The following is a 115,343-nucleotide window of genomic DNA, read 5'->3' on the forward strand; positions in this document are numbered from 1 at the left end:
ACACCCCCCCTACCACCCGCGCTCCCAGTTCTACCAACCTTATCCCCTGGTGGGGCCCCCCCCCCGGCTTGGGGGTCGGCCCGCCTCACGAACGCCGTACCGGCGTCAGCCTGCCGCTTACGGCTGCGGCCGCGCGGACCGCGTGAAGACACCGAGGGTCATCATGGCGATCCACGACAGATACACCACGAAGAGCTGTTCCGGGCGACGGGGTCAGCCCTCATGTCACGCCATCTCCTCGCCGAGCGGGTGCGGGTTGGGAGCGATGCGCTTGGCCTCGGGCCTGCCCGGTGCCTTCAGGAAGAGCGCCAGTACCGCGGAGGCCAGACCGATGCAGCCCGCTATGACGAACGCGCCCTCGTAGTCCCACACGTTGACCACGACCGCGCCCATCCCGGATCCCACGAGCCCCGAGATCAGCTTCGAGCTGTAGACCATGCCGTAGTTGGAGGCGTTGTTGTTCTCCCCGAAGTAGTCCGCGGTCATCGCCGCGAACAGGGGGAAGATCGCGCCGCCGCCGAAGCCGGAGACCATGGAGCAGAACAGGAAGAACGGCATGCTGCCCATCTGGCCGGAGATCAGCACACCGAACTGCGCGGTCCCCAGCACCAGACACACGATGATCAGTGTGTGGCGGCGCCCGAACTTGTCGGAGATCCAGCCGATGACCCCGCGCCCCGTTCCGTTGACGATGGCCTTCAGCGACATCGCCGTGGCCACGATCCCGCCCGCGAAGCCCATGTCCTTGCCGAACGGCACCTGGAAGGCGATACCGAAGATGTTGATGCCGGCCGTGCACAGGAGACAGAACCACATCATCCACAGCACGGGCGTACGGGCGGCCTCCTTGGGGGTGTACTGCTTGACCGCCGGCGGGTTCTTCTCCAGTGCCCGCCGGATCTTCGGGTCGTCGGTCTGCCGCAGCGGGTCGACGTGCGCGGGCCACCAGTTCTTCGGCGGATCCTTGAAGAACCACCCGGCGAACGCGACGACCGTGCAGCAGACGATGCCCACCATCACCAGGACGACCTCGTAGTTGCTCAGGTCCATGTACGAGGTGAACAGGAAGACGAAGGGCACCGAGCCGTAGGCGAAACCGCCGTTGACCATGCCGGTCTTGCCGCCCTTGCGCTCCGGATACCACTTGCCGACCATGTTCACGCAGGTCGCGTAGACGAGACCGGCGCCGATGCCGCTGAACATGCCGAATCCGATGTATGCGACGATCACGTGCGGCGCGAACGCCAGCGAGAGATAGCCGCAGACCGTGCCGAACGCGCCGAGCATCATCGCGTACCGCGCGGGGAGCCTGCCGCTCTCCCGCAGCTGCCCGGCGGGGAAGGCGACAGCGGCCTGGAAGAACACCCAGACGCCCATCAGCCAGAAGATGTGCCCGTTGTCCCACAGGTGCGCCTCGTGCAGGGTGTCCTCGGCGGAGGTGAACGCGTACTCCGAGGAGCTGATCCCCATCATGCCGATCCACGGGAAGAGCACCATGGTCCATCGTGGCCGGCCCATGATGTCCCGGTCGGTCTCGCCGATCCGGTACAGGCGGCCGTTGCGGTCCGTCACCTCCCTGTAGGGGACGGAGGTCGAGAAGTCGGTGGTTGTCATGTGTGTCGCACCCCTTGCGTCGAAAGCTCTGGCCAGCGCCCCCTGTCCAATGCCTTTCGTGTGCGCACGGGCCCCGGGGCCGGGCCGCCCGGCCCCCGGGCCCGCCCCCCCCCCCCCGCCGGCCGGCCCCCGCACCGGGTCACCTCATGAACCGCCCCCCAACAGTCCCGCCGCCCGCGCCCAGCGGTACTTGGCGCCGAGTACGGCCACCGGCTTCTCGGTCGTGTACGGGTACGCCACGACTCCGCGCTCGTAGAGGTACTGGCAGGCCTCCTCGACCTCCACGTCGCCGGCGAGCGACGCCACCACCGGCTTCTCGATGCCGCGCTTCCGGAACTCGGCCACCACGCGCGCGGTGAGCTCCGCGAAGACCATCGGGGGAGTGACGATGGTGTGCCAGTAGCCGAGGACCAGTGAGTGGATGCGCGGGTCCTCCAGACCCAGCCGGATCGTCGCCTCGTACGTCGACGGCGGCTCGCCCCCGGTGATGTCCACCGGGTTGCCCGCGGCCCCGAAGGGCGGGATGAACTTCCGGAAGGACGCGTCCAGGTCCGGCGGGATCTCCATCAGGGTCAGGCCGTTGTCGGTGACCGCGTCGGACAGCAGCACACCGCTGCCGCCCGCCCCGGTGATGATCACGACGTTGTCGCCCTGCGGGGTGGGAAGGACCGGCAACGCGCGCGCGTACTCCAGCATTTCGTTCAGCCCGGGCGCCCGGATGACACCGGCCTGCCGCAGGATGTCGTCGTACACGGCGTCGTCGCCCGCCAGGGCTCCGGTGTGCGATCCGGCGGCCTTGGCGCCGGCCGCGGTACGTCCCGCCTTCAGGACGACGACCGGCTTCTTCGGTACGGTCGCCCGCGCGGCCTCGACGAAGGCGCGCCCGTCCTTGAGGTCCTCCAGGTGCATCGCGATGCACTCGGTGTGCGGGTCCTCGCCGAACCAGGTCAGCAGGTCGTCCTCGTCCAGGTCCGACTTGTTGCCGAGGCCGACGATCGCCGACACGCCCGTCCTGGTGCTCCGGGCGAAGCCCAGGACGGCCATCCCGATGCCACCGGACTGCGAGGTCAGCGCCACCCCGCCCTTGACGTCGTACGGTGTGCAGAACGTGGCGCACAGGTCCTGCCACGTCGAGTAGTAGCCGTAGATGTTCGGCCCGAGCAGCCGGACACCGTGCCGTTGGCCGATCGCCACGATCTCGTCCTGCAGGTCGTGCTCGCCGGTCTCCGCGAACCCGGAGGGGATCAGCACGGCGTTCGGGATCTTCTTGCGTCCCACCTCCTCCAGCGCCGAGGCCACGAACTTGGCGGGGATCGCGAAGACCGCCACATCCACCTCACCGGGAACGTCGGTGACACTCTTGTACGCCTTGCGGCCGAGAATGTCATCGCCCCTGGGGTTCACCGGATGGATCTCCCCGGCGAAGCCGCCGTCGATGAGGTTGCGCATCACCGAGTTGCCGATCTTGCCCTGCTCGTTGGAGGCACCGATCACCGCGACGGACGAAGGCTGCATCAGCCGGCGCATCGAGGTGAGGATCTCCTCACGGGTGTACGTCGGTCGGGGTTTCGGCAGGGACTCGGCGAGGATGACCCTGATGTCGGCCGCGATCGCGCTCTCCGGTGTGGCGATCACCGGGTTGAGGTCCACCTCGGCGATCTCCGGGAAGTCCGACACCAGTTGGGACAGCCGGCGGATCTGCTCGGCGATCGCCCACCGGTCCACGGCGGGCAGGCCGCGCACCCCGCGCAGGATCTCCGCCGCACGGATCGAGTCCAGCATGGACAGCGCCTCGTCCGCGTCCAGTGGGGCGAGCCGGAACGTGACGTCCTTGAGGACCTCTACGAGCACCCCGCCGAGCCCGAAGGCGACGACCTTCCCGAAGGTCGGGTCGGTCACCGCGCCCACGATGACCTCCTGCCCCTCGGGCAGCAGCTCCTGAACCTGTACGCCTTCGATGCGGGCGTCCGCGTCGTACGCGCGCGCGTTGTCGACGATCGTGTGGAACGCGGCCCGTACGTCGGCCGACCCCTCCACGCCCACGATCACACCGCCGGCGTCGGTCTTGTGCAGGATGTCGGGCGAGACGATCTTCATCACCACGGGCCCGCCGAAACGCGCGGCGTACGCCACCGCCTCCTCGACGTCCCTCGCCAGCTCCTCACCCGGTACGGCGATCCCGTACGCGTCGGCGATCACCTTGCCCTCGGGTGCGGTCAGCGCCGTCCGGCCCTCGGCCCGCACGGAGTCGAGAAGCGTACGCACCCTCAGGTGGCGGTCTTCGGCCATCACGTCAGATCACTCCGTTCGACTTGAGCAGGCGCAGCTCCTCGTCGCCGAGACCGAGCTCGCCGACGTAGACCTCTTCGTTGTGCTCGCCCAGCAGCGGTGAACTGCTCACCTCGACGGGCGAGTCGGAGAGCTTCAGGGGGCTGCCCACGGTCACGAACTCGCCCCGCTCGGGGTGCGGCACGGTGACGACCATCTCGTTGGCGACCAGCGACCGGTCCTCGATGATCTCCTTGGTGGACAGGATCGGCCCGCACGGGATGTTGTGCGCGTTGAGCTTCTCCAGCACCTCCCACTTGGGAAGCGTCGAGGACCACTCCTCGATCAGCTGGAACATCTTGCCCAGCTTGGGCAGGCGGGCCTCCGGCGTCGCCCACTCGGGGTCGCCGGCCAGCTCGGGCCGCCCGATGAGCTCGCTGATCGGCTGCCAGCCGACGGGCTGCACGATGACGTACACGTAGTCGTTCGGGCCGCCCGGCGCGCACTTGACCGCCCAGCCGGGCTGGCCGCCGCCGGAGGCGTTCCCGGACCGGGGAACCTCGTCGCCGAAGTCGTCGTTGGGATATTCAGCGAGCGGGCCGTGTGCCAGGCGCTGCTGGTCGCGCAGCTTCACCCGGCAGAGGTTGAGCACAGCGTGCTGCATGGCCACATTGACCCGCTGACCGCGCCCGGTGTTCTCCCGCTGGTACAGCGCCGCGAGAATCCCCGCCACGGCGTGGACGCCCGTGCCCGAGTCCCCGATCTGGGCCCCCGTCGCCAGCGGCGGCCCGTCCTCGAAACCGGTGGTCGACATCGACCCGCCCATGGCCTGAGCGACGACCTCGTAGGCCTTGAAGTTGGTGTACGGGCCGTCCCCGAACCCCTTGATGGAGGCATAGACGATCCGCGGATTGATCTCCTGGATGCGGTCCCAGGTGAAGCCCATGCGGTCGATCGCGCCCGGCCCGAAGTTCTCGACCATGACGTCGGAGCGCCGGATCAGCTCGGTGAGGATCTCCTTGCCGCGTTCGGTCTTGGTGTTGAGGGTGATGCTCCGCTTGTTGCAGTTGAGCATCGTGAAATAGAGGGAGTCGACGTCCGGGAGATCGCGCAACTGCTTGCGCGTGATGTCACCGGTCGGCGCCTCCAGCTTGACGACGTCCGCGCCGAGCCAGGCGAGCAGCTGGGTCGCGGAGGGCCCGGACTGGACGTGGGTCATGTCCAGGACGCGGATGCCTTCGAGAGCCTTGGACGGTGTTCCCGTCGTACCGGTCATGGAGGCCACCTCACTTGTACATGGTCTGGTTCATGGTTCCGGGGGCGTACGCGTCCGGGTCGACCCAGACGTTGATCAGCGACGGCTTGCCCGACTCGCGTGCGCGCCGGAGGGCCGGGCCGATGTCGGCGGGGTCGCGGACCTCCTCGCCGTAACCGCCCAGCATCTGGGCGAACTTGTCGTAGTGGACGTCGCCGAGGGTGTTGCCGACCCGCTCGCGCTCCAGGCCGTACTTGGCGGCCTGGCCGTAACGGATCTGGTTCATCGACGAGTTGTTGCCGACGATGCCGACGAAGGGGAGGTCGTAGCGGACGAGGGTCTCGAAGTCCCAGCCGGTGAGGGAGAACGCCCCGTCGCCGAAGAGGGCGACGACCTCCTTGTCGGGCCGCGCCTGCTTGGCCGCGAGCACGAAGGGGACGCCGACGCCGAGGGTGCCGAGCGGCCCCGGGTCCATCCAGTGGCCGGGTGACTTGGGCTGCACGACCTGCCCGGAGAAGGTGACGATGTCGCCGCCGTCGCCGATGTAGATCGAGTCCTCGGTGAGGAAGTCGTTGATCTCGCTGACCAGCCGGTACGGATGGATCGGTGAGGCCTCCGACTTCAGGCTCGGCAGCCGCTTCTCGATGGCGGTCTGCTCGGCCGCCCGCAGCTCGTCGAGCCACTCCTTGCGCTTCGACCCACCCCCGTTGATGCGCCCGGAGGCGGCTTCGGCCACCGACTTCAGCACCAGACCCGCGTCGCCCACGATCCCGAGGTCGATGTCGCGGTTCTTGCCGACGGTCCGGTAGTCGAGGTCGATCTGCACGACGGTCGCGTCCGGCGAGAGCCGCTTGCCGTAGCCCATGCGGAAGTCGAAGGGCGTGCCGACGATGACGATGACGTCGGCGTTGGAGAAGGCGTACCGGCGCGACAGCTGGAAGTGGTGCGGGTCGCCCGGCGGGAGGGTGCCGCGGCCGGCGCCGTTCATGTACGCCGGGATGTTCAGCGTCCGTACGAGGTCGATGGCGGCCTCGGTGCCCCGTGTCGTCCACACCTGGCTGCCGAGCAGGATGGCCGGCTTCTCCGCGTGCACGAGCAGGTCGGCGAGCTTCTCGACCGCCTCGGGGTCCCCGGCCGAGCGGGTGGAGGCGCGGTAGGCGCCTGGCTCGGGAACGCGCGCCTTGGCCACCGGCACCTTGGCGTCGAGGACGTCGCGCGGGATCTCCAGGAAGGAGGGGCCGGGCGCGCCGTGGTAGCACTCGCGGAACGCCATCGACACCATGTCCGCCGCGCGTGCCGTGTCCGGCACGGCCGCCGCGAACTTGGTGATCGGCGTCATCATGTCGACGTGCGGCAGGTCCTGAAGGGACCCCATCTTGTGCTGGGTGAGGGCCCCCTGGCCGCCGATCAGCAGCATCGGGGACTCCGCGCGGAAGGCGTTGGCGACGCCCGTGACGGCGTCGGTCGTACCGGGACCCGCGGTGACGACCGCGCAGCCGGGCTTGCCGGTGATGCGTGCGTAACCGTCGGCGGCGTGGGCGGCTACCTGTTCGTGCCGGACGTCGACGACTTCTATGCCCTCGTCGACGCAGCCGTCGTAGATGTCGATGATGTGGCCGCCGCACAGGGTGTAGATGCGGTCGACCCCCTCGGCCTTCAGCGCCTTGGCAACGAGATGACCACCGGAAATGACGTCCTGGGTGTCGTCGGGCATGGCGAAGTCCTGTCCCTTCGTAGGGGGTTGGAACGCTCTCGCGGTACATTGCATACAGTCGACGAATACTGTATGAAGCTTGTTATCCCGCATCCGGTGGGTGGTGTCCAGGGGGCGTGCGGCACTTTTCAGGCAGGAGCCGAGATGGACCTGTACGAGCACCAGGCAAGGGAACTCTTCGAGGAACACGGCATCTTGGTGCCGAGGGCGGAGGTCACCGACTCGCCCAAGGAGGCACGCGAGATCGCCCGCAGGCTGGGCGGTCGCGTCGTGGTGAAAGCCCAGGTGAAGACGGGTGGCCGGGGCAAGGCGGGCGGGGTCGGAATCGCCGCCGATCCGGCCGCCGCAGAGCTGACGGCACGTCAGATTCTCGGCATGGACATCAAGGGCCACACGGTCGGCAAGGTGATGCTGGCCCAACCCGTGGACATCGAGACCGAGTTCTACGTCTCCTACGTCCTCGACCGTGCCGCCGGCCGCTTCCTCGCGATCGCCTCGGCGGAGGGCGGCATGGAGATCGAGGAGATCGCCGCCAGTCGACCGGAGGCCGTCGCCCGTATACACATCGACCCGGCCGAGGGAGTCACCTCGGCGAAGGCGGCCGTGATCGCCGAGGCGGCGGGACTGCCGCCGCAGACCGTCGACGTCCTCGTACGGCTGTGGGAGGTACTGGTCCGGGAGGACGCCGTCCTCGTCGAGGTCAACCCGCTCGTCCGCACCGGGCAGGGGCAGATCCTCGCCCTCGACGGCAAGGTCACCCTCGACGACAACGCCCGCTTCCGACAAGCCCGTTGGGGAGCCGACGGCGCGGCGCACGAGGACCCGCTGGAGGCGGCGGCCGCCGCCAAGGGCCTCAACTACGTCAAGCTCGACGGCGAGGTCGGCATCATCGGCAACGGCGCCGGCCTGGTCATGTCGACCCTCGACGTGGTCGCCGGCTGCGGCGCCCGCCCGGCCAACTTCCTCGACATCGGCGGCGGGGCATCGGCGCAGATCATGGCCGACGGGCTGTCGGTCGTCCTCTCCGACCCGGCCGTGAAGTCCGTCTTCGTCAACGTCTTCGGCGGCATCACCGCCTGCGACGCGGTCGCCGACGGCATCGTGCGGGCCCTGGAGACCGTCCGGTTGAGCAAACCGCTCGTCGTCCGCCTCGACGGCAACAACGCGGCGCGCGGCCGCGCCGTCCTCGACGAGCACGCGCACCCGCTGGTCCAGCAGGCCACCACCATGGACGGCGCCGCCCGCCGCGCCGCCCAACTCGCCACCACAGCCTGAGGAGACGGGACATGGCGATCTATCTCACCAAGGAAAGCAAGGTCCTCGTCCAGGGCATGACCGGAGGCGAGGGCATGAAGCACACCCGGCGCATGCTCGCGGCCGGCACGAACGTCGTCGGCGGCGTCAACCCACGCAAAGCGGGCCGCACCGTGGACTTCGACGACCGTACGGTGCCCGTCTTCGGGTCGGTCGTCGACGGTATACAGGCGACCGGAGCCGACGTCACCGTCGTCTTCGTGCCCCCCGCGTTCGCCAAGGCGGCCGTCACCGAGGCCGCCGACGCCGGCGTCGCTCTCGCCGTCGTCATCACCGAGGGAATCCCGGTCCACGACTCCGTCGCCTTCACCGCGTACGCGAAGACCAAGGGAACCCGTGTCATCGGCCCGAACTGCCCGGGCCTGATCACGCCCGGCCAGTCCAACGCGGGCATCATCCCCGCCGACATCACCAAGCCGGGCCGGATCGGCCTGGTGTCCAAGTCGGGCACGCTCACCTACCAACTCATGTACGAACTCCGCGACATCGGCTTCTCGACCTGCGTCGGCATCGGCGGCGACCCCGTGGTCGGCACCACCCACATCGACTGCCTCGCCGCCTTCCAGGACGACCCCGACACCGAGACCATCGTCCTCATCGGGGAGATCGGCGGCGACGCGGAGGAACGCGCGGCCGCCTACATCCGCGAGCACGTCACCAAGCCCGTCGTCGGCTACATCGCGGGCTTCACCGCACCCGAGGGCAAAACGATGGGGCACGCGGGCGCGATCGTGTCCGGTTCGACCGGCACCGCCCAGGCCAAGAAGGCGGCGCTCGAGGCGGTCGGTGTGAAGGTCGGCAGCACGCCCACCGAGACGGCCCGCCTGGTGCTGGCCCAACTGGAGGCGTGACATCACTCATAGGTGACGTGACGTCACTTTCCGGCACCGCGAAGCCTCGATAGCGTCCTTCGCAGCCATGCACCAACCCGCCCCCGACTGTGCACCGAGAGCGGAGAACCCCGATGGCAACCACCTTCACCCTCAAATCAGGCACGTCCTGGACCGACGCCTGGCAACACTGCCTCGCCGTCGCCCCCGAGGCGTTCCGCGACGACCGTGTCCTCAACCTCTGGGACCGCGCCTGGCGGGCGGACGGCCGGGCACTGCCCGCCACCAGCCCCGTCGACGGCAGTCCGATCGCCGGCCCGCCCCGCCTGGACCGGGCCACCGCCCACCAGGCCGTACGCGCCTCGCTCGACCAGCACCGCGCCTGGCGGCACATTCCTCTCGACGAGCGGCGCGCCCGCGTCGCCGCCACCCTCGACGCCCTCACCGAGCACCGCGAACTGCTCGCCCTGCTCCTCGTCTGGGAGATCGGCAAGCCCTGGCGGCTCGCGCAGGCGGACGTCGACCGGGCCATCGACGGCGTGCGCTGGTACGTCGACGGCATCGAGCCGATGCTCGCCGGCCGGGCCCCGTTGGACGGCCCCGTGTCGAACGTCGCGAGCTGGAACTACCCGATGAGCGTGCTCGTTCACGCCTTGCTGGTGCAGGCCCTGGCAGGCAACGCGGTCATCGCCAAGACCCCGACCGACGGCGGTGTCGCCTGTCTGACGCTGGCCTGCGCGCTGGCCGCCCGCGAGGGAATTCCCGTCACCCTCGTCAGCGGCAGCGGAGGCGAGCTGTCCGAGGCGCTGGTGCGGGCGCCCGAGATCGGCTGCGTCTCCTTCGTCGGCGGCCGCGACACCGGCGCCGCGGTGGCCACGGCCGTCGCCGACCTCGGCAAACGACACATCCTCGAACAGGAAGGACTCAACACCTGGGGCATCTGGAACTGCACGGACTGGGACGCGCTCACGGCAGTCGTGCCGAAACTCTTCGACTACGGCAAGCAGCGCTGCACGGCGTACCCGCGCTTCGTCGTCCAGCGCGAGCTGTTCGACGCGTTCCTGGCGGCGTACCTCCCGGCGGTCCGCACGCTGCGGGTCGGCCACCCGCTCGCGGTCGAGCACCCCGACGACCCCTACCCGCAACTGGACTTCGGACCCGTCATCAACGCGGCCAAGGCCAAGGAACTGCGGGACCAGGTCGCCGAGGCGATGGACCGCGGGGCCGTCCCGCTGCACCGCGGCAAGCCGGCCGACGCACGGTTCCTGCCCGGCCAGGACACGTCGGCATACGTCCAACCGGTGACGCTCCTGAACCCGCCACCGTCCTCCCCGCTGCACCACGCGGAACCGTTCGGCCCGGTCGACACGATCGTCCTGGTCGACACGGAGGCGGAGCTGCTGGCCGCGATGAACGCGTCCAACGGCGCGCTGGTGGCCACCCTGTCCACGGACGACCGGGCGACCTTCGACCGACTCGCCCCGCAGATCCGGGCGTTCAAGGTCGGGCACGGCACGCCGCGTTCCCGTGGTGACCGCGACGAACTGTTCGGCGGGTTCGGTGCGTCCTGGCGGGGCGCGTTCGTCGGCGGCGAGTTGCTGGTGCGGGCCGTGACCCAGGGTCCGGTGGGGGAGCGGCTGCCCGGGAACTTCCCGGAGTATCAGCTCACGCCGTGAGAGCAGGTCGGCCGACACCGAAGCCGACCCCGAAGCCGACGTGACGAGGCATGCCCGCAGCGTCCCGTCGGCGGCCGGCTCAAACGACGACCGGTGGCCGGTGGCCGGGTGGTGTCCGCTTCCCGCGGGCGCCATCCGGTCGGCACCTCGTCGGCCGACCACCCTGCCGCGCCCTCGGGACAGGGACAAGGCGGGCTGAGCACGATGTGGTGCAGTCCGGCGTCGACAAGCGGGCCGGCCGTCTCACGCGCGGCGGCGGGTCGTCGTAGGACACAAGGACCTGCACCGAGCGCAAGACGGCACAGGAGACGGGGGTGTCAGCCGATGCCCTGACGGTCCGGCTGGAGGGCGAAGGCCCGGTCCGCGGCTTCCGGGACACCGCGCTCGACGGCCTGTGCGAGCAGTGTTCGGTGGCGCAGCAGCGGCGCCCGCCGCTCCTCGGGAGCCAGCAGCGCCAGGTCGTCGAGTCCGGCCAGCAGACGTCGCGTGACCTGCGGGTTCCCGACCGCGCAGCCCCTGATCTCGGTGAACCCCAGGTCGACCAGCTCGGTCCAGCCCGGCACGGGCCGCACGAGCCGGACCGTGCCCCGCCGGTCCCGGTGCAGCGAGGCGTCCAGCGGCCGCCGGGACAGAGCGGCCAGGAACTGCACGATCCGGTCCAGGGCCTGTACGGCCGTCGTCGGATCGTTGACCGCCGGGGACAGGGCTCTCAGCGCGATGTCGGACAGCTGGCGCAGCCCGAACCCGAGGTCCTGGTGGAAGGTTCGTTCGACTCCGACGGAGACGGCGTAGCGCAGTGCGCGGCGCGGCGGTGCCTTGCCGCCGTGCACGGCCAGCACGGGTGTGCCCGGCACGACGAAGTCCCCGGTCCGCGGAATCAGCCGGAACACGACGTCGTGCTGCCGCGCCACCCGCACCAGCCGGGCGATGTTCACGTCCCGCAGCACCCCGGCCCGCCCCTCGTGAGCGATCCGCGCGGTCTCGGGCCCGAGTGCACCGGCCTCGGCGGGAGCCGCGACCGGCATCAGCGCGGCCACCCGGAACGATTCCCCGACGATCCGGGCGATCACCTGACCGATCCGCATCAGCCGCAGTGTCGTGTTCACGTACATCACGAACAACAGCAGACTCAGTCCCACCATCACGATCGTGACGAGCGACTGGACGACGGGGACGGAGGAGACCAGGCGGGGATCGGGTTCGCTGTCGTACGAGGTCAGGACGAGCAGGGTCAGCAGGAAGGTCGAGAGGAAGACGGCGAAGGTCGCCTTGGTGATCCGGCTCCGTACGAAGATCCGCACCACCCGCGGGCTGAACTGCCCGCTCGCCATCTGCACGGCGACCAGGGAGATGCTGAAGACCACGCCGATGAAGGTCATCATCGCCGAGCTCACCGTGGTGACGACGATCTTCGCGTCCTCCGCGACCTTCAATAGCTCCCGGACCGTGTCGTACTCACGCTCGTCCTGAAGCGCCTCGACGAGCTTCGTGTCGATCTCCGCCGCCACCGCCCACACGAGAACGACACACACCATCGCCGCGGTGGGCGCGAACCAGAACGTGTCCCGCAGATGCTCCCTGAGCGGCGACAGCGCCCGCGGTCTGCGCCCGGCGGACGGGCTGTGGGTAACCATCCAGTCGCTCATGGTGAGACCTTAGATTCCCGGGCCCGGCCGGCCCGGGAGCGGCGCTCGGACGACGGATATGCAGGTGAAAGCCACTCCGAAAGCTTGGTATTGTTGTCCATGTCGCCGCGGGGAACACCCCCGCCCGGCGGCAGACACCTCGTCCGGGTGGCGGAATGGCAGACGCGCTAGCTTGAGGTGCTAGTGCCCTTTATCGGGCGTGGGGGTTCAAGTCCCCCCTCGGACACCAACGGGACGTTCACTGAATGGTCCCTACCTTCACGAGTTGCCGGTCGGGCCTTGGAGTTCACCGGTAACCCTCGCGTCGATCTTGGCACGTCAGTGGCTGGTTCTCTGGTACTACCGACGCATGGGGATTGAGCGGTTCATCGGCATCGACCTCGCCTGGGCGCAGGGCGGAGCCCGTACCAAGCCCAACGAGACCGGCGTAGCCGCCATCGACGGTCGCGGCGTGGTGATCGAATGCGGCTGGACCTTCGGCCTCGAAGAGACGATGGCGTGGCTTGCCAAGACAGCCGTCGGCGGATCCACACTGGCCTTTGTCGACGCGCCGCTGGTCGTCGACAATCCGGCCGGCCAGCGGCCCTGCGAGCGGGAAGTCGGTCAGCGGTACGGCCGGTGGAAGGTGAGCGCGAACAGCACCAACCAAAGCTCTCCCCGTCGGGCCGGAGTGCTGTTGAGGGCGTTGCTGCAGGAGTTCGGCTGGGCCTACGACGACGGCAGGGGCGGACCGCCGACGGGCGGGCTGGTCGTCTCCGAGTGCTATCCGTACACGACCTTGGTAGGAGCCTGCGAGTTGGGCTACGACCAGGAACGCCCCACCTACAAGCGCCGGCCCGCGCGAGTGCCGACGGCGCAGTGGCGAGCGGTCCGGGCGGAGGAGTGCGACAAGCTGATCGCGCGCATGGCAGGCCTGGCCACAGCCGATCCGCCCCTCCTGCTCGCCTCCCACGTGGTGTCCCGTCGGCTGCTCGACGAGCCCTCACCTCAGCTTGCAGCCGACTACAAGCATCGGGAAGACCTCATCGACGCGCTGCTCTGTGCGTGGACGGCGGCACTGTGGTCCCGGCACGGACTGGCGCGCTGCCAAGTCCTGGGAGCGGACAGCCCCCTACCCCGCGGATGTGCTCCTACCATCATCGCGCCCGCCCGCCCCGAGCAGCGGCGTGGCGGGGCGAGCTGAACCGAGGGGAGCACAGCCGTCACGTGCTCTCTGCGAACAACCGCCGAATCAACTCCGGGTAGAGCACGCCGACTTCGGTGAGAATCTTCCTCAATGCCTCGGGCGGGCCCGTTGGCAGCGGGGCCGGGGCGCCCGCCCGGCCGGGCACCGCAGAAAGGTCGCCACCGCTGAACCGTGACTCCGGTGTGGCCGGGGGACGTACCTCGTAGGTGCGCCAGACGCGCGCGGGGGGATACAGGAGGACCAGGTGGGGGGCCGCCCATGCGACGAAGGCCCAGCGGTTCCTGCTCCGGGCCCGGACGAGAACGCCGTTCGGGTGGTGCCGCCCGAGTCGGTCGGCAGCTCGGGACACCACGGGGACCGGGTTGCCGAAGGAGCCCGTGATCTCCCAGAGCCCGTCCTCGTACGAGGCCTCCCAGCCCGCCGCGGAGAGCTCCTCGACCACCTCCGCGTTGGGGTCGTCCTTCTGCGCCAGGACGATGAGCCGTTCCACCTCGCTCCAGGGAGCGACGCGGGCGAGAGCCTGCTCCGGCGGGATCATCAGATCCTCCACCTGAGCGGTCTCGGCACGCGCGATCATGTCCTTGCTGCTTTGCCACGCGCGGGCGGCCAGCACATCGTGCTCACCGCCTCCGGTGAAGGTGGCGTCCTGGCTGAGGAGCGTCATCACCACGGCAGCCACCGCGTCCAGCCGACGCCGGGTCTCGGGTGGAGCCTGCTGGTCCGCCTCGCTCGGTCCGTCTTCGGAACGGAGTGCCTCAAGAAGACCGTTGAGGCCGTCGCGCCAGCTCTGGTCGTGCTCGTCCCAGACTCCAGCTGCCAGGAGCTGGACGTACAGGTTCGCCACAGCCAGCCGTACCGGTACCGGTGCTGCGGGCGATCCGCCAGAGGCGGCGAGCGTCCCCACCCAGCGTCGGATCCAGGTGCGGCAGCGGACCCGCTGGTCAGGCGGAATGTGCGGAGCAACGGGCACGCTCGCGGTGAGAGGCTCCTCGTCCCCTGTCTCGTCCTCATATGCCTCGTCGCCCTCCGCGGCCCCGCTACCGGTGACCACCGACACGACCCATCGTGACGAAGGTGCCTGTGGCAGGCCGATCTGCAACGTACCGAACGCCAGATCGGTCAGCGGTGCTCCGATCATCCGACGGCAGTCCGCGACGTAGGCATCCCAGCGGTCGACCCCGCTCAAGGCGACCGAGCTTGCCGCAGCACCGGTCGCCGGGCTCACCCGGGGCGCGGACGTTCCGGCGGTGAGCTCGCGCAGGCGCAGCAGATCGGTCTCGAAGCGGCGCGCGGCACGCTCGTCGGCGAACAACACCTGCGCCGTGTAGTCGTACCGCAGGCGGGGCCCGCTGTCGGCTCCGTGGCGGCGTGCGCAGTGCACCGGGCTGTAGACGAAGACAACGGGCGATTCGACGGTGCTGCCGTCCGGCTGGACACAGGAGGCGCGAACCGCAGAGCCCGGAACCTCGGGCTGCGGGAAGGGAAAGGCCGATGCCCCTGGGGGGATGGAGCCGATCTTCGTCCACGAGCCCGGCGAACCGTCGGGAGACGTGCTGACCGCGACGGGTGCCGGCCGGCTGCGGGCCAGGGAGACGTGCAGGCCCTCACTGTCCGTTTTCGCCCCGAGCAGGACGAGTGCTTGGCCGTGGGAGGTGAAAGGCCGGATGGTGCGGCCCACCAGGCTCGCGAGCGGAGCGATGCGCCCTTCTTCGGGGAGCAGCGGCGAAGTGTCCGCGGCGAACACGGCGAGCTCGCAGTTGCCGCCGTCCCTCGTGCTCGTACCCAGCGCGGCGCGGGTGAGGTTGGCGCTTCCGGTGAGCGCGTAGCGCCGGCCGCCCATCTGCCATTCGATGAACTTGCCGTGGCGCATCCGCGTCTCGTCGAGAAGCCGGATCCGCGCGGAGGAGCCGCTGAGGGCCGCCTTGATCGTTCCGGCGTCGTAACTCGACCAGCGAGGCTGGATGCCGAGGGTGACACGGCGTGGGACCAAGCGGTCGACGAGCGCGCGCAAGGCGTGGCCGGCCTCGTCGACGAACGGGGCGTACGCGTGCAGTTCGTCGACGGGGCCGAGAGGCAGTTGGTCCAGCAGACTCTGGCGGAGATTGTGCAGCAGTCGGGGACCGGCTTCCGGTCCGGCAGGAGCGTTGACATGGCGTTCGGTCAGGAGAGCGGCCAGTTCCGCGAGGTGACTTGCCGACCAGGGTGCCAGGCTCACGGCAGAGGGCAGTTCGTCCAGCCAGTCGGCGAGGTCCGCCAGTAGCGCGTGGGAGTCGCCGTCCTCGGTTTCCACCACGGTCCACAGTTCGTCGTTGGACCCCCAACCGGACAGTGTCGGGTTTCCCGAGCCCACTGCCAGTCGGCAAGCGTCCTCGCCGACCAGAAGCACGACCTTGGGGTGGAAAGCGCCACGACAGGTGGCGAGACCGTGCAGATAGCTGCGGCCGGCCATGCGTACGTCGACCGGATCGTGAAGCCCTTGGGCTGCGTCACCGATCACCGCGGTGCGGGCGCCCAGGCCACGTGCGACGGGTATGGCGACCTTCTCCATGAAGGGGAGATCGACCGTGAATCCCACGAAGAGCGCTTCGTGCAGTGCTTGCCGATCGTTGCGTTCCGCCCATTCGCGCAACAGCGTGACGGGGGAGGCGAACCGGGTGTGCTGTACCGCGCTCACCGGTCCGTCTCCAGGATCCGTCGGCCGCTCGCTGTGACGGTGTGACAGCCGTCCTGGACCGCGAAGAGCCCCAACTGCTGGGCAAGGAACCCCAGTTGGGGGAGGCGTGTGCCGATTTCGGAGTCTCCTTCGTCACCCGTCTTGAAGTACCGCTCGTTGCGAAGATGCAGTCGGGAGAAGATCTTCAGCCCGCCCGTCGCCGGGTCGGTGCGCAGCTTCGCGAGGGCGACTCTGCGGGACTGGGCGAGCATGTCGTCGACCAGCCGGGCAGCCAGATCGCGCACCGGCCGCTCCATGTGGTCGTTGATGAGCCCGTCGACCCAAGTCGGGTCGAGGAACTCGGCCGAGCGCCGTTGCCGGCCCAGGAAGACGGCACGTACGTCGTCGGGCAGATGCCCTTTCCGGGACCGCAGCGCACCCACGATCAGGAGCCGCACATGTGTCATCGGGGCGTCGTCGCCCGGTGCCAGGAGCTCCCGCTCGACCGGCATCAACTGGCCTGTCGCGTTCCTGAGTGGGGGCAGATCGCTCAGCATCCTCCGCACATCCCCGTCCGGGGACTGTTGTGCCAGCCAGTCGCGCAGTTCCTCGGCCGACCGGTCGGCCTCGCCGTCCTTGGACCCGATACCGGAGACCAGCGCTGCCCACAGCCGACGCCAGGCGCCGACGGAATAGTGACGCAGCAGGGTTCCCCGCCAACCCGCCGTCTCAGGAATCGCCGCCAGGACCGGATCAGTGGTCATCTCCTCGCCGAAGGCCACGGCGGAGCGCAGAGTCTCCTGATACCCGTGGCCGTCATGGCCGTGGAGATCGATCGCCCGGGCGAGGACACGGAGGGTCGCGCGCCGGGTGCGGTCGGACGCCTCCCAATCTTCCGGTACGTGGGCTCCTCCGGCACCGGTGGCGGTCAACACCTCCGTCAGCCACGCCCGCTCGGCCGGACAGGGGACGCCGAGGGCCGCCTGTCCCGCCGTTTCCAGGTCCGCGAAGGACACGACGTCCCGCGACGCAAGGGACAGCAGCGGGGCGAAGAGCTCCTTGACGGCGGCAGAACACGCGTGCCGTCCGGGCCTGAGTGCTCCTTCCCGGACATTCACGGTGCCGAGCACCATGGCGGGCCCGCCGTACTGATCCCAAAAGCCCCAGCGACGGGGCGAGTACGACTGGTTCAGCTGCTCCTCGTCGGCAGCTCGCGCGAGTTCCAGCTCCTCCGCGCAGAAACGCCGTACCCGATCGACCCCATGAGCGGACCATGTCGCGTCGGTCTCCGCCTGGTGCTGGAGCGCCGCCAGCAGCACCTCGCCTCGGCGAACCAACCGGCGGCACGCGGTGACATCCAGGGCGTTCTGTCCGGCATGCGCCGCGATCGCCGCGTACATCGAGTGGTAACGGACGTACCGGGTCACCGTGGACACTCCGGGAACCAACCGGTCCACGGCCCGCATCACCGGGCCCTCCACCGCCAGGGGATACCGCCCCGACCGCACGCCCAATCCCTCGAGTGCCCATGCCGGCCCACGGACATCCGCTGTCACTTGCCACCCCTAGTCGGCTGCCGGAGCGTTGCATCGGCAGCGGTTGCCTGACCCTGCCTCAGGGTATGTGCTGACGCTGGACGGGAGGCCAGGACCATCGACTGGATTCGGTAAGTTGCTGAACCCCTCCACCTGACACTCCGCGCACTTCTCGGCATGCCTGGGGAGCGACTGGCTAAGGGCACGCGGTCGAGGTACTCCAGCTCACGCTGCCCGTGCGAGCGGCGGACGCAGGCGCATGCTATCGGCCGGTGATCTCGCAGCTCGTGGGAACTTCGGTGTCAATCAACCACGTTGTGGCTGGTCGAGGGATCCGGTGAGCGTCCCACCGACGACCACCGGGGCCCCTGTTCACCTGGGGAGGGGTCTTTTGCATTTCCGGGTGCCCCCGTCCGCAGCCCGTCCATGACGAGGTCCAGGAGCCGGGCGGTGCGCCGCTGCCAGTCCCCGCGGGGGTCGATCTGCCAGAGGCCGGCTATGGCGAGAAGGAAGTCGTCCGAGGTGACGCCCGGACGGATGGCGCCGTCGTCCTCGCACGCGCGGAGCAGGAGTTCGGCCGCGGCCGTCACGGGGGCGTGGCCGGGTTTCGCCGGGCCGTGCGATGCGCTCATGGCGTGGCGGATCGCCTCCGCCATGCCCGCCTTGGCCATCGCGAACTGTGCGAGCCGGTCCATCCACTCCCGCAGCGCCCGGTCGGGGGAGCGGGTCCCGAGCAGCTGGGCCGCGGCGTCGGCGACCTGCTGCGTCTCGTAGCGGTAGACCTCCAGTACGAGCGCCTCGCGGTTGGGGAAGTTCCGGTAGAAGGTGCCCTGTCCGACGCCCGCCTTCTTCGCGATCGCGCTCAGCGGGGCGTCCGCGGAGCGGGTCAGCTCGGCCAGGGCCACTTCCAGGATGCGCTCGCGGTTGCGTTGCGCGTCCGACCGCAGAGGTGCGTCCCTCTTCTGCTCCATTCGCCCTCCTCGTGCTCCTCGGGCGTCACGGCCGAAACCCGTCCTTGATAACCGGACAGCTGTCCACTACGTTCGGACGAAAGCGGACAGCTGTCCATTTGAGCCCACTCTAGCGCCGGCCGCCCGGCCGTCCCACCCCGCGTCCATCCGATCGCGTCTCCTGACTCGGTTGCCTGACCGGAGCGTCCCGCGATGTGCTCCGATACGCGAAAGAAGGCTGATCATGGCCCCAGTCCCATCGTCGACGTACAGCGCCATCACCCTGAAGATCAACGGAGAGAAGCACGCGCTGTCCGTCGACCACCGCACCACCCTGCTCGACGCCCTGCGCGAGCGCCTCGACCTGACGGGCACCAAGAAGGGCTGCGACCAGGGACAGTGCGGTGCCTGCACCGTCCTGATCGACGGCCGCCGGGCCGTGTCCTGCCTGCAACTCGCGGTGGCGGCAGAGGGGCGCGAGGTCACCACCGTCGAAGGCCTCGCCGAGAGCGAGCAACTCCACCCGGTACAGCAGGCGTTCCTCGACCTCGACGGCTACCAGTGCGGCTACTGCACGCCGGGCCAGATCTGTTCGGCCGTCGCGGTGATCGAGGAACACGCGGCGGGCTGGCCGAGCGCCGTCACCGACGACGTCCGTCCCGAGGCGGGAGTGCCACCGCTGAGTGCCGACGAGATCCGGGAGCGGATGAGCGGCAACCTGTGCCGCTGCGGCGCGTACGTGTCCATCGTCCAGGCGGTCGCCCGCGCCGCCGAGGCGCGGGTGGCCGAGGAGGCAGCCGTATGAGGGAGTTCGGATATCAGCGGGCGTTCGACGTCTCGGGTGCGGTCGCCCTGCTCGGCGACGATCCCGACGCGCGCTTCCTCGGAGGCGGCACCAACCTCGTCGACCTGATGAAGACCGGAGTCGAGCGACCCGCCCGGCTCGTGGACGTCCGCGAACTCCCGCTGGACGACATCGAGTCGACGGCGGACGGCGGTCTGCGCATCGGCGCGACCGTCACCAACAGCGACCTCGCCGCCCACCCCGAAGTCCGTCGCCGCTACCCGGCGTTGACGCAGGCGGTGCTGGCCGGTGCCTCGGGGCAGTTGCGCAACATGGCCACCGTCGGCGGGAACCTGCTGCAGCGCACCCGCTGCGGCTACTTCGCCGACGTGACCAAACCCTGCAACAAACGCGTCCCCGGCAGCGGTTGCCCCGCCGTCGAGGGCGAGCACCGCAACCACGCGATCCTCGGCGCCTCCGAGCACTGCGTGGCCGTCCACCCTTCCGACATGGGCGTGGCGCTGACGGCCTTGGACGCGGTCGTCCGCTACGAAACGACCGACGGACCGGGCGAGTTGCCGCTCGCGGAGTTCTATCTGCCGGTGGGGGACACCCCGCACCTGGAGACCGCTCTGCCGCCGGGTGCGTTGATCACCGGTATCGCCCTTCCGCCGACACCCGCTGCCGCCAACTCCCGCTACCGGAAGGTGCGTGAGCGCGCCTCGTACGCCTTCGCCATCGGCGCGATCGCCGCCGCGCTCGACGTGCGGGACGGCGTCGTCCGCGAGGTGCGTCTCGCCTTCGGGGCGGTCGCGTCCCGGCCGTGGCGGGCCCGGGCGGCCGAACGCGTGCTCACCGGCGCGGCGGCCGACGCCGAGACCTTCGCCGCCGCCGCGGACGCCGAACTGGCAGCCGCCGAGCCGCTTCGCGACAACGAATACAAGGTGACGCTGATGCGCAACCTCGTGGTGGCCGTGCTGACCGAACTCGCCGAGGAGGCGACCCGATGACGACGTCCACCACCAGGGCCGGCACCTTCAAGGGCGCCGTCGGCAGCGCCCACACTCGCGTGGAGGGCCGGGACAAGGTCACCGGGGCGGCCCGCTACGCGGGCGAGATCCCCTTCGCCGAACTCGCCCACGGCTGGCTGGTGTTGTCCACCGTCGCCCGGGGCCGCATCCGCTCGGTGGAGGACGCCCCCGTCCTCGCGATGCCGGGCGTGGTCGCCGTCCTGCACCACGGCAACGCCCCGCGCGTCGACACCGACTACGTCGGCCTGCTGGGTCTCCCGGACCGGACCGCTGCCGTCTTCCAGCACGACCGGGTGCCGCACATGGGCTGGCCGGTCGCCCTGGTGGTCGCCGACACCTCCGAACAGGCCAGGGAAGCCGCCGAAGCGCTCGTCGTGCACTACGAACAGGAACCCCACGACGTCGACTTCGCGGCCGAACACCCGGACGCCTACCCGCTCGACTCCCACGGGCCTGCCGTGGCGGAGAAGGGGGACCTGGGGGCCGAACTCGCCGCGTCCGCCGTCGTCGTGGACGCGGAGTACACCACCCCGGAGGAGCACCACAACCCGATGGAGCCGCACGCGGCGGCGGCCCGGTGGGACGGTGGCCGCCTCGAAGTCGTCGACTCCAACCAGGGAACCATGTGGGTGGCGAGCGAACTGGCGAAGCTGTTCTCGCTCGATCCGGCCTCGGTGCGGGTACGGTCCGAACACGTCGGCGGCGGCTTCGGCAGCAAGGGCGTCCGCGCCCACCAGGTGGCCGCCGTGATGGCCGCGACCGTCCTGCGGCGCCCCGTCCGAGTCGTCATGACGCGGCGTCAGATGTTCTCGCTCGCCGGGTACCGCAGCCCCACCCGGCAGCGCCTCAGGCTCGGCGCCGACGCCGAGGGCCGGCTGCGCGCGCTGGAACACCGCTGCCTGAGCCTCACCTCGACCGTGCACGAGTTCATCGAGGCGGGCGCCGGACCCGCCCGGACGATGTACGACGCCGACGCCCACCACACCGCCAACCGGGTCGTACGACTCGACGTGCCCACCCCGACGTGGATGCGGGCGCCGGGCGAGGCGCCGGGGTCGTTCGCGCTGGAGTCCGCCCTCGACGAACTCGCCGAGAAGTGCGGTCTCGACCCGATCGAACTGCGCGCCCGCAACGAACCCGACCGCGGCCCGATCTCCCAACTGCCCTTCAGCGGCCGCAACCTGCTCGCCTGCTTCCGGGAGGGCGCCCGCCGGTTCGGCTGGGCGGACCGGGACCCGCGCCCCGGCCTGCGCCGGGACGGACGCTGGCTGCTCGGCACCGGCACGGCGGCGGCCTCCTTCCCCGTCGGCGCCGCCCCCTCCACGGCAGCCGTGACGGCCGAGGCGGACGGCACCTACACCGTGCGGGTCAACGCGGCGGACATCGGAACCGGAGCCCGGACCGCGCTCACCCTGGTCGCCGCGGACGCGCTCCAGGCGGCGCCGGAGCGGGTCCGGGTGCGCATCGGGGACAGCGACCTCGGGGCCGCGTTCATCGCCGGCGGTTCGATGGGCACCCGCTCCTGGTCGTGGGCGGTCACGGCCGCGGCCGGAGAACTGCGGGAACGGCTCGCCCTCGGCGCCGCCGTCCCGCCCGAGGGCATCACCGTACGGTCCGACACCACCGAGGCCGTCGGCGCCCTCGCCCGCAAGGAACGGCACTCCTTCGGCGCCCAGTTCGCCGAGGTCGCCGTCGACCCCGCCACCGGCGAGGTACGGGTGCGCCGCATGCTCGGCATCTTCGCGGCCGGCCGGATCATCAACCCGCTCACCGCGCGGGGCCAGTTCATCGGCGGAATGACCTGGGGCATCTCCATGGCCCTGCACGAGGAGGCCGTACGTGACCACGCCACGGGCGGCCACTACGGCGCCGACCTCGCGGGCTACCACGTCGCCGCGCACGCCGACGTCCCGGCCGTCGAGGCCGACTGGGTCGACGACCCCGATCCGGACGACCCGGTCGGCATCAAGGGCATCGGCGAGATCGGCATCGTGGGCGCGGCGGCGGCCGTCGCCAACGCGGTGTGGCACGCCACCGGCGTACGCCACCGCGACCTGCCGATCCGGCCCGACCGCGTCCTGGCCGCAGGCCGCCATGCTTGACCTCGCCTCCGAGCTGCACCGCTGGGCCGAGGAGGGGCGCGAGTTCGCCGTCGCCACCGTCGTGGCCGTCGGCGGCAGCGCGCCTCGCGGCCCCGGCGCCGCCCTCGCCGTGGACCGCGAGGGCACGGTGATCGGCTCGGTCTCCGGCGGCTGCGTGGAGGGTGCGGTGTACGACTTGTGCGTGCAGGCACTCGAGGGCGGAGGGGACGGTGAGACGGTCGTCGAACGCTTCGGCTACAGCGACGAGGACGCCTTCGCCGTCGGTCTGACCTGCGGCGGGGTCATCGACATCATGATCACGCCAGTCGCCGTGGACGCCCCCGCCCGAGCCGTGCTGCGGTCGGCGCTGTCCGCCGCGGCCCGCGGCGAGCCCACGGCCGTCGCCCGGGTGGTCCGCGGTCCGGCCGACCTCCTGGGCGGGGCGCTGCTCGTGCGGGCGGACGGGTCGTTCGAGGTCGGCTCGGGCGGGTTGTCCGGGGGTGGGCCGGGCGGGTCGTGCGGGGGCGGCCCGGGCGCGTCGTACGAAGGCGGACTCGGTGGCGCGCCGGAGCTGGACCGGGCGGCGGCCGCCGAGGCCCGGGCTCTGCTGGAGGCCGGCCGTACCGGCACGGTCGAGCTGTCGGAGGACGGCTCGCACTGCCCCGGCGGCCTGACCCTGCTCGTCGAGTCGAGCGTGCCACCGCCCCGCATGATCGTCTTCGGTGCGATCGACTTCGCGGCGGCGCTGGTGCGCGCCGGCAAGTTCCTCGGGTATCACGTGACCGTGTGCGACGCCCGCCCCGTCTTCGCCACCCGGGCCCGCTTCCCCGAGGCCGACGACATCGTCGTCGACTGGCCGCACCGCTATCTGCGGCGTACCGCGACCGACGCGCGCACCGTGCTGTGCGTGCTCACCCACGATGCCAAGTTCGACGTACCGCTGCTGCAGGAGGCCCTGCGGATGCCGGTCGCGTTCGTCGGCGCGATGGGCTCGCGCCGCACCCATGCCGAGCGGGAGCGGCGACTGCGCGAAGTCGGCCTGTCAGCGGCGGAGTTGGCCAGGCTCCGGTCGCCGATCGGGCTCGACCTCGGCGCGCGTACGCCCGAGGAGACCGCCCTGTCCATCGCGGCGGAGATCGTCGCGGCCCGGCGGGGCGGGACGGGCGTGCCGCTGACCGGGTCGGGGACGCCGATACACCGTGACGGGGGAGAGGAGAGCGCGGTGGCGGCAGCCTGACGGCCGGATACGGGTTCGAGTGGTAGGTCCGTTCGAGTGGTAGGGCCCCGGAGACGGGCGTAGCGTCGAACGGTGACCAGCAGTGGACGCGAAAGTCCACTGCCCCTCGTGAGGGTGCGACCCCCGAGAGTGCGACATGCCATGACGAGCCCGCAGCCACATCCCTCAGCGCAGACCACCACCCGGGAAAGCGGCGGTGGCGGAAACGCGATGGCGTTGCTGATACTCGCGTCCTGCCAGCTGATGGTGGTGCTCGACATCACCATCGTGAACATCGCGCTGCCCGACATCCAGCAATCACTGGGCTTCTCCACCACCAGCCTGGCCTGGGTGGTCAACGCGTACACCCTCACCTTCGGCGGCCTGTTGCTGCTCGGCGGCCGGACCGGTGACATCCTCGGCAGACGGCGCGTGTTCATCTTCGGCGTCCTGCTCTTCGTGCTCGCCTCCCTGCTCGGCGGCCTCGCCCAGAACGAGGCCCAACTCCTCGGCGCACGCGCCCTGCAGGGCGTCGGCGGCGCCATCGCGTCCCCGACCGCCCTCTCCCTGGTCAGTACGACCTTCCGCGAAGGCCCCGAACGCAACCGGGCCTTCGGGGTCTTCGCCGCGGTCTCGGCGGGCGGCGGCGCGATCGGGCTGCTCGCCGGCGGGATGCTCGTGGAGTGGCTGAACTGGCGGTGGGTGCTCTTCGTCAACGTCCCGATCGGACTGCTCATCGCCCTCGCCACACCCCGCTGGATCAAGGAGTCCGAACGCCACCCGGGCCACTTCGACATCACCGGTGCGCTGACCTCCACCGTGGGCATGGTCCTGCTGGTGTACGGGTTCATCAGGGCCGCGCAGGAAGGCTGGCGGGACGCGCTCACGCTGGCCTCGTTCGCCGCGGCCGTCGTCGTCCTCGTGGGCTTCGTCCTGGTCGAGCGGCGTTCCCGGCAGCCGATCACCCCGCTCCACATGTTCGCCGACCGTAACCGGGCGGGCACGTACGGAATCATGCTCTGCCTCGCCGCCGCGATCTTCGGCATGTTCTTCTTCCTCACGCTCTTCGTGCAGAACGTGCTGGAATTCAGCCCGCTGGCCACCGGCTTCGCCTTCCTGCCGGTCAGCGCGGTCATCGCGATCGGTGCCGGACTGGCCTCGCGGTATCTGCCCGTCTACGGGCCCAAGCCCTTCATGGTGGGGGGCGCGATCCTCGCCGCCGCGGGCCTGGCCTGGCTGACCCTGACCGACGTCCACTCCACCTACGCGGGCAGTGTCCTCGGCCCGATCCTCGTCTTCAGCCTCGGCATGGGCATGGAGTTCGTCTCGCTCACCCTGATGGCGCTCTCCAACGTCTCCGTCCGTGAGACCGGCGCGGCCTCCGGACTCCTCAACGCCACCCAGCAGGTGGGTGGGTCGCTCGGTCTGTCCATCCTGGTCACGATGTTCGGTACGGCCAGCACCAACGAGGCCGACAAGCAGGTCCCACTCTTCCTCGAGCAGGCCACCCCGGCCGAACGCCTGCGCTTCCAGCGCACCGGGGAGCTTCCGCGGCCCTTCTCCGACGAGGTCCTCACCGCCGGAGTGTCGGCCTCCTTCGTCGTGGCGGCCATCTTCACCGCGATCGCCGCGATCATCGCCGTCCTCGTCATCCAGGTCCGCCCCTCCGACCTGGAACGCCTCAAGGGCGGAACGGGGCCGGGGCCGGTCTGAGAGCGGGGCATGCGGGCGATGCCCGGGGGCGGGCGCCGACTGGCGGCGGGCGCGGAAAATCCCGTGCCCTGCCCCTCCCCGGCTCCCTACACTCATCACGATCCACGCGCCGCCCACCATTTCGCGGCGCGTGTCATGACGTGGAACGACGAGTGAGGGGAGACCGGCCGTGCGTGAGTGCACCGCTGTCGTCGTTCCCCGGTCGCAGTACGACGTGATCCTCGTGTCCTCGTCCGTCCGGTGCCCGCTGCGCGGCCGGTACCGGATGCCCCGGACGAACGACTGACCACGACGCCCGGCCTGCCTGCGCTCCGGGCGCAGGTCCCCGAAACGACGTCTCCGTACTGACGTCCCGGCAGATCAGCAGCCCCGTCCGGGAATCGCGCCGCCCTGTCACAGACCCATTCGAAAGGCCACGGGCCGTGCGCACCAACCTCAACCCTCTCTCCCTCGTCCGCAACCTCGGCATCCTCGCCCACGTCGACGCCGGCAAGACCACCGTCACCGAACGGATCCTGTACGCCACCGGGACCACGCACAAACGTGGCGAGGTCCACGACGGCACGACCGTCACCGACTTCGACTCCCAGGAGCGCGATCGTGGGATCACCATCTTCGCTGCGGCGGTGAGCTGCGCCTGGGACGGTCACCGGATCAACCTCATCGACACGCCCGGCCATGTCGACTTCGCCGACGAGGTGGAGCGCTCGTTGCGCGTGCTCGACGGGGCGGTCGCGGTGTTCGACGCCGTCGCGGGTGTCGAGCCGCAGAGCGAGTCGGTGTGGCGGCAGGCGGACCGGCACGGCGTACCGAGGATCGCGTTCGTCAACAAGTTGGACCGGGCCGGAGCCGACTTCGACACGGCCGTCGAGTCGATCCGGAAGCGTCTGCACCCGGCCCCGCTGGTCGTGCAGTTGCCCATCGGGAGCGAGGACACCTTCACCGGTGTCGTCGATCTGCTGCGCATGCGTGCGCTGACCTGGTCCGACGGCGGTGAGACGGTCGAGGAAGGGCCGGTGCCGGAAGGTCTGCGCGAGGAGGCGCTCAGGCGGCGTCGGGTGCTGGAGGAGGCCGTGGCGGAGCTTCATCCGGGTGCGCTGGAGGCCTTCTGTATGCAGTCGACGGGTGGCGTGCCGTCGGTCGACGGTGGTGCGTCGGTCGACGGTATGCAGTCGACCGGACGCAGTCTTCAGTCGACGCACGGTGTCCAGCCGACCGCCGACACGCCTGCCCTCGACACGCCTGCCCTCGACACGCACACGCTCGTAGACGCACTCCGCGACCTCACCCGTACCGGCGAGGGCGTGGTCGTGCTGTGCGGCTCCGCCTACCGCAACCGCGGGATCGAGCCGTTGCTGGACGCCGTCGTGGCGTACCTGCCGTCGCCGCTCGACGTGCCCGCCGTACGCGGCATGCGCGACGACGGTACGGAACAGGAGCGGGCCGCCGACCCGCAGGCGCCCTTCGCGGCGCTGGCGTTCAAGGTGACCGCCACTGCGACGGGCCGGCTGACGTATCTGCGGGTGTACTCGGGCACGATCGAGAAGGGAGCCACGGTGATGGACGCGGGTGCGCGGCGCACCGAGCGCATCGGGCGGATCCTGCGGGTGCAGGCCGACCGGCACGCCCGGTTGGAGCGGGCGGTCGCCGGGGACATCGTCGCCGTGGTCGGGCTGAAGTCCGCCCGGGCCGGCTCGACGCTGTGCGCGCCGGACGCCCCGCTGGTCCTCGAGCCGCCGAGCGTGGCCGAACCGGTGGTCTCCGTGGCGGTGGAGGCACGCAGGTCCACCGACACCGACCGGCTGGCCACGGCGCTGGCGCGGCTGGCCGAGGAGGACCCGTCGCTGGTGGTCCGGACCGACCCCGAGACCGGTCAGACACTGCTGTCGGGCATGGGCGAGCTGCACCTGGAGGTCGCGGTGGAGAAGGTCAGGCGCGACCAGTCGCTGGAGGTCGCCGTCGGCCGGCCGAGGGTGGCTTACCGGGAGACGGTCGCCCGCGGGGTGTCCGGCCTGGTGTACCGGCATGTCAAACAGGACGGTGGAGCAGGGCAGTTCGCGCATGTCGTCCTCGACGTGGAGCCGTTGGACCCGGAGACCGGCAGCGGTTTCGAGTTCCGTTCCGTCGTCGTGGGCGGGCGTGTGCCGCAGGAGTACGTCCGGGCGGTCGAGGCGGGCTGCCGGGACGCCCTGGCCGAGGGGCCGATCGGCGGGCATCCGGTGACCGGGCTGCGCGTCACCCTCGCCGACGGGGCGACCCATGTGAAGGACTCCTCGGACACGGCCTTCCGTACGGCAGGCCGGTTCGCGCTCCGGGAAGCCCTGCGCGCCTCGGCGATGACCCTGCTGGAACCCGTCGTCGAGGTCACGGTCACCGTGCCCGAGGACGCCGTCGGCACCGTCCTCGGCGACCTCGCCGCACGACGGGGCCGGGTCTCCGGCTCGGCCACGCGCGCGGGGTCGGCGGTCGTCACCGCGACCGTGCCGCTGGCCGAACTGTTCGGCTACGCGACCCGGTTGCGCAGCCGCACCCAGGGCCGCGGCACCTTCACGGCCCGGCCCACCGGATATGCCCCGGCACCGGTCACCGCACCTACGGGGTGAGGCGGTGCCGCGGTGACGTGATGCGGTGACCGACAGGCGGCCCCACCTTCACCCGAGGGTGGGGCCGTCGGCGGTGACGTCATGTTCGGGGATCCGAGTCCCGTAGCCGAGCCCCAGGACGACCGTCCCCGCCCGGTTCACCTGGATATCGGCTGGTCGACGGGGTGGATCCCCGTGTCAGCAGCAGGTGCAGCCCTTGCGCCAGTGCCTGGTTGCGTCGTGCGCGCGCATCGAGGGAGGGAGCGGCGGGCGGCCTGACGGGACAGCGGCGGCGGGAGCTGGACCACCGTCCCCACCCCGCGCTGAAGGCGGCGGCGCAGCCATGTCGTAGGCCACCCGCCGAAGGGGGCGGAGCAACCCTGTCGTTGGCTCCGCCCTGAGACGGAGGAGGCGGCGGAGCCGGGGTCGTGGCCCCCCCCGCCCTCGCCCTCACCGCAATCCGCTTGCCGGGACGGTAACCCGTTGAAAGTCTCGCCCCATGCCCACCTTCTCCGCGCCCGACGGAACCCGCCTCGCCTACCACGTGTCCGGTGACGGCCCGCCCCTGATCTGTCTGCCCGGAGGCCCGATGCAGGACTCGGTCTATCTGGGCGGCCTGGGCGGGCTGACCACCCACCGCACGCTGATCCGCCTGGACCTGCGGGGCACGGGCCGGTCGGCGACGCCGGACGATCCGGCGTCGTACCGCTGCGACCGCCTCGTCGACGACGTGGAGGCGCTCCGCGAGGAACTGGGCTTGGACCGGGTGGACCTCCTCGGTCACTCGGCCGGTGCCAACCTGGCGGTCCTCTACACGGCCCGCCACCGAGACCGCGTCGCGCGCCTCGCCCTGGTCACCCCGAGTGTCTACGCGGTCGGCGTGGAGGTCACCGCCGAGGACCGCCTGGGCACCGCACGCCTGCGCCGGGACGAACCGTGGTTCACCCCGGCGTACACGGCCCTGGAAGCGATCACCGCCGGCCGGGCGGCCCCCGGCGACTGGGAGGCCGTCGCCCCCTTCTGGTTCGCCCGCTGGGACGACGAGGCGAAGGCCGTACGGGAGGCCGAGGCAAAGCAGCGCAACGACGACGCCGCGGCCGTGTACGGCTCCGAAGGCGCGTTCGACCCGGCCGCCACCCGCGCGGCCCTCGCCGGCTTCGTGGCGCCTGTGCTCGTCCTGGCCGGCGAGGTGGACGTGGCGGCACCACCGCGCGCCGTGGCGGAGTACGCGCGCCTGTTCCCGAACGCCGAACCGGTCGTCCAGCCCGGCGCGGCGCACTTCCCGTGGCTGGACGACGCGGGGCGGTTCGTGACGGCGTTCCTGGAACGAGGTCTCGAAGGGAAACGGGCCGAAGGCGTCCCCGGAGGTCAGCAGTCCCGGAACTCCGGCGACTGATTCAGCACCTGTGACCGCACCGATGTGAAGCGTCCGTACGTCTCACCCTCGCGGGCCTCCGGCCGGAACGCCGCCACCCGGTGGCAGTTCTGGAAGGCGAGCGCCACACCGAAGTGGCGCTCCAGGCTGCCGCGGATCGCGTCGCTCGCCAGGGCGCGCAGCAGCTGGCCGCGCTCCCGCTCGGAGGGGGGAGGGGTCTGGTTGTCGGTGAAATCGGCCTGCCCGTCCCGCAGTTCGGCGGCGAGGGAGGCGATGAGGTCGTAGGCGTACGGCAGGGAGGTGCGGACGGTGTCCACGAAGTCCTCCTCGCGGATGTCACCGTGCTCGGCTTCGGCGAGGAGCTGGGGGGAGACGTCGAGAGACATGTGCTGGGGTTCCTGTCCGGTCGTCGTGGGGTGGAGGGGCGGGGGAGGGGTCAGGTGAGGGCGGCGGGGCCCGGTACGAAGTCCGGGTCCACCTGTGCGGCGAGGTCGAGGCCGGTCGCCTGGTCCGCCCAGGCCCGCGCGTTGCGCAGGTGGAACTCGACGGCGTGGCGGTGATGCGTCGCCCAGTCTCTCGGGTGGGCGTCGACGGTCTCGCGCAGGATGGTCAGGGCGTGCCGGTTGTGCGGCTCGAGAGTGTCCAACCCGCCCTCGGTACGGCCCTGTTCGGCCGAGCGCACCCAGGGGGAGTGCACCAGGTGCGTCAGGAGGTCGTCGCCGACGTGCTCCTTGAGGAACAGCAGGTCGTCCTCGCCGGTCACCTTGTTGCCGACCACGGCGACGCGGATCCCGAACTCCCTGGCGTGGTCCCGGTACTGGCGGTACACCGAGACGCCCTTGCGGGTGGGTTCGGCCACCAGGAAGGTCATGTCGAAGCGGGTGAACAGGCCGGAGGCGAACGCGTCCGCACCGGCCGTCATGTCGACCACGACATACTCGCCGGGGCCGTCGACCAGGTGGTTGAGGTAGAGCTCCACGCCGCCGAGCTTGGAGTGGTAGCAGGCCACCCCGAGGTCGCTCTCGTCGAACTCGCCCGTCGCCATCATCGGCACCTCGCCCACCCGCCGGACGTGCCGCGTGTGCAGCTCGTCGTCGCCGAGCAGGCGCAGCAGGCGTGAGCCGGTGCCGGGCGGCGTCGTCTTGATCATGGCCTCGCGGGAGGGGATACGCGGGTTGGTGCCGCGCAGGAAGTCCTTGATCTCGTCCAGGTGCGCGCCGAGCGGAGGGGCGCCCAGGGGCTCGTCGTCCTGGCCGAGCGCCTCGGCCAGGTGCTGGTTGATGTCGCCGTCGATGGCGAGGACCGGCGCGCCGGAGCCTGCCAGATGCCGGGTGAAGAGCGCCGACAGGGTGGTCTTGCCGCTGCCGCCCTTGCCGACGAACGCGATCCGCACTACCGCTCCACCTTTTTGAAAATGGATGTCATGTCGGTAGATTGTCGGCGCGGCCCGGGGGTGTCAAATCACACCGCCGCCGGGGTCGATGATCGGTACCCGGTGATCACTCTTCTTCCTTAATGCATATGATGTGCAAGTGCACGACTACAGCATTAGGGCGGCGAGCCCGGACGACCTCGACGGTGCGCGAGCCGTGATGCTCGACACCGTCTACCGCGACTTCGGTACCGGCTACGTGCCCCGCTGGCACGCCGACATCGTCGACCCGGCCGCCGCCTACCTCGCCCCCGCCCGCCACACCCTCCTGGTCGCCGTCGACCCGGGCGACGGAGCCGTCGTGGCCACCGCGGCCCTCGACTCCCGCGGCCCGGCCCACCCGCCGAACCCGCGCCCTCTCGCGGAGCGTTACCCCTCCGGCCGGACGGCGCAGCTGCGCCGGGTGTACGTCCGCCCCGAGCACCGCAGGCGCGGCCTCGCCCGGCGGCTGGTCGACGAACTGCTCGCCTTCGCGGCCGCCGACGGCGGCTACCGCGCCGTCTACCTGCACACCGACCCCGCGGTGCCGGGCGCCGAGCCCTTCTGGCGGTCGCTCGGCAAGGTCGTCCACGACGAGCGCGAGGATCCCGGCGGCGGCAACGGCGTCGTCCACTTCGAGATCCCGATGGGGCGGTGACGGCATGCGACGCCGCCCCCTACTCGGTTCCCTGCTGCTCGCCCCCCTCCTCACCGCCTGCTTCGCCTCCGGCGGCAGCGACTCGCCGGAGGACGCGAAGGAAGGCTCCCGGCTGCGGGTCGCCCTGGCCTTCCCGCCCGCCGAGAACCTCTCGCCGTACGGTGCCGACGCCACCATCCTCAGCCGCCTCGGCGTCACCGAGGGTCTCACCGCCCTCGACGCCAACGGCGCCGCAGCTCCCGCGCTCGCCCAGTCCTGGCGCCGCGAGAACGACCGCACCTGGCTGTTCACCCTGCGCGAGGCCACTTTCCAGGACGGTACCGACGTCACCCCGTCCGCGGTGGCCGCCGCCCTCACCCACGCCACCGAGGCCAGGCCCGCGCCCGCCGCCCTGTCCGGTGTCACGCTCACCGCCGAGGCCGAGAGGGGTACCGCCGTACGCATCACCACGGCCGCCCCCGACCCCGTACTGCCCCTGCGGCTGGCCGGCCCGGGCCTCGCCGTCCTCTCCTCGAAGGCCTACGACGCAAAGGACCGCGTCGACCCGGTCGGCACCGCCACCGGCCCCTTCGAACTGACCAAGGTCTCCGGATCGGCCTCCGCCACCCTCGACCGCTACGACGACTACTGGGGCGGCCGCGCCCAGGCCTCCGGCGTCGACGTCCGCTTCATCGCCGACGGCACCGCCCGCGCGAGCGCCCTGCGCACCGGCGAGATCGACATCGCCGAGGCGGTCCCCGTCGCGCAGGCCGCCACCCTGGACGAGGCCACCCGCAAGGAGACGGCCACCACCCGCACCACGAGCCTGCTCCTCAACTCCGGGAAGGGTCCCTTCAAGGACGCCGGACTGCGCGCCGCCGCCCGCCGGGCCGTCGACACCTCCGCCCTCGCCGACGGCGTCTACGAGGGGTACGCCGACCCCGGCGCCGGCATCTTCGGACCCGCCGTGAACTGGGCCGAGGGCAAGCGGCAGCAGCCCGCCGGACGTGCTGAGGCGGGTGACCCCGACGGTACGAAGATCACCCTCGCCACGTATGACAACCGGCCCGAACTCCCCGAAGTCGCCCAGGTGTTGAAGCAGCAACTGGAGAAGGCAGGGTTCACGGTCACCCTGGAGGTGCGCGAGTACTCCCGCCTGGAGAGCGACGCGCTGGACGGCCGGTTCGACGCCTTCGTCCTCGCCCGCAACACCCTCGTCGACACCGGCGACCCCCTTGCGGTGCTCGCCGGCGACTACACCTGCGACGGCGGCTACAACATCGCGCAACTCTGCGACCAGGCCGTCGACCGAGCCGTCGCCAAGGCCGAGGGCGTCGCCGACACCGCCCGACGCCAGAGCGCCGCGATGGCCGCCGAGGCCGCGATCCTCGGTACCGACGCCGTCGTCCCCCTGGTCCACCAGCGCATCATCACCGGCGTCGCCGACCCGGTCGGCGGCGTGCTCCTCGATCCGTACGAGCGCACCCTCGTCGGCACCGGAACCCGGCGCTGAACCGTGAGACGCCAACTGGCCGCACTCGTGTGGCGTACCGCCCTCGCTGCCGGCCTCGTCTGCGGCATCGGCCTGCTGCCCTGGCTGACGCGAACGGACCCCGCACTGACCGTCCTCAAGGCACGCTCCGCCGACCGCGACCCCACCCCCCGGGTGCTCGCGGACATCCGGGCCCAACTCGACCTGGACCAGGGGCCGTTGACCCTGCTCGGGAAGTGGCTCGGCGGGCTGTGGCGCGGGGACGCCGGACGGTCCTGGCTCTCCGGCGACGAGGTCACCCCCGCCGTGCTCCAGGCCCTCGGCGCATCCCTGCTGCTGATGGCGGTGACCCTCACGGTCGCCGCGCTCACCGCCGCCCTGATCTGCGCCCGCACCCTGTGGCTCGGCGCCCACCGACGCCTCGACGGCCGCCGCGCGGGAGGCGGCGGCTCGGCCGTTCTCGCCGCGCTGCCCGAGTTCCTCACCGCGTCCGTCCTCGCCACCGTCGTCGGCGTACAGCTGGGCTGGCTGCCCGCCCTCGGCTGGTACGGGCCCCAGTGGACGGTGCTGCCCGCTCTCGCCCTCGGCCTGCCCGCCGGTGCGGTCATCGGGCGGCTCCTCGACGACCTGCTGCCCGGCGCCTTCGCCGAACCCTGGGCTCTGGCGGCCGCCGCCCGCGGACTGCCGGGGCGCGGCATCGCCCGCCAGGCCGTACGCCGCTGCCTGCCCGGACTGCTCCCCAACCTGGGCCTGTTCGTGGTTGGCCTGACGGGCGGTGCCGTCGCCGTGGAGCAGGTCTTCGACATCCCCGGCCTCGGCCGCACCACCCTCCAGGCCGCCCTCGCCCAGGACCTGCCCGTCCTGCAGGCCGGCACGCTGGCCATGGTCCTGCTGGCGGCGGCGACGGCGGGCCTCGCCGCCCTCGCGACGCGGCGCCTCGTCGGCCCGGCCCTGCGTGACGGCGCCCTGCCCTCACTCCACCGGCCGTCGCCGCCCGTCCGCAGCATCCTGCCTTTCGCATACGGTGGACTGCTGACCGTCGTCATCGCGCTCGGCCTGCCGCGCGACCCGCTCGCCCTCGACACCGGCGAACGCCTCCGGCCACCCTCCTGGGCCCACCCGTTCGGCACCGACGCCCTCGGCCGGGACGTCCTCGCCCGGGTCGCCCACGGCGCCGTCGACACCCTGCTCCTCACCCTCGCGATCGGCGCGGCCGCGCTGCTCACCGGCGTGCTGCTCGGACTGGTGCCCCGGGTCTCGGGGCCGCTCGTCGACACCGTCAACGCCGTTCCGCCCGTCCTCCTCGCACTCCTCGTCACCGCGATCGCCGGCAGCGGGCCCGCCACACCCGCGCTCGCCGTCGGTGCCGTCGCCTGGGCGCCCCTCGCCGCGCACACCGCCGCGCTGCTGCGCCAGGAACGTGCCGCCCTCCACGTGACGGCCACCCGGGGCCTCGGCGCCGACCGCTGGTACCTGCTGCGCCACGAACTCCTGCCCGCCGCCCTCCCGCCCGTCACCCGTCACGCCCTGCTCCGCCTGCCCGGCGTCGCCCTCGCTCTCGCCTCCCTCGCCTTCCTCGGCCTCGGCGCCCAGCCGCCCGCCCCGGAGTGGGGCCTGCTCCTCGCCGAGAACCAGCCCTACGCCGAGCGCGCGCCCTGGGCGGTCCTCGCCCCCGCCGCCGTACTAGCCCTGCTCGGGGCGCTCGCGGTGACCGCGGCCGGCGGCGTGCGGCTGCCGAGGCGGATCCGGCCCCGCACGCCTGAGCCGTCGACCGAAAAGCCGTCATACGTGAGGAAGTTGGTGGGAAGCCGATGACCACGCTGTCGACCGGCCTGCGACACAAGGCACCCAGGACAACCGGAGGTGCCCGCCTCTCGCCCCTGCTGCGCCTGCTGATCGCCACCCAACTCGCCTTCAACGTCGGCTTCTTCGCCGTGCTGCCCTTCCTCTCCGCGCACCTCGGACAGGCGATGGGCATGGCCGGCTGGCTCGTCGGCCTGGTGCTGGGTCTGCGAACCTTCAGTCAGCAGGGGCTGTTCGTGGTGGGCGGGGCGCTGGCCGACCGGTATGGCATCCGGCCGGTGGTGCTCGCGGGCTGCGTCCTGCGGATCGCGGGATTCGCCTGGCTCGGCCTCGCCGAACGGACCTGGGCCGTCATCGGCGCCGTCCTGCTCATCGGGTTCGCCGCCGCACTGTTCTCACCGGCGGTGGAGTCCGAGGTCGCCCGGCAGGCGGTGGCCTGGGAGTCGGCGGGCGGCGGCTCCCGTACCCGTGTCCTGGCCCTGTTCACGGTGGCCGGACAGGCGGGGGCGTTCGTCGGCCCGCTGCTGGGCGCACTGCTGCTGTCGGTGGACTTCCGCACGGTGTGCCTGGCCGGAGCCGGAGTCTTCGTACTCGTCCTCGCCGGACACGCGTGGCTGCTGCCGCAGCACATCCCCGGCCGCGAACGCGTCCAGGTGCGGGGCGGACTGGGAGCGTTGCTCCGCAACCGCCGCTTCCTCGCGCTCTGCTGCGCGTACGGCGCCTACCTGCTCGCCTACAACCAGCTCTACCTAGCCCTCCCCGACGAGGTGCAGCGCGCCGCCGGCTCCCAGGCCCCGCTCGCCTGGCTGTTCGCCCTGTCGTCCCTGCTGGTCGTGACCGCCCAACTCCCCGTCACCCGCTGGGTCGGCGACCGCCTCGCCCTGCGCCGCTCCATGGCGACCGGACTGCTGCTGATCGCGGCCGGCTTCGCGGTGGTGGCCCTCGCCCGCCCCGCAGCCTGGACCGGCACACCGGGTCTGCTCCCCGCCGCCGGCTTTGTCGTCCTCCTCACCTTCGGCCAGATGCTCGTCGCCCCCGTCGCCCGGGCCTGGGTCCCCGACCTGGCCGAAGAAGGCCGGCTCGGCCTGTACACGGGAGCGTTGTCCTCGGTCTCCGGCCTGATCGTCCTTGTCGGCAGCGCGGCGACGGGGATGCTGCTGGACAGCGGACTGCCGGCCGCGGTGCCGTGGCTGGTGCTGGCGGTCGTACCGGCTGCGGCGATCGGGCTGTTGCCGCGACGATAGGGTCCGCCGCATGGAACCCCAGGACATCCGGGTGGAGATCGCCCGGGAAGCGGATCAGGAACTCGTCGACGCCTTCGACCGGATGCTGCCGCAGCTGTCCTCGACTGCGACGCCCCTCGCTCTCGCGGCGGTCGACCGCATCCTTCGCTGCGACACGAACACCGTGCTCGTCGCCCGCACGGCCGACGCGATCGTCGGCACTCTCACGCTGGTCATGTATCCGGTGCCGAGCGGGCTGCGGGCCCGCATCGAGGACGTCGTCGTCGACCACGCGGCACGCGGCCACGGAATCGCCGGACTTCTGACCCGGGAGGCACTCCGGCTGGCCCGGGAGGCGGGCGCGAGGACCGTCGACCTCACCTCACGGCCGGACCGGGCAGCGGCGAACCGGCTGTACGAGCGGCTGGGCTTCAGGGCCAGGGGGTCGACGGTGTACAGGGTGCCGCTGGGCGGCTGACGACTGTATGCCGCATACCGTAGGCCCGCCTTGGTGACGGTATACCGCATGTCGCATGGCTGTAGTCGACTGTATGCCATGCCGCATGCCGCATGCCGCATGCCGTATGGCTGCTGCCGACGGTATACCGGATACCGGACCCTCAGGACGCCACCGGCTCCGGCTCCGCCATCAGCTCCAGCATCTCCGCCACGGCGACCTTCTGCGAGCGCGACGTCCGCCACAGCCACAGGATGTCCCGGCCGAACGACCAGACCAGCAGGGCCAGCGCCGTCGCGACGACCGCGAACGTCCCGGCGTACGGCAGGAGGTCGGAGGCGGCGAGGAGGAGGAGGACGCCCTGGAGTGCGGCGACCGTCTTGCGGGCCGTGCTCGGGGGGAGCGGGGCGTTGAGCCAGGGCAGGGCGCGGGCCGCGGCGACGAAGACGTAGCGCATGGCGCCGATCAGGAGGACCCACGGGCCCAGGGTCATCGCGACGTACACGCTGAGCACCAGGATGAGGAACGCGTCGACCTCCATGTCGAAGCGGGCGCCCAGGGGCGTCGAGGTGCCCGTGCGGCGGGCGACCTTGCCGTCCACCCCGTCGAGGATCAGTGCCACCGCCGTGAGGCCGACGAACAGCGTCACCGGTGGTGAGCTCTCGAAGGAGTCCGCGACCAGGGCCGTCACCGCGCCCACCAGGGTCGCCCTGCCCAGGGTGACCCGGTTGGCCGGGCCGAAGGAGCGCAGGCGGGAGCGGTGCAGGGCTCGGGAGAGGACCGCCCAGGAGGCGACGGCGAAGGCGAGGCCGGCGAGCAAGCCCGCGGGCCCCATGCCGATCGCCGTGCCGAGCAGGGCCAGCAGCAGGATCTGCAGGCCCGCTCCCACCGCGGTCTCCTGCTGGACCAGCCTTGCGTCGTAAGTGTTGTTCAGGGCCACCGCACATTCCTCCGGCCAGGTGACAGAGTGGATCAAGGCCGCGTACTGTGCGCGGCCTGTGCACACCTCGGTACGTGAACAGCTTCCCGATCGTTCAGGAGGATGCCGATGAAGCGCACCGCTCGTGCGTTCTGGCTCAGCTCTCCGGGCCATGGCGAGATACGTGAGATCGCCCTGCCGGACCCGGCCGAGGGCGAGGTCGTCGTCCGCTCGCTGTACTCCGGAGTCAGCCGGGGCACGGAGACCCTCGTGTTCCGCGGCGGGGTGCCGGAGAGTCAGTACGCGGCCATGCGGGCGCCGTTCCAGGAGGGCGACTTTCCCGGGCCGGTGAAGTACGGCTACCTCAATGTGGGACTCGTGGAGGAGGGGCCGCGGGATCTTGTCGGGCGGACCGTCTTCTGCCTCTATCCGCATCAGACGCGGTACGTCGTCCCGGTGGACGCCGTGACGGTCGTACCGCCGTCCGTGCCGGCCGAGCGGGCCGTCCTCGCCGGCACCGTCGAGACCGCCGTGAACGCGCTGTGGGACGCGGCGCCGCTGGTCGGCGACCGGATCGCGGTGGTCGGCGGCGGCATGGTGGGCAGTTCGGTGGCCGCACTGCTGGCCCGCTTCCCCGGAGTCCGCGTCCAGTTGGTGGACGCCGATCCGGCCCGCGCCGAGACCGCCGGGGCCCTCGGCGTCGGCTTCGCCCTGCCCGGGGACGCGCTCGGCGACTGCGACCTCGTCGTACACGCCAGCGCGACGGAGCAAGGTCTCGCCCGCTCCCTGGAGTTGCTGACCGCCGAGGGCACCGTCCTCGAACTCAGCTGGTACGGCGACCGGCAGGTGAGCCTCCCGCTCGGCGAGGCGTTCCACTCCCGGCGTCTGGTCATCCGCAGCAGCCAGGTCGGCTCCGTCTCCCCGGCCCGGCGCTCCAGCCGCACCTACGCCGACCGGCTCGCCCTCGCCCTGGATCTGCTCGCGGACCCGGCGCTCGACGCCCTCGTCACCGGGGAGAGCGCCTTCGGCCAACTGCCGGACGTGCTGCCGCTGCTCGCCTCCGGCGAGATCCCCGCCCTGTGCCACCGGGTCCGATACGACGAACACGAGTGAACGGGCGGCACACGGGTTCCGTCCCGTACGACCTACCTCAGGCGCACAAGAGCGCCTGACCTGAGAAAAGAGTGAGAGGAGGCTGAACAACGGGGGGCGAGGAGCCGTACTACACGGCATCCCCCCGGCAGGGATCAGCGGGGGACAAGACGCGCCGCACCTGGAGGGTCGTCCGTTGTTCAGCATCACCGTCCGCGATCACATCATGATCGCCCACAGCTTCCGCGGCGAGGTCTTCGGACCCGCGCAGCGCCTGCACGGAGCGACGTTCCTGGTGGACGCCACGTTCCGGCGCGAGCAGCTGGACGACGACAACATCGTCGTCGACATCGGACTCGCCACACAGGAACTCGGCGCGGTAGTCAGCGAGCTGAACTACCGGAACCTCGACAACGAGCCCGACTTCGCGGGGGTCAACACCTCCACGGAGTTCCTGGCCAAGGTCATCGCGGACCGGCTCGCCGAGCGGATCCACAAGGGCGCGCTCGGCGAGGGTGCCAAGGGCCTGACGGGACTCAGCGTCGCGCTGCACGAGTCGCACGTCGCCTGGGCGAGTTACGAGCGTGCCCTGTGACCGACACGACGATGGAGCGGGCCACCACGCCGCTCGGCTACGTGCCCGTGCAGCACTCCGCTCTCAAGAACGCGGAGATCATCCCGATGTCCCTGCGCTCCGTGCACTTCGTCCTGCCGGGCGGCGTGGACGACCCGACCGCGCCCAGCGGCGGCAACGCCTACGACCGGCGCGTGAGCCTGGACCTGCCCGGCTTCGGCTGGCAGGTGCACCAGCACGCGGTGCCCGGCGAGTGGCCCCGCCCGGGAGCGGCGGCCCGCGCGCAACTCGCGCAGACCCTGCGGGACCTGCCGGACGGGGCGGTCGTCCTCCTGGACGGGCTGGTCGCCTGCGGCGTCCCGGAGATCGTCGTCCCCGAGACGGAGCGGCTGAGCCTGGCCGTCCTCGTCCACCTCCCGCTCGGCGACGAGACGGGACTGGCCCCGGCGGTGGCGGCGGAACTCGACGCCCGGGAACGCACCGTTCTGCGGGCCGTCCCCGCCGTCATCGCCACCAGCGACTGGGCCGTCCGCCGCCTCGTCTCCCACCACGGCCTGGCCCCCGACCGGGTCCATGTCGCCGCCCCCGGCGCCGACATCGCCCCCCTCGCCTCCGGCACCGACGGCGTGTCCCGGCTGCTGTGCGTCGCCGCCGTGACCCCGCGCAAGGGTCAGCACCGGCTGGTGGAGGCGCTGGCCGGGGTGACCGACCTGCCGTGGAGCTGCGTCTGCGTCGGCGGACTCGCGCAGGATCCGCAGTACGTCGCCGGTCTCAGGATGCTGATCCGGAAGTACGGCCTCCAGGACCGCCTGCACCTGGCGGGCCCGCAGTCCGGCGCCGAACTCGACGCCAGCTACAACGCGGCCGACCTCATGGTCCTCACCTCCTACGCCGAGACGTACGGCATGGCGGTCACCGAGGCTCTCGCCCGGGGGATCCCCGTGCTGGCCACGGACGTCGGCGGTCTCCCCGAGGCGGTCGGCCGCGCCCCCGACGGCGGTGTGCCCGGCATCCTCGTCCCGCCGGAGGACCCGGCCGCCCTCGCCTCGGAGCTGCGCGGCTGGTTCGGCGAGGCGGACGTACGACGCCGGCTGAAGGCAGCTGCCAGGGGCCGGCGGGCGGCCCTGGGCGGCTGGGCGGCGACGGCCCGCAGCCTGGCCGTAGTACTGGGCCGACTGCCGAGCGAACCCCGGAGGGCGGCATGAGGAAGACGGCAATGACACAGCAGGCGGGGATGATCCCGACACAGCTCGGGCCCAAGGAGGCCGTCGAGTCGAGGGATTCCGTGGTCGCCGGTCCTGGAGGAACGTCAATGGAAGCCCCCGTCCCCGCCCCTGCCCCCGTCACCCGACCCGGGGAAGGCCCCGGCGAGACCGGACACGTCATCGCCGGCGCGGGCCCCACCCTGCGGCCCGGCGAGCGTCCCACCGTGCGGCTGCGGGACGCCGGGCCCGACGATCCGCCGCGCTACGCCCCCGAGTGGCTGGAGTTGCGGGAGGGCGCCGACGCCGCCGCGCGGGCGGCCGAGCTGATCGATCCGCTGCGGATCCGGCTCGCGAACCTGCCGGGCAAGGCCGGGACCGTCGTCCACGACCTGGGCTGCGGCACCGGCTCGATGGGCCGCTGGCTGGCCCCCCGGCTGGACGGCACCCAGCACTGGATCCTGCACGACCGCGACCCCTACCTCCTGCACTTCGCCGCCGTGACCTCCCCGCGCGCCGGCGCCGACGGCAGCCGCGTCTCGGCCGAGACGCGCCGCGGTGACGTCGGCCTGCTCACCCCGGACGCCCTCGCCGGCGCGTCCCTGGTGACGGCCTCCGCACTGCTCGACGTCCTCACCCGCGAGGAGATCGACACCCTCGCCGACGCCTGCACCGGGGCGGGCTGTCCGGCCCTGCTGACGCTCTCCGTGGCGGGCCGCGTGGACCTCACCCCGTCCGACCCGCTCGACGCGGAGATCGCCGACGCGTTCAACGCCCACCAGCGCCAGGGCGGCCTGCTCGGCCCCGACGCCGTCACCGCGGCGTGTGAGGCGTTCTCCGAACGCGGCGCGACGGTACGGCTTCACCCGAGCCCCTGGCGCCTGGGCCCGGCCGAGTCCGAGCTGACCGCCCAGTGGCTGCGCGGCTGGGTCGGCGCGGCCGTGGAACAGCGCCCGGAACTGCGCGAACGCGCCGACCGCTATCTGCGGGAGCGCCTCGCGGCCTGCGCGGCGGGCGAGTTGCGGGTCGTGGTCCACCACACCGACCTGCTGGCACTGTCCCGGCCGACGGGCGGAGCGTCATGAGCGTGGAGACGGTACGGACTTGGGCCGGGCTGCCCGGCGCCGAGCCGCGGGCGCGGCACACGGACCTGGTCGTGGCGCCCGCCCCGGCCGGCGCCAAACCGGCGGCCCCCAGGGGTGCGGCCGTCTCCGAGGACCGTATCGGGGTGATCGTGTCGGCACCCCGGTCCGGCGCCGCCCGCTCCTTCTTCGCCCGCTTCAACTCCCGGGTCCTGCGTACGCACTTCGGCACGGTGGTCGGCGTGGCCATCCTCGCCGTGCTCCTCTGGCGCCTCGGCACCGGCGTCTTCCTGGACGGCCTGCGTCGGATCGACGGTCCGACGCTGCTCGTGGCGCTCGGGATCGGCCTCGTCACCACCGTGTTCAGCGCCTGGCGCTGGCAGTTGGTGGCCCGTGGTCTGCGCATCCGGCTGCCGCTCGGCCCGGCCGTCGCCGACTACTACCGTGCGCTGTTCCTCAACGCCGCCCTGCCCGGCGGCGTCCTGGGCGACGTCCACCGCGCGGTACGGCACGGGCAGAGCGCCGGTGACCTGGGCCGCGGGATCCGCTCGGTCGTCATCGAACGGACCGCGGGACAGGTCGTACTGGCCGTCGTCGGCGGCGCCGTACTGCTGACGATGCCGTCGCCGGTGATGGCAGACGTCCGGCACTTCGCGCCCCTGATCGCGTTCGCCGCGCTGGGCGCACTCGCCGTCGTCCTGGCCCTCCGGCCGAACCGGGCCCCCTCCCGCCGGGGGCGGGCGCTGCGCACGAGCCTCGGCGAGGCACGCGAGGGACTGCTGTCACGCCGCAACTGGCCCGGCGTCGCCCTCTCTTCCGCCGTCGTCCTGGCAGGCCATCTCGGGATGTTCGTCGTCGCCGCCCGCGCCGCCGGATCCGCTGCCACGGCCGCCGTACTGCTGCCGCTCGCGGTCCTCGCCCTGCTCGCCATGAGCCTCCCGCTGAACGTCGGCGGCTGGGGCCCCCGCGAGGGCGTCACCGCCTGGGCGTTCGGGGCCGCCGGGCTGGGAGCCGGCAGCGGCCTCACGGTCGCGGTCGTGTACGGGGTGCTGAGCTTCGTGGCGAGCCTGCCGGGCGTCCTGGTGCTCGTCCTGCGCTGGTACGCCGGCCTGCGCGCCGGGGTGGGAGACGACACCGGGGCCCAGGCCGTCGTAGCGGACCCGGAACCCCGTCACACGCCCCCGGCCTACTCCGTGGGCTCGCCGCCGGTCAGCATCGAGAAATACGTGCCGAAGGATTCCGCCAGGCTCGCGAGGAGCGCCTTCCCTTTTTCCGCGGAGCCCAGCGAAGGTCGGCCGATGACACCCGAATCGGTATAGCCGGACATACCGAGGGTCAGGAGATGGCGACGGTCGTCCGCGACGAAATCGGAGGTCTCATAGCCGGGTCGGACACATTCGGGATGAGCGTGCAGAAGAATGGAGGTCTCTATTTCTCCCGCGTGCATGTCGGTGAGCAGCGAGGTGGCCACCCCCGCCTGCTCCCGCGCCGCCTCCCAGTCCTCCGCGGCCGGGAAGAGGGCCATCCGCTCACCACGCGCGGAGGATTCCTGAACGACGTTGCCCAGCACGTAGTTTCCGCCGTGCCCGTTGACCACCACCAGGGTGTCGACGCCGGAACGGCGAAGCGAAGCCGCTATGTCCCGTACCACCGCGTGAAGGGTGACGGAGGAGATGCTGACGGTTCCCGGCCAGGCCGCGTGCTCGTGCGAACAGGAGATCGTCACCGGAGGCAGGAGGTGCACCGGGTACGCCGCGGCGATCTCCCGGGCGACGGCACAGGCGACCAGCGTGTCGGTCGCCAGCGGAAGGTACGCGCCGTGCTGCTCGAAGCTTCCGACCGGAAGGACGGCCACCTGCGTTGAGACGTCCGCGCCCCGCGTCCGTACGTCATCGGTAGTGTCCGCCGGCACCAGACCGTACGCAGCCGACCGTATTTCCGAACCACTCATCTTTTCCCGGCCTTTCGTCTCTGCTTAGGAACCAGATCATGACAGATAAAATTGGCGTGCTCGGCAAGAAGTCGCCACAGCGCACCGGTGTGGAACGCGTGGTGAATGCCCCGCTGCCCACCGTGTACGGGAAATTCCAGGCGGTCGGCTACCTCGATCACGACCGCGGTGACGAACAAGTGGCCCTGGTCTACGGTGAGATCGGCACGGACGACGTCCTGACCCGCCTGCATTCCGAGTGCCTGACCGGTGACGCCTTCGGTTCCCAGCACTGCGAGTGCGGCGACCAACTCGCCTCCGCGCTGCGCGCGGTCGTCGCCGAGGGAAGCGGCATCGTCGTCTATCTCCGAGGGCATGAAGGCCGTGGCATCGGCCTGCTCGGCAAGCTGCGGGCGATGGCGCTGCAGGCGGAGGGCCTGGACACCGTCGAGGCGAACCTGGCGCTCGGCCTGCCGGTGGACGCCCGCGACTACGGCGTCGCCGCCGAGATCCTGCACGACCTGGGTGTGAACTCGGTCCGCCTGATGTCGAACAACCCGCGTAAGCGCGAGGCGCTGGTGCGGCACGGCATCGAGGTCGCCGAGACGGTGCCGCTGCTGATACCGCCGTGCGAGAACAACATCACCTATCTGCGGACGAAGCGGGAGCGGCTGGACCATCATCTGCCCCATCTGGACGCGGTGGCGCACCTGTCCTGATTCCCGGGCGGCGAGGGGGACAGGAAGAGGGGACGACCGGCGACGTCCTCTTCTCTCCGGACAGCAGGTGGTGCGCCTCCTCGACGTCGATGCGGCGAGCGCCTCGCGGCGCGCGGCCTTCACCGCGCTCGGCTCGGGCGGCGCCCGACCTGCCCGGGAAGATCACGTATCCCAGCCGCTTCGACGACAGTGTCGTCTTCGCGTACGTGTCCCGGCTGTCGGCGGACACCGGGGCGGTCGCGAGGTTCGGCAGTGTCAAACCGGGCAACACGCCGCCGGGCTGCCGCGACGACCTGATCGCGCCGGGCGGGGTGCTTACCGGGCGGCGCACGGCCGGCCCGGGCCCGGGGACGTCGTCCACTACGACGGCGTCGGCCTCGGCATCCAGGACGCGGCCGGCGCCTGGGCCGTGGTCGGGGCGGCGGAGAAGGAGCCGGCTTCTCCGGCCACGGATTCCTGCGGGGACCGTCCCCCGCTCTCGGCTTCGATCGAGCGGGGAGACCCCCACCCCCACCGGCGAGGTCGTCCGGGACCAGTACCGGGGCCGCGTACCCTTCGTGGACGTCAGCCCGTTGAGCGTCGGCCGGTTCGCGTCCGACGCCCCGCGCCCGGAGGCCAACCGCCCATGACCGAGCTCCACCTGTGGCTGCGCCACGAGGTCCGCACCACCGAGCGGCGCACACCGATCGTGCCGTCCGACGCCCGCCGGCTCGTCGACAGCGGAGTGACACTCACCGTCGAGGAGTCCCCGCAGCGGATCTTCCCCGTCGAGGAGTACGAGGAGGCCGACTGCCGGGTCGCGCCCGCGGGCTCGTGGGTGTCGGCGCCCGACGACGCGGTGATCCTCGGTCTGAAGGAACTCCCGGACGAGCCCGCCGAACTGGCTCACCGTCACATCTTCTTCGGGCACGCCTACAAACGGCAGCCGGGAGCGGCCGACCTGCTGCGCCGGCTGGTCCGCGGGGGAGGGGCACTGCTCGACCTCGAGTACCTCGTCGACGACAACGGCCGCCGGCTCGCCGCCTTCGGATTCTGGGCCGGCTACCTGGGCGCGGCCCTGGCCGTCCTCCGGCACCGGGGCAGGCTTCTCGCGCCCCTGACGCCCACCGACAAGGACGCGCTGGACGAGACGCTGCGTCCGGTGGCCGGGGACGAGGAGTTCACCGCCCTGGTGATCGGGGCGCTCGGCCGCAGCGGGCGGGGCGCACGCGTCGCCTTCCGCACGGCCGGGGTCGAGCCGACCTGCTGGGACCTCGACGAGACCCGCGACCTGGACCGGAGGGCCCTGCTGGCCCACGACGTCATGGTGAATGCCGTCCTCGCCACCACCCCCGTACCGCCCTTCCTCCGCGAGGAGGACCTCGACGACCCTGCCCGCCGCCTGCGCACCCTGTGTGACGTCACCTGCGACGTGGGCTCGCCCCTGAACGTCCTGCCGGTCTACGACCGCACCACCGACTGGACGGACCCCGCCCGCCGGCTGCGCAAGGAGCCGCCGCTGGACCTGATCGCCATCGACAACCTGCCGTCCCTGCTGCCGAGGGAGTCCAGCACCGACTTCTCGGCCACGCTGCTGCCCCAGCTCCTCGACTTCGGTGTGGGCGGGCCGTGGGGGCGCTGTCTGGACCGGTTCCGTCAGGCCTGCCGTGAACTCGGCATCGCAGAAGGGCAGTCCCGTGACGTCTGAGGTGGTTCCCTCGTCCGAGGTGGTTCCCGCGAGCGGCACCGTCCACTGGATCGGCGCCGGACTCTCCACCGGCAGTGGTCTGGCCGCGCTGTGCGAGGCGGCAGAGCGGATACGGCTGTGGCACCGCACCGAGGACCGCGCCGCCGAGGCCCTCGAACGGCTGGGCCTCGCCGCGCGTGCCGAGCCGCGCGCGTTCACGCCGGACGCGCTCGCGGCCGACCTCGCGCCCGGGGACGTGGTCGTCTCGATGCTGCCCGCTCCCGAGCACGCCGCACTGCTGGCCCTGTGCATACGCGAGCGGGCGCACTTCGCCTGCTCCAGCTATGTGTCCGAAGCGGTCCTGGAGCAGGTGCCCGGGGCCGCGCGGGCCGGTGTCGTCGTCCTCACCGAGGCCGGTCTCGACCCGGGCCTCGACCACCTCTTCGCGCACAGCCTCGTCGCCCGCGCCCGGGAGGCGATCGGCGACGGCACGCCGGCCTCCTACCGCCTCACCTCCTACTGCGGCGGCGTCCCCGCAGTCCCGAACGACTTCCGATACCGCTTCAGCTGGGCCCCCGCGGGGGTCCTGGGCGCCTTGCGCTCGCTCGCCCGTTACATCGAGGACGGTGCCGAGACCACCGCCGACCGGCCCTGGGAGGCGACCCGGCGGCACATCCTCGACGGCGAGACCTTCGAGGTCTACCCCAACCGCGACAGCCTCCCCTTCGTCGAGCAGTACGGTCTGCCGCCGGCCTGGAAGCCGCGCACCTTCGTCCGCGGCACCCTGCGCCTGGAGGGCTGGCTGCGCGCCTGGGACGACGTCTTCACCGAGCTGCGGACCGGTGACGACGCGCGGATCGCCGCCCTCGCCCAGGAGCTGGCCGCGACATACCCGACCACCGACGCGGACCGCGACCGGGTCGTCCTCGCCGTGTCGCTGGACGTGCGCGGCGGCCCCGGACAGGACTGGTCGGGCGGCTACCTCCTGGACCTGGTGGGGGACGAGGAGGAGAGCGCCATGGCCCGCTGTGTCTCCCGCCCCCTCGCCCTCGGCGTCCGGCACATCCTGGACGGCTCCCTGCCGCCCGGCCTGAGCCGAGCGGCCGAGACGGCGGCCCGCTCCGAGGAATGGCTGGCCGAACTCGCCCGGGAGGGCGTCCACTTCACCCTCCGCGTCGACCGGTAGGACGTGCTCCCGTCCGACCACAACTCCACTCGACCTGAGCCGAGCCGACACAACCCGACCCGACGCAACCCGACCCGAGCCGACCTGACCCGAGCCGACCTGACCCGGACCCCGGGCCGGCATCCCGATCCGCAGTCGGCGACAGCGCCTAGGCGACGACGGCCTCGTGCACCAGCCGCTTCAGATCCGGGAAGATCGTGTGCGAGCTCCTGGGTCGTACCTGGGTCATGAACTGCACCGACAGGTCCCGGCTCGGGTCGACCCAGAACGTCGTGGTCGCGACACCGCTCCAGCCGTACGTCCCCATTCCCGAGGGCGCCTGCGTGCGGGCCGGGTCGATCACCACGGAGACGCTGAGGCCGAAGCCGACGCCGTCGTTGCCGGGTTCGTCGTGTGCGGGGCGGCTGCCGAAGGCGCGCAGGTCGGCGCCGCCCTGGAGGTGGTTGGACGTCATCAGGTCCACGGTCTGCGGGGCGAGCAGGCGGGTGCCGTCGAGCTCGCCGCGGCGGCGCAGCAACTCCATGAAGCGGTGGATGTCGCGGGCGGAGGCCACCATGCCGCCACTGCCGGACAGGAACCGCGGGCGGCCGCGCAGGGGGAGGCCCGGGATCGGTTCGATGCCGCCGCCGTCGGCGTCGCCGTACAGCTCGGAGAGCCTGTGCGCCTGTTCGTCGGTTACGCGGAAACCCGCGTCGGTCATCCCGAGCGGGCCGAAGATCCGCTCGGCGAAGAACGTGTCGAGCGGTTGCCCGGACACCACCTCGACGACCCGGCCCAGCACGTTGGAGGCGACCGAGTAGTTCCACTGCGTGCCCGGCTCGAACTGCAGCGGCAGGCTCGCGTACACGTCGGTCGTCTGGGCCAGGGTCGTGCCCGGCACCACCGACGACTCCAGGCCGGCCTCGCGGTAGAGGGCGTCGACGGGGTGGGTGTGGTAGAAGGCGAAGGTCAGGCCCGAGGTGTGGGTCATCAGGTGCCGTACTCGTATCGGACCGTCGGCGGGCCGGGTCACGGTGTCGGCGCCGGAGCCGCTCACGTACACCCGCGGCTCCGCGAAGGCCGGAAGGTACCGGTCGACCGGGTCGTCCAGGGACAGCCGGCCCTCCTCCACCAGGATCAGCGCGGCGACCGCGGTGACCGGCTTGGTCATGGAGTAGATCCGCCACAGGGTGTCGGCCTCGACGGGCAGTCCGGCAGCGATGTCACGGTGGCCGTGCGCCGTGAGGTGGGCGACGCGTCCGCCGCGGGAGACGGCCACGAGGTAGCCGGGCAGCCGGCCCTCGTCGACACAGTGGGCGAAGTGCTGGTCGAGGCGGTCCAGCGCCTTCCCGTCCAGGCCGACCTCACCCGGGTCCACCTCTTGTCGCAGCAGTGCCATCGTTCTCCTCCGTCGCGTTCGTCGAGGTGCGGTCCGGCATACCCCGCCGCAACGACCTCAGACATCATCGTCGCGCAGGAACGGGCGAATGGTCCCCCGCATCGGAATGATCGTCGGTCGCGGTGAGGGTACGTCCCGGCAGGGCCCCGCAGGCCACCGCCCCGGCCGCGGCCGGGACCGGCAACGGCGGCACCCGCCCGCCGCCGGACCCCATCGGCAGGGTCGCGGCCGCCACGCCGGCCGTGGGCCCGACGCTCACCGCGGTCTGCTGAAACCCGCCCCCACACCCCGGTCGACGCCACGGCACTTCGCCGTATGCGACACGGGTGGCCGCCGGCCATCGCCGCCGTGGTCGTACGGGCACCGGCGCGGCGCAGGAATACGTGGCTCGCCCGGACAAGTTGCTCCAGACATGACTCAGGACGCTCTGCTCCAGCTGCTCTCCGAAGGACACGGCGGGGTCCTGGTGACCCTCAAGCACGACGGCCGACCCCAGTTGTCGAACGTCAGTCACGCCTACTACCCGGACGAGCGGATCATCAGGGTCTCGATCACCGACGACCGCGCCAAGACTCGCAATCTGCGCCGCGACCCGCGGGCTTCGTACCACGTGACCAGCGCCGACCGGTGGGCCTACACGGTCGCCGAGGGCACGGCCGACCTCACGCCGGTGGCGCAGGACCCGTACGACGAGACGGTGGAGGAGCTCATCCGCCTCTACCGCGACGTCCAGGGCGAGCACCCCGACTGGGACGACTACCGGGCCGCGATGGTCCGCGACCGCCGGCTCGTGCTGCGGCTGAGGGTGGAACGGGCGTACGGGATTCCCAAGCGGGGCGATCAGGGGTGAGCCGGAGAGGCTGCCGGGCGGAGCGAAGCGGCGGGGGCAGTGGGGCAGTGGGGCGGCGAGTGCGCACCCACCGCCACAGAGCCCTGCCGCTTCGCCGCGCTACGGCTGGCCCGACCTCATGGCCGGCCCCCCCTCACGGCCAGCCCCTCTTCACGGCCGGCCCGACGTCACGGCCGCCCCCCCGTGCCACCCCGCCGCACCGGAAACCCGTGCCCCCGCGCCCCCGTCACCACGGCGAGCACCGGCACGAGCAGCGCCAGCACGCTCCACGGGAACGCCGTCGCGCCGAACAGGCCGAGCAGGATTCCGCCGAGCACACCGCCGCCCGCCATCGCCGCGTTCCACAGCGTGACCAGCATCGCCTGCGCCGCGTCCGCGTGGTCGCCGCCCGCGTCGGCCACGGCGGTCTGCAGCAGGGTGGGCGCTCCGCCCCAGCCCAGCCCCCACAGTGCGGCCGCCACGTGGACGAGGACCGGGCTGTCCGCGAAGACGGCGAGCAGGGCCGCGGCCACCCCGACCAGAAGGACGCTCGCCAGAGTCAGCGCACGCAGCCGGCGGTCGACGCCGGCACCCACGACCCAGACGCTCACCAGGGATGCGGCACCGAACACCAGCAGCACCAGGTCGGCCGAGCCGCCCATGCCGATCCGGTCGAGGAACGTGGCGATGTAGGCGTAGAGAACGGTGTGCGCCAGGACGAACACGAGGGTCACGGACAGCACGGGTACGACCCCGGGGACGGTCAGCGCCCGCACCATCGGGACCCGGCGTCCCGCCTCCTGCCCGGGCACGTCCGGCACCAGCAGCGCGATCCAGCCGAACAGGACCAGGGCGACCACGGTCATCAGCGCGAACGCGACCCGCCAGCCCAGCGCCCCGCCCAGGAACGTGCCCGCGGGCACCCCCAGCGACAGCGCCACCGGCACCCCCGCCATGACCACCGCGACCGCCCTGCCCCGCAACGGGACGGGCACCAGCCGCCGGGCGTACCCGGCCAGGAGCGCCCAGGCGAGCCCGGCGGCGACGCCCGCCACGAACCGGGCCACCATGGTCAGCGGATAGCTCCCCGACACGGCCGTGACGGTGTTGGCGACGGCGAACCCCGCCATCGCCGTCAGCAGCAGCCGCTTGCGCCGCCATCCCGCGGTCGCCGCGGACAGCGGGATCGCGGTGAGGGCCGTGCCGACCGCGTAGACGGTCACCGCCTGCCCCGCCGCGGACTCACCCACCGCGAGGTCCGCGCTCATCGCGGGCAGCAGGCCCGCCGGGAGGGTCTCGGTGAGGCTGGTGACGAAGACGGCGGTGGCCAGTGCGAGGAGGGCGGGCAGGGGGAGTTCGCGGGTTCGGGCCGTCTTGGCCGGCGGCGATGAGGTGTCGGTTCCGGAGTCAGTGGTCATGCGGGCAGGGTCGACCTTGACACCGGTGTCAGGTTCAAGGGCGGGGCACCGCACGGCGGGTGACGCTCCGTCATCTCCGCGCGCACCGGCCGCCCCTGAAACCGGCCGGTGCGCGTGGAGGTTCCTCCCCCACGGCGGCGCCAAGAACAGGCTCCCGTGGCCGCGGCGCGCGCAGTCCTGTCCTTTTCCGCTCGTTTCGGCCGATGTTCTTGCTGGAAACGTCGTCTGTCAACGGGGCGCGGGCGGTTGCGGGTTGTCCTGGCCCCGGGCGCAGGCCGGAAGCCGGCACACGACGTGTCCCCGGAACCGGGCGTGGCTCCGGGGACACGTGGAAGGCGGCGGGATCAGGCAGTCACCTTCTCCGGCTGGTGCGTCTCCTGGTGTGCGCGTTCGCCGAGCCGCTCCGTCGGGATCCTGTGGGTCTCGCGGGCCGTGAGGACGGCGATGACCGGCGGGACGCACAGCGCGGCGGTGAACAGGGCCACCGACGACCAGTCGTCGCCGTCCGGGCCGGCGATCTGCGCGGCGAAGGTGACCGCGAAGCCGGCCACGGCGAAGCCGATCTGGGTGCCGATGGCCATGCCGGACAGGCGGACGCGGGTGGAGAACATCTCGCCGTAGAAGGAGGGCCAGACGCCGTTCGCGGCGCTGTAGACGACACCGAAGGTGATGATGCCGAGCACCAGCGTCAGCGGGTAGGAGCCCGTCGAGATGGACCACAGGTACAGGAACATCATCACCGCGCTGCCGGCGGCGCCGACCAGGAAGACCGGGCGGCGGCCGATGCGGTCGGACAGGGTGGCCCACAGCGGGATCGCGGCGAGCGCCACGAGGTTGGCGAGCGCGCCCACCCACAGCATGGAGGAGCGGCTCATGCCGACCGAGTCGCTGGTCGCGTACGACAGTGCCCACACCGTGAAGATCGTGCTGACCGAGGCGATGAGGGCGCCCGCGATGACCCGCAGGACGTCCGCCCAGTGCTCGCGCAGCAGGATGGCCAGCGGCATCCTGACGACGCCCTCCTTGGCGGTCTGCTCGGCGAAGGCCGGGGTCTCCTCCAGCTTGCGGCGGATGACGAAGCCGACCACGGCGACCGCGACGCTCATCCAGAACGGCACCCGCCAGCCCCAGGACAGCAGCTGGTCGTCGGGGAGCGCGGCGACGGGGATGAAGACCAGTGTGGCGAGCAGCTGGCCGCCCTGGGTGCCGCTGAGCGTGAAGCTGGTGAAGAAGCCGCGCCGCTCCGGTGGTGCGTGCTCCAGTGACATGGAATTGGCGCTGGCCTGCTCACCGGCCGCCGAGATGCCCTGCAGGACACGGCACAGGACGAGCAGGACGGGGGCGAGGGTGCCGACCTGGTCGCGGGTGGGCAGGCAGCCGATCAGGAACGTCGACACGCCCATCAGGATCAGCGTGAAGACCATGATCTTCTTGCGGCCGAGCTTGTCGCCGAAGTGCCCGAGGAAGAGCGCGCCGACCGGGCGGGCCGCGTACGCGACGCCGAACGTGGCCAGTGACAGCAGGGTCGCGGTGGCCGGGTCGGACTCGTCGAAGAAGACCTCGGGGAAGATCAGCGCTGCCGCGCTGCCGTAGATGAAGAAGTCGTAGTACTCCAGGGCGCTGCCGATCCAGGCAGCCGTGGCGGCCTTCTTCGGCTGGCCGGGCGGGGCGGCGGCGGGGACGGACACGGCGTGCTCCTTCGGGGGAACTCCACCACAGTGGAGTGAGCGGAGGGGAGAGGGGCCGGATGCCGGATCTTCGGCTAATTAACCCACTGGGTAGTTAGTGGCGGTGGGTGGGATGTTGCGCCGACGTTTCCCACGTGTCAAGAGGTCGTGCTGAAGGATCTTCCGGTTCCGGGGGTCCCGATCCATGCCGGGCCGGCTCGCGATCCGCGACCGATTCGCCCTCGGCCCACCTCCGATTCGCCCCCGGCCCACCCCCGGTCCGCCCCAGGGTGCCCCCTGGGCCCTCGACGCCACCCGTCGCTTTTCGGTGCGCCCTCAGTCCGCCGCGCGCTCAGCCGTCAGGTAGGCGATGACCATGTCGCCGAGCATCGCGCGGTAGTGCTCGCGCTGCGCCGGGTCGACCAGGTCGCGGCCGAACAGGGCGCCGAAGGTGTGCCGGTTGGCGACCCGGAAGAAGCAGAACGCGCTGATCATCGCGTGCAGGTCGACGGCGTCGACGTCGGCCGTGAACAGTCCGGACTTCTGGCCCTGTTCCAGGATCCGGCGGATCACGTCGAGGGCCGGCGAGCTGATCCTGCCGAGCTTCTCGGAGGCGGCGATGTGCACGGCCTCGTGGATGTTCTCGATGCTCACCAGGCGGATGAAGTCGGGGTGCTGCTCGTGATGGTCGAAGGTGACCTCGGCCAGGCGCCGGATGGCGGCGACCGGGTCCAGGTGTTCGACGTCGAGGCCCTGCTCGGCCTCGCGGATGACGGCGTACGCCCGCTCGAGAACGGCGGTGAACAACTGCTCCTTGCCGCCGAAGTAGTAGTAGATCATTCGCTTGGTGGTGCGGGTGCGGGCCGCGATCTCGTCCACGCGGGCCCCGGCGAAGCCGGCCCGGGCGAACTCCTGGGTCGCCACGTCGAGAATCTCGGCCTGGGTGCGCGCGGCGTCACGGATGCGCCCGCCTGTTCGTGCCGGTTCTTCGACGCTGGTCATCGGGTTCCTTCGGGCTACGGGGCAGTGCCGCAGATTGTAGAAGGAGGCCGCCGCGAAGGGCGCCGATCACCGGGCAGGGGCTTCCCGCCGGCCGGTGATGCTGATATAGCTAACGTACTAGTTCGTACATTAGTGAGCCGCTCAGGAGGTCCCGCGTGGTGCCCAAGGACTCGTATCTCGTCGGTCTGATCGGTTCCGGTATCGGTCCCTCGCTCAGTCCCGCGCTGCACGAGCGGGAGGCCGACCGTCAGGGTCTGCGCTATCTGTACCGGCTCATCGACATCGACACCCTCGGTGTACCGCCCGAGGCGGTGGGGGACCTGGTGCGGGCGGCCCGCGACCTGGGCTTCGACGGGCTCAACATCACGCACCCTTGCAAGCAGCAGGTCATCCGGCACCTGGACGCCCTCGCCCCACAGGCCGAGGCGCTGGGCGCGGTCAACACCGTCGTCTTCGGGGAGGACGGGCGGGCCGTCGGCCACAACACCGACGTCACCGGATTCGCCGCCTCCTTCGCGCGCGGTCTGCCCGACGCGCCGCTGGAGCGGGTCGTGCAGCTGGGCGCGGGCGGTGCGGGCGCGGCCGTCGCGCATGCCACGCTCACCCTGGGCGCCGAGCGGGTCACGGTCGTGGACGCGATGCCCGAGCGGGCGGCCACTCTCGCCGACTCCCTGAACCGCCACTTCGGCGAGGGCCGGGCGCTGGCCGCCACCCCCGAGCGGCTGGCCGACCTGCTCGCACGGGCCGACGGCCTCGTCCACGCCACCCCCACCGGCATGGCCGCCCACCCCGGCCTGCCCTTCCCCGCCGCACTCCTCCACCCGGGCCTGTGGGTCGCCGAGGTGGTCTACCGCCCGCTGCAGACCGAGCTGCTGCGTACCGCCCGCGCGCTCGGCTGCGCCACGCTCGACGGCGGCGGCATGGCCGTCTTCCAGGCCGTGGACGCGTTCCGCCTGTTCACCGGCCGGGAACCCGACAGCGCGCGGATGCTCGCGGACATCGCGGAGCTGGCCGGCGCCGTACCGGCACCGAAGTAGTCCTGGGCGTTTCGGAAGACAGAGGTACCGACATGCGTACGTCCATCGCCACCGTCTCCCTCAGCGGATCCCTCACCGAGAAGCTCACGGCCGCCTCCCGGGCCGGCTTCGACGGCGTCGAGATCTTCGAGAACGACCTGCTGGCCAGCCCCCTCACCCCGGAGGAGATCCGCGCCCGCTGCGCCGACCTGGGCCTCACCATCGACCTCTACCAGCCGATGCGCGACATCGAGGCGGTGCCCGAGGACGAGTTCGCCCGCAACCTGCGCCGCGCACGGCACAAGTTCGAGCTGATGCGCAGGCTCGGCGCCGGCACCGTCCTCGTCTGCTCCAGCGTCTCCCCGACCGCCGTGGACGACGACGCCCTCGCCGCCGCACAACTGTCGCAACTGGCGGATCTCGCCCAGGACTTCGGCATTCGCGTCGCCTACGAGGCGCTCGCGTGGGGCCGGCACGTCAGCACGTACGACCACGCCTGGCGCATCGTCGAGACGGCCGGCCATCCCGCGCTCGGCACCTGTCTGGACAGCTTCCACATCCTCTCCCGCGGCTCCGACCCGAAGGGGATCGAGGACATCCCCGGCGAGAAGATCTTCTTCCTCCAGCTGGCCGACGCCCCGCTGCTCGCGATGGACGTCCTGCAGTGGAGCCGCCACTACCGCTGCTTCCCGGGACAGGGCGGCTTCGACATCGCCGGGCTGGTACGCAGTGTTCTGCGTACGGGATACGACGGTCCGCTCTCCCTCGAAGTATTCAACGACGTCTTCCGCCAGGCCGAGGCCGGCCCCACGGCCGTGGACGCCCGGCGTTCCCTCCTCGTCCTCCAGGAGACGGTGGGCGTCGAGGCGCCGCCCGCCTCGGTCGCCCCGACGGGCGTGGCCTTCGCCGAACTCGTCACCCCCGACGCCGAGCCCCTGTCGGCGCTGCTCGGCGCGCTGGGTTTCGCCCGCACGGCACGGCACCGCAGCAAGCCGGTCGACCTGTGGGAGCAGGGCGAGGCCCGTCTCCTGGTCAACACCGGGACGGCCGTACGGCGGGACGGCACCCGGCTGGCCGCGATCGGGCTGGAGTCACCGGACCCGACGGCCGCCGCCCGCCGCGCCGAGGCCCTGCTGGCCCCGGTCCTGCCCCGCCGCCGTGCGCTGGAGGACGCGCAACTCGACGCGGTGCTCGCCCCGGACGGCACGGAACTGTTCTTCTGCGCCACGGACCGCTCCGAACTCCCCAGCTGGCGCGCCGACTTCGAGAACGTCGTGGAGGCGCCGGCATCCGGACACCCGGCCCGCATCGATCACCTCGCCCTCACCCAGCCCTGGCACCACTTCGACGAGGCGACCCTCTTCCACCGCAGCGTGCTCGGCCTGCAGGCGCAGGAGAGCGTGGACGTCGCCGACCCCTACGGGCTGATGCGCAGCCGCGCCGTCACCAACGACGACGGCAGTGTCCGTATCGCCCTCACCGTGGGCGCGGCACCCGCCGACGACACGGTTCACGCCCAGCACATCGCGCTGGCCACCGACGACGTGGTCGCCGCGGCCCGCCGCCTCGTCGAGGCCGGTGGCAGACTGCTGCCGATCCCCGCCAACTACTACGACGACCTGGCGGCCCGGTACGAGTTCGCCGACGGCGAGCTGGAGACCTACCGCGAGCTCGGCATCCTCTACGACCGTGACCCGCACGGCGAGTTCCGCCACTGCTACACCCCCACCATCGGCCGCGTCTTCTTCGAACTGGTCCAGCGCGACGGCGGCTACCGCGGCTACGGCGCCCAGAACGCCCCCGTCCGGCTCGCCGCCCAGCACGCGGTGCGGCGGTTCACTGGCGGCTGACGGTCCGGGTCACGCCGGCGAAGACCGTCGTGGCCAGGATCCAGCCGGCGATCACAAGGGCATACGACAGCGTCTGGTATCCGCCCTCCGGGGCGAAGGCGCCCTCCTGGCCGAAGGAGATCACCGGCAGCAGCAGGTCGAGCGTGTAGAAGATCGGGTCGAAGTTCGGGGCCTCGGACGGCTTGAGCGGGCGCGGGTGGTGCAGCGCGTAGGCGACCGAGCCGATCGCGAGCAGCGACAGCAGCCACACGCAGGCGCGCAGCGGGCGGAAGCCGTAGCCGACGGTGGCGTCCTGGACATGGCCCCACAGACGGCCGTACCAGGGCAGCGTGGTGCGGTGCCGGCGCTGCTTGGCGAGCTGGACGAGCCGGGCGGCGTGGTCGTCGCCGACGCGCAGGTAGGCGGCGGTCAACTGCTCGTAGGCGTGCGGGACGTAGCCCTCGTCGTCGCGGTCCAGCATCGCCAGGCGGCGCGCGGCGGGTTCGTGGGGGGAGAGGGAGGCGTAGACGAGGCCGTTGAGGAGGACTCGTGCGGGCACCGCGTCCGCCTCCAGGAACAGTTCCTCGATCTGGGCACGGCGCAGATTGAGGATGCCGTCCACGGGCGGGCCCTTGCGCAGCCACAGCTCCCCGATGGTGGAGCTGCTCGCCCGCAGCACCCCGTCTCCCGGGTTCGACAGATGGGCGTACGACAGGTCGAGGCGGCCCGAGATCCGAGCGCCCCGCAGGCCGATCCAGCCGACCGTGCGCACGCCCCGCAGGTGGACGTCGCCCTCCACGGCGAGGGTCTGCGCATCGAGCACGATCTCGCCGGGGTGGCTGAGCCGGGCGTCGGTGAGGTTGACCGACCCGGCGACCGTGGCACCGTTGAGACGCACCTCCCCGTGCGCCCGCAGTCCGGGAGCCCACAGGTCGTCGCCGAGGGTCACCTGATTGAGCTGGAGGGCCGGCTCGTCGGTGTCCGACGCGGTGAACTCCCCGCGTTCCATGAACAGCGCCCCGGCGATCTGCGCCCCGCCGAGCCGCACCGGCCCGTGGAAACGGCAGTCCGTCATCCGCAGCACGCCTTCCACCCGCATCGTGGCGGCGGTCAGCCCCGGCAACACGGACCAGGAGAGGTTCAACTGGCGCAGCCGGGAGCCGTACAACAGCGGGGCGTCCTCGAAGGAGCAGTGGCTCAGCCGTACGGCGTGGTCACTCGTCCCGTACCGCAGATCGAGTACGCCGGTGATGCGGGCGCCCGACAGTTTCAGCGCGGGTATCTCCCCGTCCTCGCGCGGGCCGTTGAGCAGCAGCGACCGCAACACGACTGCCCGGACGCTGCGTTCTCGGCCCCACTCGGCCCCGTGCGCCACGTCCTCGTCGTCCGCCGTACGGAAGTTCACGGACTCGCCCCGGGGAAACGCCCGCCACACGCGCAGTTCGGCCGGCGTCAAGTTGTCGATCTCCATCAGCGGGGACTCTGACGTGCCGTCCCGCGGGTGTCAACTCCCCACGGCCGCAGGGACACACGGCGCTCGAAGCCACCCGTCGACGACAAGGGCCCGGGCCACCACGTCAACGCCCTCGCCGCGCCGGAGGTCTGCGCGAGTTCGTGTGGTGGCCCGGGCCGCCGTACAGCGTCGTTACGGCCTGGTGTTCCATTCCGCGATCACCGGTCGACCGTGTTCTGTGGACAGTCGACTGACGGTTGCCGTCGCCAGCTGGAACAGTCGACCGTCCGCAGGATCCAGTCCCAGCCGACGTGCCGTCAGCACGCGCAGGAAGTGGGAGTGCGCCACGAGGATCACGTCACCGTCGGGGAGGGCGGCGTCCACCCGGGCGAGCACCCGGTCGGCACGCAGCCCCACCTCGGCGGGCGACTCGCCCGGACGCCCGTCGGCACCGGGCGGCACGCCGTCGGTCCACAGGTACCAGTCGGGCCGGGTGCGGTGGATGTCGACGGTGGTGACGCCCTCGTAGCCGCCGTAATCCCATTCGTGCAGGTCGGGCTCGGTCAGGACCCCGTTGATGCCGGCCAGTTCGGCGGTGCGTATCGCGCGGCCGAGCGGGCTCGTCAGGGCGAGAGCGAAGGTCCGCGACGAGAGGAGCGGAGCGAGGGACTTGGCCTGTTCCTCGCCGTGCTGGGTGAGGGGCAGGTCGGTCCGGCTGGTGTGCCGGCCCGACACGCTCCACTCCGTCTCGCCGTGGCGGACCAGAAGAAGATCCCCCACGGCCGGGCCTACTTCGCCGACTCGACGGCGTGGCCGCCGAACTGGTTGCGCAGCGCCGCGACCATCTTCATCTGCGGGGAGTCGTCCTGGCGGGACGCGAACCGCGCGAAGAGGGACGCGGTGATCGCCGGCAGCGGCACCGCGTTGTCGATGGCGGCCTCGACGGTCCAGCGGCCCTCGCCGGAGTCCTGCGCGAAGCCCTTCAGCTTCTCCAGGTGCTCGTCGTCGTCAAGAGCGTTGACGGCCAGGTCGAGGAGCCAGGAGCGGATGACGGTGCCCTCCTGCCAGGAGCGGAAGACCTCGCGCACGTCGGTGACGGAGTCCACCGCCTCCAGGAGCTCCCAGCCCTCGGCGTAGGCCTGCATCATGGCGTACTCGATGCCGTTGTGGACCATCTTGGAGAAGTGCCCGGCGCCGACCTTGCCGGCGTGGACGAACCCCGCCTCGCCCTCGGGCTTGAGCGCGTCGAAGACCGGCCGGAGCCGGTCGACGTGTTCCTTGTCGCCGCCGACCATGAGGGCGTAGCCGTTCTTGAGGCCCCAGACACCGCCGGAGACGCCGGCGTCGACGAAGCCGATGCCCTTGGCGCCGAGCTCGGCGGCGTGCTTCTCGTCGTCGGTCCAGCGGGAGTTGCCGCCGTCGACCACCGTGTCACCGGCGGACAGCAGGTCGCCGAGTTCGTCGACGACGGACTGGGTGGCGCCGCCGGCCGGGACCATCACCCAGACCGTGCGGGGGGCTTCGAGTCGGTCGACCAGTTCGGTCAGACTGCTGACGTCGGAGACTTCGGGGTTGCGGTCGTAGCCGATGACGGTGTGGCCGGCGCGGCGGATCCGCTCGCGCATGTTGCCGCCCATCTTGCCGAGGCCGATGAGTCCCAGCTGCATGTCAGTTCACTTCCTGAGATCGCGGTAGGTGGCCACGAGAGCGGCGGTGGAGGGGTCGAGACCGGGCACGTCCGCGCCCTCGGTGAGGGCCGGCTCGACGCGCTTGGCGAGGACCTTGCCGAGCTCGACGCCCCACTGGTCGAAGGAGTCGATGTTCCAGATCGCGCCCTGGACGAACACCTTGTGCTCGTAGAGGGCGATGAGCTGGCCGAGGACGGAGGGGGTGAGTTCCTTCGCCAGGATCGTGGTGGTGGGGTGGTTGCCCCGGAAGGTGCGGTGCGGCACCTGCTCCTCGGCGACGCCCTCCACGCGCACCTCCTCGGCGGTCTTGCCGAAGGCGAGCGCCTGGCCCTGCGCGAACAGGTTGGCCATCAGGAGGTCGTGCTGCGCCTTGAGGTCGTCGCTCAGCTCACCGACCGGGCGGGCGAAGCCGATCAGATCGGCCGGGATGACCTTGGTGCCCTGGTGGATCAACTGGTAGTAGGCGTGCTGCCCGTTGGTGCCGGGCGTGCCCCACACCACGGGGCCGGTCTGCCAGTCGACCGGATTGCCGTCGCGGTCCACGGACTTGCCGTTGGACTCCATGTCCAGCTGCTGCAGGTAGGCGGTGAACTTGGACAGGTAGTGGCTGTAGGGCAGTACCGTGTGCGACTGGGCGTCGAAGAAGTTGCCGTACCAGACGCCCAACAGGCCCAGGATCAGCGGGGCGTTGTCCTCGGGGGGCTCGTTGCGGAAGTGCTCGTCGACGATGCGGAAGCCGTCGAGCATCTCCACGAAGTGGTCCGGGCCGATGGCGATCATCAGGGAGAGGCCGATGGCCGAGTCGAAGGAGTAGCGGCCGCCGACCCAGTCCCAGAACCGGAACATGTTGTCCGGGTCGATGCCGAACTCGGTGACCTTCTGGGCGTTCGTCGACAGGGCGACGAAGTGCTTCGCGACGGCCTTGTCCTCGCCGAGTCCGCCCGGGCCGTGCAGGAGCCAGGAGCGGGCCGCGGTGGCGTTGGTGATCGTCTCGATGGTGGTGAACGTCTTGGACGCGACGATGAACAGGGTCTCCGCCGGGTCCAGGTCGCGCAGGGCCTCGTGCAGGTCGGCGCCGTCCACGTTCGACACGAAACGGAACGTCAGCTCCCGTGCCGTGTAGGCGCGCAGGGCCTCGTAGGCCATCGCGGGACCCAGGTCGGAGCCGCCGATGCCGATGTTGACGACGTTCTTGATCCGCTTGCCGGTGTGACCGGTCCACTCGCCGGAGCGGACGCGGCCCGCGAAGGAGCCCATCTGGTCGAGGACCGCGTGCACCTGGGGCACGACGTTCTCGCCGTCGACCTCGATCACCGCGTTCGCGGGGGCCCGCAGCGCGCTGTGCAGGACGGCGCGGTCCTCGGTGACGTTGATCTTGTCGCCGCGGAACATGGCGTCGCGCAGCCCGAACACGTCGGTGGCGGCGGCGAGTTCCCGCAGCAGGGCGAGGGTCTCGTCGGTGACCAGGTGCTTGGAGTAGTCGATGCGCAGGTCGCCGACGCGCACGACGTACCGCTCCGCGCGCCCGGGGTCCGTCGCGAACAGCTCACGCAGGTGCGCGTGCCACTGGGCGCGGTGGTCCTCGAGGGCCGCCCACTGCGGCCGCCGGGTGAGGGTGGGGGAGTCGGAAGGGGAGCCGGTGGGGGAGTCAGACATGGGCGGGAATCTCCTCGGTGGCCTCGCCCCGCAGGGCGACGGCGTACATCTCGTCCGCGTCGAGGCGCCTGAGCTCCTCGGCGATGAGTTCGGAGGTGGTGCGGACCTTCAGTGCGAGGGTGCGGGAGGGCTGGCCCGGCAGGGACAGCGTGGCCAGCGGGCCCTCGGGGCGGTCGATGACGATCTCGCCGTTCGCGGTGCCCAGACGTACGGCCGTGACGACCGGTCCGGCGGTGACGACCCGGTCGACGGTGACGCCGAGGCGGGCTTCCAGCCAGCGGGCCAGCAGTTCGGCTGCCGGGTTCTCCTCCTCGGCCTCCACTGCCGCAGAGGTCACCTTCACCCGGGCCTGGTCCAGGGCCGCGGCCAGCATCGAGCGCCACGGGGTGAGCCGGGTCCAGGCGAGGTCGGTGTCGCCGGGCGCGTAGGAGCGGACCCGTGCGTCCAGCACCTGGAGCGGGTTCTCCACCGCGTACAGATCGGTGATCCGGCGCTGGGCGAGCGCGCCCAGCGGGTCCTTCGCCGGGTTCGCCGGCGCGTCCACCGGCCACCACACCACGACCGGCGCGTCCGGCAGCAGCAGCGGCAGCACGACGGAGTCGGCGTGGTCGGACACCTCGCCGTACGTCCGAAGGATGACCGTCTCGCCGGTACCGGCGTCGGCGCCCACCCGCACCTCGGCGTCGAGGTGGGAGTTGGTGCGGTCGCGCGGGGTGCGGGCGTGACGCTTGATGACGACCAGGGTGCGCGAGGGGTGCTCGTGCGAGGCCTCCTCGGCCGCCTTGATCGCGTCGTAGGCGTTCTCCTCGTCCGTGACGATCACCATCGTCAGGACCATGCCCACGGCGGGGGTGCCGATGGCGCGGCGGCCCTTCACCAACGCCTTGTTGATCTTGCTTGCCGTGGTGTCGGTCAGGTCGATCTTCATGGCCTGCGCCAGCTCCGTCCGTCTCGTGCGAGCATCTCGTCGGCTTCCTCGGGTCCCCAGCTGCCCGACACGTACCGCGCCGGCCTGCCGTGGTTCGCCCAGTGCTCCTCGATCGGGTCGAGGATCTTCCAGGACTCTTCCACTTCCTGGTGACGGGGGAACAGGTTGGCGTCGCCCAGCAGGACATCCAGGATGAGCCGCTCGTACGCCTCCGGGCTGGACTCCGTGAACGACTCGCCGTAGGCGAAGTCCATCGTCACGTCCCGGATCTCCATCGACGTGCCCGGCACCTTCGACCCGAAGCGGACCGTCATGCCCTCGTCGGGCTGGACGCGGATCACGATCGCGTTCTGGCCCAGCTCCTCGGTGGCCGTGGAGTCGAAGGGGGAGTGCGGGGCCCGCTGGAAGACGACGGCGATCTCGGTGACGCGGCGGCCGAGCCGCTTGCCGGTCCTGAGATAGAAGGGCACCCCGGCCCAGCGGCGGTTGTCGACGTTCAGCTTGATGGCGGCGTACGTGTCCGTCGTGGAGGCCTGGTCGATGCCGTCCTCGTCGAGGTAGCCGAGCACCTGCTCGCCGCCCTGCCAGGCGGCCGCGTACTGCCCGCGCACCGTGTGGACGCCGATGTCCTCCGGCAGCTTCACGGCCTTGAGCACCTTCAGCTTCTCCATGAGCAGCGACTCGGCGTCGAAGGCGGCCGGCTCCTCCATGGCGGTCAGCGCCATGAGCTGGAGGAGGTGGTTCTGGATGACGTCACGGGCGGCGCCGATGCCGTCGTAGTAGCCGGCCCGGCCGCCGATGCCGATGTCCTCGGCCATGGTGATCTGCACGTGGTCGACGTAGGACCGGTTCCAGATCGGCTCGTACATCTGGTTGGCGAAGCGGAGCGCCAGGATGTTCTGGACGGTCTCCTTGCCGAGGTAGTGGTCGATGCGGAAGACCTGGTCCGGCTCGAACACGTCGTGCACGAGCGCGTTCAGCTCACGGGCGCTCTTCAGGTCGCGGCCGAACGGCTTCTCGATGACCGCACGCCGCCAGGAACCCTCGGGGGCGTCGGCCAGCCCGTGCTTCTTCAGCTGGCGGACGACCTTCGGGAAGAACTTCGGCGGCACGGAGAGATAGAAGGCGTAGTTGCCGCTCGTCCCGCGGGAGGCGTCCAGCTCGTCGACGGCGGACCGCAGTTGCTTGAACGCCGTGTCGTCGTCGAAGTCGCCCGGGATGAACCGCATGCCCTCGGCGAGCTGCTGCCAGACCTCCTCGCGGAACGGGGTGCGCGCGTGTTCTCGGACCGCGTCGTGCACGACCTGTGCGAAGTCCTGGTCCTCCCAGTCCCGTCGGGCGAACCCGAGGAGCGAGAAGCCCGGCGGCAGCAGACCGCGGTTGGCGAGGTCGTAGACCGCCGGCATCAGCTTCTTGCGGGACAGGTCGCCGGTGACACCGAAGATGACGAGACCGGACGGGCCCGCGATCCGGGGAAGGCGGCGGTCCTGGGGGTGGCGCAGGGGGTTGGACCAGTCGTCCGCGGAGAGGACCGGGACGGTCACCTCCGGCTCGGTCTCCTCGGTCTTCGCGGTGTCCTGAGCCGTCGTTTCGGAAAGCTCCTCGCTCATTCCCCGTCAACCCCCTTGCTGTTCAGGGACTTCGTCACGGCGTCCAGCAGGTCCTGCCAGGCCACCTCGAACTTGGCGACGCCCTCGTCCTCCAGCTGCTGCACGACCTGGTCGTAGGAGATCCCGAGGCCCTCGACGGCGGCCAGGTCGGCGCGGGCCTGCTCGTAGCCGCCGGTGACGGTGTCGCCGGTGATCAGGCCGTGGTCGGCGGTGGCGTTCAGCGTGGCTTCCGGCATCGTGTTGACCGTGCCGGGCGCGACCAGTTCGTCGACGTACAGCGTGTCCTTGTATGCGGGGTCCTTCACGCCGGTCGACGCCCACAGCGGACGCTGCTTGTTGGCCTGGGCACCTGCCAGGGCCGTCCAGCGCTCACCGGCGAAGACGGCCTCGTACGCCTCGTAGGCGAGCCGGGCGTTGGCGAGGGCGGCGCGACCCTTGAGGGACAGCGCCTCCGCCGTGCCGAGCACCGTCAGCCGCTTGTCGATCTCGGCGTCGACCCGGGAGACGAAGAAGGAGGCGACGGAGTGGATCCCGGACAGGTCCAGGCCCTTCGCCTGCGCCTTCTCCAGGCCGGCGAGGTAGGCGTCCATGACCTCGCGGTAGCGCTCCAGGGAGAAGATCAGCGTGACGTTGACGCTGATGCCGGCGCCGACGACCTCGGTGATGGCGGGCAGGCCCGCCTTGGTCGCCGGGATCTTGATCATGACGTTCGGGCGGTTCACCAGCCAGGCGAGCTGCCTGGCCTCGGCGATGGTCGCCGTCGTGTCATGGGCGAGGCGGGGGTCGACCTCGATGGAGACGCGGCCGTCACGGCCGCCGGTCGCGTTGTATACAGGATGCAGGATATCGGCTGCGGCCCGCACGTCGGCGGTCGTCAGCATACGGACGGCCTCGTCGACCGTGACACCCCGCACCGCGAGGTCGGTGAGCTGCTCCTCGTACCCCTCCCCGGAACCGATGGCTGCCTGGAAGATCGACGGGTTGGTGGTGACGCCCACCACGTGCTTGCCGGCGACGAGTTCGGCGAGGTTGCCGGACTCGATACGCCTTCGTGACAGGTCGTCCAGCCAGATGGAGACGCCCTCGTCGGACAGGCGCTTGAGTGCTCCCGCGGGCGCGGTCGCTTCGGTCACTTTGATCATCTTCTTTCGGGCGATCGGATCAACCACGCGCGGCAGCGAGCGATTCGCGGGCCGCCGCGGCGACGTTCTCGGCGGTGAAGCCGTACTCGGCGAACAGGATCTTCGCGTCGGCGGAGGCACCGAAGTGTTCGAGGGAGACGATGCGTCCCGCGTCACCCACGAACCGGTACCAGGTCAGGCCGATACCGGCCTCCACCGCGACGCGGGCCCTCACGGACGGCGGAAGGACGCTCTCGCGGTACTCCCGGGGCTGCTCCTCGAACCACTCCACGGACGGCATCGACACCACCCGGGTGCCGACTCCCTCGGCCTCCAGCTGTTCCCGCGCGGCCACGGCGAGCTGGACCTCGGAGCCGGTGGCGATCAGGACGACCTCGGGAGCCTCGGTGGAGGCCTCCTCCAGCACGTAACCGCCGCGAGCCGCGTCCTCGTTGGGCGCGTACGTGGGTACGCCCTGGCGGGTGAGGGCGAGGCCGTGCGGGGCGGGGTTGGTGGCGTGCCGCTTGAGGATCTCGCGCCAGGCGATCGCGGTCTCGTTGGCGTCGGCCGGCCGCACGAGGTTCAGGCCCGGGATGGCGCGCAGCGAGGCGAGGTGTTCGACGGGCTGGTGGGTGGGGCCGTCCTCGCCCAGGCCGATGGAGTCGTGCGTCCACACGTACGTCACGGGCAGCTGCATCAGCGCGGACAGGCGTACGGCGTTGCGCATGTAGTCGGAGAAGACGAGGAAGGTGCCGCCGTAGATGCGGGTGTTGCCGTGCAGGGCGATGCCGTTCATCTCCGCGGCCATGGAGTGCTCGCGGATGCCGAAGTGGATCGTGCGGCCGTACGGGTCGGCCTCCGGCAGCGGGTTGCCGGCCGGGAGGAAGGAACTCGTCTTGTCGATGGTGGTGTTGTTGGAGCCGGCCAGGTCGGCCGAGCCGCCCCACAGCTCCGGGACGACCTCGCCCAGCGCCTGGAGCACCTTGCCGGACGCGGCGCGGGTGGCGAGGGACTTGCCCGCCTCGAAGACCGGCAGAGCGTCCTCCCAGCCCGCGGGCAGCTGACCCGCGACGACCCGGTCGAAGAGCTTCGCGCGCTCGGGCTGGGCGCCGCGCCACTTGTCGATGCGCTTGTCCCAGGCGGCGTGCGCCTCGGCGCCCCGGTCCAGGGCCCGGCGGGAGTGGGCGAGCACCTCGTCCGCCACCTCGAAGGACCGTTCCGGGTCGAAGCCCAGCACCCGCTTGGTGGCGGCGACCTCGTCATCACCGAGCGCCGAGCCGTGCGCGGCCTCGGTGTTCCGCGCGTTCGGCGCGGGCCAGGCGATGATCGTGCGCATCGCGATGATCGAGGGCCGCCCGGTCTCGGCCTGGGCGGACCTGAGGGCCGCGTGCAGGGCGTGCACGTCGATGTCGCCGTCGGCGCCGGGCTCGATCCGCTGCACGTGCCAGCCGTACGCCTCGTACCGCTTCAGTACGTCCTCGGAGAACGCGGTCGCCGTGTCGCCCTCGATGGAGATGTGGTTGTCGTCGTAGAGGAAGACGAGGTTGCCGAGCTTCTGGTGGCCGGCCAGCGAGGAGGCCTCGGCGGAGATGCCCTCCTCCAGGTCGCCGTCGGAGACGATCGCCCAGATGGTGTGGTCGAACGGGGACTCGCCCTCGGGGGCCTCGGGGTCGAACAGGCCGCGCTCGTACCGGGCGGCCATCGCCATGCCCACCGCGTTCGCCACACCCTGGCCCAGCGGACCGGTGGTGGTCTCGACGCCGGCGGTGTGGCCGTACTCGGGGTGACCGGGCGTCTTCGATCCGTGGGTCCGGAAGGCCTTCAGGTCGTCGAGTTCCAGCTCGTACCCGGCCAGGAAGAGCTGGGTGTACAGGGTGAGCGAGGTGTGTCCGGGGGACAGTACGAAGCGGTCACGGCCCGTCCACTCCGGGTCCGCCGGATCGTGACGCATCACCTTCTGAAAGATCGTGTACGCCGCCGGAGCCAGGCTCATCGCGGTGCCCGGGTGTCCGTTCCCGACCCGCTGCACGGCATCGGCCGCCAGGAGACGGGCGGTGTCGACGGCACGCCGGTCGAGGTCGGTCCATTCGAAGCTGTCCGGTGTCTGCGTGGTCATCTTCAAGAAGTCCTAGATCGGAGCGAAGTGGCTGGTCTGTTGCCTTCAAACTTAAAAGTCTGACTTTTACGGGGGAAGGTGGCCGTGTGCCAGCCTGTGGTGAAAGTGGGACACGGACGGCTCGACCGAGGCGGCACGAGAGAGACATGGCGGACAGAACCATCCAAGGCGGAGACGGCGACGGTGGCGTGGACGGGATCAGAACGTTCCCCTTCCCGGTCGAACTGAGCGTCGGCGGTGTCGGCATGCAAGTCGGACCGATGGGCACCGGCCGTACCTGGCACGCCGACGCGCCACTGGAACGCGTCCACCGCATCGACTTCCATGTCGTCATGCTCTTCGGTGACGGTCCCGTACGCCACATGATCGACTTCGCCGAGTACGAGGCGACGGCCGGCGACCTGCTGTGGATCCGCCCGGGGCAGGTCCACCGCTTCTCGCCGAGCAGCGAGTACCGCGGAACCGTCCTGACCATGCAGCCCGGCTTCCTGCCCCGCGCCACCGTCGAGGCCACCGGCCTGTACCGCTACGACCTGCCGCCCCTGCTGCGCCCCGACGAACCCCAGCTCACCGCCCTGCGGGCCGCCCTCGCCCAACTGCAACGCGAGTACGAGGACGCCGGCACCCTCCCGGCCGGCCTGCACACCTCGGTGCTGCGCCACTCGCTGACCGCGTTCCTGCTGCGCCTGGCCCATCTGGCGGCCAGCTCCGCGGAGGCGGCCCGGCGGCAGGACGACACGACCTTCACCCTCTTCCGGAACGCCGTCGAGAAGGGCTTCGCCACCAACCACAGCGTCAGCGCCTACGCCGATGCCCTCGGCTACTCCCGCCGGACCCTCGTGCGCGCGGTCCGGGCCGCCACCGGCGAGACCCCCAAGGGCTTCATCGACAAGCGCGTGATCCTGGAGGCCAAACGGCTGCTGGCCCACACGGAGCTGCCGATCGGCCGCGTCGGAGCGGCGGTCGGATTCCCGGACGCGGCGAACTTCTCGAAGTTCTTCCAGCAGCACACGGAGATGACGCCGGCGGCGTTCCGGGCGGAGCTGCGCTGACGCCGCGACACGAGAACGGGGCTCCACGCGTGCGTGGAGCCCCGTTCGGGGAAGCGGGGCCGCGGGTCAGCGGCCGAAGTTGAACCAGTTCACGTTCACGAAGTCCGCCGGCTGGCCGCTCGTGAACGTCAGGTAGACGTCGTGGGTGCCGGTGACCGAGCTGATGTTCGCGGGGACCGTCCGCCACGACTGCCAGCCGCCCGTGTTGGCCAGCGAGAAGCTGCCGACGGGTGTGCTGGTACGGCTGTCCAGGCGGACCTCGACCAGACCGCTGACCCCGCCCGCCGCGCCGCTCGCCACGCGGGCGACGAACTGGGTGGCCGCCGTGGAGCCGAAGTTGACGCCCCGGTAGAGGGCCCAGTCGCCGCCTGCGAGGGAGCCGATGTTCTGGCCGCCGCCGGTGTCGGAGGTGGTCTCGGTGCTGGTGCCGGACTGGCCGTCGTAGGACTCGGCCTGGATGGCGCTGTAGGCGTCACGGTTGCCGGTCGGCGGGGGAGTGGTGGAACCGCCCCCGGCGGCCGACAGCACCTGGACGTAGTCGACGACCATCGGGACGCCGGAGCGGGTGTCGCCGTCCAGGCCGCCGCCGAACGCGTCGGGGAAGGCGCCGCCCATCGCCACGTTCAGGATGATGAAGAAGCCGTGGTTGGTGGCGTTGGTCCAGGTCGTCGCGTCGACCTGGTTGGCGGTGACGGTGTGGAAGTTGACGCCGTCGACGGAGAAGCGGATGGCTTCCGGGCTTGCCGAGCGGTCCCACTCCATCGTGTAGGTGTGGAAGCCGGACTGGCAGGTCGTGCCCGGACACGCGGTCGAGTTGCCTATGCCGGTCGTCTCGTTGCACGGTCCGCCCGGATTGGTGCCGCAGTGCATCGTGGCCCACACGGTGTTGCGGCCCTGGACGTTCTCCATGATGTCCAGCTCGCCGACGCTCGGCCAGTTCTGGTAGTTGCCCCGGTAGGGCGCCCCCAGCATCCAGAACGCGGGCCAGTAGCCCTCCGCGGCGGTGCCGGTGACGTTCGGCATCTGGATGCGGGCCTCGACGCGGAGTTTGCCGCCCGACGGGGGCTGGAAGTCGGTGCGGTTGGTCTCGATGCGGCCCGAGGTCCAGCTGCCGGCCGCGCTGCGCAGGGGGGTGATGCGCAGGTTGCCGTTGCCGTCGAGCGAGACGTTGTTCGTGCTGTTCGTCATCGTCTCGACCTCGCCGGTGCCCCAGTTGGCAGGGCCGCCTGGATACGAAGTCCCGGTTGCGTACTGCCAGTTGGAGGTGTTGACGCCGGTGCCCGCGGCGCCGGTGAAGTCGTCGAGGAAGACCTGCGACCAGCCCGCCGGGGGCGTGGGCGCGGAGGCGTTCGCGGCGGGGGAGGCGACCGTGGCGGCGGCCGCCGCGAGCCCCAGGGTGCTGATGACGGCGACGAGCGCCCGGCGCAGGGGGCGCCGTCTGCGGGACGTGCCGGCGGGGTGGGGTATGCCGGAGGGTTCACTCATGGTGGGGGGGCCTCTCGGGTACGGAAGGGGATGCGCGGGTGCCTTGGAGACACCTTGAGAGCCCTCTGAGAGCGCTCTCAAAGTGCGCCCAATGTGCTCCCGGCCGCTCCGGCCGTCAAGAGGTGTAACAGTGAAACTCCTTTTGCCCCAGGTGAGTTAACCCGCTGAAGTCGCCCATGTGCTAAAGCGCGCTGCCCGCCTTCCAGTCCTGCCACGACAGGTTCCAGCCGTTGAGCCCGTTGGCCGGATCGACGGTGTCCTCGCCGGAGTTCTTCACGATGACGACGTCACCGAGCATCGAGCTCTCGTAGAACTTGTAACCGTCCACGGAGCTGTCGTTCGCGCCCTTCGCGTCGTGCAGGCCGACGCAGCCGTGGCTGGTGTTCTCACTGCCGAACACCGAGGCGGACGCCCAGTAGTTGCCGTGGACGAAGGTGCCGGACGTGGTCAGGCGCTGGGCGTGCGGGACGTCGGCGATGTCGTACTCGTCGCCGAGGCCGACGGTCGAGGACTCCATGCGGGTCTGCTTGAACCGTTCGCTGATCACCATGATCCCGGACCAGGTGGTGTGGTCGGCGTCGCCGCCGCTGACCGGGTAGGTGGCAACGGTCGCGCCGGCACGGCGGACCGTCATCCGCTTGGTGGCGAGGTCGACCGTGCTGATCTGCTCGCGGCCGATGTGAAAAGTGACGTCCTTCGACTGTATACCGTAGACATCATCCGTTCCCTCGACGTCCTTCAACCGCAGACCGAGCGTGATGGTGGTCCCGGCCGCCCAGTACGTCTCGGGCCGGAAGTCGAGCCGGGTGTCGCCGAACCAGTGGCCGACGACCTCGACAGCCGGTTCGGCGGTCACCGTGATCGCCTTCTCGACAGCCGCCTTGTTCGTCACCGCATGCGTGAAGTTGACCGACACGGGCATGCCGACACCGGACGTGGAGTTCGCCTCGGGCGTGAAGTGGCCGACGAAGGTCTCGCCGGGCGACCTGGTGGTGAAGGTCGCGGTCTTCCCGGCGCCGTCGTCGGCCTTGGCCGCGACCGTGTACATGGTCCCCGAGTACGGGTTCTGGGTGGAAGTCCACCCCGTCCGCGTGTCGTCGAAGGAGCCGGTCAGCGTGGAACCGTCGTTGCCGGTGACCTTCACGGAGGTGAGAGCGCCGTCGGTGACGGTGACCTCGACGGGGCTGGTGAAAGCGGCCTTCTTGGTGCCGTCGGCGGGAGTGACGGCGATGACCGTCTTCTTCCCGGCGACCCGCGCGGAAGTCGTGGACGTCGTGTTTGTCGTGGGCGTCTTCCCGTCCGAGGCGTCCGCCGCGCCACCACCGCACCCGGTCAGAACGGCTGCGGCGGGGACCGCGCCGAGCACCCCGAGCAGCCCGCGCCGGGACCACCCCTTCGACTGCCGCTCGGACCGGTTCGATATGTGCGGGACGCCCACGACACGCCTTCCTGAGATATCCGTCTTTGCGTGTGCATCGTGCGCCCCGTACCTGGGTTGATCCTTTGAAGGCCCGGGCCGCCGTCTGAGATTTGGGTGAGGAGACGCCGAGCGGGCCCCGGAGCCACGCCGGGGCCGGGCACCGGCTGCCAGGCAGGGGCCTCCGTGCCAGAATGGCTGCGCCCTTTGCCCCTGCGTCACCGCACCCGCGCTTGTCGCTGCCGTACTTGTCACTCCCGTACCTGCTGCTCCCGTACCTGTCGCGCCCGTACTGATCAGACCGAGGTTGTCGCTGTGACCAAGTCCGTCGCCCGTGAGCCGCTGCGACGCAACGCGCGGTCCAACCGGGCGCGGATCCTGGCCACGGCCCGCCAGGAGCTCGGGCGGAACCCGGACATCACCCTGGAGGAGCTGGCGCGGGCCTCCGGTGTCGTACGGCGCACCCTCTTCGGACACTTCCCCGGCCGTGCCGCGCTGCTGGAGGCCCTCGCCGAGGAGGCCTGCGAGACCCTTCGGGCGGCGGTCGAGGGCGGTGCGCGGCCGGCCGACCCGGCCGAGCGGGCACTCGCGTACTTCGTGTTCGCGATGTGGCCCGTGGGCGACCGCTACCGGATGCTCCTGGCCCTCGCCCGGCACGATCTGGGCGCGGAGCGCGTCGCGGAGATCCTGGCACCGGCCCGCGCGGAGGTCACCGCCATCCTCGACCGGGGCCGGCGGGACGGCGTCTTCCACACCCACCTGCCGCCCGCCGTGCTGAGCGCCGCCCTGGAGGCGATGACCCTCGCCCTGCTGGAGGAGGTCAACACCGGGGCTCTGGAGGACGACGGCACCCGCGTCGCCGTCGCCACGCTGATCGCGGCCGGCGTGCCTCAGGAGCGGGCGCGTGCGGTGGTCGACGACGTCGTGTCGACGGGGGTTCCGCGGCCCGCCGCCGGTGCCTGACCGGGCGCCCGCGCCCGTAGCGTCGTCGGCCCGGTGAGGGCGACGACGACTGCCTCGGCGAGAGGTCCGGCCGCTGAGGCCGCTGAGGCCGTCATGGGCTCCTTCCCGGAGGCCGAGCTGGGTGTCGGCGGCGGAGCCAACGACACCGCGCTCGAACTCGGCGGCTCCCTCGGCATCGCGATCCTCGGCTCGCTGCTGGGCACCGCCTACCGCAACGAGCTGACCGACCTGGCCGGCGGCCGGCTCCCGGCCACCGCGATGGACACGGCCAAGGACTCGGTGGGCGGCGGTCTCGCGGTCGCCGAGCAGCTGGCGCAGAGCCCCTCCGCCGGCCCTCGGCAGGCGCAGGCCCTGATCGACGCCGTCCACGAGTCCTTCGCCCACGCCGTCGCCCGGACCAGCCTCGTCGGCGGGATCATCATGGCCGTCGGCACGGTGATCGTCCTCGCCGTCCTGCCCGGCCTCCGGGCCGCCGGAAAGCCCCGGTCACAGGAGACGGCGGCACCGGAGACCACGGCAGCGGAGGCGGCCCGCGACGAGGAACACGCCCACTCCCGCTGACGGTTGTCGGCAGCGCCGACCGTCCGCCTACGCCCGGCTCCCCTCCGGCTGCCACCCCAGCGCCCGCGAGATCCCCCGTGCCGCCAGCCGCACCGCCGGAATCAGCGTCGGGACCTGTGCGCCGTCCTGAGGCACGACGACCGACACGGCCGCGACCAGCGTCCCGTCGGGGCCGCGTACCGGGGCGGCCACCGACAGGGCGTCCTCGGTGACCTGGCGGTCGCTCACCGCGACGCCCGAGCGGCGTACTTCGGCCAGTACGCGGCGCAGTCGGCTCGGGTCGGTGATCGTGTGCGGGGTGTAGGAGGCGAGCGGGCGGGCGCAGTACTCCTCCTGGAGGTCCGGGTCGCCGTAGGCCAGCAGTGCGAGGCCGACGCCGGTGACGTGCAGGGGCCAGCGGGCTCCGACGCGGATGTGGACGCCGACCGCGGAGCGGCCGGAGATCCACTCGATGTAGACGACCTCCGCGCCGTCGCGCACCGCCAACTGCACGTTCTCGTGCGTGGCTTCGTACAGGTCCTCCAGGTACGGCAGCGCGACCTGCCGCAGTGCGAGGGCGCGGGGAGCGAGCGCCGCGACCTCCCACAGGCGCAGTCCGACGTGGTACGTGCCGGTCTCGTCGCGTTCGAGGGCGCCCCATGCGGTGAGGGCGCCGACGAGCCGGTGGGCGGTGGTCAGGGTCAGCCCGGCCCGCCGGCTGATGTCCGTCAGGCTCAGCGCCGGGTGTTCGTGGTCGAACGCGGCGAGGACGGACAGCAGCCGGTCGGGCGCGGAGCGGGTGGTCATGGCCGGGCGTCTCCCGGGTGGGCGAGGTCGTACGGGCGGGGGTAGGTGGTCGGCCGGTACGCGACGTAACGGCTCGCTGTGGTCGGGTCCTCCTGCTGGGCACGGGAGTTGAGGGTGGCGGGCGAGGTGTCCCAGCGGCCGGTGTCCAGTCGGTGCTCCAGGGTGTGCAGGGCGCCGAGCGTCTCGCCGGTGGTGAAGGTGCAGTGTCCGGGGCCGTCGACGTAGGCCTGGCTGAGCAGTGGGCCCGCGCCGGCGGCGGTGGCCGCCCGCCGGTAGGCGCTCTCGGACTGTACGGGGATCAGCGCGTCGCCGGTGGTGTGGATGTTCAGCTGGGGGTCGGTGAGGCGGCCCGTGAAGCTGCTGGTGTGTCGCATCCAGCGTACGGCGGCGGGGTCGGCGGCGATACGCGGTGCCCGGGCGAGGGCCGTGAGGTCGCCCCGCAGTGACACGCCCGCTTCCTTGTAGAGCTCCGTCACCTCCTTGTACAGCGGGGAGCGTCCGAGCATGGCGGTGTAGTCGACGCCGGTGTTCCAGGACGGGTTGCCGCCGGCGCGGCTTTCCGCCTCCTGCCGCCAGGAGAAGGCGGGGCGTGTCAGGAGGCCGGTGACGGCCGCGTACTGGTTGGCCTGCTGCCCGTCCCAGTCGGACGGGCCGGGCTTGGTCTGTGCGGGGTCGTTGTAGCCGGGGATGTTGTGCAGGGCGGCGGCCAGTGCGATCCGGGCGCGGCCCGCCGTCGTCTGCTGGGCCGAGGCCACCTTCGCGGCCAGGGCCTTCGACGCGTCGGCCGCGGACGCCTGGTCGGCGAACCCGGTGAGCGGGATGTCGGCGTCCGGCGCGAGCAGGGTCTTCAGCGCGTACGCCGGATCCAGGGTGCTGTTCCAGTTGGCGACGCCGCCCTGGACGAGCCCGCACATCGACAGCGATCCGTCGAAGCGGTCGGCGTGCCGTTCGGCCAGTGCCGTCGTCACGAGGCCGCCGTACGACCTGCCCCAGGCGAGTGTCCGCCGGGCCGGACCGAACTTCTGCGTGAACAGGTCCAGCGTGGCGAGCTGGTCGGGCACCGCGTCGGTGACGGCCCAGCCGTTCGTCGCGTACGAGGAGCCGATGAGGGCGTAGCCCTCGGCCAGGAGGCGGGCGGTCGCAGCCCCTCCGGAGTCCGAATCGGGCGAGTTCTGAGCCGGGTTGGGCAACCCGGCGGGGCGGTAGCCGTGGCTGAAGAGGAGGACCGTGCCGTTCCAGTCGGCGGGTACGTCCATCAGGTAGGCCGCGCCCGAAGGGAGTTGGCCTTCGATGTGGGTGTCCGTCGGGGCCTGTGCCTGCGCGGGCAGGGCGGTCGTCGCGCACAGGGCGATGGTCAGTAAGGCGATGGGCGTCCGGGTCTTCATCGGGGAGCACCTTCCGGTGTGGGGGTGGTGGTGCGGGTGGGGGACGAGTCGAGCGTGTCGGTGTGGGTCTCGCGCATCCGCCAGACGGTGAGCGCGGTGATCGCCGCGCCGCCGCACAGCAGCAGGGAGACGGGCGTGCTGCCGCCGCCGTTCGAGGCGAGCAGGCTGCTCGCGATCAGCGGCGAGAAGCCGGCGCCGACGAGGGTGGCGGCCTGGTAGCCGAGGGAGGCGCCGGTGTAGCGGACGCGGGTGCCGAACATCTCGGTGAGCAGGGCGCCGAGCGGGCCGTACATCGTGGACTGGGCGATGCCGTGGCCGAGGACGAGGGCGAGGATCAGCAGGCCGGGGGAGCCGGAGTCGACCAGGGCCAGTACCGGGAAGGCGAGCGCGGCCGAGGCGAGAGCACCGGCCAGGACCACCGGGCGGCGGCCGACCCGGTCGGACAGCGCCGACGCGGCGGGCAGCACCAGCAGGGCCACGCACGAGGCGATGGTCACGGCGGCGAGCACCTGTGGACGGCTGTACCCGTGGTCGACCGCATACGAAATCATGAATCCTGTCAGCAGCGACTGCGCGGTGAACGCGCCGATCCCGACACAGGCGGCCAGCAGGACCGGCTTCGGCCGCCGCAGCACCTCCAGGATCGGGGGCTTCGCCGACCGCTCCGGTTTCACCTCGGCGAACAGCGGGCTCTCCGCGACCTTGAGGCGGACGAACATGCCGACGGCCAGCAGCAGGATGCTCAGCAGGAACGGCACCCGCCAGCCCCAGGAGCGGAAGTCGTCGTCGGGCAGGGCGGAGACCAGCGTGACCACGCCGGCCGACAGTACGGAGCCGAGCGGGGCGCCGAGCTGGGTGAAGCTGGACCACAGGCCGCGCCGGGATCCCTGGACGCGTTCGGCGTGCTCGACGACCATCAGGGTCGCGCCGCCCCACTCGCCGCCGATCGCGAGGCCCTGCACGAGGCGCAGGGTGACGAGGAGGACGGGGGCCCAGACGCCGATCATGTCGTACGTCGGCAGCACGCCGATCAGGAAACTGCCGCAGCCCATCAGGGCCATGGTCAGCAGCATCATCGACTTGCGGCCGAGACGGTCGCCGAAGTGGCCGAAGACGATGCCGCCGAGCGGGCGGGCCACATAGCCCGCGGCGAAGGTGCCGAAGGCCGCGATCGTGCCGACCGCGGGGTCCGCGCCGGGGAAGAACAGGTCGCCGAAGACCAGTGCGGCGACCGTGCCGTAGACGAGGAAGTCGTAGAACTCCACTGCCGTGCCGAGTAGGCCGGACAGGGCGACGCGGCGCAACTGCCGCTGTTGTGGGGACGTTTGACGTGCGGACGCGTGGGGTGGCTGCACGATGGGCTCCCTGATGCCGCTGGCGTGGGGGTGTCACCGGTGGGGGACTTCACCGGTTGCCACGGTGAAGTTAGGCATCCTTCGTGCGGCCGTCAATCATTTGCACAACATCAGTTGAGTCCGTCCTCCGCGATCCGCAGCAGCAGTGCGTGCAGCGCGTCCCGCTCGGTCGCGTCGAGCGGGCCGAGCAGTTCGTTGGTCACCCGCAGGCCGGCCTCGTCGGTGTCGCGCAGGAAGCCGCGGCCGGCTTCGGTGAGGACGACGATGCGGCTGCGGCGGTCGTCCGGGGAGGGTCGGCGCTCGGCGAAGTCCAGCTTCTCCAGGTCGTCGACCAGGCCGACGATCGCGCTCGGGTCGTAGCCGAGGGTCGTGCTCAGTTCGCGCTGCAGGGCGCCCCCGGACGTGGCCAGGAGGCGGAGCAGCGCGTAGTGGCGCAGGCGCAGTCCGGACTCCTGGAGGAAGCCGTTGAACAGCTGTCCGGAGCGCAGGCCCAGCCGGTACAGGAGGTAGCCGGTGTCCGCGTGCAGCCCGCGCATCCACGGCTCGTCGGCGTCGATCGGGGCAGGGCCTTCGGCGTGGTCGGTGGCGCGTGGCTGGCGAGCGATGGCGGGCTCCCTGGGAGAGGCCCCGGGGTGGGGCGGTTCGGCTTGCTGTGCAGTGCTTGAGCGGTGGCTGGGCGGCCGTCGAGGCGTTGCTGCGTCCAGTCTGACGCACCGGCCGGGCGGCAACAACTATTGACGTCACCAATTATTGCTCTTAGCTTCGATCTGTACGCCGCACAGCCGCGGCCGCATCACCCGTGTCACCTTGTGAAGGGACCCGCCCGTGCCCAGCATCGATCTCACCGGCAAGGCCGCCGTCGTCACCGGCAGCGGCCGGGGCCTCGGCCTCGCCTACGCGCACGCCCTGGCCGCCCACGGCGCCTTCGTGGTCGTCAACGACATCGACGAGGCCGTGGCCGAGCAGGCCGTTAAGTCCATCACCGAGGCGGGCGGCACCGCCGTCGCCGAAGTGGTCCCGGTCGGAACGACCGAGGCCGCCGACCGGCTCGTGGGCCGTGCCGTCGAGGAGTTCGGGCGGCTCGACATCCTGGTCACCAACGCGGGCATCCTGCGCGACAAGGTGCTGTGGAAGATGACCGACGAGGACTTCGACGCGGTGATCACCACCCACCTCAAGGGCACCTTCACCTGCGCCCGCGCCGCCGCCGTGCGGATGCGCGAGCAGGGCGAGGGCGGCAGCCTGATCCTGGTCGGCTCCCCGGCCGGACAGCGCGGCAACTTCGGGCAGACCAACTACGCCGCCGCCAAGGCCGGCATCGCCGCCATGGCCCGCACCTGGTCCATGGAGCTCGGCCGCGCCGGCATCACCGTCAACGCGATCGTGCCGGTCGCCGCCACCGCGATGACCGAGACCATCCCCGCCTTCGCCCCGTACATCGAGGCCATGAAGAACGGCGAGCCGCTGCCGGACTTCCTCCGCAAGGGCGAGGGCTTCGGTACGCCCGAGGACTGTGCGGCCCTCGTGCCCTTCCTCGCCTCCGAGGCGGCCCGCTCGATCACCGGCCAGGCCATCGGCATCGGCGGCGACAAGGTGGCACTCTGGTCGCATCCGCAGGAGGTCAGCGCGGCCTACGCCGACGGCGGCTGGACCCCCGCGACCCTGGCGGACGCCTTCCCCACGTCGGTCGGCGCCGAGCTCCAGACGGTCGGCATCCCGGCCCCCAAGTTCCCGGAGGCCTGACCATGACGACCCTCAATGTCGAGGATCTCGTCGCGATCGACGTCCACACCCACGCGGAGGTGTCCTCCAAGGGCCACTCCTCCCTGGACGACGACCTGCACGACGCCTCCTCCGCCTACTTCAAGGTCGAGGGCAAGCGGAAGCCGACCCTGGAGGAGACGGCCGCCTACTACCGCGAGCGGAAGATGGCCGCCGTGATCTTCACGGTGGACGCCGAGTCCGCGACCGGCACGGCCCCCGTCCCCAACGAGGAGGTCGCCGAGGCGGCCGCCGCCAACGCGGACGTCCTCATCCCCTTCGCCTCCATCGACCCCTTCCGGGGGAAGGCGGGGGTCAAGCAGGCCCGGCGCCTGGTCGAGGAGTACGGGGTGAAGGGCTTCAAGTTCCACCCCAGCGTCCAGGGCTTCTTCCCCAACGACCGCTCGGTGGCGTACGACCTCTACGAGGTGATCGAGGAGACCGGCACCATCGCCCTCTTCCACACCGGCCAGACCGGTATCGGCGCCGGCGTGCCCGGCGGGGGCGGGATCCGGCTCAAGTACTCGAACCCGCTGCACGTGGACGATGTGGCGGCCGACTTCCCGCACCTGAAGATCATCCTGGCGCACCCGTCCTTCCCCTGGCAGGACGAGGCCCTGGCGGTCGCCACCCACAAACCGGGCGTGTACATCGACCTGTCCGGGTGGTCGCCGAAGTACTTCCCGCCGCAGTTGGTGCAGTACGCCAACACGCTGCTCAAGGACAAGGTGCTCTTCGGCTCGGACTTCCCGCTCCTCACCCCCGACCGCTGGCTCGCCGACTTCGCGAAGCTGCCGATCAAGGACGAGGTCCGGCCGAAGATCCTCAAGGAGAACGCCGCCCGCCTGCTCGGGCTGACCAAACCGTAAGGGGCGTGACATGCGCAACGAGGGACTGGGGTCGTGGCCCGCACGCCGGGCCCGCAAGACCCCGCACCGCACCGCCCTGGTCCACGGTGGGCAGTCGACGGACTACCGCACATTGCATACACGCACCACCCGTCTCGCCCACGCCCTGCGTGCCCGGGGCATCCGACGCGGCGACCGCATCGCCTACCTCGGCCCCAACCACCCCTCGTACCTGGAGACGCTGTTCGCGGCGGGCACCCTCGGCGCGGTCTTCGTCCCCCTCAACACCCGCCTCGCCGGCCCCGAGATCGCCTACCAGCTGGCCGACTCCGGTGCCAAGGCACTCGTCTACGGCCCGTCGTTCCAGGGGCTGGTGGCCGGCCTGCCGGGCAACTCGGACGTGCGGACGTACGTCGAAGTCGGCGCCGAATACGAACAAGCGCTGTCCGAGGCCCACGCGGAGCCCATCGACGAGCCGGTCGCGGCCGACGACACCTGCATCATCATGTACACCTCGGGCACGACCGGCCGTCCCAAGGGCGCCATGCTCACGCACGGCAACCTCACCTGGAACGCGATCAACGTCCTCGTCGACACCGACCTGATCGCCGACGAACGCGCCCTGGTCTCCGCCCCGTTGTTCCACACGGCCGGCCTGAACATGCTCACCCTGCCGGTCCTCCTGAAGGGCGGCGCCTGCGTCCTGGTCGAGGCCTTCGACCCGGACGCCACCTTCGACCTGGTCGAACGACACCGGATCACCTTCATGTTCGGCGTGCCGACGATGTTCGATCAGATCGCCCGGCACCCCCGCTGGAAGGACGCCGACCTGTCGTCCCTGCGGATCCTCACCTGCGGCGGCTCCCCGGTGCCGTCGCCGCTGATCGCCGCCTACCAGGAGCGGGGCCTGACCTTCCTCCAGGGCTACGGCATGACGGAGGCGGCTCCCGGGACCCTGTTCCTGGACGCCGAACACGCGGCGAGCAAGGCGGGTTCGGCCGGGGTGCCGCACTTCTTCAGCGACGTACGGGTGGTACGACCGGACCTGGCTCCCGTCGACGTCGACGAGACCGGCGAGGTCATGGTCCGCGGCCCGCACGTCATGCCCGGCTACTGGGGGCTGCCCGAGGAGACGGCCGCCTCCTTCGCGGACGGCTGGTTCCGCAGCGGGGACGCCGCCCGCGTCGACGAGGACGGCTACGTCTTCATCGTCGACCGCCTCAAGGACATGATCATCTCGGGTGGCGAGAACATCTACCCCGCCGAGATCGAGGACCTGCTGCTCGCCCACCCGGACATCGTCGAGTGCGCGGTCATCGGTGTGCCCGACGACAAGTGGGGAGAGGTGCCGCGCGCGGTCGTCGTGCCGCGCGAGGGTGCCTCGCCGGACCCCGACGAGGTACTGGCCTCGCTGGCCGGCCGGCTCGCCAAGTACAAGATCCCGAAGTCGGTCGTCATCGCGGACGAACTCCCGCGCACCGCCTCCGGCAAGCTCCTCAAGTCCCGGGTGCGCAAGCGCTTCGGCACCCCCTCCTGACGTTCAACTCCCAGCTAAGGAAATCCACATGGGCATCACCGTCAACGGCCTCGACGAACTGAAGAAGCTGGCCGGCAGCGACCTCGGCACGAGCGAGTGGATCGAGGTCACCCAGGAGCGCATCAACACCTTCGCCGACGCGACCGGCGACCACCAGTGGATCCACGTCGACCCGGAGAAGGCCGCGGCGGGCCCCTTCGGCGCCCCCATCGCACACGGCTATCTCACCCTCTCCCTCTTCATCCCGCTGTTCACCGAGCTGCTGGACGTCCAGGGCGTGACCACGAAGGTCAACTACGGCCTGAACAAGGTGCGGTTCCCCGCCCCGGTGAAGGTGGGCTCGCGCATCCGGCTGGTGGGGAGGCTGACGGAGGTCGAGGACGTGCCGGGCGGTGTGCAGATCGCTGTGGACGGGACGATCGAGATCGAGGGCGGCGCGAAGCCGGCGGCGGTGCTGCAGAGCCTGTCGCGGTTCTACGCCTGAGACCGACGGGACCGAGCCCGCGCCCGCCGACCCGCACGGGCCACCTCGCGCGTCGCGGGCTCAGTCGCTCTCCCGCACCGGCACCAGGTCGAGCATCCGTTCCGCACACTCCCGGGCGAGCGGGGTGAGCCGGTCGTGGACCGTCCGGAACGTCTTCTCGGCGTCTTCCGCCGGCCAGTCGTCCGGCAGGTGCCTGACCGGCAGCCGCGGGTCGCGGCGGATCACCTGGAGCCACTCGGTGGACAGCCGCAGCCGTAGCGCGAACGAGATGAGATGGGGATCCTCCCGCCCGGAGGCCGGCGAAGCGTCGTCGGGGGTGGGCAGCCGGGCCTCCCACGGCTGCCAGCGCCGTACGAACTCCTCGTAGCGCGCCGCCAGTTCGGCCAGCTCCCAGGTCTCCTCGATCATCGCGCCGATGTCCATGCCGGCGTCGGCGTGCGCGCGGAAGACCTTCACGTGGGCGGACAGTCCCAGCTCGTCGAGCGAGGACACGTCGACCTGGCCGGGCGCGATCCACAGGCCGCTGAACAGCGGCCCGAAGCCGCTCCAGGTGAGCTTGGAGCGCAGGTCGTGGCGCTGCCGCTGCCAGGACTCGGGCAGGGAGAAGCCGAGCAGGGTCCAGGTGCCGTCCCAGTGCCGGTTGACCGCGCCGGTCTGCCAGATGCGCCGGCCGCCGTCCCGCAGGACCGCCGCCGAGCGCTCGGTCAGGCCGAAGTACATGCGGCGGCCCTCGCGCTGCCGGCGCAGCAGACCGCGGTTCACCATGCGGGTCAGCGTCGACCGCGTCGCCTGCTCGCCGACCCCGGCGCGCGCGAACACGTCGATGACACTGCCCGAGTACACACAGACGTCCCGGCCGAGCACCTGGTCGCCCAGGAACGTCAGCATGAGGGACTGGGGCCGCAGCGACTCTTCCGTGGTCACGCGGCCCACGTTACCTCCCGCCGATCAGTCCGTGACCTGCTTGTACGCGTACACGGCCGTCGCCACCGCGCACACTCCGGGCGGGATCATCTCCACCCGCAGGGTGCCGCTGTTCGCGTCGTGATCGACGCCCTCCGCCTCGAACGTGCCCGTGCACACGCTGCGCTGCGGCAGTGCGAACAGGCTCCGCACCGAGCCGGTGACCGCCTGTCCGTCCAGCTTGCGGGGAAGGTCGATCTGGAGCAGCGGCCGGATCTCGGGGAACAGTGTGCCGGAGGCGTCGTTCGAGGCGCACACCAGCCGGGTGTCCGTCACGAAGTCGCAGCCCTGAACGTCGCGCACCGGCTTGTCGAGCGTGATCTGCCAGGCCTCCGACAGGTCGCCTCCGGTCGGGGGAGTGGCCGGGTTGAGCAGGGGAGCGGGGAAGACCTGGAGCCTGTTCTGGTCGCCCCACTCACCCGACACCAGCCACTGCCCGTCGGGCGAGACGCTGGCGAAGGAGTTGTTCAGCTTCTCGCCCGGGTTGAGCCGGTGGACGTACTCGTAGCGCTTCCCGGCCGGTGTGGTGACCGCGAACATCTTCGACGTGGCCGTGTCGGGACCCTGGTAGGCGTCGAAGACGTACCCGCGCGCGATGTCCGGGTCACCGATGTGGTTCCAGCCCTTGACGCGGAGGTCGAGGGGGATGGACGCCAGTCCGCGGTACAGCAGGGAGCCGTCCGCGCGACTGGCGAGGCCCTGACCGCCGCCGAGGGTGTCGGTGTATGCGGTGCCGGTTTCCTTCCAGTGCGGGTCACCGGCGGCCGACGCCGTGCCCACGCCCAGCGCGCACGCACCTAATAAGCCGGCCAGGGCGACGAGTTGACGTTTCATCAGGCTCCTGCCACGTCGACGAAGATGGGGTTGGAATAGAACCACGTATCGGCCCACGGGTCACCGTCTCCGGGCACGTGGGGAATCGGGCCGTGCGGGTCGACGGAGGCCCCCAGATAGCCCGCGCCGTTGCGGTTGCCGTCGCTGCCGCGCAGCCGGACGTAGAAGGACTCGTCGCCCGCGGTCAGCGGGACGCGCAGGGTGTACGTCCCCGTGCGGCCGGACACGTCCTTCGTCTGCACGACCTTGGTGTCCGGTGCCCGCCAGGTGTCCCGGTCGGCGACCGGGCCGCGCACCGCGCCCCGGATCACGTCCACGTGCGCCAACTCCGGCAGGATTCCCTGGGCGTTGGGCCGTGAGGCGGTCGTGACGGTGACGTTCAGCGTGAGCTTCTCGCCCTTGCGGACCCGCAGCCGGCCGCCCAGGGTGACGCCCCGGCCGTGGTCGCGGTCCCGCTTCAGCCGCGCGTCGAGGCCGTCGAGCAGATGCCCGTGGTCCAGCCAGACGCGGCCCGCGCGCAGGCCCGCCATGACCGCCCGATAGCCGTAGCGGGTGACGCCGACGTGGGTGCGGCTGAACTGGCCGGGCCAGAAGTCGCTGCCGGGCTGCGGGGCGTCGGTGTCGACCGGGTCGGGCAGCCTGCCGGTGTTGTCGAAGTTCTGCCCGGCCGGCCAGTCGCCGTTCTTCCAGGTGTCGAAGACGGTCCGGTGGTTGTCGGAGTTGGTGGTGATCGAGAACAGCCTGCCCTCGGCGAGCATCGCGTCCCACAGCCCGCCGACCGTCGCGGTGGCCCAGTCGAAACCGCCGTACGTCACATACGCGTCCGCCGGGTAGCCCGCCCAGGACTGCGCCGACGGCTTGTTCTCGTACTCGCCGCGGACCGAGGTGGAGCCGCGCCAGCCGGGGAGCGCCGCGCCCTGGGCGCCGGGCGCGCCCTCCATGCCGATCATGATCTCGGGGGCCGCGTCGCGCCAGTTGCGCATCTCGTGCGGGGAGTCGATCCCGAGGCGCAGCGGGTGGTTGGCGAGGACGAGGACGTCGTCGACGTAGCCGGTGCGGCGCTGTTCGGCGAGCCACCGGATGGCCTTGACGGCGTGGGCCTCGTTGCGGGCGGTGTCGGTCGCGGCGGCGGAGCCCTCGGTGTAGTTGAGGAGCTTGCCGTCGTAGGCGAGCTCGAACCGCGTGAGCAGGTCGACCTCGTGGGGCCCGGGCGCGGCGAACACCGTGCAGTGCTCGGCGGCCGGGATGTACCACTCCAGACCCTGGAAGATCAGCTGACGGGGGTTCTCGGCCCGGGCCTTGAGGATCTCCTTGTGCTCCATCTCGGCGCCGTAGTAGGCGTGCCCGAAGTTGGAGTGCTCGTTGAACACCATCCAGTCGAGGCCGTACCGGGCTGCGGCCTGGGCCTGCTGGGAGAACGTGTACTTGGCGTCGTGGCTGTACACGGAGTGCACGTGGTGGTCGCCGACGAGGTAGGCGAGGCGGGGGTCGTCGCCGCCGAAGCCCTGCTGATCGGCGGCGAGCGCGGGGGTCGCCGCCGACCCGAGGGCGAAGGCGGCGCCGAACAGGCCCGCGCTGCGCAGGAGCCCGCGTCGGGAGACGCCCTGGGCGTCGAGGTCGGCGGGGGAGACGGACGGATCGGCCCATACGGGCAGCTGCTGCTCGTTCATCGTGATCCTTCGCAACAGGTCAGTGGTTCATGAACGACGCGACGGGCAGGGCTCGTTCGACGATCCGGACGTCGCCGAGCCGGCCGTACAGGATCTGGTCGATGGTGCCGCCGTACTCGTAACCGCCCAGCAGCCACGGCAGCCCGACCGAGGTGAGTCCGACGGCGGGGGCGTGCGGGTTGCGGGCGACCGGGCAGCCCTGGACGTACATCGTGGTGTGGGAGCCGTCGTTGACGACGGCGACGTGCCACCACTTCTCCCGGGCCGTCTCGTCGCCCCAGTTCGTGACGATGCCCTGCTGGTTGAGCGGGCGGACCGCCCACTGCGGGCCGGGTCCGTCGGACAGGGAGAGCGTGGCCAGCGGCTCGTCCGGGTCGTCCTCGGTCTTGCCGGCGGCGCCGCCGGTCCCGGTGCGGCTGACCAGCCCCGACCAGGCGTTGTGGGAGGCGTCCCAGTCGACGGGGAGGCGGTAGAAGGCCTCGATGGTGTAACCGGCTTTGAAGGTCGCCGAGTTGAGGGGGGCGCCGTCGACCGTGCGCAGGTAGGCGCCCTTGAGCGGGGACTTGTAGCCCTGGAACTCCAGGCTGCCGTGACCAGGCTGGTCGGGGTGGTGGTCCGCCGACCAGCCCAGGGCGCCGCCGCCCACCGAAACCAGGGTGAGGTCGTTGCCGCGGCCGGACAGGTCACGGACCGTGCCGGACGCGGGTGAGTCGAAGCGCCAGTAGGCGACCGTTCCCGGGACCAGCATCCTGGAGGCGGGGCGGGCCGGGCGTACGGGCAGCGGGGCGAAGCCGGAGAAGCGGTCCGCGAAGTCGATGTCGACGGAGAACCGGTCGGCGTCGCCGCTCAGTTCGATCTCCTGCCGCTCCAGCTCGTTCAGTCCCTTCGAGGCCCGGCCGAGGATCCAGGGTGAGACCGTCTCGACGTCGATGACGTCGCGGTCCAGGTCGAAGTGGTACAGACGGATCATCGCCGCACCGCCGAAGTACCGGTTCTGGTAGTTCGTCAGGTGCAGGTGGACGTCGTTGCCCGCCGCGTTCTTGCGCGTCGCCCGGCCGGCCGGCCAGTAGTGCCCGTTGAGGGTGAGGAAGATCTGGTCGTGGTCCTCGATCAGCTGGTCCCACAGCTGCTGTCCGTACGCCGACAGGCTGTCGTCCTCGACGACCAGCTCGTGCGTGGTGAGGACGACCGGCGTCTTCGGGTGCTTGGCCAGGACCTCCTTGGCCCACGCGTACCCCTTCGCCGACAGCCGCCAGTCCAGCGCGAGCACCATCCACTCCCGGCCGGCCGCCTTGAAGAGGTGGAAGGTGTTGTAGCCGTCGGGAGAGGCCCCGCCGAAGGTCGGCTTCCCCTTGAACCGGTCCGGACCGAAGGCGTTCAGGTACGGCGTCGAGCCCCGCTGGTCGTCGGTCGACGACTTCACGTCGTGGTTGCCGGCCAGGACGCTGTAGCCGACGCCGCGCCGGTCCAGCAGCCCGAACGCCTCGCTGATCGCGGTGACTTCGGCCTGGGCGCCGTTCTCCGTGAGGTCGCCGAGGTGGGACAGGAAGACGATGTTCTCCTCCTTGCCGTGCTCCAGGAGGTAGCGCAGGGACGCCTCGATCGGCGCCTTGTCGATGCTCGGCCCGTCGAATAGGTACTGGGTGTCGGGCATGACGGCGAGGGTGAAGCGGCTGCTGTCGGGGTCGGGCCGCCAGGCGGCGGGGGCCGGGGCCGCCTCGGCGGCCGCCGGCAGCGCGAGACCGGCCGTCGCGGCGGCACCCAGAAGCGCCGTCGCCCGCAGGAAACCGCGTCTTCCGGCACCGGCCTGCGCGGCCTCGCCCTGATCGTGCTCATGCGAAACGCACACGTGTGCTCCGTAACACTGCGTAAAAGGTGACAGAGAAGGCGTGGGGGGAGTCAGAGGGCGCGCAGGGTCCAGCTCCAGTGGTGGACGCCCGGTGCGACGAGGTACGACGGTGAGGTGTCGGGCCCGCACGAGGCGGTGCCCAGGCCGCGGTGGGCCGCGTCGACATGGACCACGCACCCCGCCCGTGGGACGAGTTGGTCGTGGTGGGTCACGGCGGTCAGGTCCTCGGCGCGGTGACGGGTCACGGCCACCTGCCGTGGCTCGTCCAGCGCAACCGTGAGACCCGTGGCGTCCGGCGCCGACAGGGTGAACCGCCGTACGCCGTGCCGCCCGCCGCTCTCCTGCGGACGCAGATAGGGGGTGAACAACTCGTCCACCGGGACGGAGTGATGGCCGACGGGCGCGCCGAAGCCGCGGTCCGGATACGACTCCCAGGGGCCTTGCCCGTACCACTCCATCAGGTCGAGACCCGCCACCGTCTCGAACACGGAGCCGACCCGCGCCACATCGACGAGCGCGTCCGGCAGTTCGGCCCGCTCCTCGATGTGGACGCCGGCCTCGACCGGCGTGAACACCTGCACATGACGGACGACGCCCGCCTCCGTCGCGTACTCGGCGTGCACGGTGACCCGCCCCGCCGCCCGGCGGACGTCGGCGACCTTGCGCACGAGCGCGTCCAGCCCCCAGGTCCGCCAGCGCAGGGCCATGCCGCCCAGCTCGTCGTTGTCGGTGGGCGCCCGCCACAGCGAGAGGACGGGTGCGGAAGAGAGCAGGGGATGGAGGAGCAGCCCCTCCCCGTCGACATCGACGGAACGGTTCTGCACGACGGGGGCGGACCGCTTCGGTTCAGCCGCGCGCAGCCGCACCTGCGGCAGACACACCACCGTGCCGCGCGGCGCCCACGGCTCGTCGGCAGCGGTCGTCACCCGCAGCGTCAGCCACGCCTCGCCGCCGCCCTGTGGCAGCTCGAACGGCAGCGGCACCGCCGCCGACTCACCCGGGCGCAGTTCGGGCAGCTCGGCCGGTGCGGTCAGCGTGCCGCCGTCGGCCAGGGCCAGCTCCCACCGGGCGGACAGCCAGTCCAGGCCGCGGAAGTGCTGGTGGTTGCCGATGACGATGCCCTCGTGCCGGAAGCACTCCAGCCGCACCGGCGCAGCGATCTCCCGGTGCTCGTACATCACCGGCTTGGGCGTCCGGTCCGGGAAGACGACCCCGTCCGCGATGAAGGCGCCGTCGTGGATCCGCTCCCCGAAGTCACCGCCGTACGCCCAGCGGTGGCCGGGCGCGGTGACACCGTTGTCGTAGAGTCCGGCGCCCCCTCGCCCGACCGGTCTTCCGTCGTTCACACGTTGCAGGATGCCGTGGTCCCAGAACTCCCAGATGAAGCCGCCCTGAAGACCCGGGGTGGACTCGATGGCCGCCCAGTGGTCCGCGAGCGTGCCGTTGCTGTTGCCCATCGCGTGGGAGTACTCGCACTGGATGAGCGGCTTGGTCTGCTCGCCGGACAGCGCGTGTGCCACGCAGTCCTCCAGCGGGGCGTACATCGGGCAGGCGATGTCGGAGGCGAGTGCCGGATCGGCCCAGCCGAGCTTGGCGGCGCCCTCGTACTGGATCGGCCGCGTCGGGTCGTGCCGGCGTACCCAGCCCGCCGCCGCGTCGTGGTTCGCGCCGTAGTCGGACTCGTTGCCCAGCGACCAGATGAGGACCGAGGGGTGGTTCTTGTCCCGCAGCACCATCCGGGAGACCCGGTCCACGAAGGCGTTCAGATAGCGCGGGTCGTCGGCGATCTCGTGGGCGTGGTCGTGGGACTCGATGTCCGCCTCGTCCACGACGTAGAAGCCGAGCTCGTCGGCGAGGTCGTACAGCGCCGGGTCGCCCGGGTAGTGCGAGGTACGGATCGCGTTGAAGCCGAAACGCTTCAGCACGACCAGGTCGGCGCGCAGGTCGTCCTGCGACACCGTCCGCCCGGTCAGCGGATGGAAGTCGTGCCGGTTGACGCCCCGGACGAACACCCGCTCGCCGTTGACCAGCAGGTCCCGCCCGACGATCTCGACGTCCCGGAAGCCGACGCGGTGGTGCGAGGCGTCGGCGACCGTGCCGTCGGCGCGGTGCAGCCGTACGGTCAGGTCGTACAGCTCGGGCGTCTCGGCGTTCCAGGTGCGCACGTCGGCGACGGTGGTCTGCAGCCGGGCCTCACCGAGGAAGTCGGAGACGCGGTCGTCGTCGGTGTTGACGCGGTCGAACTCGCCGTCCTGCGTGAGCAGTTGACCGTCCAGCTCGCCGCTGACGTACCACCCCTCGGGCAGCGCACCACCCGCGTCCCGCACCCGGCAGTCGACTCTCAGGTCCCCGTACCGTCCCGCCCGCACGGTCACGTCGGCGAGGTGCAGCGGATCCGTCGCGTACAGCAGCACCGACCGGGTGACGCCCCCGTGCCACCACTGGTCCTGGTCCTCGATGTGCGAGGCGTCCGACCACTTCACGACCGTCAGCCGTACGACGGCCCGCTCGCCGGCGTGCACCACCTCCGTCAGATCGAACTCGGCGGCCAGGTGGGAGTCCTTGGAGATGCCGACCGGCCGCCCGTCCACGTGCACGAGGAGCACGCTCTCGGCGGCCCCGACCTGGAGCACGAAACGCCGCCCCGCCCACTCGGCGGGCACGTCCACCGTGCGCTCGTACACACCCGTCGGATTGTCGGCGGGAGACAGTGGAGGGAATTCTGTATACGGCATACGGACGTTGGTGTACTGCGGAAGGTCGTCGGTGTCCTGCATGGTCCAGACACCGGGGACGTACGCCGACGACCAGGCGTCCGTGAGCGGCGCGTCCGGCGCCGGCAGCAGCTGGAAGCGCCAGTCGCCGTCCAGCTTCAGCGCCCCGGCGCGGCGGTCCGTGGCGTTCATCGGCAGCCGCCGCCAGGAGGTCACCTCGGGTGCCTCCCAGGGGCGAAGTGCCAGCAAGGGGTCCATCAGCGGATGGCCCCCTTGCCGAGGTCGCCGATGATCTGCTTGGCGCCGATCGCGAACACGATCAGCAGCGGGATCAGGGCGAGCAGCGCGCCGGTCATCACCATGCCGTAGTCGGTGGTGCCGTGGACGCCGTTCAGCTGGGACAGCGCGACCTGGAGGGTGACGTTGTCCGGGTTGGTGAGGGCGATCAGGGGCCAGGCGTAGTCGTTCCACTGGGCCATGAAGGTGAAGATGCCCAGGAAGGCGAGCCCCGGACGCACGACCGGGAGGGCGACGTGCCAGTACTGGCGCAGGAAGTTCGCCCCGTCGATCTTCGAGGCGTCCAGCAGTTCGTCGTGGATCGCGCTCTGCATGTACTGGCGCATCCAGAAGATGCCGAACGCGTTGGCCGCGGCCGGCACGATCAGCGCTGTCATCGACCCGATCCAGCCGATCTTCGCCATGATCACGAACTGCGGGATGATCGCCATCTGCGTCGGCACCATGAAGATCGCCATCAGCACGACGAACAGCAGCCTGCGGCCCGGGAACTCGAACTTGGCGAAGACGAACGCCGCCAGCGAGTCGAAGAACAGGACCAGGAAGGTCACCGCGCACGCCACCAGCAGCGAGTTGAACATCGAGCCGAAGAAGTCGATGTTGTCGAAGAGACTGCGCACGTTCTGCAGGAAGTGCGAGCCGGGCAGCAGCTTCGGCGGGTAGGAGAAGATCTCGGTCGACGTGTGCGTCGACATGATGATGGCCCAGTAGAACGGGAAGGCCGACAGCAGCAGTCCGATGACGAGGACCGCGTGCAGTGCGATGCCCCGGCGCCGGACACCCTGTATGCCCTTGGGGCGCCTTGTGCCTTGGATGAATGCCATGGTGTTCGGGCCTCCCTAGTCTTCGTCCCGGCGCTGCACCAGCCGCCAGTTGATGATCGAGAAGATGACGACGACGAGGAAGATGCCCCACGCCACGGCGGCGCCGTAGCCGAAGTCGTTGTTGTCGAAGGTCTGCTGGAAGAAGTAGAGGACCATCGTCCGGCCCGCGTGGTCCGGCCCGCCGGAGAACGTCGAGTCGTTCGAGGTGTTCTGCAGCAGGACCTGCGCCTCGGTGAAGCTCTGCAGGCCGGTGACCGTGGAGACCACGAGGACGAACAGCAGGGTCGGCCGCAGCAGGGGCAGCGTGATCCGGAAGAACGTCTGCAGGGGACCGGCGCCGTCCATGCGCGCCGCCTCGTACAGCTCGCCCGGGATGGTCTGCAGACCCGCGAGGAAGATGATCGCGTTGTAGCCGACCCACTGCCAGGTCATCAGTGTCGCGATGGCCACCTTGATGCCCCACGGCGTGTTCAGCCAGGCCACCTGGTCGAGACCCACGGCCTGCAACAGGGCGTTCACCAGGCCGAAGTTGGTGGAGAACACCGAGCCGAAGACGATCGCGATCGCCACCACCGAGGTGACGTTCGGCAGGAAGTAGGCGAACCGGTAGACGTTCTTGAAGCGGACCGCCGCGTTGAGCATCACGGCCGTGACCATCGCCAGGAAGATCATGGGGAAGGTGGCCAGCGCCCAGATGATGACGGTGTTGCCGATCGAGCTCCAGAAGTCGCTGTCGCTCAGCAGGTACCGGTACTGCGACAGGCCCGCCCACTCCATCGAGCCGAGGCCGTCCCAGCGGTGGAAGGAGAGGTAGAGCGAGAAGCCGACGGGGATCAGACCGAACGCGAGGAACAGCAGATAGAACGGGGAGATCGCGGCATACAGGTGCCAGTATTTGCGCCACCCGTTCTTCGGCCGCACGGCGGGCGGGTCCGCCAGGACCACGGGGGGCTTCTCCAGGGCGGGGACGGTGGCCATCAGTAGCTCACCCCCAGGTGCTTCGCGATCCGCCGGCACTTGCTCATGGCGTCACTCCAGGCCTTCTCCGGGTCCTTGCCGAGGACGCCGACGTTCTTGATCTCGTCCTTGATGGGCTGCCCGAGCGCCACGTCGAAGGGGCTGTTGTAGGCGACCACGATCTTCTGCGCGGCGGGCCCGAAGACGTCCGTCGTCACCTGGCCGCCGAAGAACGGGTCGGGTTCGCGCAGTTGCCTCAGGCCGTACGAGGCCGGAGTGGAGGGGAACAGACCCGCGTCGACGTAGCCCGAGGCCTGGTTGGCCGCGTCGAGCATCCACGCGATGATCTCGAAGGCCTGCTCGGGCTCCCGGCACGCCTTGGTGATCGACAGGAACGAGCCGCCGTTGTTGGAGGGCCGCACCGGCATGTCCGCGATCCGCCACTTGCCCTTGGTCTTCGGGTTGCCGTTCTTGATGTCGTACGTTGCCCAGGAGGCGCCGAGCTGACTGGGCAGTTTGCCGGAGTCCACCGCCGAGATCTGGTCCGGGGTGCCGGTGACCAGGTTGGAGACGATCCGGCGCCGCTTGGCCTCCACGGCGAGTGCCCAGGCGCCCCGCACGTGCTCCTGGTCGCCGATGAAGTTCCGGTCCTTGTCGACGTACCGCTTGCTGCCCTGCTGCACCACGTTCTCGAAGACGCTGTTGACGTCGGTGAGCAGGGAGGTTCCCGGAATCCGTTTCCGGAGCCGCTCGCCCGCCGCGAAGAACTTCTCCCAGGTGTTCAGCTCCCGGGACACGTCGGCGGGCTCGTACGGCAGTCCCGCCTTGCGGAAGATTTCGTACTGGTAGAAGTGCGCGACCGGACCGCAGTCGATGGGGAAGCCCACCATCGAGCCGTCGTCGGCGATGCCCTGGTCCCATTTCCAGGACAGGTACTGGCTCCTGTACTTCTCCGCGCCCAGGGTCCGCAGGTCCACGAACTGGTCCGCGTTGGGCAGGTAGGACGCCATGTCCTCGCCCTTGAGGCCGGCGATGTCGGGGACATGGGCGCGTCCGGCCATCGTGGTGATCAGTTTGGACCGGTAGTAGCCGCCGATCTTGATGGCCCGGAGGTCGACCGCGCTGTCGTAACGGGCCTTGGCCTTCGCGACGACCGTGTCGCCCAGGCCGCCGTCCCAGTACCACAGGACCATGTTCCGGCCGGTCGAGCCGGTCGGAACGGCACAGCCGGACGCCAGGCCGCCCAGCGCCGTGGCCGCCGTGCCGGCCAGGCCCGCGCGCAGCAGGCCTCTTCGTGAGAGCCGCACAGCTCCCACCGCCTTTCAAATCTCTTCGGGACTTCGCATACGAGGGGGGGATGTCGCGGGTTCTGCGAGTGCGGGGATCACTGCTGCCGTGCGGGCGGCGTGACGGGCGCGTACCGCACGGGAGGGCCGGGATCGTCCGGGAGCCGCTCCGCCAGGAAGCCGTACGCCCGCTTCAGCGCGGGGTCGGTGAGCGAGCGCCACCAGCGGTCGACGCCGTACCAGCCGGGGGCCGCCAGCGCGCCACCGTGATGCCGTACGGACAGACCCGCGGCCAGTACGGCGAACCGCAGCCGCTCCTCCAGCGGCCAGCCGCCGAGCGAGGCGGCGACGAAGCTCGCGCCGAAGACGTCCCCGGCGCCCGTCGCGTCCAGGACGTCGATGTCCAGGGCGGGGACGTCCACGTACTCGCCGGTCGTCTGGTCGACGGCGACGGCGCCGTCGCCGCCCCGCGTGACCACGGCGACGGGCACCAGCTCGGAGAGCGTGCCGAGGGCCGCGACCGCGCTGTCGGTTCGGGTGTAGGCCATCGCCTCGGCCTCGTTGGGGAGGAAGGCGTGGCAGAGGGAGAGCTGGTCGAGGAGGTCGGTGGACCACTGCTGGGTGGGGTCCCAGCCGACGTCGGCGTAGATCCGGGTGCCGTTCGCGGCGGCCTTGGCGAGCCAGGCGCGCGGTTCGGCCTCCAGGTGCACGAGGGCCGTGAGCGCCTCGGGCGGGTCGCCCATCAGCGCGTCCTGCGAGTACGGCGGTTCCTGGCCGTGGGTGACCAGGGCACGGTCGTGTCCGTGAGCGAGCGCGACGGTGACCGGGGTGTGCCAGCCGTCCGCGACGCGCGAGAGCGAGAGGTCGACGCCTTCCTGACCGGCGAGGATCTCCTGGCAGTAGGCGCCGTAGAAGTCGTCGCCGAACACCGTGGCCAGGGAGGTTCTCAGACCGAAGCGGGAGGCGGCGACGGCCAGGTTGGCGATGCCGCCGGGCCCGCAGCCCATGCCGGCCGTCCAGATCTCCTCGCCCGGCGTCGGCGGCCCGCCCAGACCGGTGAGGACGAGGTCGTAGAAGAGCAGCCCGGTCAGCAGCACCTCGGGCCGGTCGTCGTCCACGCGCGCATCCTCTCGTCTGGAGAGTCTCGTCAAAACTCTTCATTTCGGTGACCGGAATCGTGCGCCGATCGGCGACATTGGTCAAGACCTCAGCAGAAGTGAGCATAGAAATGATTGAAGATGACGAGTAGTGTTCACGTCGTGCTGGCAGAACGACGACATCAACTCATCCTGCGGGCCCTGCGCTCAGGTGGCCCCGCAGCCGTGACCGATCTCTCCGAGCAGCTGGGTGTGAGCCCCGCCACGATCAGGCGCGACCTGGTCAAACTCGAGGAGGACGGCCTGCTGACGCGGGTGCACGGCGGGGCCGTGGCCGACGAGGGTGACCAGCCCTTCGCCGAGGTCGCCGAGGTGCGGGTGGCCGAGAAGGACGCCATAGCCGCGCACGCGGCCGCCATGGTGGCCGACGGGCAGTCGGTACTGCTCGACATCGGCACCACCGCCTACCGCCTGGCCAGACAGCTGCACGGCCGCCGCCTCACCGTGATCACCAGCAACCTGGTGGTCTACGAGGAGCTCGCCGACGACGAGGGCATCGAGCTGGTGCTGCTCGGCGGCATGCTCCGCCGCGAGTACCGCTCCCTGGTCGGCTTCCTCACCGAGGACAACCTGCGCCAGCTGCACGCGGACTGGCTCTTCCTCGGCACCAGTGGAGTGCGGCCGGGCGGGCAGGTGATGGACACGACGGTCGTCGAGGTCCCGGTGAAGCGGGCCATGATCAAGGCCAGTGACAAGGTCGTCCTGCTCGCCGACTCGGCGAAGTTCCCGGGTACCGGTATGGCGCAGGTCTGCGGTCCCGAGGAGCTGGACGCGGTGGTGACGAACGCGCCGGTGAACGCGGCGACCCGGTCCTCCCTGGAGGAGGTCGGCGTCGACGTGGTCCTGGCGGGAGAACCAGGAAAGGCGGGCGCAGCGTGAAGCTGACGATTCTGGGCGGCGGCGGATTCCGGGTGCCGCTCGTGTACGGGGCGCTGCTGACGGACCGCGCCGAGGGCCGGGTCACGGAAGTCGTTCTGCACGATCTGGACGACAGTCGACTGTATGCAGTCGCCCGTGTACTGGATGAGCAGGCCGCCGCCGTGCCCGACGCCCCCCGGGTGACCGCCACCACCGACCTCGACGAGGCCCTGCGCGGCGCCGACTTCATCTTCTCCGCGATCCGGGTCGGCGGCCTGGAGGGCCGCGCCAACGACGAGCGGGTGGCGCTGGACGAGGGTGTCCTTGGGCAGGAGACGGTCGGCGCGGGCGGCATCGCCTACGGTCTGCGGACGGTCCCGGTCGCCGTCGACATCGCGCAGCGCGTGGCCCGCCTCGCCCCCGACGCCTGGGTCATCAACTTCACCAACCCGGCCGGACTGGTCACCGAGGCCATGTCCCGCCATCTCGGCGACCGCGTCATCGGCATCTGCGACTCGCCGGTCGGCCTCGGCCGCCGTATCGCCCGCGTCCTCGGGGCGGACCCGAAGGAGGCCTGGATCGACTACGTCGGTCTCAACCACCTCGGCTGGGTCCGCGGCCTGCGCGTCGCCGGCCGCGACGAACTCCCGCGACTGCTCGCCGACCCCGACCTGCTCGGCTCCTTCGAGGAGGGCAAGCTCTTCGGCGTCGACTGGCTCCGGTCCCTGGGTGCGATCCCCAACGAATACCTGCACTACTACTACTTCAACCGGGAAGCCGTCCGCTCCTACCAGCAGGCCGAGAAGACCCGCGGCGCCTTCCTCGCCGACCAGCAGGCCCGCTTCTACGAGGAGATGAAGCGTCCCGACGCGGCGGCCCTGACCGCCTGGGACCGCACCCGCGCCGAGCGCGAGGCCACCTACATGTCCGAGAACCGGGAGACGGCGGGAGCGGGGGAGCGCGACGCGGACGACCTGTCCGGCGGCTACGAGAAGGTGGCCCTCGCGCTGATGCGGGCCATCGCCCGTGACGAGCGCACGACCCTGATCCTCAACGTGCGCAATCAGGGCACCCTCTCGGTGCTCGACGCGGACGCCGTCATCGAGGTGCCCTGCCTGGTCGACGCCAACGGCGCCCATCCGGTCGCCGTCGCCCCGCTGCCCGACCACGCCACCGGCCTGGTCTGCTCGGTCAAGGCGGTCGAACGCGAGGTGCTGGCCGCCGCCGAGGCCGGCTCCCGTGCGACGGCCGTGAAGGCGTTCGCACTGCACCCGCTCGTCGACTCCGTGAACGTCGCGCGCAAACTGGTGGACGGATACACCTCGGTCCATCCCGGCCTGGCGTACCTCAAGTAAGCGCTTTCCCCTTCCTGGTTTCCTGGAGACTTCCATGCACGACGAACGCCGCCGGATCGAGGAGCGCGTCGAGCGCGTCCACACCCAGCGCATCAAGCCCGCGATCTACGCGGCCACCGTCCCCTTCGACGTCGAGGCCTGGCAGGCGCCCGGGGAGCCGGTCCCCTTCGCGGAGGCCGCCGCCGCGCCCTACGAGCCCTTCGCGATGGACACCTCGTGGGGCCCGCCCTGGGGCACCACCTGGTTCCGCATGCGCGGCCAGGTGCCCGCCGAGTGGGCCGGCAAGCGTGTCGAGGCGGTCATCGACCTCGGCTTCGTGGGGGACTGGCCCGGCAACCAGGCCGAGGCACTGGTCCACCTCACGGACGGGACACCCCTGAAGGCGGTCAACCCGCTCAACCAGTACGTGCCGATCGCCAACCCCGCGACGGGCGGCGAGACGATCGACTACCTGGTCGAGGCGGCCTCCAACCCCGACATCCTCGCCGACAACTTCTCGGCCCCGACCCTGATGGGCGACGTCCTGACGGCGGGCGACAAGCCGCTGTACACCTTCCAGCGCGCCGACATCGCCGTCCTCGACGAGGAGGTCTTCCACCTCGACCTGGACCTCCAGGTGCTGAGCGAACTCATGGTCCACCTCGGCGAGCACGAACCGCGCCGGCACGAGATCATGCACGCCCTGGACCGGGCCATGGACACCCTGGACCTGGACGACGTCTCCGGCAGCGCCGCCGCCGTCCGCGAGGTCCTCGCCCCCGTCCTCGCCCGGCCCGCCCACGCCAGCGCCCACACCGTCTCCGGCGTCGGCCACGCCCACATCGACTCCGCCTGGCTGTGGCCGATCCGCGAGACCAAGCGCAAGACTTCACGCACCTTCTCCAACGTGACGTCCCTGGCCGACGAGTACGAGGACTTCATCTTCGCCTGCTCGCAGGCCCAGCAGTACGAGTGGGTGCGCGACAACTACCCCCACGTGTGGGCCCGCATCCAGGACTCGGTGAAGAAGGGCCAGTGGGCCCCGGTCGGCGGCATGTGGGTCGAGGCCGACGGCAACCTGCCCGGCGGCGAGGCCATCGCCCGCCAGCTGGTCCACGGCAAGCGGTTCTTCATCGAGCACTTCGGCGTCGAGACCAAGGGCGTCTGGCTGCCGGACTCCTTCGGCTACACCGCCGCCTACCCGCAACTCGCCAAGCTCGCCGGCAACGAGTGGTTCCTCACCCAGAAGATCTCCTGGAACCAGACCAACAAGTTCCCCCACCACACCTTCTGGTGGGAGGGCATCGACGGCACCCGCATCTTCACCCACTTCCCTCCGGTCGACACCTACAACGCCCGCTTCAGCGGCGAGGAGATGGACCGCGCGGTGCGCAACTACCGCGAGAAGGGCGGCGGTACGCGCTCCCTGGCGCCCTTCGGCTGGGGCGACGGCGGTGGCGGCCCCACCCGCGAGATCATGGAACGGGCGCGCAGGCTGGCCGACCTGGAAGGATCGCCGAAGGTCGTCGTCGAGCACCCCGACACGTTCTTCAGGACCGCCCGCGAGGAGTACCCGGACGCGCCGGTGTGGGTCGGTGAGCTCTACCTGGAGCTCCACCGGGCCACCTACACCTCCCAGGCCCGCACCAAGCAGGGCAACCGGCGCAGCGAACACAGGCTCCGCGAGGCCGAGCTGTGGGCGACGACGGCCGCACTGCACGCGCCGGGCTACGCGTACCCGTACGAGAAGCTCGACCGCCTGTGGAAGACGGTCCTCCTGCACCAGTTCCACGACATCCTGCCGGGCTCCTCGATCGCCTGGGTGCACCGGGAGGCGGAGGCCGAGTACGCGCGCGTCGCCGAGGAGCTGGAGGCGCTGACGGCCGAGGCGGTCGCCGCGCTGGGCGCCGGTGGCACCCGCGTGTTCAACACCAGCCCGTACGACCGCGCGGAAGTCGTCCGCACGGCCGACGGCGCACCGGCGTACGTGGAGGTGCCCGCGAACGGCAGCGCTTCCCTGACCGACGCCGGGCCCGCGCAGCCGGTGCGGGCCGAGGGGCTGACCCTCGACAACGGGCTCGTGCGTGTACAGATCACAGAAGACGGCACACTGTCTTCTGTATACGATCTACGGTCGAGTCGTGAAGTGCTCGCCGGTAAGGGCAACCTGCTCCGCCTGCACACCGACCTCCCGAACTACTGGGACGCCTGGGACATCGACAAGCACTACAAGAACCGCTACAAGGACCTGCTGACCGCCGACTCCGTCGAGGTCGTCTCGCAGGGCCCCCTGCTCGGCGCGATCCGCGTCACACGGTCCTTCGGCAAGGGCTCGACCATCACCCAGACCATCACCGTCCGCGCCGACAGCCCCCGCATCGACTTCGAGACCGAGATCGACTGGCACGAGGCCGAGAAGATCCTCAAGGCGGGCTTCCCGGTGGACGTCCGGGCGGCGCACTCCTCCGCGGAGATCCAGTTCGGCCACGTCCAGCGGCCCACCCACACCAACACCAGCTGGGAGTCGGCCCGCTTCGAGGTCTCCGGCCACCGCTGGGTGCACATCGGCGAGCCCGGCTACGGTGTCGCGGTCATCAACGACTCGACGTACGGCCACGACGTCTCCCGCACGGTCCGCGAGGACGGCGGTACGACGACCACGGTCGCCCTCAGCCTGGTGCGCGCCCCGCGCATCCCGGACCCCGAGGCCGACCAGGGCAAGCACACGTTCACGTACTCCCTGCTCCCGGGCGCCACGATCGGCGACGCGGTCGCCGAGGGCTACGCCCTCAACCTGCCGCTGCGCGTGGCGAACGCGGCGGGCGCCCCGGAGCCGGTCGTGTCCGTGGCCGGCGAGGGCGTCACCGTCGAGGCGGTCAAGCTCGCCGACGACGAGTCCGGTGACGTGGTGGTCCGCCTCTACGAGTCGCGCGGCGGCCGTGCCCAGGGTGTGCTGAGCACCGGATTCCCGCTCGCCGGTGCCCAGGTGACCGACCTGCTCGAGCGGCCGCTGCCGGACGAGACCGCGCAGGTCGACGGCGAGGGCGCGGTCGCGGTGTCGCTGCGCCCCTTCCAGGTTCTGACGCTCCGTCTGCAGCGCGGTACCACCGGCCTGTAACCACCGGCCCCAGGGGCGGGCGCGCTCACCGCGTCCGCCCCTTTCCCGCAGTGTCCGAAGTCCGAAGTCCCTTGTCCTGTCGAGGAGTTCAGCCGTGCCCATGCAGCCGTGGTTCACCGACGCCAAGTTGGGGATCTTCGTCCACTGGGGGATCTACGCCGTCGACGGCGTCCAGGAGTCCTGGTCGTTCTACGACGACATCGTGCCGCACGACCAGTACATGTCCCAGCTCGACCGCTTCACCGGCGCCCGCTACGACCCGCGCGCCTGGGCCGACCTCTTCGCCCGGGCAGGCGCGAGATACGCCGTCCTCACCAGCCGCCACCACGACGGAGTCGCCCTGTGGGACACCGCGTACGGCGATCTGAACCTAGGGCGCGACTACCTCACCGGCTACGCCGACGCCCTGCGCGACAAGGGCCTCAAGGTGGGCCTGTACTACTCGCACTCCGACTGGAACCACCCCGACTACGCCACCACCCGCAAGCCGGGCCGCCCGCCGGAGATGGAGGACAACCGCTACTCCGAGTGCTCGGCCGAGGACGAGGACCTGGTGGCCTGGGAGCGGTTCATCGCCTACCGCGACGGCCAGATCCGGGAGCTGGCCTCCCGCTACCGGCCCGACCTGATGTGGTTCGACGGCGAGTGGGACCGCAGCGAGGAGCAGTGGCGCATCAAGGAGCTCGCCGCCCTCATCCGCTCGTACACTCCCGAGGTCGTCTTCAACGCCCGCATGCTCAGCGAGGGCGACTACGCCACCCCCGAGCAGGGCGCTCCCATCGAACCCCCGAACGGGCCCTGGGAGTTGTGCCTGACGATCAACGACTCGTGGGGCTACCAGCACCATGACCACAACCACAAGTCGCTCACCCAGCTGATCCGCTACTTCACCGAGACCATCGGCGGGGGCGGCAACCTCCTTCTCGACGTCGGCCCGAGGGAGGACGGCACCATCCCCGAGCCTCAGGTCGAGCGCCTCGAGGGCCTGGGGGAGTGGATCCGCAAGCACTCCGAGGCCGTGTACGGGACGGTGCGCGGGCTTCCGGCCGGGCACCACTACGGACCCAGCACCCTCTCCGCCGACCGCCGCACGCTCTATCTCACGCTGTACGACATCCCGCGCGCCGAGATCGGTGTCCGCGGCCTGGTCACGCCGGTCCGCAGGGTCACCGTCCTCGGCACCGGCACCGAGCTCGCCCATCGCGTGGTCGGCGGGCTCCACGAGGCCGTCGGCGTGCTGTGGATCGACCCGCCCGCAGCCGCCGACCTCGACCCGCACGCCACGGTCCTCGCGGTCGAGCTGGACGGCGAGGTGGAGCTGTACCGCGGGTCGGGCCGCTCATGAGACGCGTTCCCGACAAGAATCAGGACGACCACCAGGACGCGGTCGTCACGTCCCGTGGGAGAGCCTCATGCTCGATCACTGGACCACGGCAGCGAGAACAAGAGATGGGGCTGTCCGGCCGGGTGAACGAGGCGTGCGGCAGCGGCCCGCGGGTGAGTGCGCGCAACGCCGGGGAAGCCCAGGACGCCGGGCAAGCCCAGGACGCCGAGGACGCCCAGGACTAGGCCGGTGCGATCGCCGAAGCTGAAGCCGAGGCCGTCGCGGAAGCCGTGGTGTCGGACTCCGCGGTGACCGGCTCCACCGACTGGGGGGCCGACGCCGGGACCGCGGGCAGCGGGTCGTGTACCTCCGCGCGCTGGTGCGGGAGAGACACCGGACGCAGCTGACGCGGTCCCGACACCACCGTGTAGTCCTGCCCCAGGAACGGCGGCACGACCTCGCCCGGGTCCTCGCCCAGCGCCAACTGCACAGCGGCCCAAGGCGCGTTGACGCCGCACAGGGACAGCTGGTGCAGCCCGCCGGCCGGACGGGTGTTCACGTCCATGAGGACGGGCGTGTCGCCGTACATCCGGAACTGGATGTTGGACAGGTAGTGCAGCCCGAACCCCTCCGCGATCAGCCGCGCCGGCTCCAGCCACTGCTCGTGCAGCGTGAACCCGCGACGGCGGCCGTTCTTCGTACGGCCCACGGCCATCCGGACCCGGTTGTCGGGGCCGGTGAGGCAGTCCACCGACACCTCCGGCTGCTCCAGCCTCGGCATGACCAGCCAGTCGACCGGCTCGTCCTGCTCGTCGGCCTCCTCGAGGGCCCCCAGCACCAGGTCCATCGGGACGTACGGGCTCGGGAAGCCGTTGAGGTGCATGAGCGAGAAGGGGGTGCGCGTGATCACGCGGAAGCCCACCCCGCCCGCACCGGACGCCGGCTTGAAGCACGCCTTGTGGCCGCCCGCCTCCAACTCCTCGACAGCGGCGACGAGTTCGTCCGCGTTGCGCACCCGCCACCACGGCGGCACCGGCGCGCCGATCGCCTGGACCGCCTCGTAGGCGATCACCTTGTCGTGGAAGACGGCCACGGCCTCGGGTGGCGGTGCGAGCAGTGCCGTACCGGCCGCCTCGAAGTCGGCGCGGTGGGCCACGATCGCCGACTGGTGCAGCCGGGGCACGAACACATCGATGCCGCGCCGGGCGCACTGGTCGAGCGCGTACTCGACGTACGCCGCCGGGGACAGGCCCTCCGGCTCCAGGTCGGCGGTGTCGGCCGCGGCCAGTACGGGGGAGTCCGCGTCTCCGTGCGTGGCATGGATCTCGACGGCGCGATCGCTGGGATTTCGCCGCAGCTGATCCATGAAGAACACGTTCTCCGCGTACGTGCGGTTGAGCCAGACGCGTACGCGAGAGACCATGCAGGCCGCCTTTCACTGTTCGCGGGCAGGGCGGAGCACGCCCGTGCCCGGGCAGGGTGGTTGGAGGGACACCAAACCGCCCCCGTGTGAGGGGACGTTCATGGGTGGTGTTGGGGCGATCATACGGCTTCGAAGGGGTGCCGCGTGCAACGCCCGTGTTACGGAATTTCCGATCATGATGGCTCCGGTGGTGACGCGCACCGAGCGGGGGCGCGTCACCAGGCGGTCGGCGGAAGATCGGCCGACTCGGTCCGCCCTTGTCCTCGGGAGGGCGACTGTGTTCTCGTGGTTCCCTTCGAGTGCTCACAGGGGGCGAGAAGTGACGTCGACGGCCGGCGGTGCCGGACAACTGCTGGCCATCAGCGACCTGCACATCGGGTACGAGGAGAACCGCGCGCTCGTCGAACGCATGCGCCCCGGGACGGACGAGGACTGGCTCCTGGTGGCCGGCGACGTCTCGGAGACCGTGTCCGACATCCGCTGGGCCCTGGAAACCCTCGCCGGCCGCTTCCGCAAGGTCCTCTGGGCCCCCGGCAACCACGAACTGTGGACCCACCCGAAGGACCCCGTCACCCTGCGCGGCGTCGCCCGCTACGACCACCTGGTCGCCCTGTGCCGGGAACTCGGCGTGACGACCCCCGAGGACCCCTACCCCGTGTGGGACGGCCCCGGCGGCCCGGTCGTCGTCGCTCCCCTGTTCCTGCTGTACGACTACTCGTTCCTGCCGGCCGGCTGCGCGACCAAGGAACAGGGGCTCGAGTACGCGCACGGCACGGGCATCGTGTGCAACGACGAGTACCTGCTGCACCCCGACCCGTACCCGTCCCGCGAGGCCTGGTGCCGGGCCCGGGTCGCCGAGACCGAACGCAGACTCGCCGCCCTGCCAGGCGACCTTCCCACCGTCCTCGTCAACCACTACCCACTCGACCGGCACCCCACGGACGTCCTGTGGTACCCCGAGTTCGCCATGTGGTGCGGCACCAGCCGCACCGCCGACTGGCACCGCAGATTCCGCGTCGAGACCATGGTCTACGGCCATCTCCACATCCCGCGGACCACCTGGCACGAGGGCGTCCGCTTCGAAGAGGTGTCCGTGGGGTACCCCCGCGAGTGGCGCAAACGCCCGGAAGCGCCGGGGCGGCTGCGCCGGATCATGCCGAGTGAGGCGGGGGCGCGGTGATCGGGGAACTGCTGCCGGCCACCGTGGTGGCCGTGGAGGCGTACGGCCACGACGAGCCCGCGAACGCGTGGCTGTACCCGGAGGAAGAGGCCGTCATGGTGAAGGCGGTGCCCAAGCGGCGCCGCGAGTTCGCCGTCGTGCGCGGCTGTGCACGCCGGGCGATGGAGAAGCTCGGCGTGCCGCCGCAGCCCGTCCTGCCCGGGGAACGCGGCGCCCCGCGCTGGCCGGCCGGCCTCACCGGCAGCATGACCCACTGCGACGGATACAGCGCCGCCGCCCTGGTCCGCACCACCGACCTGGCCTCGCTGGGCATCGACGCCGAACCGGACGGGCCGCTCCCGGACGGTGTCCTGACGTCGGTGGCGCTGCCCGCGGAGCTGGACCGGGTGCTCCGGCTCTCCCGGGACCACCCCGGCACCCACTGGGACCGGCTCCTGTTCAGCGCCAAGGAGTCCGTCTACAAGGCGTGGTTCCCCCTCACCGGGAAGTGGCTGGACTTCAGCGAGGCCGACATCGAGTTCGTCGTAGGCCGCGTCGGACCCGCAGGAGCCGTAGGACCCGTGGGACCCGACTCCGGCCCCGGTGAGCGGCTGAGCGGTACCTTCCGTGCCGAACTCCTCGTACCGGGACCCTCGGTGGGCGGTCGGCGGCTCGGGCACTTCGAGGGGCGCTGGACCGCCCGTCGGGGGCTGGTGGCGACGGCGGTCGCGGTGCCGCACGGCTGAAGCCCCCATGCGGCACGCCCGACACCTTCCGCGCTACGGCTCCGGCGGGCACCAGGTGTGCAGCAGCCGGAAGAACGCCTCCTCGTTGCCCGCCAGCCCCGCCCGGGCCAGGGCCCGTTCCGTCTCGGCGAGCACGGCGGGCGCAACGACAGGTGGTCGCGCGGCCTCCGGCGGGCCTGGCGCCACGTCGAAAGCAGCTCGCACGGTGTGCAGCAGCCGCAGATAGGCCTGTACGGCGGTGCGCTCGCGGTCGGTCAGTACGGCGGTGGGCATCGCGCGGCTCTCCCCATGTCGGCGTCGTCGGTCGCGCCCCGGACGGGGCACACGTCCAGCTTGCCGTCCACCACTGACAATCCGGCCCCGCTACGGGGCGGTTCGCCCGCTTAGCGGAGGCGAAACCTCACCGAAATCCCCTGGGGGAATGCGCCCCTACGCTGGAGTGAAGGGCTTTCGAGCGAGGAACTCCCGGCCGCCGAGACACGGCCGGGGAACGGGAGGCGAGCGAGTGGTGGACGCCCCGCGACGTCACCCCGCGCGCACCGTACGGCTGCGCCCGGTGGGCGACGCAGAACTCGAGTTGCAGTACCGCGTCGTGCACGGCTACCGCCGTGCCTTCCGCGTGGCCGGCGAGGGACCCGCGCTGGTGCTCATCCACGGCATCGGCGACTCCTCGGCGACCTGGGCCGAACTGATCCCGGACCTCGCCCGCACCCACACCGTGATCGCCCCCGATCTGCTCGGCCACGGCGACTCGGACAAACCGCGCGCCGACTACTCGGTCGCCGCGTACGCCAACGGGGTGCGCGACCTGCTCACCACCCTCGGCATCGAGTCCGCGACCCTCGTCGGGCACTCGCTGGGCGGAGGCGTGGCGATGCAGTTCGCCTACCAGTTCCCGGAGCGCACCGAACGGCTCATCCTGGTCAGCGCGGGCGGCGTCGGCCGCGAGGTCAATCCCGTCCTGCGGATGGTGTCCCTGCCCGGTGCCCACCTCATGCTCGCCGGCCTCCGCCTGCCCGGCATGCGCCTGCAAGTGGGCCTCGCCGTACGCCTGATGAAGCTCCTCGACACCGACCTCGGCCAGGACGCCCCCGAACTGCTCACCCTCGTCGACGCGCTGCCCGACGAGACCTCCCGCAACGCCTTCATCCGCACCCTGCGCGCGGTCGTCGACTGGCGCGGCCAGGTCGTGACCATGCTCGACCGCTGCTATCTCACCGAAGGCATGCCGACGATGCTGCTGTGGGGCGACCGGGACAGCGTGGTGCCGGTACGGCACGCGTACGGCGCGCACGAGGCGATGCCGGGCAGCCGCCTGGAGATCTTCGAGCAAGCCGGCCACTTCCCGTTCCACACCGACCCCGCCCGTTTCGTCTCCCTCGTCGAGGAGTTCACCGCCGGCACGGAACCGGCCCACTGGAGCCGCGAACACTGGCGCGACCTGCTCCGCTCCGGCCGCCCCGGCACCTCGGCCGGCCGCCCGGACACCGCCCGCAGCCGGGCTGTGGAACGCGGCCTGCGCGAAGCCAGCGAACGCAGCGCGACGTGAATCACTGCTCGATCGCCTGCGGGGCGCCCTGTGCCGGCGCCTGGGGACAGACGGACGTGGTGGGCTCTCGCCGTCGGACGGCGTGGTCAGGCGGGCCCGGCCTTCAGCCCTGCGGTCCCAGGTAGCCGAGTGACGCCTCGATCCGGCCCGCCAGATGATCGCGCTGCACCGGACCCCGCAGCGACGAACCGGCGAGCCAGGTGCGGCACTTGCTGGCGAGGAGCAGGCCGAAGCGCTCGGCCTCTCTCTCGTCGGCCTGGTCGAAGCGGCTGCGGGCGGCCACCTTCAGTACCGTCGCCTGCAGGTCCGCGTCGTCGCACAGTAAACGGGCCGCGACCGCCGCGCCCTCGACGTGATGGCTGCAGTGCCCGGCCTTCATGTGCCACAGCTCGTGGCCGAGGATCACCAACTGGTGGTCGGGCGCGGTGCGTTCCTCGATCACGACGAGATCCTGGTCGGCCATGTCGAGCCACAGTCCGCTGGCCGTGCCGGGTGGGAAGGCGGACGTCCGGAAGTGGACCGGGCGGCCGCGCCGTCTGCTCATCGCGTCGCACAGGGCGCCGTACAGGTCCGCGGGCCGCGCCGGTGCCGGAAGGGTCAGCTCCGCGACCAGCTCGCCGCACAGGCGGCGCATTTCCTTACCAGTGCCCACAGTTCTCCCCCGGATCACGACTCGGGCCGCTTGACACTCTCCAAGAGCATGTCCAGCCACTCCGCCACCTTGTCGCGGTGCTGGTCGGTGGGCAGCTGTGCGGCCCGCCAGGCGATCCCGCGGACGCCGTGGTCCTGCAACAGCCGCTCCAGCGGATCGACGGCGGCCGCGGCCGCCTCCCGCTCACGGTCGGCGAGCTTCTGCAGGAGTTCCTGTTCGGTGCGCTGCAGCGTGCCCGCCAGCGCCTCGGGGTCCTCGGCGGTGAGGAAGCCGGCGTGCACCCGGAAGAAGCGCTGGATGGCGTCGCAGTGCTCCATGGTGGGGCGCCGGTCGCCGTTGATGAGCGCGCCGGCCTGCTGCCGGGACATGCCGGCGCCGTCGGCGATCTCCTGCTGGGTGTACTTGCGCCCGTTCGCCTTGAGCCGGGTGCGGCGCAACAGGTCCAGGCGTTGCAGGAACCGTGCCTGCACATCGGGCTCGCCCGCGGGCCGGCCGCTGAGCAACGCCTTGACCACCGGTTCGGTCACGCCGGAGGCGACCGACAGGCGGCCGGTGTCGAAGACCTCCGCGTGCGGCACGCCGAGCCGGTCCGCGAGCGCGGCGACGCGGACGACGACGGCCGGCAGCACAGTCGACGCCACGTCGCCCGGACCCTCGAGACCTTCCGACACCGACAGATCTCCTACGTTTCTCACTGGCTTCTCACAAGCGGTTGCCGTGAACATCCCGGAGAGTATCGGGTTGTTCGAACTCACATCCAGGTCTCGCCACAACTGTGGCCAATTTCAGCCGTCAACAGCCGCGGAATGCCACGATAGTTGACACGACTTGCGTCGGGGCAGCAGGATCAACACCGCCGCGAGAAGGCCGCATAGGCAAGAGGGGTGACCTCCCGATGGCGTATCAGGCAGGTGGGCAGCCGTCGGTACCGCGGCCCGTCCCCGAGAGTCTTGAGGCACAGGCGTATCTCCAGGACTACGCCACCCTTCTGGATGCCGTCTCCTTTCCGTCCGTCGTCCTCGACCACCGCTGGGACGTCGTCCTGGCCAACACCGCTTTCGCGTCACTTTTCGGCGGTGTGGGTCCCCATCCGACGGCGATGCCGGACGACAACTTCCTGCGATTCGTCCTCTTCCACCCGGACGCGAGCCAGGTCCTCGGCGAGCACGAGTCGCGCTGGTGCCTGCCGATGCTGGCGCACTTCGCCGCCGCCGTGGAGCGACACGGCCACGACCACGGACTCCAGTCGATCCGCCGGGACATCGCCCAGGATCCGATCATGGAGGCCGCCTACCGGCAGGGCCTGCCGCACTGGATCCGCGCCGTCGGCGAGCAGGCCGTCGCACTCGACGGCGCGGTCCGCCCGCTGAAGCACCCCGATCCGCGCTGGGGCGTCACCGAGTGCCGGGTCGTCGACGAGACGCCGAGGACCCTGGCGGAGATGGGCTACAGCCGGCTGACGCTGGTCCTGCGCTCCGCCCGCCGCGCGGCGCCCCCGGCGCGACGGACGGTGCGTCCGCGCCGTCCGGCGAGCCACCTCAGCGTGGTGCCCGTCCCCGAGGTCTGACGGGCACCGTCGGCGTTCAGGTCGCCGACGGTGCCTCGTCAATGTGCGTGTCCTGCACGTCGACGCCTGTGCCTTCCGCATGTGGGCAACGTTCCCCGATAGAGAGCTATGTGACATAGTACTGTCGTGAGTAAGCGACTGACCTGCGATGTCGTGGTCGTCGGAGCGGGAATGGTCGGGGCCGCCTGCGCCCTGTACGCGGCCCGGGTCGGCCTCGATGTCACCGTCGTCGACCGCGGACCGGTGGCCGGCGGCACGACCGGCCGCGGGGAGGGCAACCTTCTGGTCTCCGACAAGGAACCGGGGCCGGAGCTGGAGCTCGCACTGCTCTCCGGCCGCCTTTGGGGCGAACTCGAGGAGGAACACGGGAAGTTCGTCGAGTACGAGGCCAAGGGCGGTGTCGTCGTGGCCTCTTCCCCCGGTGGCCTCGCCGCATTGGAGCGTTTCGCCGAAGGGCAGCGTGCCGCCGGAGTCGTCGCCGAAACGGTGGGAGGCGACGCGTTGCACGACCTCGAACCCCACCTCGCTCCGGGCCTGCCGGGAGCCGTCCACTACCCCCAGGACTGCCAGGTGATGCCCGCCCTGGCCGCCGCCCACCTGCTCCGCGCGTCGGGCGCCCGCCTGCTCACCGGCAGGACCGTGACCGGCGTCCCGCGCGCCCCGGACGGAGCCGTGCGCGGAGTCCGCACCGACCAGGGCGACATCCACGCCCCCGCGGTCGTCAACGCGACCGGCACCTGGGGCTCCGATCTGGCCGCCCTCGCCGGAACGTCCCTGCCCGTCCTCCCGCGCCGCGGCTTCGTCCTGGTCACCGAACCGCTCCCGCGCATGGTCCGCCACAAGGTGTACGCCGCCGACTACGTGGCCGACGTGGCCAGCGACTCGGCGGCCCTGCAGACCTCGCCGGTCGTCGAGGGCACGGCGGCCGGCCCGATCCTGATCGGCGCGAGCCGCGAACGCGTCGGATTCGACCGGACGTTCTCGCTGCCGGTCGCAAAGGCCCTGGCGGCGGGCGCGACCCGGCTGTTCCCGTTCCTCTCGGAGGTCCGCGCCCTGCGCGCCTACCTCGGCTTCCGCCCCTACCTGCCCGACCACCTGCCCGCCATCGGCCCCGACCCCCGCGTCCCCGGCCTGCACCACGCCTGCGGCCACGAGGGCGCGGGCATCGGCCTCGCCACCGGTACCGGGCACCTGATCGCTCAGGCGCTGACCGCGCGGACGACCGACCTGGACCTGACTCCGTTCCGGCCCGACCGCTTCACCGAGGAGGCCGCGTGAGCTCTCCCCTGGACCTGGCAGGGGCCCGCCCCGGCCCCGCCTTCACGGTCACCCTGGACGACCGCGAGATCGAGGCACTGCCCGGGCAGACGGTCGCCGCCGCGCTCTGGGCGGCCGGTGTCACCTCCTGGCGCAGCACTCGCGGCGAGGGCCGCCCGCGCGGGGTCTTCTGCGGGATCGGCATCTGCTTCGACTGCCTGGTGACCGTCAACGACCGCCCGAACCGACGCGCCTGCCTGATGCCCCTGCACCCGGGCGACGCCATCCGTACGCAGGAGGGGACGGGACACGATGACTGACCGGCCGCATCTCGCGGTGATCGGCGCGGGGCCGGCCGGTCTCGCCGCCACCGTCGCGGCGGCGGCTCAAGGGGTACGCGTCACGCTGCTCGACTCGGCCGCGGAGGCGGGCGGGCAGTTCTACCGCCGGCCCGCCGCCGGACTGCGCGCCCGCCGCCCGCAGGCCCTGCACCACCAGTGGCGCACCTGGGAGCGACTGCGGGACGGCTTGCGCACCCACGTGACGGCCGGCGCCGTACGGCACTTGGCGGACCATCACGTCTGGTTCGTGGAACGGCACGACGAGGGCTTCACCGTCCACGCCCTGCTCGGCCCCGACCAGGAGGATCCGGTCGAGGTGCGCGCCGACGCCGTCCTCCTCGCCACCGGCGGCTACGAGAAGGTGCTGCCCTTCCCCGGCTGGACCCTCCCCGGCGTCATCACGGCGGGCGGCGCCCAGGCCATGCTCAAGGGCTCCCTCGCGGTGTCCGGCCGCACCGCCGTCGTCGCCGGGACCGGGCCACTGCTCCTGCCCGTGGCGACCGGCCTCGCCGCGGCCGGGGTGGAGGTGGCCGCGCTGGTCGAGTCCGCCGACCCCAAGGCGTTCCTGTGGCGGGCCCGCGCACTGGCCGCCCAGCCGGGCAAGGTCGCCGAAGGCGCCCGGTACGCGACCCGGTTGCTGCGCCGTCGGGTGCGGCTCCTCGCGCGGCATGCCGTCGTCGAGGCGCACGGCACCGAGCGGCTGGAGGCGGTGACCGTCGCCGAGCTCGACGCGGAAGGGCGCGTGCGGCCCGGCACCGGGCGGCGCGTCTGCTGCGACACCCTCGCCGTCGGCCACGGCATGCTGCCGCACACCGACCTCGCCGACACCCTGGGCTGCCGCCTCGACGGGCTGAACGTCCATGTCGACGACGAACAGCGCACCGGCGTACCCGGCGTGTGGGCGGCGGGCGAGACCACCGGCATCGGCGGCTCGGCCCTGTCTCTCGCCGAGGGACAGATCGCCGGCCGCTCCGTCGCGGCCCGCCTGCACGGCACCGAACCCGACCCGCGCGACCGGGCGGCGGCCGTGCGGACCCGCACCCGGCTGCGGGCCTTCTCCGCCGCGTTGGACCGGGTGTACGCGCCGCCCGCGCACTGGGCCGAGCAGGTCACCGACGACACCGTCGTCTGCCGCTGCGAGGAGGTCACCGGCGGTGCGATCCGTGAGGCCGTGACGGAACTCGGCGCCGACGACCTGCGCACCGTGAAGCTGCTGACGCGTGCCGGGATGGGCTGGTGCCAGGGCCGGGTGTGCGGGCCCGCGGTCGCGGGACTCGCCGGGTGCGAACTCGCCCCGTGCCGGGGGCCGTTCGCCCGCCCGGTGCCGCTCGGGGTGCTGGCCCGCGCCGGAGAGTCCGAGGAGGACTGAGCCCAACTCCAGCCCGCTGTTCCAGTTCCCGACCGCTCAGTAAAATGTCACACCCTATTCAGATGGGACCCCGGATGACCACCACCGAGACTCGCCCCTGGCGCGGCGTCCTCGTCGCCACCGCCCTCCCGCTGAACGACGACCTCGGCGTCGACCACGGCAAGTACGCCGAACACTGCGCCTGGCTGGTCGAGAACGGCTGCGACGGCGTCGTTCCGAACGGCTCCCTCGGCGAGTACCAGGTGCTCACGCCCGAAGAGCGGTCCAAGGTCGTCGAGACCGCCGTGGCCGCCCTCGGCGGCGAACGCGTGATGCCCGGCGTCGCCGCCTACGGATCCGCCGAGGCCCGCCGCTGGGCCGAGCAGGCGCGCGACGCGGGCTGCGCCGCCGTGATGCTGCTGCCGCCCAACGCCTACCGCGCCGACGAGCGCTCCGTCCTCGCCCACTACGCCGAGGTCGCCGAGGCCGGTGTGCCGGTCGTCGCCTACAACAACCCCATCGACACCAAGGTCGACCTGGTGCCCGAACTGCTCGCCAAGCTGCACGGCGAGGGCAGCATCCACGCCGTCAAGGAGTTCTCCGGCGACGTGCGCCGCGCCTACCAGCTCGCCGAACTCGCCCCGGAACTTGACCTGTTGATCGGCGCCGACGACGTCCTGCTGGAGCTCGCCGTGGCCGGCGCCAAGGGCTGGGTGGCCGGCTACCCGAACGCACTGCCCGCCGCGAGCGTCGAGCTGTACCGCGCGGCGGTCGGCGGCGACCTGGGCACCGCCAGGAAGCTGTACGAGCAGTTGCACCCGCTGCTGCGCTGGGACTCCAAGGTCGAGTTCGTGCAGGCGATCAAGCTGTCCATGGACATCGTCGGCCGCCACGGCGGCCCGGTGCGCCCGCCGCGCGTCCCGCTGCTGCCCGAGCAGGCCGCCGCGGTCCGTGCCGCCACCGAGAAGGCGGTCGCGGCCGGACTCGCGTAGCGGTCCCCTCGGTCCGTCACGTCCACCAGGAGCGTCATGCGCAGCAAACTCGTCCTGCACGCCGTCGACTCGCACACCGAGGGCATGCCCACCCGGGTGATCACCGGCGGCATCGGCACGATCCCCGGGGCGACCATGAACGAGCGGCGCCTGTACTTCCGTGAGCACCGCGACGACATCAAGCAGCTCCTGATGAACGAGCCGCGCGGTCACGCGGCGATGAGCGGTGCCATCCTCCAGCCGCCCACCCGCCCCGACTGCGACTGGGGTGTCGTCTACATCGAGGTCTCGGGCTATCTGCCCATGTGCGGACACGGCACGATCGGCGTGGCGACCGTGCTCGTCGAGACCGGGATGGTGGAGGTCGTCGAGCCGGTCACCACCATCCGGCTCGACACCCCGGCCGGCCCGGTCGTCGCCGAGGTGGCGGTGGAGGACGGCGCGGCCAAGGCCGTCACCCTCAAGAACGTCCCGTCCTTCGCCGTCGGTCTCGACCGCAAGATCACGCTCGCCGACGGGCGCACGGTGACGTACGACATGGCGTACGGCGGCAACTTCTACGCCATCCTGCCCCTTGAACAGTTCCAACTGCCCTTCGACCGCGCCCGCAAGGACGACATCCTCGAGGCCGGCCTGTCCCTCATGGACGCGATCAACGCCGAGGAGGAGCCCGTCCACCCCGAGGACCCGTCCATCCGCGGCTGCCACCACGTCCACCTGTACGCGCCCGGCGCCACCGCCCGCCACTCACGGCACGCGATGGCGATCCACCCCGGCTGGTTCGACCGCTCACCCTGCGGGACCGGAACCAGCGCGCGCATGGCGCAACTCCACGCGCGGGGCGAACTGCCCCTGCACAGCGAGTTCGTGAACGAGTCCTTCATCGGGACACGGTTCACGGGCCGTCTCCTCGGCACCGCGGAGGTCGCCGGACTACCCGCCGTCCTGCCCAGCTTCACCGGCCGCGCCTGGATCACCGGCACCGCCCAGTACCTGCTCGACCCGACCGACCCCTTCCCGGCCGGGTTCGTCCTCTAGAGGTCGAGGACGATGACCCGTAACGCGTGACATTGCACAGCTAGGAGACACCCCTTGACCGCCGTCGAGCGCACCAGCGCCCCGTCCGCCGCCGCCCCCGCCCTGCCCGTGCTCGGCGGCAAGAAGAGCAGCTACCGCGAGCGGGTCGCGGACGCACTGCGGGCCGCGCTGATCGCCGGTGAGCTGCGTCCGGGCGACGTGTACTCGGCGCCCACGCTCGCCGCCCGCTTCGGCGTCTCCGCGACGCCGGTGCGCGAGGCGATGCTGGACCTGGCCAAGGAGGGCCTGGTCGACACCGTCCCCAACAAGGGCTTCCGGGTCACTGCCGTCTCCGAGAAGCAGCTCGACGAGTACACCCACATCCGCGCGCTCGTCGAGATCCCCACGGTGGTGGAGCTGGCCCGCACCGCCGACCCGGTCTCGCTGGAGGCGCTGCGCCCGGCCGCCCGGGAGATCGTGCACGCCGCCGTGGCCGGTGACCTCATCGCCTACGTCGAAGCCGACACGCGTTTCCACCTCGGGCTGCTCGCTCTCGCGGGCAACGTGCACCTCGTCGAGGTGGTCGGCGACCTGCGCAAGCGTTCCCGCCTCTACGGCCTCACCGCGTTGTTGGAAAGGGGCCGCCTGCTGGGCTCCGCCGAGGAGCACCTCGAACTCCTCGACGCCCTGCTGTCCCGTGACGCGGACGCGGTGCACGAGGTCATGACCCGTCACCTCGGCCACGTCCGCGGTCTGTGGGCGGCCCGCGGCTGAGGAGAAGCACGGCGACCACGAGGACCGGCCCTCCCCCCCCACGCACACAGCGCCGTTCAGTGAGGGGGCGGCGTGTCCGTCCTGGCGGCACCCGCGCCGCGCTTCGCCGCCTGGATCTGCTCGTACACATGGGTCCGCAACTCGGCGAAGCGCGGGGCGACCCGGGTGTGCAACTGGTCCCGCTCGTCCGGCAGGTCGACCTTCAGCTGCTCCCGCACCACGGTGGGGGAGGCGGACAGGACGACCACCCGCTCGCCCAGGTACACGGCCTCGTCGATGTCGTGGGTGACGAACAGGATCGTGATCCCGCGCTGCCGCCACAGTCCCCGGACGAGGTCCTCCAGGTCGGCGCGGGTCTGCGCGTCCACCGCCGCGAACGGCTCGTCCATCAGCAGCACCCGGGGCTCGTACGCCAGCGCGCGGGCGATGGCGACCCGCTGCTGCATACCGCCGGACAGCTGCCAGGGGTAGGCGTCGGCGGCGTCCGCGAGTCCGACCGACCGCAGCGCGTCCGCGACCAGCTCCCGGCGCCGCGACGCGGTCAGGTTCTTCTGCTTCAGGGGTAGTTCGACGTTCTGCGCGACCCGCATCCAGGGGAACAGGCTGCGTCCGTACTCCTGGAAGACGAACGCCATCCCGGGCGGCGGGCCGTTCACCTTCCGTCCCTCCAGGAGGACTTCACCGCTCGTCGGGGTCAGCAGTCCGCCCATGCACTTCAACAGGGTCGTCTTGCCGCACCCCGACGGTCCGACGAGACAGACGAGTTCGCCGGCCTCGACGGTGAAGGTGAGGTCGCGCACCGCCTCCACCCGGCGGCCGGACCCCTCGTAGACCTTCTTGAGGCCGCGTACGTCGAGCATGGACCGCCCTTTCAGGTAACTCACGGGGACCGCCGGGCTGCGGCGCGCAGGCCGTGATACCAGGCCAGGACCCGCCGCTCCACCAATTGGAAGACGACGGAGAGCAGGAAGCCGAGCAGGCCGAGGACGAGGATCCCGGTCCACATGCCGGGGATCGCGAAACTGCGCTGGAACTGGACGACCGTGAAACCGAGGCCGTTGCTGGCCGCGAACATTTCGCTGATGACCATCAGGATGATGCCGATGGACAGCGCCTGGCGCAGGCCGGCGAAGATCTGCGGGCTCGCCGAGCGCAGCACCAGGTTCGTCAGGCGCGAGGGTCCCTTGATGCCGTACGAGCGTGCCGTTTCGGTCATCACCGGGTCGACCGCTCGGACGCCCTCGACGGTGTTGAGGAGGATCGGCCACACGCAGCCGCTGGCGATCACCGTGACCTTCATCGTGTCGTCGATGCCGGCGAACAGCATGATGACCGGCACGAGGACCGGCGGGGGCACCGCCCGCAGGAACTCCAGGACCGGTTCGCACACCGCGCGGACCCGCCGGTAGGAGCCGATGACCGTGCCGAGCGCCACCCCCACGACGGCCGCGAGCGCGTAGCCGCCCGTCAGCCGCAGCACGCTGGGCAGGACGTCGTCCCTGAGGCGATCGCCGGTCCACACCTCAGGGAAGGTCTGCATGATCGTGCGCAGCGGCGGCCAGAACACGTCCGTGCTGTTGTCGGACGCGAGCCACCAGACGGCGACGAGCAGCGCGGGCAGGGCGAACACGAAGAACAGCCGCAGCAACACGCGCCTCACACCGCCACCTCCCCGCGCACCGACTGGTGCCAGGCCAGGGCCCGTCGCTCGACCGTCCGGGCGCCCACGTTGATGAACAGCCCCAGCAGACCGGTGACCACGATCAGCGCGTACATCTCCGGCACCGCCTGCGAGGTTTGCGCGACCGCGATCCGGGCGCCCAACCCCGGTGCCCCGATGACGAGTTCGGCGGTGATGGTGAGGATCAGGGCGACGGCCGCCGCCAGCCGGACCCCGGTCATCACGTACGGCAGCGCGGTCGGCCACAGCACGTACCGGACTCGCGCCCAGGTGCCGAGGCCGTACGACCGTGCCGTCTCCTCGGCGACCGGGTCGACGTCCTGGACGCCGTAGAGGGTCTGGATGAGGATCTGCCAGAAGGAGGCGTACACGACGAGCAGGAGCACCGAGCGCAGTTCGGTGCCGTACAGCAGCACCGCCAGGGGGATCAGTGCGACCGAGGGGATCGGGCGCAGGAACTCGATCGTCGAGGCGGTGGCCTCGCGCAGGTACGGGACCACGGAGATCACCACACCGGCGACGATTCCCGCGCAGGCCGCGATCGCGAGGCCCAGCGCCCATCCGGTGAGGGTGTCGCCGAGCGCCGACCAGAAGGCGCTGTCGGCGAGCTCGTCCGCGAAGGCGCCGGCGATGCGGCTGGTCGGCGGGAAGTAGGCCTCCTTGACGAGGCCGAGCCGCGGCACCGCCTCGCCGAGGGCGAGGAAGGCCGCGAGCCCGGCGGCGCCGAGGACCGCGTTCTCGCCCCTCACGGCAGGAGCGCGTCCAGGTCGGGGGTCTTCTTGAAGAGCCCGTCCTGCTCCCCGAGCTTCGCCAGCGCCTCGATGGAGGCGCGGTTCGCCTCGGCCGGCCACTTCGGCAGGGTGACCTGCGCCAGCACCGACGCCGGGATCTTCGTGTACGTCGTGACGACCTCGCGGACCTCGTCCGGGTGGCTGTCGGCGTACGCGAGGGACTCGGCGGTGGCCTCCTTGAACTTCTTCACCACGTCCGGGTTCTGCTGGAGGTACTGCGCCGACGTGAAGTACATGGCGACGGTCAGGTCCGGAGCCACGTCGATCAGCGGTGAGTCGATCTCCACACCGCCCTGGCTCTTGACGGTGGCGAGCGCCGGCTCGACCACGCTCGCGGCGTCGATCTGCCCCTTGTCGAGGGCCGCGGGCATCTGGTCGAAGGCGAGCTCGACGAAGTTCACCTTGTCGGGGTCACCGCCCGCCTTGCGCACCGACTCGCGCACCGCGGACTCGTTGATGTTCTTGAGGGTGTTGATGGCGACCTTCTTGCCCTCCAGCTCCTTGGGCGACGTGATGGCGCTGCCCTTCTTGACCACGAGGCCGTTGAAGTCCTTGCCCTGTACGCCCGTCGAGGCGATGCCGTTGACGACGGCCTTGACGGGAACACTGTTGGACTGGGCGATCATCAGCGAGGTGACGTTGGAGAACCCGAACTGGTACTGGCCCGACGCCACGGCGGGCACGATCGCCGCACCGCCCT

The 115,343-nt window shown here is 71.2% G+C and carries 94 protein-coding genes, 1 tRNA gene and 3 pseudogenes (1 of these 98 only partly in view); 51 read left to right on the forward strand and 47 right to left on the reverse strand.

Annotation, left to right across the window (positions count from 1 at the left end; genetic code table 11):
* Nucleotides 1-225 precede the first annotated feature (225 nt).
* The 4 genes from ACFWWR_RS00285 to ACFWWR_RS00300 all read right to left on the reverse strand — a co-directional run bounded on the left by ACFWWR_RS00285 (nt 226) and on the right by ACFWWR_RS00300 (nt 6,851).
* Complete coding sequence (locus ACFWWR_RS00285) at nt 226-1,614, reverse strand: OFA family MFS transporter (protein ID WP_383878532.1); 1,389 nt, start codon at nt 1,612-1,614, stop codon at nt 226-228.
* 144 nt (nt 1,615-1,758) lie between these two features.
* Complete coding sequence (locus tag ACFWWR_RS00290) at nt 1,759-3,903, reverse strand: acetate--CoA ligase family protein (protein WP_384301126.1); 2,145 nt, start codon at nt 3,901-3,903, stop codon at nt 1,759-1,761.
* A gap of 4 nt (nt 3,904-3,907) precedes the next feature.
* Entirely contained in the window at nt 3,908-5,158 is a 1,251-nt protein-coding gene (gene frc / locus ACFWWR_RS00295; RefSeq protein ID WP_383874534.1) for a formyl-CoA transferase, read from the reverse strand.
* A 10-nt stretch (nt 5,159-5,168) separates the two neighbouring features.
* Entirely contained in the window at nt 5,169-6,851 is a 1,683-nt protein-coding gene (locus tag ACFWWR_RS00300; RefSeq protein ID WP_383874536.1) for a thiamine pyrophosphate-binding protein, read from the reverse strand.
* Between the two features lie 144 nt (nt 6,852-6,995).
* Between ACFWWR_RS00300 and sucC the strand changes: the two genes are divergently transcribed.
* The 3 genes from sucC to ACFWWR_RS00315 all read left to right on the forward strand — a co-directional run bounded on the left by sucC (nt 6,996) and on the right by ACFWWR_RS00315 (nt 10,671).
* Nucleotides 6,996-8,126 carry an ADP-forming succinate--CoA ligase subunit beta gene (gene sucC, locus ACFWWR_RS00305; protein WP_384301128.1) on the forward strand — a complete coding sequence of 377 codons (1,131 nt, stop codon included), beginning with the start codon at nt 6,996-6,998 and terminating at the stop codon, nt 8,124-8,126.
* Between the two features lie 11 nt (nt 8,127-8,137).
* Entirely contained in the window at nt 8,138-9,016 is an 879-nt protein-coding gene (gene sucD, locus ACFWWR_RS00310) for a succinate--CoA ligase subunit alpha (protein ID WP_383874540.1), read from the forward strand.
* A gap of 113 nt (nt 9,017-9,129) precedes the next feature.
* Nucleotides 9,130-10,671 (forward strand): aldehyde dehydrogenase family protein, encoded by a 1,542-nt coding sequence (locus ACFWWR_RS00315; RefSeq protein WP_384301130.1) that lies wholly within the window; start codon nt 9,130-9,132, stop codon nt 10,669-10,671.
* 317 nt (nt 10,672-10,988) lie between these two features.
* Here the strand turns inward: ACFWWR_RS00315 and ACFWWR_RS00320 are convergent, their stop codons facing one another.
* The gene (locus tag ACFWWR_RS00320; RefSeq protein ID WP_384301132.1) at nt 10,989-12,317 is read right to left on the reverse strand and encodes a DUF2254 domain-containing protein; all 1,329 of its coding nucleotides are present in this window, start codon (nt 12,315-12,317) and stop codon (nt 10,989-10,991) included.
* 141 nt (nt 12,318-12,458) lie between these two features.
* Here ACFWWR_RS00320 and ACFWWR_RS00325 point away from each other — a divergent pair.
* Nucleotides 12,459-12,546, forward strand: a tRNA-Leu gene (locus ACFWWR_RS00325).
* Between the two features lie 120 nt (nt 12,547-12,666).
* Nucleotides 12,667-13,500 (forward strand): DUF429 domain-containing protein, encoded by an 834-nt coding sequence (locus ACFWWR_RS00330; protein WP_383874546.1) that lies wholly within the window; start codon nt 12,667-12,669, stop codon nt 13,498-13,500.
* Between the two features lie 19 nt (nt 13,501-13,519).
* On the opposite strand, the gene ACFWWR_RS00335 is transcribed toward ACFWWR_RS00330, so the two are convergent.
* The 3 genes from ACFWWR_RS00335 to ACFWWR_RS00345 all read right to left on the reverse strand — a co-directional run bounded on the left by ACFWWR_RS00335 (nt 13,520) and on the right by ACFWWR_RS00345 (nt 18,662).
* Nucleotides 13,520-16,177 carry a hypothetical protein gene (locus tag ACFWWR_RS00335; RefSeq protein WP_384301134.1) on the reverse strand — a complete coding sequence of 886 codons (2,658 nt, stop codon included), beginning with the start codon at nt 16,175-16,177 and terminating at the stop codon, nt 13,520-13,522.
* Nucleotides 16,174-17,664 carry a hypothetical protein gene (locus ACFWWR_RS00340; RefSeq protein ID WP_384301136.1) on the reverse strand — a complete coding sequence of 497 codons (1,491 nt, stop codon included), beginning with the start codon at nt 17,662-17,664 and terminating at the stop codon, nt 16,174-16,176. The genes ACFWWR_RS00335 and ACFWWR_RS00340 overlap by 4 nt, the downstream gene beginning before the upstream one ends.
* A 329-nt stretch (nt 17,665-17,993) precedes the next feature.
* Nucleotides 17,994-18,662 (reverse strand): TetR/AcrR family transcriptional regulator, encoded by a 669-nt coding sequence (locus ACFWWR_RS00345; protein WP_384301138.1) that lies wholly within the window; start codon nt 18,660-18,662, stop codon nt 17,994-17,996.
* Between the two features lie 223 nt (nt 18,663-18,885).
* Here ACFWWR_RS00345 and ACFWWR_RS00350 point away from each other — a divergent pair, with 223 nt between their 5' ends.
* The 7 genes from ACFWWR_RS00350 (at nt 18,886) to ACFWWR_RS00380 (ending at nt 29,444) form a co-directional block, all read left to right on the forward strand.
* Nucleotides 18,886-19,446: a 2Fe-2S iron-sulfur cluster-binding protein gene (locus ACFWWR_RS00350; protein WP_383874553.1), complete on the forward strand. Its 561-nt coding sequence runs from the start codon at nt 18,886-18,888 to the stop codon at nt 19,444-19,446.
* The gene (locus ACFWWR_RS00355; RefSeq protein WP_384301140.1) at nt 19,443-20,435 is read left to right on the forward strand and encodes an FAD binding domain-containing protein; all 993 of its coding nucleotides are present in this window, start codon (nt 19,443-19,445) and stop codon (nt 20,433-20,435) included. The genes ACFWWR_RS00350 and ACFWWR_RS00355 overlap by 4 nt, the downstream gene beginning before the upstream one ends.
* Nucleotides 20,432-22,558 carry a xanthine dehydrogenase family protein molybdopterin-binding subunit gene (locus ACFWWR_RS00360; RefSeq protein ID WP_384301142.1) on the forward strand — a complete coding sequence of 709 codons (2,127 nt, stop codon included), beginning with the start codon at nt 20,432-20,434 and terminating at the stop codon, nt 22,556-22,558. Before ACFWWR_RS00355 ends, ACFWWR_RS00360 begins: the two co-directional genes overlap by 4 nt.
* Nucleotides 22,551-23,774, forward strand: a complete 1,224-nt coding sequence (locus ACFWWR_RS00365) for an XdhC family protein (RefSeq protein WP_383874559.1) — start codon at nt 22,551-22,553, stop codon at nt 23,772-23,774. Before ACFWWR_RS00360 ends, ACFWWR_RS00365 begins: the two co-directional genes overlap by 8 nt.
* A 210-nt stretch (nt 23,775-23,984) precedes the next feature.
* Nucleotides 23,985-25,466 carry an MFS transporter gene (locus tag ACFWWR_RS00370; protein ID WP_383874561.1) on the forward strand — a complete coding sequence of 494 codons (1,482 nt, stop codon included), beginning with the start codon at nt 23,985-23,987 and terminating at the stop codon, nt 25,464-25,466.
* Nucleotides 25,467-25,888: 422 nt separating this feature from the next.
* Nucleotides 25,889-28,069, forward strand: coding sequence for an elongation factor G (locus ACFWWR_RS00375; RefSeq protein WP_384301144.1), 2,181 nt, complete (start codon nt 25,889-25,891; stop codon nt 28,067-28,069).
* Nucleotides 28,070-28,547: 478 nt separating this feature from the next.
* A complete protein-coding gene (locus ACFWWR_RS00380) occupies nt 28,548-29,444 on the forward strand; it encodes an alpha/beta fold hydrolase (protein ID WP_384301146.1) in 897 nt (298 codons plus the stop codon).
* On the opposite strand, the gene ACFWWR_RS00385 is transcribed toward ACFWWR_RS00380, so the two are convergent.
* Both ACFWWR_RS00385 and ACFWWR_RS00390 read right to left on the reverse strand, forming a co-directional pair.
* Nucleotides 29,417-29,809, reverse strand: a complete 393-nt coding sequence (locus ACFWWR_RS00385; RefSeq protein WP_383874567.1) for an SCO5389 family protein — start codon at nt 29,807-29,809, stop codon at nt 29,417-29,419. The two genes, ACFWWR_RS00380 and ACFWWR_RS00385, sit on opposite strands and share 28 nt — an antisense overlap.
* 50 nt (nt 29,810-29,859) lie before the next feature.
* Nucleotides 29,860-30,816, reverse strand: coding sequence for an ATP-binding protein (locus ACFWWR_RS00390; protein WP_383874569.1), 957 nt, complete (start codon nt 30,814-30,816; stop codon nt 29,860-29,862).
* 139 nt (nt 30,817-30,955) lie between these two features.
* Here ACFWWR_RS00390 and ACFWWR_RS00395 point away from each other — a divergent pair, with 139 nt between their 5' ends.
* From ACFWWR_RS00395 to ACFWWR_RS00415, 5 genes are read left to right on the forward strand one after another with little or no spacing between them, the layout of a single operon-like run.
* Nucleotides 30,956-31,492, forward strand: coding sequence for a GNAT family N-acetyltransferase (locus ACFWWR_RS00395; protein WP_384301148.1), 537 nt, complete (start codon nt 30,956-30,958; stop codon nt 31,490-31,492).
* Between the two features lie 4 nt (nt 31,493-31,496).
* Nucleotides 31,497-32,984 (forward strand): ABC transporter substrate-binding protein, encoded by a 1,488-nt coding sequence (locus ACFWWR_RS00400; RefSeq protein WP_383874573.1) that lies wholly within the window; start codon nt 31,497-31,499, stop codon nt 32,982-32,984.
* Nucleotides 32,985-32,987: 3 nt separating this feature from the next.
* Entirely contained in the window at nt 32,988-34,778 is a 1,791-nt protein-coding gene (locus ACFWWR_RS00405) for an ABC transporter permease subunit (RefSeq protein WP_384301150.1), read from the forward strand.
* Nucleotides 34,775-36,010, forward strand: coding sequence for an MDR family MFS transporter (locus tag ACFWWR_RS00410; RefSeq protein ID WP_384301152.1), 1,236 nt, complete (start codon nt 34,775-34,777; stop codon nt 36,008-36,010). Before ACFWWR_RS00405 ends, ACFWWR_RS00410 begins: the two co-directional genes overlap by 4 nt.
* Nucleotides 36,011-36,020: 10 nt before the next feature.
* The gene (locus ACFWWR_RS00415) at nt 36,021-36,467 is read left to right on the forward strand and encodes a GNAT family N-acetyltransferase (protein ID WP_383874578.1); all 447 of its coding nucleotides are present in this window, start codon (nt 36,021-36,023) and stop codon (nt 36,465-36,467) included.
* A 142-nt stretch (nt 36,468-36,609) separates the two neighbouring features.
* Here the strand turns inward: ACFWWR_RS00415 and ACFWWR_RS00420 are convergent, their stop codons facing one another.
* Nucleotides 36,610-37,386, reverse strand: a complete 777-nt coding sequence (locus tag ACFWWR_RS00420) for a CDP-alcohol phosphatidyltransferase family protein (RefSeq protein WP_383874580.1) — start codon at nt 37,384-37,386, stop codon at nt 36,610-36,612.
* Between the two features lie 108 nt (nt 37,387-37,494).
* Between ACFWWR_RS00420 and ACFWWR_RS00425 the strand changes: the two genes are divergently transcribed.
* The 5 genes and pseudogenes from ACFWWR_RS00425 to ACFWWR_RS00445 form a co-directional block, all read left to right on the forward strand.
* Nucleotides 37,495-38,478 carry a zinc-binding alcohol dehydrogenase gene (locus ACFWWR_RS00425; RefSeq protein ID WP_383874581.1) on the forward strand — a complete coding sequence of 328 codons (984 nt, stop codon included), beginning with the start codon at nt 37,495-37,497 and terminating at the stop codon, nt 38,476-38,478.
* Between the two features lie 175 nt (nt 38,479-38,653).
* Nucleotides 38,654-39,052, forward strand: a complete 399-nt coding sequence (locus ACFWWR_RS00430) for a 6-pyruvoyl tetrahydropterin synthase family protein (protein ID WP_383874583.1) — start codon at nt 38,654-38,656, stop codon at nt 39,050-39,052.
* The gene (locus tag ACFWWR_RS00435) at nt 39,049-40,236 is read left to right on the forward strand and encodes a glycosyltransferase family 4 protein (RefSeq protein ID WP_383874584.1); all 1,188 of its coding nucleotides are present in this window, start codon (nt 39,049-39,051) and stop codon (nt 40,234-40,236) included. The genes ACFWWR_RS00430 and ACFWWR_RS00435 overlap by 4 nt, the downstream gene beginning before the upstream one ends.
* 107 nt (nt 40,237-40,343) lie before the next feature.
* Complete coding sequence (locus ACFWWR_RS00440; RefSeq protein ID WP_383874586.1) at nt 40,344-41,318, forward strand: class I SAM-dependent methyltransferase; 975 nt, start codon at nt 40,344-40,346, stop codon at nt 41,316-41,318.
* Nucleotides 41,315-42,331: pseudogene (locus ACFWWR_RS00445) on the forward strand (lysylphosphatidylglycerol synthase transmembrane domain-containing protein); the annotation flags it as partial. The gene ACFWWR_RS00440 and the pseudogene ACFWWR_RS00445, both read left to right, overlap by 4 nt.
* A 170-nt stretch (nt 42,332-42,501) precedes the next feature.
* On the opposite strand, the gene ACFWWR_RS00450 reads toward ACFWWR_RS00445, so the two are convergent.
* Nucleotides 42,502-43,266, reverse strand: a complete 765-nt coding sequence (locus ACFWWR_RS00450; protein WP_383874588.1) for a creatininase family protein — start codon at nt 43,264-43,266, stop codon at nt 42,502-42,504.
* A gap of 38 nt (nt 43,267-43,304) precedes the next feature.
* Between ACFWWR_RS00450 and ribA the strand changes: the two genes are divergently transcribed.
* From ribA to ACFWWR_RS00470, 4 genes and pseudogenes are all read left to right on the forward strand, one after another.
* Nucleotides 43,305-43,964 carry a GTP cyclohydrolase II gene (gene ribA / locus ACFWWR_RS00455; protein ID WP_383874590.1) on the forward strand — a complete coding sequence of 220 codons (660 nt, stop codon included), beginning with the start codon at nt 43,305-43,307 and terminating at the stop codon, nt 43,962-43,964.
* Nucleotides 43,965-44,399: 435 nt separating this feature from the next.
* A pseudogene (locus ACFWWR_RS00460) lies at nt 44,400-44,593 on the forward strand (hypothetical protein); the annotation flags it as partial.
* Nucleotides 44,590-45,651: a saccharopine dehydrogenase gene (locus tag ACFWWR_RS00465; RefSeq protein ID WP_383874592.1), complete on the forward strand. Its 1,062-nt coding sequence runs from the start codon at nt 44,590-44,592 to the stop codon at nt 45,649-45,651. The pseudogene ACFWWR_RS00460 and the gene ACFWWR_RS00465, both read left to right, overlap by 4 nt.
* Complete coding sequence (locus tag ACFWWR_RS00470; protein ID WP_384301154.1) at nt 45,641-46,816, forward strand: saccharopine dehydrogenase family protein; 1,176 nt, start codon at nt 45,641-45,643, stop codon at nt 46,814-46,816. Before ACFWWR_RS00465 ends, ACFWWR_RS00470 begins: the two co-directional genes overlap by 11 nt.
* 148 nt (nt 46,817-46,964) lie before the next feature.
* Here ACFWWR_RS00470 and ACFWWR_RS00475 read toward each other — a convergent pair whose 3' ends face one another.
* On the reverse strand, nt 46,965-48,194 hold the full coding sequence (locus ACFWWR_RS00475; RefSeq protein ID WP_384301156.1) for a serine hydrolase domain-containing protein: 1,230 nt from the start codon (nt 48,192-48,194) through the stop codon (nt 46,965-46,967).
* 122 nt (nt 48,195-48,316) lie between these two features.
* Between ACFWWR_RS00475 and ACFWWR_RS00480 the strand changes: the two genes are divergently transcribed.
* Both ACFWWR_RS00480 and ACFWWR_RS00485 read left to right on the forward strand, forming a co-directional pair.
* Nucleotides 48,317-48,466, forward strand: coding sequence for a hypothetical protein (locus tag ACFWWR_RS00480; RefSeq protein ID WP_383874598.1), 150 nt, complete (start codon nt 48,317-48,319; stop codon nt 48,464-48,466).
* Between the two features lie 140 nt (nt 48,467-48,606).
* A complete protein-coding gene (locus ACFWWR_RS00485) occupies nt 48,607-49,044 on the forward strand; it encodes a PPOX class F420-dependent oxidoreductase (protein WP_383874600.1) in 438 nt (145 codons plus the stop codon).
* Nucleotides 49,045-49,211: 167 nt separating this feature from the next.
* Here the strand turns inward: ACFWWR_RS00485 and ACFWWR_RS00490 are convergent, their stop codons facing one another.
* The 3 genes from ACFWWR_RS00490 to ACFWWR_RS00500 all read right to left on the reverse strand — a co-directional run bounded on the left by ACFWWR_RS00490 (nt 49,212) and on the right by ACFWWR_RS00500 (nt 53,110).
* Nucleotides 49,212-50,441, reverse strand: coding sequence for an MFS transporter (locus tag ACFWWR_RS00490; protein WP_384301158.1), 1,230 nt, complete (start codon nt 50,439-50,441; stop codon nt 49,212-49,214).
* 344 nt (nt 50,442-50,785) lie between these two features.
* Nucleotides 50,786-52,129 carry an MFS transporter gene (locus tag ACFWWR_RS00495; protein ID WP_383866157.1) on the reverse strand — a complete coding sequence of 448 codons (1,344 nt, stop codon included), beginning with the start codon at nt 52,127-52,129 and terminating at the stop codon, nt 50,786-50,788.
* A gap of 315 nt (nt 52,130-52,444) precedes the next feature.
* Nucleotides 52,445-53,110, reverse strand: coding sequence for a TetR/AcrR family transcriptional regulator (locus tag ACFWWR_RS00500; protein WP_383866159.1), 666 nt, complete (start codon nt 53,108-53,110; stop codon nt 52,445-52,447).
* Between the two features lie 158 nt (nt 53,111-53,268).
* Between ACFWWR_RS00500 and ACFWWR_RS00505 the strand changes: the two genes are divergently transcribed.
* Together ACFWWR_RS00505 and ACFWWR_RS00510 are read left to right on the forward strand one after the other, a co-directional pair.
* Complete coding sequence (locus ACFWWR_RS00505; RefSeq protein ID WP_383866371.1) at nt 53,269-54,147, forward strand: shikimate dehydrogenase; 879 nt, start codon at nt 53,269-53,271, stop codon at nt 54,145-54,147.
* 32 nt (nt 54,148-54,179) lie between these two features.
* Nucleotides 54,180-55,976, forward strand: a complete 1,797-nt coding sequence (locus ACFWWR_RS00510) for a bifunctional sugar phosphate isomerase/epimerase/4-hydroxyphenylpyruvate dioxygenase family protein (RefSeq protein ID WP_383866161.1) — start codon at nt 54,180-54,182, stop codon at nt 55,974-55,976.
* Here ACFWWR_RS00510 and ACFWWR_RS00515 read toward each other — a convergent pair.
* The 8 genes from ACFWWR_RS00515 to tkt form a co-directional block, all read right to left on the reverse strand.
* Entirely contained in the window at nt 55,963-57,426 is a 1,464-nt protein-coding gene (locus ACFWWR_RS00515; protein ID WP_383866163.1) for a membrane-associated oxidoreductase, read from the reverse strand. The genes ACFWWR_RS00510 and ACFWWR_RS00515 overlap by 14 nt on opposite strands.
* A gap of 174 nt (nt 57,427-57,600) precedes the next feature.
* Nucleotides 57,601-58,188 carry a histidine phosphatase family protein gene (locus ACFWWR_RS00520; protein WP_383866165.1) on the reverse strand — a complete coding sequence of 196 codons (588 nt, stop codon included), beginning with the start codon at nt 58,186-58,188 and terminating at the stop codon, nt 57,601-57,603.
* An 8-nt stretch (nt 58,189-58,196) separates the two neighbouring features.
* A complete protein-coding gene (gene gnd, locus ACFWWR_RS00525; protein ID WP_384301160.1) occupies nt 58,197-59,075 on the reverse strand; it encodes a phosphogluconate dehydrogenase (NAD(+)-dependent, decarboxylating) in 879 nt (292 codons plus the stop codon).
* A gap of 6 nt (nt 59,076-59,081) precedes the next feature.
* Nucleotides 59,082-60,752 carry a glucose-6-phosphate isomerase gene (gene pgi / locus ACFWWR_RS00530; RefSeq protein WP_384301162.1) on the reverse strand — a complete coding sequence of 557 codons (1,671 nt, stop codon included), beginning with the start codon at nt 60,750-60,752 and terminating at the stop codon, nt 59,082-59,084.
* Nucleotides 60,745-61,680: a glucose-6-phosphate dehydrogenase assembly protein OpcA gene (opcA, locus tag ACFWWR_RS00535; protein WP_383866170.1), complete on the reverse strand. Its 936-nt coding sequence runs from the start codon at nt 61,678-61,680 to the stop codon at nt 60,745-60,747. The genes pgi and opcA overlap by 8 nt, the downstream gene beginning before the upstream one ends.
* Nucleotides 61,677-63,290, reverse strand: a complete 1,614-nt coding sequence (gene zwf / locus ACFWWR_RS00540) for a glucose-6-phosphate dehydrogenase (RefSeq protein WP_384301164.1) — start codon at nt 63,288-63,290, stop codon at nt 61,677-61,679. Before zwf ends, opcA begins: the two co-directional genes overlap by 4 nt.
* Nucleotides 63,287-64,432: a transaldolase gene (gene tal / locus ACFWWR_RS00545; RefSeq protein ID WP_384301166.1), complete on the reverse strand. Its 1,146-nt coding sequence runs from the start codon at nt 64,430-64,432 to the stop codon at nt 63,287-63,289. The genes zwf and tal overlap by 4 nt, the downstream gene beginning before the upstream one ends.
* 19 nt (nt 64,433-64,451) lie before the next feature.
* Entirely contained in the window at nt 64,452-66,527 is a 2,076-nt protein-coding gene (gene tkt / locus ACFWWR_RS00550; protein ID WP_383866176.1) for a transketolase, read from the reverse strand.
* Between the two features lie 146 nt (nt 66,528-66,673).
* Here tkt and ACFWWR_RS00555 point away from each other — a divergent pair, with 146 nt between their 5' ends.
* Nucleotides 66,674-67,579 carry an AraC family transcriptional regulator gene (locus tag ACFWWR_RS00555; protein ID WP_383866178.1) on the forward strand — a complete coding sequence of 302 codons (906 nt, stop codon included), beginning with the start codon at nt 66,674-66,676 and terminating at the stop codon, nt 67,577-67,579.
* 66 nt (nt 67,580-67,645) lie between these two features.
* Here ACFWWR_RS00555 and ACFWWR_RS00560 read toward each other — a convergent pair whose 3' ends face one another.
* Both ACFWWR_RS00560 and ACFWWR_RS00565 read right to left on the reverse strand, forming a co-directional pair.
* Nucleotides 67,646-69,064: a glycoside hydrolase family 16 protein gene (locus ACFWWR_RS00560; protein WP_383866180.1), complete on the reverse strand. Its 1,419-nt coding sequence runs from the start codon at nt 69,062-69,064 to the stop codon at nt 67,646-67,648.
* A 181-nt stretch (nt 69,065-69,245) separates the two neighbouring features.
* On the reverse strand, nt 69,246-70,502 hold the full coding sequence (locus ACFWWR_RS00565) for an Ig-like domain-containing protein (RefSeq protein WP_384301168.1): 1,257 nt from the start codon (nt 70,500-70,502) through the stop codon (nt 69,246-69,248).
* Between the two features lie 294 nt (nt 70,503-70,796).
* Here ACFWWR_RS00565 and ACFWWR_RS00570 point away from each other — a divergent pair, with 294 nt between their 5' ends.
* Together ACFWWR_RS00570 and ACFWWR_RS00575 are read left to right on the forward strand one after the other, a co-directional pair.
* Entirely contained in the window at nt 70,797-71,444 is a 648-nt protein-coding gene (locus tag ACFWWR_RS00570; protein ID WP_383866184.1) for a TetR/AcrR family transcriptional regulator, read from the forward strand.
* A gap of 78 nt (nt 71,445-71,522) precedes the next feature.
* Nucleotides 71,523-72,005, forward strand: a pseudogene (locus ACFWWR_RS00575) (MFS transporter); the annotation flags it as partial.
* Nucleotides 72,006-72,032: 27 nt separating this feature from the next.
* On the opposite strand, the gene ACFWWR_RS00580 reads toward ACFWWR_RS00575, so the two are convergent.
* The 4 genes from ACFWWR_RS00580 to ACFWWR_RS00595 all read right to left on the reverse strand — a co-directional run bounded on the left by ACFWWR_RS00580 (nt 72,033) and on the right by ACFWWR_RS00595 (nt 76,067).
* Nucleotides 72,033-72,791, reverse strand: a complete 759-nt coding sequence (locus ACFWWR_RS00580) for an IclR family transcriptional regulator (RefSeq protein WP_383866186.1) — start codon at nt 72,789-72,791, stop codon at nt 72,033-72,035.
* Nucleotides 72,788-74,176: an alpha/beta hydrolase family protein gene (locus ACFWWR_RS00585; RefSeq protein WP_384301173.1), complete on the reverse strand. Its 1,389-nt coding sequence runs from the start codon at nt 74,174-74,176 to the stop codon at nt 72,788-72,790. Before ACFWWR_RS00585 ends, ACFWWR_RS00580 begins: the two co-directional genes overlap by 4 nt.
* The gene (locus tag ACFWWR_RS00590) at nt 74,173-75,531 is read right to left on the reverse strand and encodes an MFS transporter (protein WP_383866190.1); all 1,359 of its coding nucleotides are present in this window, start codon (nt 75,529-75,531) and stop codon (nt 74,173-74,175) included. Before ACFWWR_RS00590 ends, ACFWWR_RS00585 begins: the two co-directional genes overlap by 4 nt.
* A gap of 110 nt (nt 75,532-75,641) precedes the next feature.
* Complete coding sequence (locus ACFWWR_RS00595; protein ID WP_384301177.1) at nt 75,642-76,067, reverse strand: MarR family winged helix-turn-helix transcriptional regulator; 426 nt, start codon at nt 76,065-76,067, stop codon at nt 75,642-75,644.
* 289 nt (nt 76,068-76,356) lie between these two features.
* On the opposite strand from ACFWWR_RS00595, the gene ACFWWR_RS00600 reads away from it, so the two are divergent.
* From ACFWWR_RS00600 to ACFWWR_RS00615, 4 genes are read left to right on the forward strand one after another with little or no spacing between them, the layout of a single operon-like run.
* On the forward strand, nt 76,357-77,274 hold the full coding sequence (locus ACFWWR_RS00600) for an SDR family NAD(P)-dependent oxidoreductase (protein ID WP_384301181.1): 918 nt from the start codon (nt 76,357-76,359) through the stop codon (nt 77,272-77,274).
* A 2-nt stretch (nt 77,275-77,276) separates the two neighbouring features.
* On the forward strand, nt 77,277-78,161 hold the full coding sequence (locus ACFWWR_RS00605; RefSeq protein ID WP_383866196.1) for an amidohydrolase family protein: 885 nt from the start codon (nt 77,277-77,279) through the stop codon (nt 78,159-78,161).
* Between the two features lie 10 nt (nt 78,162-78,171).
* Nucleotides 78,172-79,677, forward strand: a complete 1,506-nt coding sequence (gene menE / locus ACFWWR_RS00610; RefSeq protein ID WP_383866198.1) for an o-succinylbenzoate--CoA ligase — start codon at nt 78,172-78,174, stop codon at nt 79,675-79,677.
* Nucleotides 79,678-79,705: 28 nt separating this feature from the next.
* A complete protein-coding gene (locus tag ACFWWR_RS00615; protein ID WP_383866200.1) occupies nt 79,706-80,161 on the forward strand; it encodes a MaoC family dehydratase in 456 nt (151 codons plus the stop codon).
* A 60-nt stretch (nt 80,162-80,221) separates the two neighbouring features.
* Here ACFWWR_RS00615 and ACFWWR_RS00620 read toward each other — a convergent pair whose 3' ends face one another.
* The 9 genes from ACFWWR_RS00620 to ACFWWR_RS00660 form a co-directional block, all read right to left on the reverse strand.
* Nucleotides 80,222-81,085: a PaaX family transcriptional regulator C-terminal domain-containing protein gene (locus ACFWWR_RS00620; protein ID WP_384301183.1), complete on the reverse strand. Its 864-nt coding sequence runs from the start codon at nt 81,083-81,085 to the stop codon at nt 80,222-80,224.
* A gap of 24 nt (nt 81,086-81,109) precedes the next feature.
* Nucleotides 81,110-81,958 (reverse strand): hypothetical protein, encoded by an 849-nt coding sequence (locus tag ACFWWR_RS00625; RefSeq protein WP_384301185.1) that lies wholly within the window; start codon nt 81,956-81,958, stop codon nt 81,110-81,112.
* The gene (locus tag ACFWWR_RS00630; RefSeq protein WP_383866206.1) at nt 81,958-83,628 is read right to left on the reverse strand and encodes a PHP domain-containing protein; all 1,671 of its coding nucleotides are present in this window, start codon (nt 83,626-83,628) and stop codon (nt 81,958-81,960) included. The genes ACFWWR_RS00625 and ACFWWR_RS00630 overlap by 1 nt, the downstream gene beginning before the upstream one ends.
* A gap of 19 nt (nt 83,629-83,647) precedes the next feature.
* Nucleotides 83,648-85,477, reverse strand: coding sequence for a LamG-like jellyroll fold domain-containing protein (locus ACFWWR_RS00635; RefSeq protein ID WP_383866208.1), 1,830 nt, complete (start codon nt 85,475-85,477; stop codon nt 83,648-83,650).
* 50 nt (nt 85,478-85,527) lie between these two features.
* Nucleotides 85,528-88,449 (reverse strand): glycoside hydrolase family 2 TIM barrel-domain containing protein, encoded by a 2,922-nt coding sequence (locus tag ACFWWR_RS00640; RefSeq protein WP_384301188.1) that lies wholly within the window; start codon nt 88,447-88,449, stop codon nt 85,528-85,530.
* Entirely contained in the window at nt 88,449-89,312 is an 864-nt protein-coding gene (locus ACFWWR_RS00645; protein WP_383866212.1) for a carbohydrate ABC transporter permease, read from the reverse strand. The genes ACFWWR_RS00640 and ACFWWR_RS00645 overlap by 1 nt, the downstream gene beginning before the upstream one ends.
* 15 nt (nt 89,313-89,327) lie before the next feature.
* Entirely contained in the window at nt 89,328-90,290 is a 963-nt protein-coding gene (locus tag ACFWWR_RS00650; protein ID WP_383866214.1) for a carbohydrate ABC transporter permease, read from the reverse strand.
* Complete coding sequence (locus ACFWWR_RS00655; RefSeq protein WP_383866216.1) at nt 90,290-91,576, reverse strand: ABC transporter substrate-binding protein; 1,287 nt, start codon at nt 91,574-91,576, stop codon at nt 90,290-90,292. Before ACFWWR_RS00655 ends, ACFWWR_RS00650 begins: the two co-directional genes overlap by 1 nt.
* 77 nt (nt 91,577-91,653) lie before the next feature.
* The gene (locus ACFWWR_RS00660; RefSeq protein WP_383866218.1) at nt 91,654-92,673 is read right to left on the reverse strand and encodes a carbohydrate kinase family protein; all 1,020 of its coding nucleotides are present in this window, start codon (nt 92,671-92,673) and stop codon (nt 91,654-91,656) included.
* A gap of 141 nt (nt 92,674-92,814) precedes the next feature.
* Here ACFWWR_RS00660 and ACFWWR_RS00665 point away from each other — a divergent pair, with 141 nt between their 5' ends.
* The 4 genes from ACFWWR_RS00665 to ACFWWR_RS00680 all read left to right on the forward strand — a co-directional run bounded on the left by ACFWWR_RS00665 (nt 92,815) and on the right by ACFWWR_RS00680 (nt 99,367).
* Nucleotides 92,815-93,591: a DeoR/GlpR family DNA-binding transcription regulator gene (locus ACFWWR_RS00665; RefSeq protein ID WP_383866220.1), complete on the forward strand. Its 777-nt coding sequence runs from the start codon at nt 92,815-92,817 to the stop codon at nt 93,589-93,591.
* Nucleotides 93,588-94,925, forward strand: coding sequence for a 6-phospho-beta-glucosidase (locus ACFWWR_RS00670; protein ID WP_383866222.1), 1,338 nt, complete (start codon nt 93,588-93,590; stop codon nt 94,923-94,925). Before ACFWWR_RS00665 ends, ACFWWR_RS00670 begins: the two co-directional genes overlap by 4 nt.
* Nucleotides 94,926-94,959: 34 nt before the next feature.
* Nucleotides 94,960-98,022 (forward strand): alpha-mannosidase, encoded by a 3,063-nt coding sequence (locus ACFWWR_RS00675; protein ID WP_383866224.1) that lies wholly within the window; start codon nt 94,960-94,962, stop codon nt 98,020-98,022.
* A gap of 94 nt (nt 98,023-98,116) precedes the next feature.
* The gene (locus ACFWWR_RS00680; RefSeq protein WP_384301191.1) at nt 98,117-99,367 is read left to right on the forward strand and encodes an alpha-L-fucosidase; all 1,251 of its coding nucleotides are present in this window, start codon (nt 98,117-98,119) and stop codon (nt 99,365-99,367) included.
* A gap of 220 nt (nt 99,368-99,587) precedes the next feature.
* Here ACFWWR_RS00680 and ACFWWR_RS00685 read toward each other — a convergent pair whose 3' ends face one another.
* On the reverse strand, nt 99,588-100,769 hold the full coding sequence (locus ACFWWR_RS00685; RefSeq protein ID WP_383866230.1) for an ATP-grasp domain-containing protein: 1,182 nt from the start codon (nt 100,767-100,769) through the stop codon (nt 99,588-99,590).
* A 319-nt stretch (nt 100,770-101,088) separates the two neighbouring features.
* Between ACFWWR_RS00685 and ACFWWR_RS00690 the strand changes: the two genes are divergently transcribed.
* Nucleotides 101,089-101,949 carry a metallophosphoesterase family protein gene (locus ACFWWR_RS00690; RefSeq protein ID WP_383866232.1) on the forward strand — a complete coding sequence of 287 codons (861 nt, stop codon included), beginning with the start codon at nt 101,089-101,091 and terminating at the stop codon, nt 101,947-101,949.
* A complete protein-coding gene (locus ACFWWR_RS00695) occupies nt 101,946-102,674 on the forward strand; it encodes a 4'-phosphopantetheinyl transferase (protein WP_383866234.1) in 729 nt (242 codons plus the stop codon). The genes ACFWWR_RS00690 and ACFWWR_RS00695 overlap by 4 nt, the downstream gene beginning before the upstream one ends.
* Nucleotides 102,675-102,707: 33 nt before the next feature.
* Here ACFWWR_RS00695 and ACFWWR_RS00700 read toward each other — a convergent pair whose 3' ends face one another.
* On the reverse strand, nt 102,708-102,947 hold the full coding sequence (locus tag ACFWWR_RS00700) for a hypothetical protein (protein ID WP_384301195.1): 240 nt from the start codon (nt 102,945-102,947) through the stop codon (nt 102,708-102,710).
* A gap of 232 nt (nt 102,948-103,179) precedes the next feature.
* Between ACFWWR_RS00700 and ACFWWR_RS00705 the strand changes: the two genes are divergently transcribed.
* Nucleotides 103,180-104,223, forward strand: a complete 1,044-nt coding sequence (locus ACFWWR_RS00705; protein WP_383866238.1) for an alpha/beta fold hydrolase — start codon at nt 103,180-103,182, stop codon at nt 104,221-104,223.
* A gap of 103 nt (nt 104,224-104,326) precedes the next feature.
* On the opposite strand, the gene ACFWWR_RS00710 is transcribed toward ACFWWR_RS00705, so the two are convergent.
* On the reverse strand, nt 104,327-104,857 hold the full coding sequence (locus ACFWWR_RS00710) for a toxin-antitoxin system, toxin component (protein ID WP_383866373.1): 531 nt from the start codon (nt 104,855-104,857) through the stop codon (nt 104,327-104,329).
* Nucleotides 104,858-104,889: 32 nt separating this feature from the next.
* Nucleotides 104,890-105,546 carry a helix-turn-helix domain-containing protein gene (locus ACFWWR_RS00715; RefSeq protein ID WP_384301199.1) on the reverse strand — a complete coding sequence of 219 codons (657 nt, stop codon included), beginning with the start codon at nt 105,544-105,546 and terminating at the stop codon, nt 104,890-104,892.
* A 224-nt stretch (nt 105,547-105,770) separates the two neighbouring features.
* On the opposite strand from ACFWWR_RS00715, the gene ACFWWR_RS00720 reads away from it, so the two are divergent.
* The 7 genes from ACFWWR_RS00720 to ACFWWR_RS00750 all read left to right on the forward strand — a co-directional run bounded on the left by ACFWWR_RS00720 (nt 105,771) and on the right by ACFWWR_RS00750 (nt 112,171).
* Nucleotides 105,771-106,442, forward strand: a complete 672-nt coding sequence (locus ACFWWR_RS00720; protein WP_383866242.1) for a hypothetical protein — start codon at nt 105,771-105,773, stop codon at nt 106,440-106,442.
* A 126-nt stretch (nt 106,443-106,568) separates the two neighbouring features.
* Nucleotides 106,569-107,720: an NAD(P)/FAD-dependent oxidoreductase gene (locus tag ACFWWR_RS00725; RefSeq protein ID WP_384301202.1), complete on the forward strand. Its 1,152-nt coding sequence runs from the start codon at nt 106,569-106,571 to the stop codon at nt 107,718-107,720.
* The gene (locus tag ACFWWR_RS00730) at nt 107,717-108,019 is read left to right on the forward strand and encodes a (2Fe-2S)-binding protein (RefSeq protein ID WP_384301208.1); all 303 of its coding nucleotides are present in this window, start codon (nt 107,717-107,719) and stop codon (nt 108,017-108,019) included. The genes ACFWWR_RS00725 and ACFWWR_RS00730 overlap by 4 nt, the downstream gene beginning before the upstream one ends.
* On the forward strand, nt 108,012-109,409 hold the full coding sequence (locus tag ACFWWR_RS00735; RefSeq protein WP_384301210.1) for an FAD-dependent oxidoreductase: 1,398 nt from the start codon (nt 108,012-108,014) through the stop codon (nt 109,407-109,409). The genes ACFWWR_RS00730 and ACFWWR_RS00735 overlap by 8 nt, the downstream gene beginning before the upstream one ends.
* A 74-nt stretch (nt 109,410-109,483) precedes the next feature.
* Nucleotides 109,484-110,380, forward strand: coding sequence for a dihydrodipicolinate synthase family protein (locus tag ACFWWR_RS00740; RefSeq protein WP_383866250.1), 897 nt, complete (start codon nt 109,484-109,486; stop codon nt 110,378-110,380).
* A 36-nt stretch (nt 110,381-110,416) separates the two neighbouring features.
* Nucleotides 110,417-111,418 (forward strand): proline racemase family protein, encoded by a 1,002-nt coding sequence (locus ACFWWR_RS00745; protein WP_383866252.1) that lies wholly within the window; start codon nt 110,417-110,419, stop codon nt 111,416-111,418.
* A 54-nt stretch (nt 111,419-111,472) separates the two neighbouring features.
* Nucleotides 111,473-112,171 (forward strand): GntR family transcriptional regulator, encoded by a 699-nt coding sequence (locus tag ACFWWR_RS00750; RefSeq protein WP_383866254.1) that lies wholly within the window; start codon nt 111,473-111,475, stop codon nt 112,169-112,171.
* Nucleotides 112,172-112,227: 56 nt separating this feature from the next.
* Here ACFWWR_RS00750 and ACFWWR_RS00755 read toward each other — a convergent pair whose 3' ends face one another.
* The 4 genes in view from ACFWWR_RS00755 to ACFWWR_RS00770 are tightly spaced (at most 20 nt apart) and all read right to left on the reverse strand, a layout consistent with a single transcriptional unit that may run on beyond the window.
* Complete coding sequence (locus ACFWWR_RS00755) at nt 112,228-113,031, reverse strand: ABC transporter ATP-binding protein (RefSeq protein WP_383866256.1); 804 nt, start codon at nt 113,029-113,031, stop codon at nt 112,228-112,230.
* A 20-nt stretch (nt 113,032-113,051) separates the two neighbouring features.
* Nucleotides 113,052-113,831, reverse strand: a complete 780-nt coding sequence (locus ACFWWR_RS00760; protein ID WP_383866259.1) for an ABC transporter permease — start codon at nt 113,829-113,831, stop codon at nt 113,052-113,054.
* On the reverse strand, nt 113,828-114,601 hold the full coding sequence (locus ACFWWR_RS00765; RefSeq protein ID WP_383866261.1) for an ABC transporter permease: 774 nt from the start codon (nt 114,599-114,601) through the stop codon (nt 113,828-113,830). The genes ACFWWR_RS00760 and ACFWWR_RS00765 overlap by 4 nt, the downstream gene beginning before the upstream one ends.
* Nucleotides 114,598-115,343: the 3' portion of an ABC transporter substrate-binding protein gene (locus ACFWWR_RS00770; protein WP_384301214.1), read on the reverse strand. Its footprint extends 223 nt past the window's final position; the window shows 746 of its 969 coding nt (coding positions 224-969); its start codon lies beyond the right edge, outside the window; its stop codon occupies nt 114,598-114,600. The genes ACFWWR_RS00765 and ACFWWR_RS00770 overlap by 4 nt, the downstream gene beginning before the upstream one ends.

The sequence above is a fragment of the Streptomyces sp. NPDC058678 genome (genome assembly GCF_042714835.1).
GTDB lineage: Bacteria > Actinomycetota > Actinomycetes > Streptomycetales > Streptomycetaceae > Streptomyces.

Bases quoted from the DNA above. Each gene is read 5' to 3' on its own strand.
- ACFWWR_RS00745 (WP_383866252.1), top strand. From the start codon at position 110,417: ATGCGCAGCAAACTCGTCCTGCACGCCGTCGACTCGCACACCGAGGGC.
- zwf (WP_384301164.1), bottom strand. From the start codon at position 63,290: ATGAGCGAGGAGCTTTCCGAAACGACGGCTCAGGACACCGCGAAGACC.
- ACFWWR_RS00285 (WP_383878532.1), bottom strand. From the start codon at position 1,614: ATGACAACCACCGACTTCTCGACCTCCGTCCCCTACAGGGAGGTGACG.
- sucD (WP_383874540.1), top strand. From the start codon at position 8,138: ATGGCGATCTATCTCACCAAGGAAAGCAAGGTCCTCGTCCAGGGCATG.
- ACFWWR_RS00465 (WP_383874592.1), top strand. From the start codon at position 44,590: ATGACCGAGCTCCACCTGTGGCTGCGCCACGAGGTCCGCACCACCGAG.
- sucC (WP_384301128.1), top strand. From the start codon at position 6,996: ATGGACCTGTACGAGCACCAGGCAAGGGAACTCTTCGAGGAACACGGC.
- ACFWWR_RS00355 (WP_384301140.1), top strand. From the start codon at position 19,443: ATGAGGGAGTTCGGATATCAGCGGGCGTTCGACGTCTCGGGTGCGGTC.
- ACFWWR_RS00440 (WP_383874586.1), top strand. From the start codon at position 40,344: ATGGAAGCCCCCGTCCCCGCCCCTGCCCCCGTCACCCGACCCGGGGAA.
- ACFWWR_RS00615 (WP_383866200.1), top strand. From the start codon at position 79,706: ATGGGCATCACCGTCAACGGCCTCGACGAACTGAAGAAGCTGGCCGGC.
- opcA (WP_383866170.1), bottom strand. From the start codon at position 61,680: ATGAAGATCGACCTGACCGACACCACGGCAAGCAAGATCAACAAGGCG.
- ACFWWR_RS00720 (WP_383866242.1), top strand. From the start codon at position 105,771: ATGGCGTATCAGGCAGGTGGGCAGCCGTCGGTACCGCGGCCCGTCCCC.
- ACFWWR_RS00580 (WP_383866186.1), bottom strand. From the start codon at position 72,791: ATGACCACCCGCTCCGCGCCCGACCGGCTGCTGTCCGTCCTCGCCGCG.
- ACFWWR_RS00650 (WP_383866214.1), bottom strand. From the start codon at position 90,290: ATGGCCACCGTCCCCGCCCTGGAGAAGCCCCCCGTGGTCCTGGCGGAC.
- ACFWWR_RS00370 (WP_383874561.1), top strand. From the start codon at position 23,985: ATGGCGTTGCTGATACTCGCGTCCTGCCAGCTGATGGTGGTGCTCGAC.
- ACFWWR_RS00645 (WP_383866212.1), bottom strand. From the start codon at position 89,312: ATGGCATTCATCCAAGGCACAAGGCGCCCCAAGGGCATACAGGGTGTC.
- ACFWWR_RS00605 (WP_383866196.1), top strand. From the start codon at position 77,277: ATGACGACCCTCAATGTCGAGGATCTCGTCGCGATCGACGTCCACACC.
- ACFWWR_RS00710 (WP_383866373.1), bottom strand. From the start codon at position 104,857: ATGCGCCGCCTGTGCGGCGAGCTGGTCGCGGAGCTGACCCTTCCGGCA.
- ACFWWR_RS00625 (WP_384301185.1), bottom strand. From the start codon at position 81,958: ATGAAACGTCAACTCGTCGCCCTGGCCGGCTTATTAGGTGCGTGCGCG.
- ACFWWR_RS00300 (WP_383874536.1), bottom strand. From the start codon at position 6,851: ATGCCCGACGACACCCAGGACGTCATTTCCGGTGGTCATCTCGTTGCC.
- ACFWWR_RS00685 (WP_383866230.1), bottom strand. From the start codon at position 100,769: ATGGTCTCTCGCGTACGCGTCTGGCTCAACCGCACGTACGCGGAGAAC.
- ACFWWR_RS00740 (WP_383866250.1), top strand. From the start codon at position 109,484: ATGACCACCACCGAGACTCGCCCCTGGCGCGGCGTCCTCGTCGCCACC.
- frc (WP_383874534.1), bottom strand. From the start codon at position 5,158: ATGACCGGTACGACGGGAACACCGTCCAAGGCTCTCGAAGGCATCCGC.
- ACFWWR_RS00755 (WP_383866256.1), bottom strand. From the start codon at position 113,031: ATGCTCGACGTACGCGGCCTCAAGAAGGTCTACGAGGGGTCCGGCCGC.
- ACFWWR_RS00345 (WP_384301138.1), bottom strand. From the start codon at position 18,662: ATGGAGCAGAAGAGGGACGCACCTCTGCGGTCGGACGCGCAACGCAAC.
- ACFWWR_RS00475 (WP_384301156.1), bottom strand. From the start codon at position 48,194: ATGGCACTGCTGCGACAAGAGGTGGACCCGGGTGAGGTCGGCCTGGAC.
- ACFWWR_RS00560 (WP_383866180.1), bottom strand. From the start codon at position 69,064: ATGAGTGAACCCTCCGGCATACCCCACCCCGCCGGCACGTCCCGCAGA.
- ACFWWR_RS00500 (WP_383866159.1), bottom strand. From the start codon at position 53,110: ATGACCAGCGTCGAAGAACCGGCACGAACAGGCGGGCGCATCCGTGAC.
- ACFWWR_RS00330 (WP_383874546.1), top strand. From the start codon at position 12,667: ATGGGGATTGAGCGGTTCATCGGCATCGACCTCGCCTGGGCGCAGGGC.
- ACFWWR_RS00350 (WP_383874553.1), top strand. From the start codon at position 18,886: ATGGCCCCAGTCCCATCGTCGACGTACAGCGCCATCACCCTGAAGATC.
- ACFWWR_RS00415 (WP_383874578.1), top strand. From the start codon at position 36,021: ATGGAACCCCAGGACATCCGGGTGGAGATCGCCCGGGAAGCGGATCAG.
- pgi (WP_384301162.1), bottom strand. From the start codon at position 60,752: ATGTCTGACTCCCCCACCGGCTCCCCTTCCGACTCCCCCACCCTCACC.
- ACFWWR_RS00365 (WP_383874559.1), top strand. From the start codon at position 22,551: ATGCTTGACCTCGCCTCCGAGCTGCACCGCTGGGCCGAGGAGGGGCGC.
- ACFWWR_RS00595 (WP_384301177.1), bottom strand. From the start codon at position 76,067: ATGCGCGGGCTGCACGCGGACACCGGCTACCTCCTGTACCGGCTGGGC.
- ACFWWR_RS00380 (WP_384301146.1), top strand. From the start codon at position 28,548: ATGCCCACCTTCTCCGCGCCCGACGGAACCCGCCTCGCCTACCACGTG.
- ACFWWR_RS00735 (WP_384301210.1), top strand. From the start codon at position 108,012: ATGACTGACCGGCCGCATCTCGCGGTGATCGGCGCGGGGCCGGCCGGT.
- ACFWWR_RS00675 (WP_383866224.1), top strand. From the start codon at position 94,960: ATGCACGACGAACGCCGCCGGATCGAGGAGCGCGTCGAGCGCGTCCAC.
- menE (WP_383866198.1), top strand. From the start codon at position 78,172: ATGCGCAACGAGGGACTGGGGTCGTGGCCCGCACGCCGGGCCCGCAAG.
- gnd (WP_384301160.1), bottom strand. From the start codon at position 59,075: ATGCAGCTGGGACTCATCGGCCTCGGCAAGATGGGCGGCAACATGCGC.
- ACFWWR_RS00290 (WP_384301126.1), bottom strand. From the start codon at position 3,903: ATGGCCGAAGACCGCCACCTGAGGGTGCGTACGCTTCTCGACTCCGTG.
- ACFWWR_RS00385 (WP_383874567.1), bottom strand. From the start codon at position 29,809: ATGTCTCTCGACGTCTCCCCCCAGCTCCTCGCCGAAGCCGAGCACGGT.
- ACFWWR_RS00510 (WP_383866161.1), top strand. From the start codon at position 54,180: ATGCGTACGTCCATCGCCACCGTCTCCCTCAGCGGATCCCTCACCGAG.
- ACFWWR_RS00490 (WP_384301158.1), bottom strand. From the start codon at position 50,441: ATGACCACTGACTCCGGAACCGACACCTCATCGCCGCCGGCCAAGACG.
- ACFWWR_RS00585 (WP_384301173.1), bottom strand. From the start codon at position 74,176: ATGAAGACCCGGACGCCCATCGCCTTACTGACCATCGCCCTGTGCGCG.
- ACFWWR_RS00640 (WP_384301188.1), bottom strand. From the start codon at position 88,449: ATGGACCCCTTGCTGGCACTTCGCCCCTGGGAGGCACCCGAGGTGACC.
- tal (WP_384301166.1), bottom strand. From the start codon at position 64,432: ATGATCAAAGTGACCGAAGCGACCGCGCCCGCGGGAGCACTCAAGCGC.
- ACFWWR_RS00515 (WP_383866163.1), bottom strand. From the start codon at position 57,426: ATGGAGATCGACAACTTGACGCCGGCCGAACTGCGCGTGTGGCGGGCG.
- ACFWWR_RS00485 (WP_383874600.1), top strand. From the start codon at position 48,607: ATGACTCAGGACGCTCTGCTCCAGCTGCTCTCCGAAGGACACGGCGGG.
- ACFWWR_RS00450 (WP_383874588.1), bottom strand. From the start codon at position 43,266: ATGAGTGGTTCGGAAATACGGTCGGCTGCGTACGGTCTGGTGCCGGCG.
- ACFWWR_RS00400 (WP_383874573.1), top strand. From the start codon at position 31,497: ATGCGACGCCGCCCCCTACTCGGTTCCCTGCTGCTCGCCCCCCTCCTC.
- ACFWWR_RS00555 (WP_383866178.1), top strand. From the start codon at position 66,674: ATGGCGGACAGAACCATCCAAGGCGGAGACGGCGACGGTGGCGTGGAC.
- tkt (WP_383866176.1), bottom strand. From the start codon at position 66,527: ATGACCACGCAGACACCGGACAGCTTCGAATGGACCGACCTCGACCGG.
- ACFWWR_RS00700 (WP_384301195.1), bottom strand. From the start codon at position 102,947: ATGCCCACCGCCGTACTGACCGACCGCGAGCGCACCGCCGTACAGGCC.
- ACFWWR_RS00630 (WP_383866206.1), bottom strand. From the start codon at position 83,628: ATGAACGAGCAGCAGCTGCCCGTATGGGCCGATCCGTCCGTCTCCCCC.
- ACFWWR_RS00315 (WP_384301130.1), top strand. From the start codon at position 9,130: ATGGCAACCACCTTCACCCTCAAATCAGGCACGTCCTGGACCGACGCC.
- ribA (WP_383874590.1), top strand. From the start codon at position 43,305: ATGACAGATAAAATTGGCGTGCTCGGCAAGAAGTCGCCACAGCGCACC.
- ACFWWR_RS00360 (WP_384301142.1), top strand. From the start codon at position 20,432: ATGACGACGTCCACCACCAGGGCCGGCACCTTCAAGGGCGCCGTCGGC.
- ACFWWR_RS00410 (WP_384301152.1), top strand. From the start codon at position 34,775: ATGACCACGCTGTCGACCGGCCTGCGACACAAGGCACCCAGGACAACC.
- ACFWWR_RS00425 (WP_383874581.1), top strand. From the start codon at position 37,495: ATGAAGCGCACCGCTCGTGCGTTCTGGCTCAGCTCTCCGGGCCATGGC.
- ACFWWR_RS00320 (WP_384301132.1), bottom strand. From the start codon at position 12,317: ATGAGCGACTGGATGGTTACCCACAGCCCGTCCGCCGGGCGCAGACCG.